The 115343-nt window shown below is 73.2% G+C and carries 97 protein-coding genes and 3 pseudogenes (2 of these 100 running past the window's edge); 54 read left to right on the forward strand and 46 right to left on the reverse strand.

Annotated elements, in window-relative coordinates; genetic code table 11:
- The 11 genes from I003_RS0104720 to I003_RS0104770 all read left to right on the forward strand — a co-directional run.
- Positions 1-333 carry the final stretch of an ABC transporter permease gene (locus I003_RS0104720; RefSeq protein WP_027770456.1) on the forward strand. It extends 549 nt beyond the left edge of the window, so the window shows 333 of its 882 coding nt (coding positions 550-882); the start codon falls outside the window, past its left edge; it ends in the stop codon at positions 331-333.
- Between the two features lie 92 nt (positions 334-425).
- Positions 426-1442, forward strand: coding sequence for an ABC transporter substrate-binding protein (locus I003_RS0104725; RefSeq protein ID WP_027770457.1), 1017 nt, complete (start codon positions 426-428; stop codon positions 1440-1442).
- A 3-nt stretch (positions 1443-1445) separates the two neighbouring features.
- Entirely contained in the window at positions 1446-2255 is an 810-nt protein-coding gene (locus tag I003_RS0104730; RefSeq protein WP_027770458.1) for an ABC transporter ATP-binding protein, read from the forward strand.
- Positions 2256-2481: 226 nt separating this feature from the next.
- Positions 2482-2568 carry a putative leader peptide gene (locus I003_RS36695; protein ID WP_486584094.1) on the forward strand — a complete coding sequence of 29 codons (87 nt, stop codon included), beginning with the start codon at positions 2482-2484 and terminating at the stop codon, positions 2566-2568.
- A gap of 96 nt (positions 2569-2664) precedes the next feature.
- Positions 2665-3174, forward strand: coding sequence for a cysteine dioxygenase (locus tag I003_RS0104735; protein WP_027770459.1), 510 nt, complete (start codon positions 2665-2667; stop codon positions 3172-3174).
- Complete coding sequence (locus I003_RS31470; RefSeq protein ID WP_037720061.1) at positions 3174-3569, forward strand: rhodanese-like domain-containing protein; 396 nt, start codon at positions 3174-3176, stop codon at positions 3567-3569. The genes I003_RS0104735 and I003_RS31470 overlap by 1 nt, the downstream gene beginning before the upstream one ends.
- A gap of 184 nt (positions 3570-3753) precedes the next feature.
- Positions 3754-4872 carry an ABC transporter substrate-binding protein gene (locus tag I003_RS0104750; RefSeq protein ID WP_027770460.1) on the forward strand — a complete coding sequence of 373 codons (1119 nt, stop codon included), beginning with the start codon at positions 3754-3756 and terminating at the stop codon, positions 4870-4872.
- A 33-nt stretch (positions 4873-4905) separates the two neighbouring features.
- Positions 4906-5709 carry an ABC transporter ATP-binding protein gene (locus I003_RS0104755; RefSeq protein WP_027770461.1) on the forward strand — a complete coding sequence of 268 codons (804 nt, stop codon included), beginning with the start codon at positions 4906-4908 and terminating at the stop codon, positions 5707-5709.
- The gene (locus I003_RS0104760; RefSeq protein WP_027770462.1) at positions 5696-6634 is read left to right on the forward strand and encodes an ABC transporter permease; all 939 of its coding nucleotides are present in this window, start codon (positions 5696-5698) and stop codon (positions 6632-6634) included. The genes I003_RS0104755 and I003_RS0104760 overlap by 14 nt, the downstream gene beginning before the upstream one ends.
- A gap of 249 nt (positions 6635-6883) precedes the next feature.
- Positions 6884-9178 carry an MMPL family transporter gene (locus tag I003_RS0104765; RefSeq protein ID WP_027770463.1) on the forward strand — a complete coding sequence of 765 codons (2295 nt, stop codon included), beginning with the start codon at positions 6884-6886 and terminating at the stop codon, positions 9176-9178.
- The gene (locus tag I003_RS0104770) at positions 9175-10344 is read left to right on the forward strand and encodes a lactate 2-monooxygenase (protein ID WP_027770464.1); all 1170 of its coding nucleotides are present in this window, start codon (positions 9175-9177) and stop codon (positions 10342-10344) included. The genes I003_RS0104765 and I003_RS0104770 overlap by 4 nt, the downstream gene beginning before the upstream one ends.
- Here the strand turns inward: I003_RS0104770 and I003_RS0104775 are convergent.
- Positions 10271-11194 carry a cation:proton antiporter gene (locus I003_RS0104775; RefSeq protein ID WP_037720111.1) on the reverse strand — a complete coding sequence of 308 codons (924 nt, stop codon included), beginning with the start codon at positions 11192-11194 and terminating at the stop codon, positions 10271-10273. The two genes, I003_RS0104770 and I003_RS0104775, sit on opposite strands and share 74 nt — an antisense overlap.
- A gap of 99 nt (positions 11195-11293) precedes the next feature.
- Between I003_RS0104775 and I003_RS0104780 the strand changes: the two genes are divergently transcribed.
- From I003_RS0104780 to I003_RS0104795, 4 genes are all read left to right on the forward strand, one after another.
- Positions 11294-11914 carry a LysE family translocator gene (locus tag I003_RS0104780; RefSeq protein ID WP_027770466.1) on the forward strand — a complete coding sequence of 207 codons (621 nt, stop codon included), beginning with the start codon at positions 11294-11296 and terminating at the stop codon, positions 11912-11914.
- A 97-nt stretch (positions 11915-12011) separates the two neighbouring features.
- Positions 12012-13496: a VCBS repeat-containing protein gene (locus I003_RS0104785; protein WP_051368087.1), complete on the forward strand. Its 1485-nt coding sequence runs from the start codon at positions 12012-12014 to the stop codon at positions 13494-13496.
- Between the two features lie 171 nt (positions 13497-13667).
- Positions 13668-14243: an FHA domain-containing protein gene (locus I003_RS0104790; RefSeq protein WP_027770468.1), complete on the forward strand. Its 576-nt coding sequence runs from the start codon at positions 13668-13670 to the stop codon at positions 14241-14243.
- 250 nt (positions 14244-14493) lie between these two features.
- Positions 14494-16428 carry an ABC transporter ATP-binding protein gene (locus tag I003_RS0104795; protein WP_027770469.1) on the forward strand — a complete coding sequence of 645 codons (1935 nt, stop codon included), beginning with the start codon at positions 14494-14496 and terminating at the stop codon, positions 16426-16428.
- Positions 16429-16536: 108 nt separating this feature from the next.
- On the opposite strand, the gene I003_RS0104800 is transcribed toward I003_RS0104795, so the two are convergent.
- Both I003_RS0104800 and I003_RS0104805 read right to left on the reverse strand, forming a co-directional pair.
- The gene (locus I003_RS0104800; protein WP_027770470.1) at positions 16537-17793 is read right to left on the reverse strand and encodes an MFS transporter; all 1257 of its coding nucleotides are present in this window, start codon (positions 17791-17793) and stop codon (positions 16537-16539) included.
- Positions 17794-17862: 69 nt separating this feature from the next.
- Positions 17863-18624: a nucleotidyltransferase domain-containing protein gene (locus I003_RS0104805; protein WP_027770471.1), complete on the reverse strand. Its 762-nt coding sequence runs from the start codon at positions 18622-18624 to the stop codon at positions 17863-17865.
- Positions 18625-19462: 838 nt separating this feature from the next.
- Here I003_RS0104805 and erm point away from each other — a divergent pair.
- A complete protein-coding gene (gene erm / locus I003_RS0104810) occupies positions 19463-20188 on the forward strand; it encodes an ErmE/ErmH/ErmO/ErmR family 23S rRNA (adenine(2058)-N(6))-methyltransferase (protein ID WP_486584095.1) in 726 nt (241 codons plus the stop codon).
- A gap of 373 nt (positions 20189-20561) precedes the next feature.
- Here the strand turns inward: erm and I003_RS0104815 are convergent, their stop codons facing one another.
- The 3 genes from I003_RS0104815 to I003_RS0104825 form a co-directional block, all read right to left on the reverse strand.
- Positions 20562-21314 carry an exonuclease domain-containing protein gene (locus I003_RS0104815; RefSeq protein WP_027770473.1) on the reverse strand — a complete coding sequence of 251 codons (753 nt, stop codon included), beginning with the start codon at positions 21312-21314 and terminating at the stop codon, positions 20562-20564.
- A 134-nt stretch (positions 21315-21448) separates the two neighbouring features.
- Positions 21449-22732 carry an SAV2148 family HEPN domain-containing protein gene (locus I003_RS0104820; RefSeq protein ID WP_158688938.1) on the reverse strand — a complete coding sequence of 428 codons (1284 nt, stop codon included), beginning with the start codon at positions 22730-22732 and terminating at the stop codon, positions 21449-21451.
- Between the two features lie 240 nt (positions 22733-22972).
- Entirely contained in the window at positions 22973-23563 is a 591-nt protein-coding gene (locus I003_RS0104825; RefSeq protein WP_027770475.1) for a 3'-5' exonuclease, read from the reverse strand.
- Between the two features lie 212 nt (positions 23564-23775).
- Between I003_RS0104825 and I003_RS0104830 the strand changes: the two genes are divergently transcribed.
- From I003_RS0104830 to I003_RS0104840, 3 genes are all read left to right on the forward strand, one after another.
- Entirely contained in the window at positions 23776-24537 is a 762-nt protein-coding gene (locus I003_RS0104830; protein WP_027770476.1) for a trypsin-like serine protease, read from the forward strand.
- Between the two features lie 293 nt (positions 24538-24830).
- Positions 24831-25055 carry a DUF397 domain-containing protein gene (locus I003_RS0104835; protein ID WP_027770477.1) on the forward strand — a complete coding sequence of 75 codons (225 nt, stop codon included), beginning with the start codon at positions 24831-24833 and terminating at the stop codon, positions 25053-25055.
- 92 nt (positions 25056-25147) lie between these two features.
- A complete protein-coding gene (locus I003_RS0104840; protein WP_037720064.1) occupies positions 25148-26122 on the forward strand; it encodes an aminoglycoside phosphotransferase family protein in 975 nt (324 codons plus the stop codon).
- Between the two features lie 139 nt (positions 26123-26261).
- On the opposite strand, the pseudogene prcB reads toward I003_RS0104840, so the two are convergent.
- Positions 26262-27080: pseudogene (gene prcB / locus I003_RS34495) on the reverse strand (proteasome subunit beta); the annotation flags it as partial.
- 465 nt (positions 27081-27545) lie between these two features.
- Here prcB and I003_RS0104855 point away from each other — a divergent pair.
- The 3 genes from I003_RS0104855 (at position 27546) to I003_RS0104865 (ending at position 30044) form a co-directional block, all read left to right on the forward strand.
- On the forward strand, positions 27546-28001 hold the full coding sequence (locus tag I003_RS0104855; protein ID WP_037720114.1) for a GNAT family N-acetyltransferase: 456 nt from the start codon (positions 27546-27548) through the stop codon (positions 27999-28001).
- 115 nt (positions 28002-28116) lie between these two features.
- Positions 28117-29313, forward strand: a complete 1197-nt coding sequence (locus I003_RS0104860) for a globin domain-containing protein (protein WP_486584088.1) — start codon at positions 28117-28119, stop codon at positions 29311-29313.
- 221 nt (positions 29314-29534) lie between these two features.
- Positions 29535-30044 (forward strand): DUF5709 domain-containing protein, encoded by a 510-nt coding sequence (locus tag I003_RS0104865; protein WP_027770481.1) that lies wholly within the window; start codon positions 29535-29537, stop codon positions 30042-30044.
- 54 nt (positions 30045-30098) lie between these two features.
- Here the strand turns inward: I003_RS0104865 and I003_RS0104870 are convergent, their stop codons facing one another.
- Positions 30099-30875 (reverse strand): DeoR/GlpR family DNA-binding transcription regulator, encoded by a 777-nt coding sequence (locus tag I003_RS0104870; protein ID WP_027770482.1) that lies wholly within the window; start codon positions 30873-30875, stop codon positions 30099-30101.
- Between the two features lie 357 nt (positions 30876-31232).
- Between I003_RS0104870 and I003_RS0104875 the strand changes: the two genes are divergently transcribed.
- From I003_RS0104875 to I003_RS0104910, 8 genes are read left to right on the forward strand one after another with little or no spacing between them, the layout of a single operon-like run.
- On the forward strand, positions 31233-32309 hold the full coding sequence (locus I003_RS0104875; protein ID WP_027770483.1) for an ABC transporter substrate-binding protein: 1077 nt from the start codon (positions 31233-31235) through the stop codon (positions 32307-32309).
- Positions 32310-32356: 47 nt separating this feature from the next.
- A complete protein-coding gene (locus tag I003_RS0104880; RefSeq protein WP_027770484.1) occupies positions 32357-33193 on the forward strand; it encodes an ATP-binding cassette domain-containing protein in 837 nt (278 codons plus the stop codon).
- Positions 33190-34440: an ABC transporter permease subunit gene (locus tag I003_RS0104885; RefSeq protein ID WP_027770485.1), complete on the forward strand. Its 1251-nt coding sequence runs from the start codon at positions 33190-33192 to the stop codon at positions 34438-34440. Before I003_RS0104880 ends, I003_RS0104885 begins: the two co-directional genes overlap by 4 nt.
- A gap of 4 nt (positions 34441-34444) precedes the next feature.
- The gene (locus I003_RS0104890) at positions 34445-35977 is read left to right on the forward strand and encodes an FGGY-family carbohydrate kinase (protein WP_027770486.1); all 1533 of its coding nucleotides are present in this window, start codon (positions 34445-34447) and stop codon (positions 35975-35977) included.
- Complete coding sequence (locus I003_RS0104895; RefSeq protein WP_027770487.1) at positions 35974-37506, forward strand: FGGY family carbohydrate kinase; 1533 nt, start codon at positions 35974-35976, stop codon at positions 37504-37506. Before I003_RS0104890 ends, I003_RS0104895 begins: the two co-directional genes overlap by 4 nt.
- Positions 37503-38168 carry a histidine phosphatase family protein gene (locus tag I003_RS0104900; protein ID WP_027770488.1) on the forward strand — a complete coding sequence of 222 codons (666 nt, stop codon included), beginning with the start codon at positions 37503-37505 and terminating at the stop codon, positions 38166-38168. Before I003_RS0104895 ends, I003_RS0104900 begins: the two co-directional genes overlap by 4 nt.
- Positions 38165-39193, forward strand: a complete 1029-nt coding sequence (locus I003_RS0104905) for a 2-hydroxyacid dehydrogenase (protein ID WP_027770489.1) — start codon at positions 38165-38167, stop codon at positions 39191-39193. The genes I003_RS0104900 and I003_RS0104905 overlap by 4 nt, the downstream gene beginning before the upstream one ends.
- A gap of 20 nt (positions 39194-39213) precedes the next feature.
- Entirely contained in the window at positions 39214-40395 is a 1182-nt protein-coding gene (locus I003_RS0104910) for a hypothetical protein (RefSeq protein WP_027770490.1), read from the forward strand.
- Between the two features lie 64 nt (positions 40396-40459).
- Here I003_RS0104910 and msrB read toward each other — a convergent pair whose 3' ends face one another.
- The 4 genes from msrB to I003_RS0104930 all read right to left on the reverse strand — a co-directional run bounded on the left by msrB (position 40460) and on the right by I003_RS0104930 (position 43742).
- Positions 40460-40876 (reverse strand): peptide-methionine (R)-S-oxide reductase MsrB, encoded by a 417-nt coding sequence (msrB, locus tag I003_RS0104915; RefSeq protein ID WP_027770491.1) that lies wholly within the window; start codon positions 40874-40876, stop codon positions 40460-40462.
- Between the two features lies 1 nt (position 40877).
- Positions 40878-42287, reverse strand: coding sequence for a UDP-N-acetylmuramate--L-alanine ligase (gene murC / locus I003_RS0104920; protein ID WP_027770492.1), 1410 nt, complete (start codon positions 42285-42287; stop codon positions 40878-40880).
- A gap of 114 nt (positions 42288-42401) precedes the next feature.
- The gene (locus I003_RS0104925; RefSeq protein ID WP_027770493.1) at positions 42402-42869 is read right to left on the reverse strand and encodes a hypothetical protein; all 468 of its coding nucleotides are present in this window, start codon (positions 42867-42869) and stop codon (positions 42402-42404) included.
- 105 nt (positions 42870-42974) lie between these two features.
- Complete coding sequence (locus I003_RS0104930) at positions 42975-43742, reverse strand: dihydrofolate reductase family protein (RefSeq protein WP_027770494.1); 768 nt, start codon at positions 43740-43742, stop codon at positions 42975-42977.
- A 65-nt stretch (positions 43743-43807) separates the two neighbouring features.
- Here I003_RS0104930 and zapE point away from each other — a divergent pair, with 65 nt between their 5' ends.
- The 3 genes from zapE to I003_RS0104945 all read left to right on the forward strand — a co-directional run bounded on the left by zapE (position 43808) and on the right by I003_RS0104945 (position 47542).
- A complete protein-coding gene (gene zapE / locus I003_RS0104935; RefSeq protein WP_027770495.1) occupies positions 43808-44974 on the forward strand; it encodes a cell division protein ZapE in 1167 nt (388 codons plus the stop codon).
- 112 nt (positions 44975-45086) lie between these two features.
- Positions 45087-46448 carry an alkaline phosphatase PhoX gene (locus I003_RS0104940; RefSeq protein WP_027770496.1) on the forward strand — a complete coding sequence of 454 codons (1362 nt, stop codon included), beginning with the start codon at positions 45087-45089 and terminating at the stop codon, positions 46446-46448.
- A 173-nt stretch (positions 46449-46621) separates the two neighbouring features.
- The gene (locus I003_RS0104945) at positions 46622-47542 is read left to right on the forward strand and encodes a polysaccharide deacetylase family protein (protein ID WP_027770497.1); all 921 of its coding nucleotides are present in this window, start codon (positions 46622-46624) and stop codon (positions 47540-47542) included.
- 43 nt (positions 47543-47585) lie between these two features.
- Here I003_RS0104945 and I003_RS0104950 read toward each other — a convergent pair whose 3' ends face one another.
- Entirely contained in the window at positions 47586-48263 is a 678-nt protein-coding gene (locus tag I003_RS0104950; protein WP_027770498.1) for an AIM24 family protein, read from the reverse strand.
- 6 nt (positions 48264-48269) lie between these two features.
- Between I003_RS0104950 and I003_RS0104955 the strand changes: the two genes are divergently transcribed.
- Positions 48270-49091, forward strand: coding sequence for a peptidyl-tRNA hydrolase (locus I003_RS0104955; RefSeq protein WP_078563741.1), 822 nt, complete (start codon positions 48270-48272; stop codon positions 49089-49091).
- Between the two features lie 87 nt (positions 49092-49178).
- Here I003_RS0104955 and I003_RS0104960 read toward each other — a convergent pair whose 3' ends face one another.
- Entirely contained in the window at positions 49179-50585 is a 1407-nt protein-coding gene (locus I003_RS0104960) for an FAD-dependent oxidoreductase (protein ID WP_027770500.1), read from the reverse strand.
- Positions 50586-50626: 41 nt separating this feature from the next.
- A complete protein-coding gene (locus I003_RS0104965) occupies positions 50627-51583 on the reverse strand; it encodes a DUF4349 domain-containing protein (RefSeq protein ID WP_027770501.1) in 957 nt (318 codons plus the stop codon).
- 270 nt (positions 51584-51853) lie between these two features.
- Between I003_RS0104965 and hemG the strand changes: the two genes are divergently transcribed.
- The gene (hemG, locus tag I003_RS0104970; protein WP_027770502.1) at positions 51854-53428 is read left to right on the forward strand and encodes a protoporphyrinogen oxidase; all 1575 of its coding nucleotides are present in this window, start codon (positions 51854-51856) and stop codon (positions 53426-53428) included.
- Complete coding sequence (gene hemQ / locus I003_RS0104975) at positions 53425-54171, forward strand: hydrogen peroxide-dependent heme synthase (RefSeq protein WP_027770503.1); 747 nt, start codon at positions 53425-53427, stop codon at positions 54169-54171. The genes hemG and hemQ overlap by 4 nt, the downstream gene beginning before the upstream one ends.
- Positions 54172-54262: 91 nt before the next feature.
- Here hemQ and I003_RS0104980 read toward each other — a convergent pair whose 3' ends face one another.
- From I003_RS0104980 to hemE, 3 genes are all read right to left on the reverse strand, one after another.
- Positions 54263-55888, reverse strand: coding sequence for an alpha/beta hydrolase (locus I003_RS0104980; RefSeq protein ID WP_037720070.1), 1626 nt, complete (start codon positions 55886-55888; stop codon positions 54263-54265).
- A 149-nt stretch (positions 55889-56037) separates the two neighbouring features.
- Positions 56038-56772 carry a TIGR04222 domain-containing membrane protein gene (locus I003_RS0104985; protein WP_027770505.1) on the reverse strand — a complete coding sequence of 245 codons (735 nt, stop codon included), beginning with the start codon at positions 56770-56772 and terminating at the stop codon, positions 56038-56040.
- A gap of 130 nt (positions 56773-56902) precedes the next feature.
- Positions 56903-57910 carry a uroporphyrinogen decarboxylase gene (gene hemE, locus I003_RS0104990; RefSeq protein ID WP_486584096.1) on the reverse strand — a complete coding sequence of 336 codons (1008 nt, stop codon included), beginning with the start codon at positions 57908-57910 and terminating at the stop codon, positions 56903-56905.
- Positions 57911-58101: 191 nt separating this feature from the next.
- Between hemE and I003_RS0104995 the strand changes: the two genes are divergently transcribed.
- The 6 genes from I003_RS0104995 (at position 58102) to I003_RS0105020 (ending at position 65043) form a co-directional block, all read left to right on the forward strand.
- Positions 58102-58797, forward strand: coding sequence for a DUF3000 domain-containing protein (locus I003_RS0104995; protein ID WP_037720072.1), 696 nt, complete (start codon positions 58102-58104; stop codon positions 58795-58797).
- A gap of 175 nt (positions 58798-58972) precedes the next feature.
- Positions 58973-59665 (forward strand): response regulator transcription factor, encoded by a 693-nt coding sequence (locus I003_RS0105000; protein ID WP_027770508.1) that lies wholly within the window; start codon positions 58973-58975, stop codon positions 59663-59665.
- 104 nt (positions 59666-59769) lie between these two features.
- Positions 59770-61029: an HRDC domain-containing protein gene (locus I003_RS0105005; protein WP_027770509.1), complete on the forward strand. Its 1260-nt coding sequence runs from the start codon at positions 59770-59772 to the stop codon at positions 61027-61029.
- A 162-nt stretch (positions 61030-61191) separates the two neighbouring features.
- On the forward strand, positions 61192-62436 hold the full coding sequence (locus tag I003_RS0105010; protein WP_027770510.1) for an acetyl-CoA C-acyltransferase: 1245 nt from the start codon (positions 61192-61194) through the stop codon (positions 62434-62436).
- A complete protein-coding gene (locus I003_RS0105015) occupies positions 62433-64565 on the forward strand; it encodes a 3-hydroxyacyl-CoA dehydrogenase NAD-binding domain-containing protein (RefSeq protein ID WP_027770511.1) in 2133 nt (710 codons plus the stop codon). The genes I003_RS0105010 and I003_RS0105015 overlap by 4 nt, the downstream gene beginning before the upstream one ends.
- Positions 64566-64653: 88 nt before the next feature.
- Positions 64654-65043 (forward strand): hypothetical protein, encoded by a 390-nt coding sequence (locus I003_RS0105020; RefSeq protein ID WP_027770512.1) that lies wholly within the window; start codon positions 64654-64656, stop codon positions 65041-65043.
- Between the two features lie 462 nt (positions 65044-65505).
- Here the strand turns inward: I003_RS0105020 and dxs are convergent, their stop codons facing one another.
- The 5 genes from dxs to I003_RS0105050 all read right to left on the reverse strand — a co-directional run bounded on the left by dxs (position 65506) and on the right by I003_RS0105050 (position 72363).
- The gene (gene dxs, locus I003_RS0105030) at positions 65506-67461 is read right to left on the reverse strand and encodes a 1-deoxy-D-xylulose-5-phosphate synthase (RefSeq protein ID WP_027770513.1); all 1956 of its coding nucleotides are present in this window, start codon (positions 67459-67461) and stop codon (positions 65506-65508) included.
- A 215-nt stretch (positions 67462-67676) separates the two neighbouring features.
- Positions 67677-68996, reverse strand: coding sequence for an ABC transporter permease subunit (locus I003_RS0105035; protein ID WP_027770514.1), 1320 nt, complete (start codon positions 68994-68996; stop codon positions 67677-67679).
- A gap of 11 nt (positions 68997-69007) precedes the next feature.
- Positions 69008-69799 carry an ATP-binding cassette domain-containing protein gene (locus tag I003_RS0105040; RefSeq protein WP_027770515.1) on the reverse strand — a complete coding sequence of 264 codons (792 nt, stop codon included), beginning with the start codon at positions 69797-69799 and terminating at the stop codon, positions 69008-69010.
- A 118-nt stretch (positions 69800-69917) separates the two neighbouring features.
- Positions 69918-71027, reverse strand: coding sequence for an ABC transporter substrate-binding protein (locus I003_RS0105045; protein ID WP_027770516.1), 1110 nt, complete (start codon positions 71025-71027; stop codon positions 69918-69920).
- 130 nt (positions 71028-71157) lie between these two features.
- Positions 71158-72363: an ROK family transcriptional regulator gene (locus I003_RS0105050; protein WP_027770517.1), complete on the reverse strand. Its 1206-nt coding sequence runs from the start codon at positions 72361-72363 to the stop codon at positions 71158-71160.
- 475 nt (positions 72364-72838) lie between these two features.
- Here I003_RS0105050 and I003_RS31475 point away from each other — a divergent pair, with 475 nt between their 5' ends.
- Together I003_RS31475 and I003_RS0105060 are read left to right on the forward strand one after the other, a co-directional pair.
- The gene (locus tag I003_RS31475) at positions 72839-73480 is read left to right on the forward strand and encodes a hypothetical protein (RefSeq protein ID WP_051368088.1); all 642 of its coding nucleotides are present in this window, start codon (positions 72839-72841) and stop codon (positions 73478-73480) included.
- Entirely contained in the window at positions 73471-74487 is a 1017-nt protein-coding gene (locus tag I003_RS0105060; protein ID WP_027770518.1) for a hypothetical protein, read from the forward strand. Before I003_RS31475 ends, I003_RS0105060 begins: the two co-directional genes overlap by 10 nt.
- A 55-nt stretch (positions 74488-74542) precedes the next feature.
- Here the strand turns inward: I003_RS0105060 and I003_RS0105065 are convergent, their stop codons facing one another.
- The 3 genes from I003_RS0105065 to ngcE form a co-directional block, all read right to left on the reverse strand.
- Positions 74543-75472 carry a carbohydrate ABC transporter permease gene (locus I003_RS0105065; protein ID WP_027770519.1) on the reverse strand — a complete coding sequence of 310 codons (930 nt, stop codon included), beginning with the start codon at positions 75470-75472 and terminating at the stop codon, positions 74543-74545.
- A 33-nt stretch (positions 75473-75505) separates the two neighbouring features.
- Entirely contained in the window at positions 75506-76474 is a 969-nt protein-coding gene (locus tag I003_RS0105070; protein ID WP_027770520.1) for a carbohydrate ABC transporter permease, read from the reverse strand.
- Between the two features lie 107 nt (positions 76475-76581).
- Complete coding sequence (gene ngcE, locus I003_RS0105075; RefSeq protein ID WP_027770521.1) at positions 76582-78006, reverse strand: N-acetylglucosamine/diacetylchitobiose ABC transporter substrate-binding protein; 1425 nt, start codon at positions 78004-78006, stop codon at positions 76582-76584.
- Positions 78007-78726: 720 nt separating this feature from the next.
- On the opposite strand from ngcE, the gene I003_RS31480 reads away from it, so the two are divergent.
- Both I003_RS31480 and I003_RS31485 read left to right on the forward strand, forming a co-directional pair.
- Complete coding sequence (locus I003_RS31480; protein ID WP_051368090.1) at positions 78727-80226, forward strand: toll/interleukin-1 receptor domain-containing protein; 1500 nt, start codon at positions 78727-78729, stop codon at positions 80224-80226.
- A gap of 32 nt (positions 80227-80258) precedes the next feature.
- Positions 80259-82097, forward strand: a complete 1839-nt coding sequence (locus I003_RS31485) for an SPFH domain-containing protein (RefSeq protein ID WP_051368091.1) — start codon at positions 80259-80261, stop codon at positions 82095-82097.
- On the opposite strand, the gene I003_RS0105095 is transcribed toward I003_RS31485, so the two are convergent.
- The 8 genes from I003_RS0105095 to I003_RS0105130 all read right to left on the reverse strand — a co-directional run bounded on the left by I003_RS0105095 (position 82081) and on the right by I003_RS0105130 (position 93388).
- Positions 82081-82650: a toll/interleukin-1 receptor domain-containing protein gene (locus I003_RS0105095; RefSeq protein WP_027770522.1), complete on the reverse strand. Its 570-nt coding sequence runs from the start codon at positions 82648-82650 to the stop codon at positions 82081-82083. The genes I003_RS31485 and I003_RS0105095 overlap by 17 nt on opposite strands.
- Positions 82651-83150: 500 nt before the next feature.
- A complete protein-coding gene (acnA, locus tag I003_RS0105100; protein WP_027770523.1) occupies positions 83151-85865 on the reverse strand; it encodes an aconitate hydratase AcnA in 2715 nt (904 codons plus the stop codon).
- Positions 85866-86070: 205 nt separating this feature from the next.
- Positions 86071-86895, reverse strand: a complete 825-nt coding sequence (locus I003_RS0105105) for an SAM-dependent methyltransferase (RefSeq protein WP_027770524.1) — start codon at positions 86893-86895, stop codon at positions 86071-86073.
- A gap of 91 nt (positions 86896-86986) precedes the next feature.
- Positions 86987-88597, reverse strand: coding sequence for a hypothetical protein (locus I003_RS0105110; RefSeq protein ID WP_051368092.1), 1611 nt, complete (start codon positions 88595-88597; stop codon positions 86987-86989).
- On the reverse strand, positions 88584-90629 hold the full coding sequence (locus tag I003_RS0105115) for an ATP-binding protein (protein ID WP_486584089.1): 2046 nt from the start codon (positions 90627-90629) through the stop codon (positions 88584-88586). Before I003_RS0105115 ends, I003_RS0105110 begins: the two co-directional genes overlap by 14 nt.
- A 36-nt stretch (positions 90630-90665) precedes the next feature.
- Complete coding sequence (locus I003_RS0105120) at positions 90666-91562, reverse strand: hypothetical protein (protein WP_027770527.1); 897 nt, start codon at positions 91560-91562, stop codon at positions 90666-90668.
- Positions 91563-91741: 179 nt separating this feature from the next.
- Positions 91742-92140, reverse strand: a complete 399-nt coding sequence (locus tag I003_RS0105125; protein ID WP_027770528.1) for a RidA family protein — start codon at positions 92138-92140, stop codon at positions 91742-91744.
- Between the two features lie 75 nt (positions 92141-92215).
- Positions 92216-93388, reverse strand: coding sequence for an acyl-CoA dehydrogenase family protein (locus tag I003_RS0105130; protein ID WP_027770529.1), 1173 nt, complete (start codon positions 93386-93388; stop codon positions 92216-92218).
- A 160-nt stretch (positions 93389-93548) separates the two neighbouring features.
- On the opposite strand from I003_RS0105130, the gene I003_RS0105135 reads away from it, so the two are divergent.
- From I003_RS0105135 to I003_RS36705, 6 genes and pseudogenes are all read left to right on the forward strand, one after another.
- Positions 93549-95201, forward strand: a complete 1653-nt coding sequence (locus I003_RS0105135; protein ID WP_027770530.1) for an AMP-binding protein — start codon at positions 93549-93551, stop codon at positions 95199-95201.
- Between the two features lie 4 nt (positions 95202-95205).
- A complete protein-coding gene (locus I003_RS0105140; protein ID WP_027770531.1) occupies positions 95206-96048 on the forward strand; it encodes a PaaX family transcriptional regulator C-terminal domain-containing protein in 843 nt (280 codons plus the stop codon).
- 101 nt (positions 96049-96149) lie between these two features.
- Complete coding sequence (locus I003_RS31490) at positions 96150-96740, forward strand: Uma2 family endonuclease (RefSeq protein ID WP_486584090.1); 591 nt, start codon at positions 96150-96152, stop codon at positions 96738-96740.
- A 61-nt stretch (positions 96741-96801) separates the two neighbouring features.
- A complete protein-coding gene (locus I003_RS0105150) occupies positions 96802-97629 on the forward strand; it encodes an alpha/beta fold hydrolase (RefSeq protein WP_027770532.1) in 828 nt (275 codons plus the stop codon).
- A 30-nt stretch (positions 97630-97659) separates the two neighbouring features.
- Positions 97660-97830 (forward strand): annotated as a pseudogene (locus I003_RS36700) (catalase); the annotation flags it as partial.
- A pseudogene (locus tag I003_RS36705) lies at positions 97802-97966 on the forward strand (catalase); the annotation flags it as partial. The pseudogenes I003_RS36700 and I003_RS36705, both read left to right, overlap by 29 nt.
- Positions 97967-97977: 11 nt before the next feature.
- Here the strand turns inward: I003_RS36705 and I003_RS0105160 are convergent.
- From I003_RS0105160 to I003_RS0105215, 12 genes are all read right to left on the reverse strand, one after another.
- Complete coding sequence (locus I003_RS0105160) at positions 97978-100278, reverse strand: bifunctional salicylyl-CoA 5-hydroxylase/oxidoreductase (RefSeq protein ID WP_027770534.1); 2301 nt, start codon at positions 100276-100278, stop codon at positions 97978-97980.
- A gap of 5 nt (positions 100279-100283) precedes the next feature.
- On the reverse strand, positions 100284-101111 hold the full coding sequence (locus I003_RS0105165) for an enoyl-CoA hydratase family protein (protein WP_027770535.1): 828 nt from the start codon (positions 101109-101111) through the stop codon (positions 100284-100286).
- A gap of 134 nt (positions 101112-101245) precedes the next feature.
- The gene (gene argF / locus I003_RS0105170) at positions 101246-102244 is read right to left on the reverse strand and encodes an ornithine carbamoyltransferase (protein ID WP_027770536.1); all 999 of its coding nucleotides are present in this window, start codon (positions 102242-102244) and stop codon (positions 101246-101248) included.
- A 74-nt stretch (positions 102245-102318) separates the two neighbouring features.
- The gene (locus I003_RS0105175; protein WP_037720075.1) at positions 102319-103560 is read right to left on the reverse strand and encodes an arginine deiminase; all 1242 of its coding nucleotides are present in this window, start codon (positions 103558-103560) and stop codon (positions 102319-102321) included.
- 101 nt (positions 103561-103661) lie between these two features.
- A complete protein-coding gene (locus I003_RS0105180) occupies positions 103662-106307 on the reverse strand; it encodes a polynucleotide kinase-phosphatase (RefSeq protein WP_027770538.1) in 2646 nt (881 codons plus the stop codon).
- Positions 106304-107839 carry a 3' terminal RNA ribose 2'-O-methyltransferase Hen1 gene (locus I003_RS0105185; RefSeq protein WP_027770539.1) on the reverse strand — a complete coding sequence of 512 codons (1536 nt, stop codon included), beginning with the start codon at positions 107837-107839 and terminating at the stop codon, positions 106304-106306. The genes I003_RS0105180 and I003_RS0105185 overlap by 4 nt, the downstream gene beginning before the upstream one ends.
- A 112-nt stretch (positions 107840-107951) precedes the next feature.
- The gene (mmuM, locus tag I003_RS0105190; RefSeq protein ID WP_037720077.1) at positions 107952-108896 is read right to left on the reverse strand and encodes a homocysteine S-methyltransferase; all 945 of its coding nucleotides are present in this window, start codon (positions 108894-108896) and stop codon (positions 107952-107954) included.
- 8 nt (positions 108897-108904) lie between these two features.
- Positions 108905-109288 (reverse strand): nucleotide pyrophosphohydrolase, encoded by a 384-nt coding sequence (locus I003_RS31495; RefSeq protein ID WP_051368093.1) that lies wholly within the window; start codon positions 109286-109288, stop codon positions 108905-108907.
- 23 nt (positions 109289-109311) lie between these two features.
- The gene (locus I003_RS0105200) at positions 109312-110106 is read right to left on the reverse strand and encodes an SDR family oxidoreductase (protein ID WP_027770541.1); all 795 of its coding nucleotides are present in this window, start codon (positions 110104-110106) and stop codon (positions 109312-109314) included.
- Positions 110107-110324: 218 nt separating this feature from the next.
- The gene (locus I003_RS0105205; protein ID WP_486584091.1) at positions 110325-111596 is read right to left on the reverse strand and encodes an AAA family ATPase; all 1272 of its coding nucleotides are present in this window, start codon (positions 111594-111596) and stop codon (positions 110325-110327) included.
- Positions 111597-111738: 142 nt separating this feature from the next.
- Positions 111739-112110 (reverse strand): cell division protein SepF, encoded by a 372-nt coding sequence (locus I003_RS0105210; protein ID WP_027770543.1) that lies wholly within the window; start codon positions 112108-112110, stop codon positions 111739-111741.
- A gap of 301 nt (positions 112111-112411) precedes the next feature.
- On the reverse strand, positions 112412-113416 hold the full coding sequence (locus tag I003_RS0105215) for a helix-turn-helix domain-containing protein (protein ID WP_027770544.1): 1005 nt from the start codon (positions 113414-113416) through the stop codon (positions 112412-112414).
- A 186-nt stretch (positions 113417-113602) separates the two neighbouring features.
- Between I003_RS0105215 and I003_RS0105220 the strand changes: the two genes are divergently transcribed.
- The gene (locus tag I003_RS0105220) at positions 113603-114865 is read left to right on the forward strand and encodes an SH3 domain-containing protein (protein WP_027770545.1); all 1263 of its coding nucleotides are present in this window, start codon (positions 113603-113605) and stop codon (positions 114863-114865) included.
- Positions 114866-114911: 46 nt separating this feature from the next.
- Positions 114912-115343, forward strand: partial view of a peptidoglycan DD-metalloendopeptidase family protein gene (locus I003_RS0105225; RefSeq protein ID WP_027770546.1) — the 5' portion only. It continues 396 nt past the right edge of the window; the window shows 432 of its 828 coding nt (coding positions 1-432); it begins with the start codon at positions 114912-114914; its stop codon lies off the right edge, out of view.

Below are 115343 nucleotides of genomic sequence, written 5' to 3' on the forward strand. Positions count from 1 at the left end.
TCCGCGACGATGGGCGCCAGCCGGTGGAACGTCTTCGTCAAGGTCCGCTTCCCCGGCGCGCTGCCGCAGCTCATGGCCGGGCTGAAGGTCGCGGTGACCCTGGCGGTGGTCGGCGCCGTCGTCGGCGAGTTCGTCGGCGCCAGCGAAGGGCTCGGCTACATCCTGCTGCTCGCCAGCGGCAACCTGAACTCCGCGCTGCTCTTCGCGGACCTGATCCTCATGTCGGCGATCGGCGTGGTGCTGTTCGTCGTCATCGAGGTCGCCGAGTCCCTGCTCATCCCGTGGCACGCCAGCCGCCGCGAGGGCTCCAGCGTGACGATGGCGACGACCTGAGCGGGCCCGTGCACCGCCGTTTCCGTTCCGTTCGCGTCACTGACGCCGCAGCCCGTATCCCGCAGAACCGGACCACCCAGGAAGGCAACGACATGAAACGCACCGCGGCGACACTCACCCTGCTGAGCGCGCTGCTCGCCACGGCCGCCTGCGCTCCCGACACGTCCGACGACGACGGCGGCGACTCGGGCGGCGAGGGCAACGGCAAGAAGGTCACGCTGACCCTCAACTGGGTGCCGTACGGGGAGCACGCCGCCTTCTACTACGGCGTGGAGAAGGGCTTCTACGCCGACGAGGGCATCGACCTGGAGATCAAGCCCGGCAACGGCTCCGGCGCCACCATCCAGCAGGTCGCGCAGAACAAGACCGACTTCGGCTGGGCCGACACCCCGCCGCTGATGGCCGGCATCGGCGAGGGCATGGAGGTCAAGAGCCTCGGCGTGTACCTCCAGAAGGGCCCGTCCTCCGTGCAGTTCGTCTCCGACGAGAACATCAAGGAGCCGGCCGACCTGGAGGGCAAGACCGTGGCGGGCACGCCGGGCGACGCCATGTACGCCACCTTCCCCGGCTGGCTCGAAGCCAACGACGTGGATGTGTCGAAGGTCAAGGTCGTCAACGTCCAGCCGGCGGACAAGATCTCCCAGCTCGCCGCCGGCAAGGTCGACGCCATCATGGGCTTCTTCCACGACCAGGGCCCGACGATCGAGAACACGACCGGCGAGACGGTCGACTACATCCTCTTCTCCGACTTCGGCATGAACGTCCTGGGCACCGGCATCGTCGCCTCCGACAAGCTGCTGGCCGAGGACCCCGAGCTGGCGAAGGCGTTCGTCCGGGCCACCACCAGGTCCTGGCAGGAGGTCGAGGCCAACCAGGACGAGGCCGTGAAGATCATGTCCGAGGCCGCGACCGAGCCGCCGCCGGACAACGTGCTCGCCAACCAGCTCAAGGACACGCTGCCGCTGCTGAAGGGCGACGGCGGCGGGATCGGCGTCAACTCCGAGGAGTCGTGGCAGGAGACTATCGACCTGCTGTCGGACGGCGGGATGCTGAAGGAGGCCAAGAAGCCCGCCGACTACTGGGACGCGTCGTACGCCGCTAAGGGGTGAGCAGTGCCGCAGCTCGAAAAGAAGAAGGCCGCCGCGAGCGACGCGGCGGCGTCGGCAAGCATCGACATCCGTGAGGTGACGTGCACGTTCACGACGAAGCGCCGTCGCACCACGGCGGTCGACGGGGTCTCGATGCGGATCGAGCCCGGTGAGTTCGTCTCCATCCTCGGCCCGTCGGGCTGCGGCAAGTCGACCCTGCTGAAGATGATCGCCGGTCTCGTGCTGCCGACGACGGGCCAGGTCAGCCTGCTCGGCCGGGAGGTGAAGGGCCCGCAGCGCAACATCGGGTTCGCCTTCCAGCGGGCCGCGCTGCTGCAGTGGCGCGGGGCGCGGAAGAACATCCTGCTGCAGGCCGAGATGCGCGGCATGGACAAGCAGACCGCGGCCCGCCGGGCGGACGAGCTCATCGAGCTGACCGGCCTCAAGGGCTTCGAGGACGCCCTGCCGCACGAGCTGTCCGGCGGCATGCAGCAGCGCGTGGCGCTGTGCCGCGCGCTGCTGCACGAGCCGCCGGTGCTGCTGCTCGACGAGCCGTTCGGCGCGCTGGACGCGCTGACGCGGGAGCATCTGAACGTCGAGCTGAACCGCATCTGGCGGGAGACGGGCACGACCATCGTGCTGGTCACCCACTCCATCTCGGAGGCCGTCTACCTCGGCACCCGGGTGGAGGTGATGAGCGCCCGTCCGGGCCGGATCGTCGAGACGATGCCGGTGGAGCTGCCGCCGGCCCGCGACTACGGAAAGGTCATGTCGGCCCCGGAGTTCGAAACCCTGGCGGCCCGCATCCGCGGCCTCCTGGGGGGCGCGCACTAGCCCGCGGCGCCGGTACCTCCGCCGCCCGGGGCACCGCGCGATGCGCGGCGCCCCGGGCGCGGTGTTTCCCTGCCGATGGTTCGCAGTATGGCGAGCGCCGGCTGGCGCTGGAAAAACCCGCGGGCAGATGTAACAAACGCTTCATATTGTTTCGGAATTACGTCGGCAACTCCCAATCGGGGCACGGGGTTTGCGTGCACGGCGGCATCTCTGCGATCGTGCGGGCATGCCCACCGACCAGCGCTTCTTCACCCGCCACCACGTGGACCTGGTGCGCGTGGCGAGCGCGCTGTGTCCCCGCGGCCGTCCGTAGACGGCCGCACCCGGGTGTACGCCGCGGGTGCTTTCGCGGACGGGCCTTTCCGCCCGTCGTTCCCCCGCCGTACGCATCCCCCGGAACGAGGTCCCGATGTCCACCCCGCCGACGCTGACCCCCGCCCCGCCCGCCGCACCCGAAGCACCCGGCGCCCTGACGCCCGCCGGGCTCGGCGCGCTCGTCCGCGGCCTCGCCGCCCGGCCCGGCCGCTGGCGCTCCGCCGTCCGCTTCGACGCCGCGGACCGCTTCCACACCCGGCTCCGGGTCGGCGACGGCTACGAGGTCTGGTTGCTGACCTGGCTGCCCGGGCAGGGCACCGAGATCCACGACCACGGCGGCAGCGCGGGCGCGTTCACGGTCGTCGAAGGGGTGCTCACCGAACGTGCCTTCCCTGCGCCCGCGGGCGCGCCGCAGGTGCGGGAGCTGGCCGTGGGCGGGCTGCGCTCGTTCGGCCCGCGGTACGTGCACGAGGTGTCCAACGCCGGGACGGCACCGGCCGTCAGCATCCACGCCTACGCACCCGCGCTGTCGGCCATGTCCTACTACGCCGAGCTGCCCGGCGGTGGCCTGCGCCCGCTGCGTACCGACCCGGTGGCCGGCTGATGGCCGCCCCCGGGACCCCCGGTATCGACGCCGCGCTCGCCGCCGTACGCGCGACGCTGGACCGCCTCACCCCCCGGCAGGCGTACGCCGCCCTCGCCGAAGGGGCCGTGCTGGTGGACACCCGGCCGGAGTTCCAGCGGCGCGCCTCCGGCACCGTGCCCGGGGCGCTTCTGGTGGAGCGCAACCATCTGGAGTGGCGCTGCGATCCGGCCAGCGGCGCCTCCGTGGCCGAGGCCACCGGCACGGAGGTGCACTGGATCGTCATGTGTGACGAGGGATACGCCTCGTCGCTTGCCGCCGCCTCCCTCAAGTCGCTCGGGCTGGCCCGTGCGACCGATCTGATCGGCGGCTTCCAGGCGTGGCGCGCGGCCGGACTGCCGGTCACGCTCCCGTAACGCCTCACCTGCACAAAGGCGTGCAAAGGCGCACGAACATCCTGACCGTATGCCGGGGCTTTCGTCCACGTCCCAAGAACCCCCTTGACCGGGCTGCCCCGATGGGCTTATCCCTACTAAGTCAATAGGGATACTCGGAAAGACGATGTTGCATCCCGGAACACCCCGAGAGGATGACCCTCCCGTGTCTGCACCACGCCGCCACCGCGCGGCCATACGCCTGCTCGCCGGCACCGCCGCCCTCCCCCTGCTCGCCCTGACCGCCTGCGGTTACGGCTCCGACAGCGACGACAAGGGCGACGACGCGGCCCCGGCCGCCCAGGGCGAGAAGATCGGCGGTCTCGACGAGATCAACATCGGCTTCTTCGGCAACGTGACCCACGCGACCCCCCTGGTCGGCCTCGGCGACGACGGCCTGATCACCAAGGAGCTGGGCGGCACCGCCGTCAAGCCGCAGATATTCAACGCCGGCCCGTCCGCCATCGAGGCGCTCAACGCCGGCTCCGTCGACATGACCTGGATCGGCCCCTCCCCCGCCATCAACGGCTACACCCAGGCGGACGGCCGCAACCTGCGCATCGTCGCCGGCGCCACCTCCGGCGGCGCCTCGCTGGTCGTCAACCCCGACAAGGTCACGTCCCTGGAGGACCTGGAAGGCAAGCGGATCGCCACACCGCAGATCGGCAACACCCAGGACGTGGCCCTGCTCAACTACCTGGCCGGCGAGGGCCTGGAGGTCGACCCCCAGTCCGGCAAGGGCGACGTCTCCGTGATCCGCCAGGACAACAAGGAGATCCCGACCACCTTCCAGCAGGGCGGCCTTGACGGCGCCTGGGTGCCGGAGCCGACCGCCTCCAACCTCGTCGAGAAGGGCGGCGAGGTGCTGCTGGACGAGAAGGAGCTGTGGGACGACGGCGAGTTCGTCACCACCCACCTCATCGTCGCGCAGGACTTCCTCAAGGAGCACCCCGACGTGGTCGAGGCCGTCGTCCGCGGCTCGGTGAAGACCAACGCCTGGATCAAGGACAACCCGGACGAGTCCAAGACCCTGATCAACGCCAGCCTCAAGGAGTACGCGGGCAAGCCGCTGCCGGACGCGGTGCTGAACCGCGCCTTCGGCGCCATCGAGGTCACCGACGATCCGCTGGCCTCCACCCTCGGCGAACAGGCCGACCACAGCGTCAAGTCGGGGCTGCTCGACGAGGCGAAGACCGACGGCATCTATGACCTGTCCATCCTCAACAAGGTGCTCAAGAGCGAGGGTCGGCCCGCCGTCGACGACGCCGGCCTCGGCGTCGAGTAGCTCTGCCCGCCTCACCTCCGGGAGGTGCAAGAGATGTCCACCACCGTGACCGACGACGCCCCGGCCGGCTCCGCGCAGGCCGGGGCCGGGCCCGCGGCCCGCATCACGCACGTGTCCAAGTCCTTCGGCCGCCCCGGCGCGCAATTGCTGGTCCTCGACGACATCAGCCTCGACGTCGCGCCGGGCGAGTTCGTCACGCTGCTCGGCGCGTCCGGGTGCGGCAAGTCCACCCTGCTCAACCTGGTCGCCGGCCTCGACGCCCCGTCCGCCGGGACCATCGACGTACCCGGCGGGCAGCGCCCGGCGCTGATGTTCCAGGAGCACGCGCTGTTCCCGTGGCTGACCGCGGGCAAGAACATCGAGCTGGCGCTGAAGATGCGCGGCCTGGCCAAGGCCGAGCGCCGCGGCGAGGCGGAGCGCCTGCTCGAACTCGTCCGGCTGGCCGGCGCGTACGGCAAGCGGGTGCACGAGCTGTCCGGCGGCATGCGCCAGCGCGTCGCGCTGGCCCGCTCACTCGCCCAGGACAGCAGGCTGCTGCTGATGGACGAGCCGTTCGCCGCGCTCGACGCCATCACCCGGGACGTCCTGCACGACGAGCTGACCCGGATCTGGACGGAGACGAAGGTCTCCGTGCTCTTCGTCACCCACAACGTGCGCGAGGCCGTCAAGCTCGCCGAGCGCGTGATCCTCATGTCCTCCCGCCCCGGGCGCATCGCCCGCGAGTGGACCATCGGCATCCCGCAGCCGCGCCGGATCGAGGACACCGAGGTGGCCAACCTGTCGCTGGAGATCACCGAAGAGCTGCGAGAGGAGATCCGCCGCCATGGCAAGCACTGAGACCAAGGCCGGCGAGGACTCCGGCGACAAGGCCGGCGAGAAGGCCGGTGCCGGGGCGGGCACGGACTCCACCGGCCTCGCCGGGCTGGAAGCGGGCCTCGACGCCCTCGACACCAAGACCGCCTCGCGCACCCCGCTGCGCCAGGTTCTGGTGCAGCGGGTGCTGCCGCCGATCGTCGCGATCGTCCTCGTCCTGACCGTCTGGCAGTTGCTGTACGTGCTGGAGGTCAAGCCCGACTACCAGTTGCCCGGCCCCGGCCAGGTCTGGGACGCGCTCGCCGACCAGTGGTACGAAGGCACGCTCTTCGAGACCATCTGGACGAGCCTGTCCCGCGGCGTGCTCGGCTTCCTCATCGCCATCGCCATCGGCACTCCGCTCGGACTGATCGTCGCCAAGGTGCCGTTCGTCCGCGCCGCCATCGGCCCGATCCTCACCGGACTGCAGTCGCTGCCGTCGGTGGCCTGGGTGCCCGCCGCGATCATCTGGTTCGGCCTCACCCCGTCGATGATCTACGCGGTGGTGCTGCTCGGCGCCGTCCCGTCGATCGCCAACGGGCTGGTCTCCGGCATCGGCCAGATCCCGCCGCTGTACCTGCGCGCCGGCCAGGTCATCGGCGCCACCGGTCTGCACGGCGTACGGCACGTGCTGCTGCCGGCGGCGCTGCCCGGCTATCTCGCCGGCCTCAAGCAGGGCTGGGCGTTCTCGTGGCGGTCGCTGATGGCCGCGGAGATCATCGCCACCTCCCCCGATCTCGGGGTGGGGCTGGGGCAGTTGCTGGAGACCGGCCGCGGCTACCAGGACATGGCGCTCGTGCTCAACGCGATCCTGCTGATCCTCATCGTCGGCGTCGCCATCGAACTGCTGGTGTTCGGCCCGCTGGAGCGCCGGGTGCTGCGCAACCGGGGGCTGCTCGTGGCGCGCTGAGCGCGAGCCGTTCCCCGAACACCGCCGGGGACCGCTCCGGGCCGGAAGGACAAGGCCCGGACCGGTCCCCGGCGTTTTGTGTGTAAGGGACACGACTCCTCCGGGGTGGGGTTATCCCCCCTTCTTTCGGTGGAGCTGAGCACCGCCGGGTTCACCTGCCAGCACGATGGGGACCGTGCCCGCGCTTCTTTAGCGTCGTAGCGGCAGGTGGGGGCAGTGTGCCGCCGCCGCGCACGAGGGAGAGCGACGATGGGGGCACCGAGGGCGCCGAGGCATACGAAGCGGCGCCAGGGCGTCGCCGCGGCCGTCGGCGGATGGAGCGTCACCCACCGCTGGGCCGCGGTGGGTATCTGGGTGTTGTTCGTGGTGCTGGCGACGGTCGCCGGCTCCGCGGCGGGACGGGCGGAGGTCAGCGACAGCGAGGAGGTCCCGGGCGAGACCGGGCGGTCCGCGAAGATCCTCGAAGACGCGGGCGTGGACGAGCCGGTCGGGGAGAGCGTGCTCGTCCAGTCGCCCAAGGGCACGCTGAAGGCGACGGCCGGTGAGTTCCGTACGGCCGTGGAAGACGTCGTACGGGCCGTCGAGGGCACCGGCGAGGTGACGGACGTCGTCTCGCCGTACGAGAGCGACACCATCTCGCGGGACGGGCGTTCCGCACTGGTGCAGTTCCGGATGAAGGGTGACCCGGAGACCGCGGCGGACCGGGTGGAACCCGTGACCGACGCGGTCGCGGAGGTCCAGGACAAGCACGGGTCGCAGGGCCTGCTGATCGAGGAGATCGGCGGCGCCAGCATGGAGAAGACCTTCGACGACGCCTTCGGCGAGGACTTCAAGAAGGCGGAGTACTCGGCGGTGCCGATCGCCTTCGGCATCCTGCTGATCGTCTTCGGCGCCTTCGTGGCCGCGCTGCTGCCGCTGGTCCTGGCGATGACCGCGATCGTGGCCACGATGGGCCTGATGGGCGTGGTCAGCCACGTACAGCCGATGAGCGATGTCGCCGACTCGGTGATGCTGCTGGTGGGACTGGCCGTCGGCGTCGACTACTGCCTGTTCTACCTGCGCCGCGAGCGCGAGGAGCGGGCCAAGGGCCGCGACGCGCGCACCGCGCTGGAGATCGCCGCGGCCACCTCCGGGCGCGCGGTGCTGGTCTCCGGCATCACGGTCATCGTCGCGATGTGCGGGATGCTCTTCACCGGCCTCGCCGACTTCGCCGCGATGGGCGTGGCCTCGCTCATGGTGGTCGCGGTGGCCATGGTCGGCTCGGTGACCGTGCTGCCGGCGATGCTGTCGCTGCTCGGCGAGCGGGTCGAGAAGGGCAGGGTGCCGTTCCTGTCGCGGCTCAAGCGCGGCCGGTCCAACTCCGGCGGCGAGAGCCGGGTGTGGCGGGCCGTGCTGACGCGCGTACTGCGCCGGCCGAAGGCGGCGGTGATCGTGGCCACCGGCGCGCTCGCGGCGATCGCGCTGCCGGCCGTGGGCATGAACACCGCGAACCTCACGCTGGACCAGGAGTTCGGCGACTCGCTGCCGATCGTGCAGACCTACGACCGGATCAACGAGGCGTTCCCCGGCGGCTCCGACCCCGCCGAGGTGGTCGTCAAGGCCGACGACATCACTGCGCCCGACGTCCGCAAGGCCATCGCCGACTTCGAGGAACAGGCGCTGGACACGGGTGCGTCCAAGGGCCCGATCGATGTCCAGGTCTACGACGACCGGAACGTGGCCATCATCGAGGTGCCCCTCGTCGGCGGTTCCGACCAGGACAAGGCGGAGAAGAGCCTCGCCCTGCTGCGGGACGAGATCCGGCCGGTGACCCTGGAGGCGGTGGACGGCGTCGAGGCGCCCGTCGGCGGCCAGGTCGCGGGGAGCAAGGACTTCAACGACCAGCTCGTCGGCGCGGTGGTGCCGGTCTTCCTCTTCGTGGTGGCCTTCGCCTTCCTGCTGATGCTGATGGCCTTCCGGTCGCTGACGGTCGCGATCACCTCGATCCTGCTCAACCTGCTGTCGGTGGGCGCGGCGTACGGCGTGCTCACGATGGTCTTCCAGCACGGCTGGGGCGCGGGCCTGGTCGGCGCCGAGGGCGTCGGGGCGATCGTCGCCTGGCTGCCGCTGTTCCTCTTCGTGATCCTCTTCGGCCTCAGCATGGACTACCACGTGTTCGTGGTCTCGCGGATCAAGGAGGCGCGGGCGCAGGGGCGGAGCACCGCGGACGCCGTCTCGCACGGGGTCATCACCACCGCGGGCGTGGTGACGAGCGCGGCCGTCATCATGGTCGCCGTGTTCTCGATCTTCGGCACGCTGTCGATGCAGTCCATGAAGCAGATGGGCGTGGGCCTGGCGACTGCGGTGCTGATCGACGCGACGATCATCCGCGGCGTGCTGCTGCCCGCGGTGATGTCACTGCTCGGCGAGCGCAACTGGTACTTCCCGAAGGCGCTGCGCCGGCTGCCCGACCTGGAGCACGCCGAACCGCCGCCGGTACCCATGGGTAGCGTTCCGCCGCCGGTTCCCGCAGACTCTCGGTTGGTCGAAGGGAGCCGCCGATGAACCTGCCGTTCGGCAACTACCAGAACGAGATCTATCTGAACGGGCTGGCGGACAAGCTGCCGCCGTTCACCACCGACCTCACCGCGCTGGAGCAGTCCGCGCGCGAGCGGCTGGCGGACGGTCCGTTCTGGTACGTCGCGGGCGCGGCCGGCTCGGGCGCCACCGCCCGGGCCAACCGGTCGGCGTTCGACCGGGTCCGCCTCGTCCCGCGCATGCTGACCGGCGCCACCGAGCGGAGCCTGGCCACCACCGTGCTGGGCTCCGCGCTCCCCGCGCCCGTCCTGCTGGCGCCCGTCGGGGTGCAGTCGATCGTGCACCCCGACGGCGAACTGGCCACGGCCCGCGCCGCGTCCGCACTCGGAGTCCCGATGGTGATGTCCACGGCCTCCTCGTACACCATCGAGGAGGTCGCGGAGGCGAGCGGGGCGGGCCCGCGCTGGTACCAGCTCTACTGGCCGAACGACGACGAGGTGTGCGCCAGCATCCTGGCGCGTGCCCGCGCCGCGGGCTTCACCGCCCTCGTCGTCACCCTCGACACCTGGACGCTGGCCTGGCGCCCGCACGACCTCGACACCGCGTACCTGCCGTTCATCCGCGGCGCCGGCACCGCCGTCGCCTTCTCCGACCCCGCGTTCCGCGCGGGGCTCGCGAAGCCGCCGGAGGAGGACCTGGGCGCCGCGGTACTGCGCTGGGTGCCGATGTTCACCGGTACGGACCGGACGTGGGACCGGCTGCCGTTCCTGCGGGAGCACTGGGACGGGCCGATCCTGCTCAAGGGCATCCAGCATCCGGAGGACGCACGCCGGGCCGCGGACGCGGGCATGGACGGCGTCGTCGTCTCCAACCACGGCGGCCGGCAGGTCGACGGCGCGGTCGCGTCGCTCGACGTGCTGCCGGAGGTCGCCGAGGCGGTCGGCGACCGCCTGGAGGTGCTCTTCGACTCGGGCGTACGCACCGGGGCCGACGTGCTCAAGGCCCTCGCCCTGGGCGCACGTGCGGTGCTGTACGGCAGGCCGTACGCCTACGGTCTCGCGCACGGCGGCGAGGAGGGCGTCGCGCACGTGCTGCGCAGCCTGCTCGCCGACCTCGACCTCACCCTGGGGCTGTCGGGTCACCGCTCGGTGCACGGGCCGGGGCCGGACGACGTGCGCCGGCTTCCGGGCTGATGGCCCGCAGCGCGTAGCCCACGGAGGTGGCGGCGACGTAGCTGAGGACGGCGTACACCGCGCCGGGCATGGCCATCTCGGTGCTGTCCAGCAGCGTGGGGCTGATGGCGATGGTCATCGCCAGCCCCACGTTGTGCATGCCGATCTCGAAGCAGCACGCCACGGCCTGCGGGTGCGCCGCGCGCACCAGCCGGGTGGCTCCGTAGCCCACGCCCAGGGAGATCAGCGTGAACAGGAATGTGATCGGCCCGAGGTCCACCAACGAGTCGGTGATGCGGTCCCGTTCGGCCACGGCCACGCCGACGATCACCAGGAAGAGCCCGAACAGGGACCCTGTCCGGACCGTCCGGTCGATGCGCTCCTTGATCCGCGGGGCACGGGCCCGGGTCAGCATGCCGAGCCCGACGGGGATCAGCACGATCGCGAAGACCTGGAGGATCTTGTCGTAGTTCAGGCCCAGGTTGTCGCCGCCGACGTCGAAGTGCTCCAGCGAGAAGTTGACGATCAGCGGCAGGGAGAACAGCGACAGACCGGAGTTGACCGCGGTGAGTGTGATGTTGAGGGCGACGTCGCCGCCGAAGAGCCGGCTGTAGTAGTTGGCGATGGCCCCGCCGGGCGAGGCGGCCAGCAGCATCATCCCCACCGCGTACACCGGCGCCAGGTCGAAGGCCAGGACCAGCCCGAAGCAGACGGCGGGCAGCAGCAGCACCTGGCACACCAGCGCGGCGGCGACGGCTCCGGGGTGCTTCCTGACCCGGCGGAAGTCGGCGAGCGTGAGGCCCAGGCCCAGGCCGAACATGATGAAGGCGAGGACGATGGGCATCATCACGGTCGTTACCGGGGAGTTCACGGACACAAGCCTGCCGGGGTGCGCGGCGCGCTGTCCATGCCGGAAAGGTTGCGATAAATCGATGGCGCCTCCGCTTGTGCCCGGCCCAGGATGGCGCACATGCTCGCGACTCTCCTCGCCTTCCTCGGGGCCTGCACGCTGATCGCCGCCACGCCCGGCCCCAGCACGGTCCTGATCATCCGCAACTCGATGCACAGCCGCCGCGCCGGGATGATGACCGTCCTCGGCAACGAGACGGGTGTCTTCCTGTGGGGCACGATCGCCGCGTTCGGCCTCACGGCGCTGCTGGCGGCCTCCCGGATGGCGTACGACGTGATGCGCTGGGTCGGCGCGGCGGTGCTGGTCTGGTTCGGGGTACAGGCGCTGCGCGCGGCGCGGCGGGGGGCGGTGGAGGAGTTCGCGGACCGGGCGGGCCCGGAGGTCACGTCCCGGCGCGCGTACCGCTCGGGTCTGCTGCTGAACCTGGCCAATCCGAAGGTCGGCGTCTTCGCGATGTCCTTTCTCCCGCAGTTCGTGCCCGCGTCCGCGCCGCAGTTGGCGACGACCGTGGCGCTCGCGGCGCTGTGGGCGGTGTACGAGATCGGCTGGTACGCGGTGTACGTGTGGTTCGTGGGACGGCTGAAGGGTGTGCTGTCGCGTGCGGGCGTACGCAAGCGGCTGGAGCAGGTGTCCGGCACGGTGCTGGTGGCGCTGGGGATCCGGCTGGCGGTGGAGCACTGAGCGGGCGCGTGCGGGGGCGGACTGGCGCGCACGACCGGAATGCGACCCTCATCGGAACGTGATGCGCCCGTGCACCACATCGCGCAGACTCGTGCGCATGTACCTGCACTTACTGCCGGGCCGGCGTCTTGCGGCGCTTCTGCTCCCGGTCACGCTGCTGGCCGCGGGCTGCGGGGACGGCGACGGCGAGGCTCGGGACGGCCGGGACGACGACCGTACGGCCACCGCCTGCACCTTCGCGTCCGACCGGGCCGGCGGCGCCCCCGGCCGGGCCGGCAACCCGGCCGGCCGGGACGACGTGGACGGCGACGGGCACGCCGACGTGGTGCTCAACGGCTGGTACCGGAGCCCCAACCGGCCCGGCACGCCGTTCCGGAACAACCGCTTCGTGCTCCGCGCCGCGGAGGGCGGCCCGGAGCCGTCGGCCGCCTTCCCCCTCTCCGGGTGCTACCCGCCGCACGGTCCGCTGCACCAGGTGCCCGTGGGCCACGACTACTCCGTCCAGCTCACCGGAGACCTCGACGCCGACGGCTACGCCGACGTCCTCGTCCGCGGCGTACGGGACGCGGACGGCACCGACTCGGGGCGGCAGCGCATCCTCTGGGGCGGCCCCGAGGGGCCCGTGGCCGCCACCGACCTGCCCCGGGACACCGACCCGGCCGCCGCCGTGGGCGACTTCGACGGCGACGGCGCCCTCGACCTGCTGACCCTCGCCGACTCGGGGGGCGAGTACGACATGCGGGCCCAGCCCGCCACCGTGCTGCGCGGCCCGCTCGCCCGCGCCGGTGCGCAGCCGCGCGGCGAGACGACAACCGATGTGGGCTTCGGCGGCTGGGCGTCCGTCACCGACGTCGCCGCCGGTGACTTCGACGGCGACGGCCGCACCGACCTGGTCACCAAGGCGACGTACGACGAGGAGGACGTGCGCTTCGAGGAGGACATGCCGGAGGACGTCCTCGACGCCGCGCTCTACCGCGGCACGCCTGAAGGGCTGCGGCTCGCCGGCGCGGTCCCGGGTGTCACCTCGGGCATCCCCGCGGGGAGCCTGGGCGCCACCCCGCTGACCTCCGGAGACTTCGACGGCGACGGGACGGACGACCTCGTGGTCCGGCAGGGGCAGGGGGACGGCGCCGCCGTCGTCTACGGCAGCCGGAAGGGTCCGGGGGCGGGCCGGGCGGGCACCGGTCCGGACCGTCGGGTCGGCCTGGGGTACGTCGTCGGCGACGTGAACGGCGACGGGACGGACGACCTCGCCACGTCCCACTCCGCCGGCCGCGGGGAGGGCGAGGTCACGGTGGCCCTGGGCGGCGCCGACGGCCTCGACGCGGAGGCCGCGCAGGTCGTCTCGGCGCAGGATCTGGGAGCGAAGCGGAGGGGACGCCCGAACGCGGACCACTTCTTCGGCTGGCAGCTCCACCTCGCCGACCTCGACACGGACGGGTACGACGACCTGGTCGTGGGCACGTTCCGTGCGGGCGATCCGCCGGAGGCGGCCGGCTACTGGATCCTCCGGGGCACGCGGGAGGGCACGTCGCCGGCGGACCGCGAGTTCGTCGTGACCGAGAAGGCGGGCCGGGGCTGAACGGCTGAAAGCCGAGCACCGGGCCGCGAGGCCCGCCCCGGCACCGCTCCTCGGAAGGCGCCGCGCGGTGCGGCGAGGCGCGGGGCGGCGGGTGTCGATCATTTGTCACGGGTCCGTACGGGAACGGAAGCGTACTGGACACCCGCCGTGGACCAGCCCGACAATTCGAGGGTGTCCGGTTCCGACCAGCCCACGTCTTCCTCGTTCCCCGTGTACCCGGCGGGGGCCCCGCGTGTCTCCGACGAAGAGCGGGACAGGGCGATCGAGTTGCTGCGCGACGGCGCGTCGGACGGCCGGCTGTCGCAGGACACGTTCCTGGCCCGGATGGAGCTCGCTTTCGCCGCGCACTCCCACGAGCAGCTGGCCGCGCTCACCGCCGATCTGCCGCCGCGCGAGGGCCGGTTGACGCGGGCGATCCTCGGCACGGTCGCCAAGGCGTCGTCGCTCGGGGTGCGGGTGAAGCAGGCGTGGCAGGCGGAGCGGCTCCCGCCGCTGATGCTGCCGGCGCCCGGCGCGTTCCCGCTGCGCATAGGGCGGGACCCCCGCAACGGGTTGCGGCTGATGGAGGAGACGGTCTCGCGGATGCACGCGGAGCTGCGGTGCGCGAGCGGCGTGTGGCTGCTGCGGGACCTGGGTTCGACGAACGGCACGTTCATCAACGGCCGCCGGCTGACGGGCGAGGCCCCGGTGCGGCCGGGCGACCAGGTGGGCTTCGGACACACCCGCTACCTGCTGACGGCCCGCTGACCCCGGCGCCGGCCCGGCAGCGGGGCCGGCCCGCGCCACCGCCGCCCGGCCGTACGCGCACCCCGGCCGTAGGCGCCGCCCGCCCGGGACGGCCCTACCGCCCGGCGCCGGGCATAAAACCGCCTCCGTTCCGGTTCGGCAGGGGCGACCCTCCCTGCCGGCGGTTGCACTGAACCATGGTTCAGGTTCTAGCTTTGCGGTGGCGGGCCGCCGCACCCGGCCGCGCGCACCACGAGACGGGAGTATCCGAATGGACATGCAGGCCACCGCCTGGCAGTCGCTCCACAGCACGGTCACCGCGCAGCGGGACAAGCGCCCGCTGTCGCGGGCCGGGCTCGGGCGGATCTGGCGGTTCGCCCAGCCGCACCGGCGGCTGCTGAGGTGGTTCCTGCTGCTCAGCGTGATCACCGCGGCGCTGGCCGTGGCCACGCCGCTGCTCGCCGGGCAGGTCGTGGACGCCATCGTCGGCGACTCCGGCCGGGGCCGGGTGATTTCCCTGGCGCTGCTGATCGCCGGCATCGCCGTCGCCGAGGCCGGGTTCGGGCTGCTGGCGCGCTGGCTGTCGGCCCGGATCGGCGAGGGGCTCATCCTCCAGTTGCGCACCGCGGTCTACGACCACGTGCAGCGCATGCCCGTCGCGTTCTTCACCCGCACCCGCACCGGGGCCCTCGTCAGCCGGCTCAACAACGACGTCCTCGGCGCCCAGCGCGCGTTCAGCAACACCCTCTCCGGCGTCGTCGGCAACCTGGTGACCCTGCTCCTCACCCTGGCCGTCATGCTCCGCCTCTCCTGGCAGATCACCCTGCTCGCGCTCGTGCTGCTGCCCGTCTTCGTGCTGCCCGCGCGCCGTATGGGCGCCCGGCTCGCCCGGCTGCAGCGCGAGGCCGCCGGCCACAACGCGGCGATGAGCACCCAGATGACCGAGCGGTTCTCGGCGGCCGGCGCCACGCTCGTCAAGCTGTACGGGCAGCCGGAGCGGGAGTCGGCGGAGTTCCGGCAGCGGGCGGCCCGCGTACGGGACATCGGGATCCGCACGGCGATGGTGCAGACCCTCTTCATCACCGCCCTCACCCTCGTCTCCGCGCTCGCCCTGGCGCTCGTCTACGGCCTCGGCGGCTGGTTCGCGCTGCGCGGCACCCTCGACGCCGGCTCCGTCGTCGCCCTCGCCCTGCTCATCACCCGGCTGTACGCGCCGCTGACCTCCCTGGCGGGGGCGCGGGTGGAGGTGATGAGCGCGCTCGTCAGCTTCGAGCGGGTCTTCGAGGTGCTGGACCTGAAGCCCCTGGTCGCCGAGCGGCCGGACGCGCGGGAGGTGCCGGAGGGGCCGGTGGCGGTGGAGTTCGACGGCGTCGACTTCGGCTACCCGGCCGCCGACAAGGTGTCGCTGGCCTCGCTGGAGGAGGTCGCCGTGCTGGACAGCAAGGCCGGCGCGCAGGTGCTGCACGGGGTGTCCTTCCGCGCGGAGCCGGGCCGGATGGTCGCCCTCGTCGGCTCCTCGGGCGCGGGCAAGTCGACGATCGCGCAGCTCATCCCGCGGCTGTACGACACGGACGGCGGCACGGTCCGCCTCGGCGGCGTGGACGTCCGGGACCTGTCGGCCGCCTCGGTACGCGCGACGCTGGGCATGGTGACCCAGGACGGGCACCTGTTCCACGAGTCGGTCCGCGAGAACCTGCTGCTGGCGCGGCCGGGCGCGAGCGACGCGGACCTGTGGGAGGCGCTGCGCAAGGCCCGGCTCGACGATCTGATGGCGGCGCTGCCGGAAGGACTGGACACCGTCGTCGGCGAGCGGGGCTACCGGCTGTCGGGCGGCGAGCGGCAGCGGCTGACGATCGCCCGGCTGCTGCTGGCGGAGCCGCGCGTGGTCGTGCTGGACGAGGCCACCGCGCATCTGGACTCGACGTCGGAGGCGGCGGTGCAGGAGGCGCTGGCGGAGGCGCTGGCGGGGCGGACCGCGGTGGTCATCGCGCACCGGCTGTCCACGGTGCGGGCCGCGGACCAGATCCTTGTGGTGGAGGAGGGCCGGATCGTGGAGCGCGGCACGCACGCGGAGCTGCTGGCGGCCGGCGGGCGGTACGAGGAGCTGTACCGGACGCAGTTCGCGGAGGAGGGCGGGGCCGGCGCGGGTGCCGGGGGCGGCGACGAGGGCGCCAAGGGCGGGGAGTTGGTGGCGCAGGAGGCGTAGCCCTTTCGGGCGCACGGTCGGGGCGGCGCAGGCGTACGGGGCACGGTCGCGCCCTCGCCGGCGGCACGGCGGCGGCTCGGTGTCGGTGCACGGCGTTCGGACGCGGCGTCAGGTGACAGGGTCCCGCTCCGCGACGGTCGCCTCCGGAAGGTGGCGGCGGGTGCGGACCGGCGAGAAGTACAGCGGCAGCGCCGCCACCACCAGGATCACCGCCCCCGTCCACAGCGCCGCCCGCACGCCCGCGAACTCGCCGATCACCCCGGACAGCACCGAGCCCAGCGCGACCGAACCCATCAGCAGGAACCGGAAGGTCGCGTTCATTCGGCCCAGCAGCGCGTCCGGAGTCAGCCCCTGCCGCAGGCTGAGCCCCAGGACGGTGTCGATGGCGATCTTCACCGACACCAGCGCCATCCCCGCGGCCCCCGCCACGCACAGCAGCGGCGGCCGGCTCAGCAGCGGGATGAGCAGCGCCGCCGGGGCCACACACAGTCCCGCGGTGGCCAGCGTCCACCCGCACCCGCGGCGGGCGGCGAGCGGCCGGGCGATCCGGGCACCGACGAAGGCGGCGGTGCCACAGAGCGCCCAGTACCCGCCGAGCAGCCAGGCGGGCAGGCCGAGCCGGCCGACGAAGAGCACCGGGACCATCGTGTTGACCGTCTGCGCTCCCAGGTTGGCGAGGGCGGCGCCGAGCGCCAGCGGGCGCAGCTCGCGGCTGCCCAGCACGTGCCGCAGCCCGTCGCGCATCCCGGCGGCCAGCCGGCGGGGCGCCGGCCGCGTACGGCGCGGGGCGCCGTCGCGGATGCCGGTGAGCGAGATGGCCGCGGCGAGGTGGCTGACGGCCTGCGCCGCGACCGCGACCGGAGCCGTGAGCACCTCCACCAGCAGCCCGCCCGCGCCGCGTCCGGCGACGCTGCCGACGGCGTACAGGCTGACGACGCCCGCGTTCGCCCGTACCAGCGCCTCACGTCCCACCACGGCCGGCAGACAACTGTGCGAGGCGACGTCGAAGAAGACGGTGGCGCAGCCGGTCAGCAGCACGGCCGTATACAGGTGCGGCAGCGTGAGCGCGCCGAACCACCAGGCGAGGGGCACGGCGGTGAGCAGAACGGCCCGCGCCAGGGCGGCCGTCACCAGCACCGGCACACAGCCGAGCCGGTCGACCCACACCCCGGAGGGCAGGCCGATCAGCAGGTACGCGGAGGTGCCGAGCGCGGCCAGCAGGCCGATCTGACCGGGGCTCGCGCCGAGACCGAGCGCCACCAGAGGAAGGGCCAGATGACCGACCTGAATGCCGATCTGATCGGCGGCGGTGGCGGCGTACAGCCGTCGGAAGGCGGGCACGCGCCAGGGGGATGCGTATGCCATGGAGGGAGCTTGCCGTGCCGCCCGGGCACGGCGAAACCGGAGCGCGTTCGTCCGGCCCCGGCGGCCCCGCTACCGGTATGCTCCGCCCTCCGCGCCCGGCGGCGGGCCCGCCGCGCCGGGCGCGGCCAGCAGCGGGAGGACGTCCCCCACCAGCTCCAACTGCAGCCGCAGCGCGTCCCGCGGGGCCGCGCGCAGCACGGCGCGCATCAGGTCGGTGGCGCCGGCCGGGGCCTTGAGGTCGTCCAGGTGGCGCTGGCACGAACCGAGGTCGAGGGAGGGGTTGGGCAGGTCGTTGGCCGCACACAGGGTGCGGATCAGCTCGTTGGTCATGACGGCCGCCGCCCACCCCGTCTCCACGGGGTCGCCGCGCTGGCGCACGGCCTGCATCCTGGGTACGACGTGCGCCCAGAACTCGGCGTAGTGCGCCTTGACCGGCGGCGGGGTGCGGTAGCCGGCGTGAATGGTCGCGGCGTCGGCGACGAGCCGGGCCACGACGCCGTCGGGGTCGTGCAGAGGCACGCCGTCGAGGAAGGCGTAGCCCCAGGACTCGTCGCCGATCCGGTGCGGGGCGAAGCCAGAGCGCCACTGCTCGGCGGTACGGGGCACGAGGTCGACGGGCAGCGGACGGCGCCGGGACCGCCAGGAGGGCCGGCGTACGGGGTCGAGGGCGGTGACCACGAGCAGATCGAGGTCGGAGTCGGCGCGGGCGGTGCCCCGGGCGAGGGACCCGGACAGCAGGACACCGCGGACGTCGGGGTCCGCACGCAGTTCGGTCAGCACCACCTCGAGCACCGTTCGGTGCAGGGAAGTGGGAAAGGCAGCGGTGGTCATCTCGCTCCCGGGTCAGGCCCAGCGGGAGCGTAGCAGCCCCTGCACCGAGCGTGGGGGCCCGGGGCGGAGTACGGGGCGGGGCGGGCGCCGGGGGCCGGAGAAAACCGGTGTGCGCGGGCGGTGGGCGGACGGCTAGGGTGGGCGCGGAAGTGCATCCGAGGCAAGGAGACACCGTGGCAGGCTGCTGCTGTGCGGGCATCTTCGGGATGACGCGTCGCTGCCTCGGTGGCCACGCAGGTCTGCGGCGTGCGGCCTTCCTTTCCCTCGTGCCGTATCGCCCCCGCGTGGTCCCGGCGCCCTGACCGGCAGCCCGGGACGGCATTCCCGCTGAGCGACCCCGTCGCGGCCCCCGCGGTCCGCGCGCCCTGAGCGCGCCCGCGCCGGGCCTTTCCCGTCACACGTCCGCGTGCCCGCATGCCCGCATGCCCCCGCGCGGGGCCGACGTTCCGCTGCCCGGCCAGGGCCATCCGCCAGTCCAGGAACGCACTTCTTTCCGGAAGGACGGCAGGCTGTGGCCCGCTCTCACCGACGCATGTCCGCGCGCGCGGATTCCGATACGAACGGCCGTACCGACGCGCGCACCACCACGGGCGGCAACGCCCGTACCAACCGCCGCCGCGGCTCCCCGGCGCCCGGCCGTGACGCCTCCGCCGGGAACACCCCCGCCGGGAGCCGCGACGGCGCCCGGAACGACGACACCCGCGGCAGGTCCCGTGACACCGCCGGCGCCGCCACCCGGCGCAACTCCGGCGGGGGCGGCGCCCCCGGCGGCTCCCGCGCCGAACCCCGCCGGTCCGCTCGCTCCGGCCCCCGCTCCCGTTCCCTCTCCCAGAACTTCCTGGCCGACCCCGCCGTCGTCCGGCGCGTGGCGCGCCTCGCGGCACCCGGCGGCCGGCTCGTCGTCGAGGTCGGCGCCGGCACCGGGGCGCTGACCGAGGCGCTGGCCCCGCACTGCCGGGAGCTCATCGCCTACGAGATCGACCGCCGGCTGCTGGCCGGGCTCCGCGCCCGGCTCGCGGCCCACTCCCATGTCCGCGTCGTGGGGCAGGACTTCCTCGCCGCCCGGCCGCCGCGGGAGCCGTTCTCCGTGGTGGGCAACGTCCCGTACGCACGGACCTCCGAGATCGTGGACTGGTGCCTGCGCGCGCGACGGCTGGAGACGGCGACGTTCGTCACCCAGCGCGAGTACGCCCGCAAGCGGACCGGGGACTACGGCCGTTGGAGCCTGCTGACCGTGCGGACGTGGCCGTGGCACGAGTGGCGGCTGTGCGGGCGGGTGGCGCGGGAGAGCTTCCGTCCGGTGCCGCGGGTGGACTCGGCGGTGCTGCGGATCGACCGCCGCCCGGAGCCGCTGCTGCCGCGGGGCGAGGAGGCCGCGTACCGCCGCATGGTGGAGGCGGGCTTCGGCGGCGCGGGCGGCACCCTGTTCGCGTCCCTGCGCCGCGCGGGCCACCCGACGGCGCGCCTGACGAGGGCCTTCCGCGTGGCGGACCTCCCCAGGGACACGGTCGTGGCCTACGCCACCCCGGCCCAGTGGCTGACCCTGCACACGACGCTGCGCTGACACCCGGGGCGCGGCGGCCGGGCCCCGGCCGGGGCCGCGAGGCGGCGCAACCCGCCCCGCGGCCCCGGGAAACCGGAGGCCCCCGGAGGCAACGCGCGCACCGGCACCGCGGCGCCCCTCGGCACCACGTCAGCGCGGCAACGCGCGACAGCGCGGCAACGCGCGACAGCGCGGCAACGCGCGACAGCGCGGCAACGCGCGACAGCGCGGCAACGCGCGACAGCGCGGCAACGCGCGACAGCGCCCGCCGCCCGCTCCGCGGGCGGCGGGCCGCGTCTTCGGGCCGGGCGACCTGCACCCTGCCGTCACACCCCCCGTGCCGGGCAGTCGGTGCTGCGCCCCCCGTCGCTGCACCGACCGCTCGCTCCAGCCGCTACGCCACCGCCCCGTCCGGTCCGTAGCCCCTCTTCGGCACCGGCTCCACCGCCGCCGCGGCCGCGACGTCCGCCGCGGGCGCCGGCTCGCGGGACTGGCGGGCGAGCCACTGGCGGTAGCCCTCCGCCCGTTCCGCATGCCAGTCCGTCTGGCCGCGGTGCAGGTCCCACGCGCCCGCCGACGCCACGTCCCCGTACCGCTCGGCTATCGCCACCGCCAGCCGGACCGCCGCCAGCGCATCCTCCGCGGCGTCGTGCGCGCGGCCGAGCACCACCCCGTACTCCACACAGACCGCCTCCAGCGTCCGCTTGCCCTCCCGGAACGGGTCCACCGTCCTGTCCATCGCGTACGGATCGATCACCGGACCCTCCTCCCTGCCGCCCAGCCGCTCGCGCATCGAGGCGAGCCCGTGGCGGCGCAACTCCGCGGTCAGCAGCGTCAGGTCGAACGTGGCGTTGTACGCGACGACCGGGACGCCGCGCGCCCAGTACCCCGCCAGCGCGTCCGCCACCTCGTCCGCGACCTCCGCCGCCGGCCTGCCGTGGGCCGTCGCCCGCTCGTCGGTGATCCCGTGGATCGCGGTCGTCTCCGGCGGCACCGGGACACCGGGGGCGGCAAGCCACTCCCGCTTGCGCGTCGGCACGCCTCGGGCGGCCTCCACGACCGCGGCGGAGACGATCCGCGCCTCCCCCGGGTCCGTCCCGGTCGTTTCCAGGTCGAAGCCGACCAGCAGCTCCCCGTACCACCCCATGGGCGCCCTCCCTGCTCCGTGGCCAGTGACTCCACACTCTCACCCGCCACTGACATACCGGACCGGAAGATTCCGGATATGGGGGAGGGGCCGGGGCGGGTGGAGAGGGGGCCGGACAGGGGGTGCGGCGGCTGTCAGGAGACCGGGCGCGCGTCCGCCCAGAAGCTCTCGAACTCCTCCCGGTACACCTCGAAGAGCCCCGGCTCACCGCCGCCCTCCCCGTGCACCAGCTCCCGCCGCGCCGCCCGCAGGACCAGCGCCGGCGCCTCCGCGCCGCGGGCCCGCCGCAGGTACGTCTGCACCACGCCGACCCCGTCCGGCCGGTCGCCGTTGATGAGGTACGCCGTGAACCGCGGCGTCTCGTCGAAGACCCGGATGTCGAACGCCCCCGCCGGGTCCGCACCGCCCCGCGGGTGGAGCCGGGAGCGGACCCGGCGCATGTGGATGATGTTCGTCTCCACCGCCCGCGCCAGCTCGCCCCGCTTCATGCCCAGTTCGCGCTCCCGCCGGCGCACCGTGCTGCTCGCCGGGTTGAGGAACAGCAGCCGGATCCGGCAGCCGCCCTCCGCCAGCCGGCCCAGCCGGCGGCCGGAGTAGTTCTGCACCAGCAAGTTGAGCCCGATGCCGATCGCGTCGAGCCGCCGGGCGCCGCCGAAGAGGTCCTCCACGGGCAGCGCGCGCTGCAGCCCGACCCGGTCCGGGTGGACGCCGACCACGTCCGCGTACCGGTCGCCGACCAGGTCCTCCACCGCGTCCACCGGCAGCCGGTCGGCGGACGGCGGCTTGTCGTCGGCGCCGAGGAGGCGCAGCAGCCGGGTGGCCGCGCGCTCGGCCTGCGCCAGCACGGTGCCGGACAGCGCGCGGTTGCGGGAGACGACGTTGCGGGCGACCTCCAGCTCGTCGAGCGCCAGCTCCAGGTCACGCCGGTCGTCGAGGTAGGGCTCGAAGCACGGCCAGTGCTGCACCATCAGCTCGCGCAACTGCGGCAGCGTCAGGAAGCTGATGACGTTGTCGTCGGCGGGGTCGAGCAGGTAGCCCTTGCGCCGGCTGACCTCCCGTACGGCGACCGCCCGCTGCACCCACTCCTGGCCCGCGGGGCCCGCCGCGGCGACGACCCACTCCTCGCCGTGCACCGGTTCGTAGACGGGGCGCAGCACACCGGCGACGACGGAGCGCAGCCGCTGCTCGACGACGTTCAGCCAGATGTACGCCCTCCCCGCGCGCGCCGCGCGGGTGCGTACCTCGTCCCAGTCGTCCTCGCCCCAGCCGATCTCCGCGCCGATCTCCATCGGCCGGGCCAGTGACACCGTCCCGGGCGGCGGTGGCGCGCCCGGTGGCGGCTCGGTCGAGCCGCCACCCCCACGGTCCCCGTCCTCGGGGCCGCCTGCCGGGGGCAGCTCAAGACCGCCCGCACCCACGCCCGTACCGCCTTCCGCGCCCTGCTCCACGATCACGGCAGCGTACTGCCACGATCCCCGGGGCGCATCCTGATCGAGCCAGGGGTGACCCAACTGCCGTGCAGCGTTTCGTCGTTGTCATCCGGACGGACGACGCACGACGGGCGGACGGCCCGCGGAGCACCCCGGACTGCCCGCGGACGACCGTCAGTTGCCCCCGAACGAGCTGCGGACGACCCGCCCGAGGCCCCCCGCGCGGCGCTACGCCCCGCCCCCGGGCGGGGCTTCGTCCGTCGCCGTCCGTACGTCCCGCAGGATCCCCGCGAGCAGCCCGGCGATGTTCCACGCGTCGTCCACGCCCCGGTGGTGGGTGCCCTCCAGCTCCCGCCCGGCGTGCGCCAGCGCCTCGGCCATCCCCTGTTCGCGGCCGAGCCCGTGGGCGAGTGCGTAGAGCGTCTTGGCGTTCACGTGCCGCCTGCCGAACGGGTACGCGACGCCCCGCGCCGCGCACTGCCGCTCGAACTGCCGCCGGTCGTAGTCCCCCCAGCTCACCCAGACGCGCTGGCGCGCGCCGTACTCGCGCCGCAGCAGCGCGCACGCCTCGGCGAACGGCACGCCGTCTGCGACCTGTTCGGGAGTGAGGGTCGTCAGCCGGGTGCAGAAGTCGCTCACCTCGGAGTGGTCGGGCCGCACCAGCACCGAGCGCCGCGAGATCCGCTCCGCGGTCGGCACGTCCAGTTCGCAGAGCCCGATCTCGATGATCTCCGGGCTCATCCCGGCGGGCGGCGCGCCCTCCCAGCAGGTGGCTTCGACGTCGACGACGAGAACGCGGTCGAGGAGCTGCGTGGTCATGCGCACCAGCCAAGCACGCGCCGTCCGCCCGCCGCGCGGCGTTTTCCGCGGGCCGCACGCCGCGGAGCGCTTCGGTGCGGCTGCCATCGCGACGCGTTATGGGAAGTTGTGATTACCGCGCACCCCCGCCTTCGGGAATCCTGATGGCTGGTACTTCCCTGGCCCTCCACGCGGGCCGACCCGTGCCCGTGTGCGATCGGAAACGAGGAACCTTGCGAATAACCAGATCACTCCCCACGCTCGTCGCCGCTCTGCTCGCCGCCCTCACCCTCGGCGGAACGGCAGTTGCCGCGGACCACACGTCCGCCCGCGGCGCCACCGGCGTCCCCGCGGCCGCCCAGGCCCGTACGCCCGACGGACCGCCGTCCACGAAGATCATCGGCGGCGGCTACGCCCAGAGCGGCCCCTGGGCCGCGCGGCTGTTCTCCAACGGCCAGCAGACGTGCAGCGCGTCGATCATCGCCCCCACCTGGATCCTCACCGCCAAGCACTGCGTCAGCGGCGGCGGGCTCTCCTTCCGTATCGGCAGCCTCGACCAGACCAGCGGCGGCACCCTCGCCAACGGCGTGCAGACCTACACCCACTCCTCCGACCTTGCGCTCGTCCGGATCGACCGGTCCGTCTCCACCACGTACGCCACGCTCGGCGAGCCCGGCTCGGTGACGGTCGGCCAGAACGTGCAGGTCTACGGCTGGGGCGCCACCTCACAGTGCGGCTCCGAGATCAACTGCCAGTCGCAGTACCTGAAGGTCGCCAACGTCACCGTGACCGGCGGCTGCAGCGACGCCTACGGCGGCGACGCCATCTGCGCCCGGCGCGGCGACGGCATCACGGCCGGCGGCGACTCCGGCGGTCCGATGATGGCCAACGGCGTGCAGGTCGGCGTCGCGTCCACCAGTGACCGGCAGACCACCACCGCGTACACGAACGTGACGCGGTACCGCTCCTGGATCCAGTCCATCGCCGGTGTCTGAGGCCCCCGCGCCGCACGGCACCTGAAGCCGGGCGGATGCCCCCGGCCCGTTCACCGGCACGCCCGGACCGGGCGCATCCGTCCGCTCTCCGCCCGCCCGCCCCGCCTGACTGCGCGCGAGCGGGTGGGCGGACGCACGGGCGGGAACGGCCACTTCCTCCCCGGCCTCCCCGGCCTCCCCGGCCTCCCCGCTTCGCCGGGCTCCGCCGCGGGCACCGTGCCCGCGGCGGGGTGCCGCTATGTCCCACCGGTGATCTCTTGCGGCTTTCGGGTCGCGGACGAAAGACTGGGCGCATGACCGCATGGAACGACCGGTTCGACCTGAGTGACGCCCGGTGGCGCAAGACCAGTTACAGCGACTCCACGGTGACCGCATGCCTGGAGGTCGCCGACGGCTACCACGCCACCTTGGTCCCGGTGCGCGACAGCAAGAATCCGCACGGCCCGGCCCTGGTCTTCACCGCGGCGGCCTGGGAGGCGTTCGTCGACGGCGTCAAGTCGGGAGACTTCGAGGCGTAGCGCGCCGGCGCCGCACGCCCGCGGGGCAGCGTGCGGGCCCGGACGGCGGCCGGTCGCGTGCGGCCCGGTGCCCGGCAGGTAGCGTGCGTACGATGAGCGACCCTGCGCACGCCCCCGGCCTCCCCCGCGACCTCCCGCCGGCCCTCTTCCCGCCCGGCCTCCCCGTCCTCGGCGAGATGCGCGCACACGCCTCCGGACGCGCGTGGCTGGCGGAGTTGCCGGACCTGGTGGAGACGTTGCGTGCGCGCTGGTCGCTGCGGTTCGGTGCACCGTTCAGCGGCGGAAGCTGCTCGTGGGTGGCGCCGGCGCGACTGCCGGACGGCAGGGACGCGGTGTTCAAGGTGACCTGGCCGCACCGCGAGGCCGCCGGCGAGGCGGAGGGCCTGCGGATCTGGGACGGCCGCGGCGCCGTACGCTTGATCGCCCACGATCCCGAGCACTACGCGCTGCTCCTGGAACGCTGCAAGCCGGGCACCGAACTCGGCGCGGCCGGAGATCTGGGCGCCGAGCACCGGCTGAGGCTCGGCGCGGAGGTGCTGCGCGAACTGTGGAGCGCTCCGGTGCCGCGGGACTGCGGACTGGAACGGGTCGCGGACGTGTGCGCCGAGTGGGCCGACCTCGTGGAAGAGCGGATGGAGCGGCTGCGCCCCGGATACGACGCGGGGCTCGTCGCCCTCGGCGCCCGGTTGCTGCGCGAACTGCCGGGCGGAGCCGGGCGCGAGGTGGTCGTCCACGGCGACTTCAACCCCGGCAACGTCCTGGCCGCGGGCCGCCGCCCGTGGCTCGCCATCGACGCCAAGCCGATGACCGGCGACCCGGGCTACGACCCCTTCCCGCTGCTGGAGCAGATCGACGACCCCTTCGGCACCGCCGACCCGCCGCGCACGGTCGCCGCCCGGCTGGCGCTGCTCGCCGACGAGTTGGGCGAGGACGCCGGGCGGCTGGCGGCCTGGGCGGTGGCCCGGCGGGTGGAGACGGCGCTGTGGAACGCGGAGCACGGTCAGGTCGCGGGCGGCGCGGGGGCGCTGGACGAGGCGAGGCTGCTGGCGAAGGTGGCGGGGGTGTAAGGACGCAGGCGGTACGGACCGGCGCGCGCGGCCCGGAACGACGCCTCGCGGCGCCGGCCCGGGACCGTGCGCCCGCCGCGGCTTGGCCTGCGGTGACGTGGCCCGCGGCGGCTTGGCCGAAACGCCCTACGCCAGTTGGTGCGTTCGGCCCGTCCGGGCGGCTGCGGCGCCCCTCCAGCACGGCCAGCGACAACTCCGAGACCCGGGCGTCGTCGAGCCGCCGGCAGCCCTCGGCGGTAACGGTGTAGACGAGCGGGTAGATACGGCGGGTGGCGTCGGGGCCACCCGTGGCGCTGTCGTCCTCGGCCGCGTCGTAGAGCGCCTGCACGGCCATCGTCACGGCGTCGTCCTCGCCCATGCCCTCGCGGTACAGCTTCTTCAGCGCGCCGCGCGCGTACACCGACCCGGAGCCCGTGCCCCCGAAGCCCTTCTCCTCCGCGCGCCCGCCGGTGATGTCGTACGAGTAGATCCGCGCGGCCCCGCTGCGCGGGTCGTACCCGGCGAAGAGCGGCACGACGGCGAGGCCCTGCATGGCGGGACCGAGGTTGTCGCGGATGAGGGTGCCGAGGCGGTTGGCCTTGCCCGCCAGGGAGAGCGGAACGGTCTCGATCTTCTCGTAGTGCTCCAGCTCCAGGCGCAGCAGGCGGACCATCTCCTCGGCCATCCCGGTGGAGCCGGCGATGCCGACGGCGGAGAACTCGTCCGCCGGGAAGATCTTGTCGAAGTCCCGGTGCGCGATCATGCCGTTGCCCAGGGTGACGCGGCGGTCGGCGGCGAGGAGGGCGCCGTCGGCGTAGGAGGCGGCGACGATGGTGGTGCCGTGGGGGATGTCGATCGCGGCGGAGCCGGCGCCGGGGAGTCCGCGGGAGGCGGGGAGCTGTTCGGGGGCGTGGGCGGCGAGGAAGTCCACGAAAGAGGACGAGCCGGGGGTGAGGAATTCGGGCGGCAGTTGCTCCACGGCGGTTCCCTTCGTCGACTGTCCGGTCCGTACGGCCGTGCGCCTCACGACCGTTCACCCCCCGGCCCGCGCCGCTCCCGGGCGCGTACCGGTCAGGCACCGTCCGACCCTACCCGTACCCCCAACGGACGTGCCGTGCGCGGCGGTCCGCGCACGCGACCCGACCTCGCGCGGTGTTCATCTCCCCTCTGCCGCATGGCCGGAGCAGGCGCCGGGCGAGCGAACGGGCGGAGGCGGGGCTGAACGGCCACGGTGCGGCGATGGCGGACGTGCTGGACCGGCAGCGGGCGCTGTGGAAGGTGACGCGGGAGAACCTCGCGGAGCTGCGGCCGGTGCGGGGCCCGGAGCGGGCCGCGGAATCGCCGTCGGCGCGAGGTGCGGGGCCCGGGTTAGATTCCGCGTATGAAGATACGCACCGGAGGCCCGGCAGACGTCCCCGCCATGCTCGCGCTGCTCGACGGGGCGGTGGCGTGGCTGGCGGAGCAGGGGCGGACCGATCAGTGGGGCACGGAGCCGTTCTCCGGGCTGCCGGAGCGGGTGGCCCAGATGAAGGAGTACGCGGACGCCTTTCTGGTGCGGGTGGCGGAGAGGCCGGAGGGCGGTGTCGCGGGAGTGTGTGTACTCGCGGACGAGCCGCAGGAGTTCGTACCGGCCGCCGGGGAGCCGGAGGTGTACGTCCGGCTGCTGGTGACGGACCGGGCGCTGCGCGGCTCCGGGGTGGGTACGGCTCTGGTGGCGGACGCGCGGGCGCAGGCGGCGCGGCGCGGGGTGGGGCTGCTGCGGGTGGACTGCTTCGGAGGCGGGGACGGGGCGCTGGTACGGCAGTACGAGCGGCTGGGATTCACCCCGAGCGGGACTTTCGCGGTGGAGCGCCCCGGGCGGCCGGTGTGGCCGGGGCGGGTGCTGGAGATCCGGTTCTGACAGGCTCGTTCCACTTGCTGTGCCCCGGGCGGAACAGACATTCGGTGGCGACTTGGGAAACTTGTTCGAGGGCCGTGTTGAAGAAGTGACCCATGGGTCAGTACCGTGCCTATGCGTGGATGCAAACGAGCGAATCCGGGCGAGTTTTGCCCGAGTTGAACGTAGAGCTGATCATGTCGCCAAGTACTTCTATTCGCATCTGTTTGCCCGCAATCCCGGGGTCCGCGAGCTGTTCCCCGCGGACATGTCCGAGCAGCGCGACCGCCTCTTCGCCGCCCTCACCCTCGTCGTGCAGCGCCTCGACGACCCGGACCTGCCCCGCTATCTGGCGACGCTGGGGCGCGACCACCGCAAGTTCGACGCCCGCCCCGAGCACTACGCGGCGGTCGGCGAGAGCCTGATCGCCGCGCTCCGCTTCGGTCTGCCGAACACCTGGGACGAGGAGACGGAGCAGGCGTGGCTCGGCGCGTACAAGATTCTCTCCGAGGCGATGATCAGCGGCAGCGAGGAGGCGGAGAAGCAGCAGGCGCCGCGCTGGTGGGACTGCCGCGTCGTCGCCCGCCACCGGGCCGCCCCGGGCGTCACGGTCCTCACCCTGCTCCCGGACCGGACGCTGCCGTACGGCGCCGGGCAGTTCGTCAGCGTCTCCTCACCGCAGGTGCCGCGGGTGTGGCGCCCGTACTCCATCGGCTGCGCCCCGCGCGCCGACCGCACCATCGACCTGCACGTCAGCCGGGTCGACGGCGGCCTGCTCAGCCCGCTCTTAGTGGACAGGACAGCCCCGGGTGACAGCCTGCGCCTGGGCGCCCCGGCGGGCACGGCGGTCCTCCCGAAGCGCGGAGGCCAGCCGGTGACCTTCATCGCGGCGGGCACCGGCTGGGCACCGGTACGCGCGCTGCTGGAGGAGATGGTCCGCCGCTGGACGCCGACCACGGCCCGGCTGTTCCTGGTGACGCGCAGCCCCGCGCACCTCTACGACCCCGAGGCCGTCGAGGCGCTGCGCAAGCACCACTCGTGGGTGGACGTCACGGTGATCATGCCGGAGCGCACGGAACGCCAGGGCGCGACCGCGCGCCGTCTGGAGGCGGCGCTGTCGGCGCACAGGGACTGGCCGAAGCACCGGGTGTACCTGGCGGGCCCGGCGCAGTTCATCACGGACGTACGAGGGCTGGTGCAGGCGTACGGAACGCCCCCGGCGCAGATCGCGTTCGACCACGTACCGCCGCCGGAGCGCGGGGGACGGGAGCCGGGGCACTCGTCGTGGTTCCTGAACCCGTCGCAGCCGCAATGGATCAATCCGGCGGAACGGTGAGGGCACGCGGGTAGTCCGACGGCATGTGCGAGTTCGCCACTGCCAAGGCCGGCGGCGGCCCGGGCCCGCCCGGTGGCCGGCTCCGGCACCCCCGCCCCGCAGCACCAGGTCCCCGCCCCCCCTCACCCGGTCGCCACCACCCGATCGCCCCACCCAGGTGTCCCCGGCCCCCCGCCCCGCCGAGGATGACCCCAGCGGGAACTTCTCCACGGGAGGCGCGTGTGACGGGCAGCGACGGCGACGAGGACAGCGCCGCGGGCGACGAGGTCTACCAGCCGTACGCCTCCGGCGCCCCCGGCGAGTGGTCTCAGGACGACGAGAAGCTGCTGCCGCCCGAGGACACCCTCGACGGCCCCGTCGACCCCCTGGACGAGGGCTACTCCCCGCCCGAGAAACCCCGCGCCGTCAACCGCACCGGCGTCACCCCCGCCGAGCAGCGCCGCGGCGAGTCCCTGGACGAACGCCTGGCCGAGGAGATCCCCGATCCGCCCGTCCTCGACGACGACGACCTGGGCGACGTCACCGACACCGACGGCGAGCTGATCGACGACGAGGTCGGCGACTACCGCGCGGGCCGCCTCATCGCCCCGGACGAGGGCGCCCACGAGGACGAGGAGAAGGACATGGTCGCCTCCGACGCGGGCATCAACGGCGCCGCGGCCTCCGCGGAGGAAGCGGCCGTCCACATCGTCGACGAGGACGAACCCCGCCCTCCGGACGACATCCCCTGAGAGCGGGACCCGTCCGCCCCGCCTCCCGCGCCCGCCGTGCCCCCCGGCGCCCTCTCACTCCGGGTGGGTGACCAGCACCTCCACCCCGTCCGCCTGCAGGGCGTCCAGGTCCGCCGGCGGGATGCCCGAGTCGACGATGACCAGGTCGAAGGCCGTCACCGGGGCGAGCTGGTACAGGCCCCGGCGGCGGAACTTGGTGTGGTCGACCAGGAGGATCCTGCGGGCGCACGCCTCCATCAGGGCGCGTTTGACCGCCACCGTCTCCTGCGACTGGTGGTAACAGTGGCCGCGGGTGATCGCCGTCGTGGAGGCGAAGAGGGTGTCGGCGTACAGGCTGGTCACCGCGTCGACCGTGCGCAGGCCGAGGAAGGCGTCGTAGGCGGGGTAGTACGTGCCGCCGAGGGAGATCAGCTCGATGCCGGGGCTGCCGGCGAGGACCTGGGTGACCGGGACGAAGTTGGTGATGACGGTCAGCGGCGCCTGCTGGGTGAGCAGCCGGGTCAGGGCCAGGGCCGTGGTGCTGTCGTCGATGATGATCGACTGGCCGGACTTGACCAGCGGCAGCGCGGCGCGGGCCAAGGCGTTCTTCTCGGCCGTCATCGCCTGGGTGCGGTGGCGTACGTCGCCGTGGAAGGCGGTCGAGGGCTGGGCGGTGGCGCCGCCCCGGACCTTGCGGAGCCAGCCTCTGCTCTGCAGGTGGTCGAGGTCCCGGCGGATGGTCATGGGGGTCACGCCGAGTTCGTCGGCCAACTGCTCGATGCGGACGAAGCCTTCGTCCACAACACGGCCTTTGATGCGGTCTCTCCGCTCTCGCGGCTTTCGACCGCTCATGTCGGCCGGCTGCCGGGTCTCTGCCCCCATGAAAGCACCTGTTCTCTTTCTGTGAAGTGAACATTCCCCTATCCGGACGCCACGCGCCGCTCGGGGCGACGTACACGGCGGATGGCGACGCGACTGCCTGCAGTGTCATGGCCCCCCACCGCGTCGGTCATCGTGTCGATGTTAACCACCCCGGAGGGAGCGAACACTCAAAGGGGTGCGTCACGAGGGTTGATTGTTCATTTTCTGAGGCCCGTTGACATGAATGAAACATCCGAGTTTCGTGTGCGTCGCCTTCCACGCATCCAGCGCGCCCCCGGCGCCGGCGCCCCCCGCGCCCATGAGCAAGGACACGAGCAAGGAGTGGACATGAGACGACTCGCCAGTTTTGCTCTCGCCGGCATCCTCGCCACCGGCGCACTGACGGCCTGCGCCGAGGAGCCCGGCAGTTCGGGCGGCGACGGCGAAGGCGGCGGCACCGGGGCCGGCAAGGTCGCGTTCCTGATGCCCGACCTGGCCTCCACGCGTTACGAGCAGTACGACGCCCCGCTGTTCAAGAAGCGCATGGCCGAACTCTGCGACGAGTGCAAGGTCATCTACCAGAACGCCGACAGCGACGCCGCCCTCCAGCAGCAGCAGGCCAACTCCGCCCTGGCGCAGGGCGCCAAGGTCATCGTCCTGGACCCGGTCGACTCCGAGTCCGCGGCGACCATCGTGCAGACCGCGCAGTCGCAGGGCGTCAAGGTCATCGCGTACGACCGGCCGATCCCCACCAAGGCCGCCGACTTCTACGTCTCGTTCGACAACGAGGCGATCGGTGAGTCCATCGGCCAGTCCCTCGTCGACCACCTCGACAAGGAGTCCGCCGAGGGCGGCATCCTCCAGGTCAACGGCTCGCCGACGGACGCCGCCGCCGGGCTGATCAAGAAGGGCATCCACAAGGCCGTCGACGACAGCGGCTACAAGCTGCTCGCCGAATACGACACCCCCGACTGGTCCCCGGAGAAGGCCCAGCAGTGGGTGAGCGGCCAGATCTCACAGTACTCCGGCCGCATCGCCGGCGTGGTCGCCGCCAATGACGGCACCGGCGGCGGTTCGATCGCCGCGTTCAAGGCCGCCGAGGCCCAGGTCCCGCCGGTGACCGGCAACGACGCCGAGCTTGCGGCCGTTCAGCGGATCATCGCGGGCGATCAGTTCAACACCATCTCCAAGCCCATCAAGACCGTCGCCGAGGCCGCCGCCGAGGTCACCTACGACTTCGTGGAGGGCGAGAAGCCCAAGGCCGACACCCGGCTCTTCGACACGCCGTCCCAGCTCTTCCAGCCCACCGTCGTCACGCAGGAGAACCTCAAGGAGGTCATCTTCGGCCCCGACGGCGTGCTGAAGACCGAGGACGTCTGCACCCGCACGTACGCGAAGGACTGCAAGAGCCTCGGGATCGGCTAGCCCGTACGCACCCTGCCCACCGGCGAAACGAAAGGAAACGGGTCACGATGACAGCCCCCGCCGCCCCGGCCGCGCCCAGCGTGCTGTCCCTGCGCGGCGTCAGCAAGCACTTCGGCGCCGTCGCCGCGCTCACCGGCATCGACCTCGACGTGGCCGCCGGCGAGGTGGTGGCCGTCGTCGGGGACAACGGCGCCGGCAAGTCCACGCTGGTGAAGATCCTGTCGGGGGTCTACACCCCCGACGGGGGCACCATCGCCTTCCACGACCGGGAGGTCTCGCTCGGCTCCCCGGCCGACGCGCAGGCCATCGGCATCGCCACCGTCTTCCAGGACCTGGCGCTGTGCGAGAACCTCGACGTCAAGGCGAACCTCTTCCTCGGCCAGGAGCTGCGGCCCTGGATGCTGGACGACGTCACCATGGAGACCCGCTCCTGGGAGCTGCTGCGCGAGCTGTCGGCCCGTATCCCCACCCTGGACGTGCCGGTGGCCGCCCTCTCCGGCGGCCAGCGGCAGACGGTGGCGATCACCCGGGCGCTGCTGGGCAAGCCCGAGGTGATCCTCCTCGACGAGCCGACCGCCGCGCTCGGCGTGGCGCAGACCGCCGAGGTGCTGAACCTGATCGAGCGGCTGAAGAGCAACGGCCTCGGGGTCGTCATGATCAGCCACAACATGGACGACGTACGCGCCGTCGCCGACCGGGTGGCGGTGCTCCGCCTCGGCCGCAACAACGGCGTCTTCGACGCCCGCACCGTCACCTCGGAGCAGGTCGTCGCCGCGATCACCGGCGCGGTGGACAACGTGGTCGCGCAGCGCGCCGCCCGGAGAGCCGCGGCCGGCGAACCGCGGACGGACGCGGCCCCGCGGAAGGAGAAGGAACTGCCGTGACATCCCTGGACACTCCGCTGGGCAAGACCGCCGACCTGCAGGACGAGCGGCTGACGACGCCCCAGGGCATCGGCGACAGCGTGCGCGCCGCCGTCCGCCGCACCCGCGACGGCGACCTGGGCATGCTGCCCGTCGTCGCCGGCATCGTGGTCATCTGGACGATCTTCCAGGCGCTCAACCAGACCTTCCTGTCCAGCACCAACCTGGTGAACCTGGCCTTCGAGATGGTGCCGCTCGGCGTCATCGCGCTGGGCATCGTCTGCGTGCTGCTCGTCGGCCAGATCGATCTGTCCGTCGGCTCGGTCAGCGGCGTCTCGGCCGCGGCCACCGCCGTCGTCATGGTCAAGCACGAGCAGCCGCTGGTGCTGGCCCTCGCCGTCGCGATCGCCGGCGGCTGTGTGATCGGCTGGCTCTACGGCCAGATACTGAACCGCTTCGGCGTGCCCAGCTTCGTCGTCACGCTGGGCGGGCTGCTGGCCTTCCTGGGCGTGCAGTTGTGGCTGCTGCGCGACCAGAACGCGATCAACATCCCGTTCGACTCACCGCTGGTGAAGTTCGCGCAGGTGTGGTTCGTCCCCGAGGCGCTCGCCTACGTCTTCGCGGTCGCGGCGGCCGGCGGCTTCCTCGCCGTGGGCTGGGTACGGGCCCGCAGCCGGCGCCGCGCCGGGCTGTCGTCGGCGTCGATGCAGTGGCTCGGGCTGCAGGCGGGACTGCTGGCCGCGGGGCTGCTGTTCACGGTCTTCTACCTCAACCGCACCCGCGGCGTCCCCTGGATGTTCATGCTCTTCGTCAGCCTGGTGCTGATGGTGCACTACGTCCTCACCAAGACGAAGTTCGGCCGCTCCCTCTACGCGGTCGGCGGCAACGCGGAGGCGGCCCGCCGGGCCGGCATCGACGTCCGCGCCGTCTACACCTCCGCGTTCGTGATGTGCTCCGCGCTGGCGGCGACCGGCGGCGTGCTCGCGGCGGCGCGGCTGGCCGCGGCGAACCAGTCCACCGGCACCGCGGACGTCAACCTCAACGCCATCGCCGCCGCGGTCATCGGCGGCACCAGCCTCTTCGGGGGCCGCGGCTCGGCGTTCGCCGCGCTGCTCGGAGTGCTGGTCATCCAGTCGATCTCCAGCGGTCTGACGCTGCTCAACCTCGACTCCTCGTACCGCTTCATCATCACGGGCCTGGTGCTGCTCGTCGCCGTCGCCCTCGACTCCGCGGCCCGCCGGTCGCGGCAGGCACACGGAAGGGGCTGACGGCATGGCGCACGAGGACGCGACCGCGATCGCGATCGATGCCGGCACCACCGTCGTCAAGGTCGTCGGCTACGGCCCGGACGGCGCGGAACTGACGGTCGGCCGGCGGCCGACCCGGGTGACGCGGCCCCGGCCGGGCTGGGCCGAGCAGGACATGACCGACGTGTGGGACGCGGTGGCCTCCGCCGTACGGGAGGTGGTCGCGGCGCTGCCCGCGCCGCCCGCGTTCGTCGCGGTGACCGGGCAGGGCGACGGGGCCTGGCTGATCGACGGCGCCGGGCGGCCCACGGGTCCCGCGGTGCTCTGGAACGACGGCCGCGCCGCCGGGATCGTCGGCGACTGGGAGCGGGACGGGACCGTGGACGAGGCGTTCCGCATCTGCGGCTCGCGGCTGTCCACGGGCATGCCGAACGCCGTACTGGCGTGGCTGCGCGCGCACGACCCGGACCGCGTCGCCCGCTCCCGGCACCTGCTGACCTGCGGCGGCTGGCTCTTCTACCAGCTCACTCGACAGCCGGCCGTCGACGAGTCGGAGGCCGCGGCGCCGTTCCTGGACATCGCCGGGCGCACCTGGTCGGACCGGCTGTTCGAGCTGTACGGGGTGGAGTGGGCCCGCGACCTGCTGCCGCCGCTGCGCGACGACGACCACCGCGTCACCGCGCTCGACGCCGCCGCCGGCGCCGAGACCGGGCTGCCGGAGGGCATCCCCGTGGTGCTCGCGCCGTACGACATCTGCGCCACCGCGATCGGCTCCGGCGCGGTCAGCGCGGGCCGCGCGTGCACCATCCTGGGCACCACGCTCTCCACCGAGATCGTCACCGACGCACCGCCCGCCGGCGGCGACCCCGTCGGCATCACCGTGCCCCTCGGCGTCCCCGGCCACTACCTGCGCGCCTTCCCCACCATGAGCGGCGGCGACATGCTCGACTGGGGCGCCAGACTCCTCGGGCTGTCGTCGGCCGCCGAGCTGATGGAACTGGCCGAGCGCGGCGCCGAGGACACCGCGGGGGTGCGGTTCATGCCGTACCTCTCCCCGGCCGGGGAACGCGCGCCGTTCTTCGACCCGGCCGCCCGCGGCTCCCTGACCGGCCTGTCACTGGACAGCGGCCGGGAGGACGTGGCGCGCGCCGTGGTGGAGGGGGTCGCCCTGGCGATCCGCGACTGCCTCGCCGCCTCCCCCGCCGAGCCCGGCCTGCTGACTCTCAGCGGCGGCGGCACCCGCAGCCGGTTCTGGACGCGGCTGATCTCCGATGTCACGGGCGTGCCCGTGGCGATCCCCGCCGACACCGAGATCGGCGCCCGAGGCGCGTGGCTGACCGGTGCGGTCGCCACCGGCCGGGAGCCGGACTTCGCGACCGCGGCGGCCCACCAGGTGCGGATCGCCGCGGCGTACGAACCGGACCACGCCCGCGCCGCCGACGGCCGGTACGCCGAGTTCCTGGAGCTGCGCGAGCTGCACCGGCCGGTGTGGGCGCTGGGCCGCGAGCGTACGGCGGACGGCAACGGGACCGCGCACTCCGGTGGAGCCGGCGCATGACCGACCCGGCTCCGGACGCCTGGCTCGGCATCGACCTGGGCACCCAGGGCGTCCGCGCGGTGGCCGCCGACTCCGCGGGGCACCTGCTCGGCACGGGAACCGCCCCGCTGACCAGCGACCGGCGCGGCGAACGCCACGAGCAGAACCCGGACGAGTGGTGGCGCGCGGTCTGCGCCGCCGTCGGGCAGGCCCGCGCCGCGGGCGCCGACCCGCGCCGGATCCGGGCCGTGGCCGTCGACGCCACCTCCGGCACCGTCACCCTGACCGACCGGCGCGGGCACGCCGTCACCCCCGCCCTCATGTACGACGACGGGCGCGCGGCCGCCGAGGCCGAGAAGGCCAACGAGGCCGGCGAGGCCCGGTGGACCCGGGCCGGCTACCGGCGGATGCAGCGCTCCTGGGGGCTGCCGAAGCTGCTCTGGCTGCTCGACCGGCATCCGCGGGCCGCGGCGGACGGGTGGCGGCTGGCCCACCAGAACGACGTGGTCAACCGCCGGCTCGTCGGCCACGACGTACCGGCCGACACCAGCAACGCGCTCAAGACCGGCGCCGACGCCGCCGCGGTGGCCTGGCCCGGGAAGGTCTTCGCCGACCTCGGCATCCCCGTGGAGGTGCTGCCGGGGCTGGTGCCGCCCGGCACCGTGCTCGGCGAGGTCTCGGCCGCGGCGGCCGAGGAGACCGGCCTGGTCGCGGGCACCCCCGTGGTCGCCGGTATGACCGACGGCTGCGCGGCCCAACTGGGCTCCGGTGCGACCGCGGTGGGGAGCTGGAACTCCGTCATGGGCACCACGCTGGTGCTCAAGGGCGTGACCGCCGAACTGGTCCGCGACCCGGCGGGCGTCTTGTACTCGCACCGCTCGCCCGCCGGTACCTGGCTGCCCGGCGGCGCGTCCAGCGTCGGGGCCGGGCTGGTGGCGCGGGAGTTCGCCGGCGCCGACCTGGACCGGCTGACGGCCGAGGCGGCGGAGCTGCTGCCCACCGGGCTGCTGCGTTATCCGCTGGTCTCGCCCGGGGAGCGCTTCCCGTTCGTCGCCCCCGCCGCCACGGCGTTCCGCAGCCGTCGGGCCACGGGCCCCGCCGAGGACTTCGCGGCGCTGCTGCAGGGGGCCGCGTACGCCGAGCGGCTCTGCTTCGACTACGCAGACCTGCTCGGGGCGCCCGCCACCGGGGCCGTCGTCCTCACCGGCGGCGCGACCCGCAACCCGGTGTGGAACCAGCTCCGCGCCGACGTCCTGCGCCGCCCGGTGACGCTTCCGCGCAACGCGCAGCCGGCGCTCGGCATGGCCGTGCTGGCCGCCGCCGCCCTCGCCGAAGGCGGCAGCGGCGGCGAGGGAGGCGGTCCCGGCGCGGGCGGCGCCCTGGACCGCGCCGCCGCCGCGATGGTCCGGGCCGACCGCACCGTGGAGCCCCGCGACACGTACCGATCCGCCCACGACGAGGGCTACGTCCGGCTCGTCGACCTGCTGGCCCGGCGCGGCTGGCTGCCCGAGGTCGTCGCGGCCCACGCACGAGAAAGGACCGCGTCTTGAGCCTCAACGTCATCTTCGTCCGGCACGGGGAGAGTGTCTGGCACGGCGAGAACCGCTACGCCGGCGCCACCGACATCGACCTCACCGACCACGGCCGCGACCAGGCCGCCGCCCTCGCCGACTGGGCGGCGCAGGCGGGCCTCACGGCCGTGTGGTCCTCCCCGATGCTGCGCTGCCGGCAGACGGCGGCCGCGAGCGCGGCGCGCGCCGGACTGCCGCTGCACCTCGACCCGCGGCTGCGCGAGCTGGACTTCGGCGTCGCCGAAGGGCTGACCCGCGCCGAGATGCGCGAGCGGATGCCGGAGGCGGTGGCGTCCTTCGAGGCCGACCCCGTGGCCAGCCACTTTCCCGGCGGGGAGGATCCGGCCGGGGTCGTCGAGCGGTACGTCGACTTCCTCACCGGCCTGCGCGCGGAGCACGACGGCGGGGAGCGCGGCGAGGGGGGCGGCAGCGGCGGGAAGGGCGCCGCCCGGATACTCGTCGTCGCCCACTCCACCGCCATCCGGCTCACCCTGTGCCGGCTGCTCGACCTGCCGCTGCGCGACTACCGCCGCCGCTTTCCGCACCTGGCCAACTGCGCCCTCAACGAGCTGGTCCTCAGCGACGGCACCCCCTCGCTGCTGACGCTGAACCGTCCCGTGACCCCCGGAGTGCCCGCGTGACCACCATCCTCGCCGCCGGCGACCACTTCGTCCGCAACGACCTGCTTCTCGACCGGCTGCGCCCGGTCGCCCCCGACGCCGCGTTCCGCGAGCTGACCCTGCCCTGGCCCGTCGAGCCCTTCGGCCCGGTGGCCGAGGTCCGCGAGGCGTCGGGGACGGAGGACCAGCTCATCGAGGCCCTGGACGGGGTGGAGGTCTGCGTGACGCAGATGGCTCCGCTGACCGAGCGGATCCTCGCGGCCAGCCCCGCCCTGCGGCTGTTCTGCGTCAGCCGCGGCGGCCCCGTCAACGCCAACCTCGATGCCGCCACCCGCCACGGCGTCGCCGTGACCTTCGCCCCCGGCCGCAACGCCACGGCCACCGCCGAGCACGCCGTGGCCCTGATGCTCGCCGCCGCCCGCCGGGTCCCCGCCGTGCACGCGGATCTGGCGGCCGGCACCTGGCGCGGCGACTACTACCGCTACGAGGCCGTCGGCCCGGAGCTGGAGGGCAGCACGGTCGGCATCGTCGGCTACGGCGCCATCGGCTCCCGCGTGGCCCGTATCGTGCGCGGCTTCGGCGCCCGCGTGCTCGTCGCCGATCCCTTCGCCGACGCGGCGGCCGTCGCGCCGGACGAACTCGTCGGCCTCCCCGAGCTGATGAATCGTTCCGCCTTCGTCACGGTGCACGCCCGCGCCACCCCGGAGACCGAAGGACTGATCTCCCGGGAGCTGCTCGGCCTCATGCCCGCCGGCGGCGTTCTCGTCAACTGCGCCCGCGGCTCCCTCGTCGACTACGACGCGGTCTGCGACGCCCTCGACGAAGGCCGGCTCTTCGGTGCCGCGTTCGACGTGTTCCCCGTCGAACCGCTGCCCTCCGACTCGCGACTGCCCCGTACCCCGGGCGTCGTGATGACCCCCCACCTGGCCGGCGCCAGCCGCCAGACCGCCCACAACGCGGCCGGCATGGTCGCCGCCGAGGCCGGCCGCCACCTGGCCGGCCGGCCACCGCTCCACTGCGCGAATCCGGAAGTGCTCACCAGATGAACCCGTGGAAAGGAACCCGCATGCGCGGCAAGTTCCGTACGGCCACAGCGGCCGTCGTCGCCGGCATAGCCGTCCCCGCCCTCCTCCTCACCGCCGCCCCGGCAGGCCACGCGGCCGCGGACGCCGCCCCCGTGGCGAAGCCCCTCCCGCCCGAGCTGCCCACCCACATCGAAGGCGGGGCCTGGCCGACGAGCCACGTCCAGGGGGTCACCGTCGACACCGAACGCGGCCATGTCTACTGGTCGTTCACGCAGATGCTGGTCAAGACCGATCTCGACGGCAACGTCATCGGTACCGTCGAGGGCCTCACCGGCCACCTCGGCGACATCGACCTGAACGACCGCGACGGCCGCGTCTACGGCTCACTCGAATACAAGGCGGAGGAGGCGTTCTACATCGCCGTCTTCGACGTGAACAAGATCGACCGGGTCGGCATGAACGCCGAGACCGACGGCGTGATGACCGCCGTGCACCTGGAGGAGGTCGTCGAGGACTTCACCGCCGACATGAACGGCGACGGCGTCTTCGACGGCGACACCGCGAACACCCCCGACCACCGCTACGGCTGCTCCGGCATCGACGGCGTCTCCTTCGGCCCGGAGTTCGGCAAGCGCGGCGGGGCGCAGAAGCTGATGGTCGCGTACGGGGTGTACTCCCATACCGAGCGCACGGACAACGACCACCAGGTGGTCCTGGAGTACGACGTGCGCGACTGGCGCCGTTACGAGCGGCCCCTGTCGCAGGCCGACCCGCACCGCAGCGGGCCGAAGCGGACGGACGGCAAGTACTTCGCGTACACCGGCAACACCACCTACGGCGTGCAGAACCTGCAGTACGACCCGCACACCCGCAACTGGATCATGGCGGTCTACGACGGCGTGAAGGAGGGCTTCCCGAACTACTCGTTCTTCACCGTCGACGGCTCGAAGAAGCCGGTGCGCGGCGAGATCAGGGGCCAGGCCGAGCCGGAGCAGGGCAAGCTGCTGACGCTGCGCGACGCGGGCCTGAACGACCCGGCGACGGGCGTGCGCGGCTGGGAGTTCCACGGCAACTACGGCATCGACGCGCTGGGCGACGGCCGCTACTACGTCGCCGAGGGCCGGGCCGTGACCGAGGACGGGGTGAAGAAGCAGGAGGGCGAGGTCTACCTCTACCGCTGGACGGGCGAGACCCCGACGCCGTTCGAGCGCGTCGAGGACTGACGGGGGCGCTCCCGCACCTCCCGGGCCCGCGTGTATCGGGGGCGGGCCCGGGGGGCTCCGGCCGTTAGCGGTCCTGCCCGTCGGCGGGCAGGAGCCGCAGGGAGACGGAGTTGATGCAGTAGCGCTGGTCGGTCGGCGTCGGGTAGCCCTCACCGGTGAAGACATGGCCCAGGTGGGAGCCGCAGCGCGCGCAGCGCACCTCGGTACGGACCATGCCCAGCGAGCGGTCCTCGATCAGCTCGACGGCCTCGCTCTGCGCCGGGTCGTAGAAGCTCGGCCACCCGCAGTGGCTCTCGAACTTCTCCGTGGAGCGGAACAGCTCGGCCCCGCAGGCGCGGCACTCGTAGACGCCCTCGGTCTTGGTGTCGGTGTACTCGCCGGTGAAGGCGGGCTCGGTGCCCGCCTGCCGCAGGACGCGGTACTCCTCGGGCGACAGCTCCGCGCGCCACTGCTCGTCCGGCTTGTCGACCTCGTATGTCATCTCAGCCCTCCAGTCGGGACAGGATCCGGTCGCCCAGCTCGGTGACGTCCCCTGCCCCCATGGTGAGAACGAGATCACCCGGCTTCGCCATTCCTGCGACCAGCCCCGGGACGGCGGCCATGTCGGGCGCGGGGGTGACGTCGGCGCCCCGGGCACGGGCCGCGTCGATGATGATGTCGCTGGTCACGCCCGGGATGGGGTCCTCGCGCGCCGGATAGATGCCGAGCACGACGGAGGCGTCCGCGAGGGCGAGTGCCTGGCCCATCTCGGCGCCCAGCTCGCGGGTGCGCGAGAACAGGTGCGGCTGGAAGACGACGAGGATGCGGCCGGAGCGCCCGCCGTGGCCGTCGTCGGCCGCGGCCCGTACGGCCTCCAGGTCGGCACTCATCTCCGTGGGGTGGTGCGCGTAGGTGTCCACGACCCGGACGCCCGCGGCCGTGCCCTTCGACTGCAGCCGCCGGCCGACGCCGGTGAAGGACGCGAGCGCCGGCGCCAGCTCCGCGGCGGGCACGCCGGCCGCGGCGCCGGCGGCCAGGGCGGCGACGGCGTTGTGGGCGTAGTGGCGGCCGGGGACGGAGACGCCGAAGGTGTGCTTCGCGCCGTCGAGCACCACGGTGACCTCGCTGGCCAGGCCGCGAGGGGTGACGGAGAGCACGCGCGCGTCGGCGTCGGGTGACTCGCCGTAGGTGACGGTGCGCACCCGGCCGCCGGCCAGCCGGCGGGTCAGCTCGCGGGCACCGGGGTGGTCGGCGGAGACGACGAGCGTGCCGCCGGGGACGATGCGGTCGGCGAAGGTCTCGAAGGAGGCGTAGATCTCCTCCAGCGAGGCGTAGTTGGCGTGGTGGTCCAGCTCCACGTTGAGGACGATGGCGACCTCGGGCGCGTACTTGTGGAAGCTGCGGTCGCTCTCGTCCGCCTCGGCGACGAAGAGGTCGCCGGTGCCGTGGTGGGCGTTGGAGCCGGGGGCGTCGATGTCGCCGCCGATGGCGTACGACGGGTCGCGGCCGAGGGTGCGCAGGGCGACGGCGAGCATCGAGGTCGTCGTCGTCTTGCCGTGGGTGCCGGCGACGGCGACCGGGCGCAGCCCGTCCATGACGGCGGCGAGCGCGTCGGAACGGTGCACCACGGGCAGGCCGCGCTCGCGGGCGGCGGCCAGCTCGGGGTTGTCCTCACGGATGGCGGAGGAGACGACGACGGCGGTGGCGCCGGGGTCCAGGTGCCCGGCGGCGTGGCCGAGATGCACGACGACCCCCAGCTCGCGGAGCGCGGCGACGGTGCCGGACTCGCGTGCGTCGCTGCCGGCGACGGCGGCGCCGCGCTGGGCGAGGATCTTCGCGATGCCCGACATGCCGGCGCCGCCGATGCCGACGAAGTGCGGACTCTCCAGCGTGGGCGGGATCCCCGGGGTCATGTGGTGCGCTCCTTGGGCTCGGGTGGGACGCGACGATTCTCGCACCCCGCGCCGACATTCCGGGTCCGGGCCACGGGGGCGGGGCCGCGGCCCCGCCCCCGTGCCGACGCCGCCTCAGCGGCCGTGCGCGAAGAGCTTCAGCACCGGCACGCCGACCTTGTGCCGTGCCCGGGACGCCCAGTCGCGGTGGAAGAACTCCTCCACCAGATGCGGCGCGGTGAGCACGATGACCTCGTCGGCGTGCGTCTGCTCCACGACGGACTGCAGCACGTCCAGCGGATGCCGGTCGACGATCTCCCCGACCGCCTCGGCGCCCTGCTCGCGCAGCGCCTTCAATGAGTGCTCCAGCGCCAGCTTGGCGGTGGGCAGCGCCTCGTGCCCCTCCGGCTCGTCCGTCTCGCGGACCGCGTCCTCCAGCTCTCCGAGGGCGACGTCGTCGAGCGCCCGCAGGAGCACTCCCTGGTCTCCGCGGGGTTGCAGCAGCACGACGAAGCTGACGGGCTCCTGGCCGTGGAGGGTGGTGACCATCTCCACATCCACGGGTGCGAGCGGCTTCTCGATCATCAGGACGGTGGTGAACACGATGAACGCCCTTCTTCCGCGCAGGCACACAGACCACGTCAGAAACGATCCTGCGACGTAGTCTGCCCCAGCACGTCTAAGCGGAACTTGAGATTCCGCAGATTGTCAGTACCGACGGTAACGCGTGAACAGAAAGCCGGCCTCCTCCATGATCGACTCCAGGCCGAGGCTGAGCGGCTCCGCCAGCGGGGCGGTGCCGTGCATGATCCGGGGCGCGGCCCCCAGCGCCACCCGGGGCGCCAGGGTCAGGCACAGCTCGTCGAGCACCCCCGCCCGGGCGAAGCCCTCCAGCACCGAGGGCCCGCCCTCCGTGAGCAGCCGCCGGTGACCGCGCTCCGCGAGCGCGGCGACCGCCGCCGCCGGGTCGGCTCCCCGGCCCTCCCCCGCCACGATGACCTGTACCCCCGCCGCCCGGGCCGCCGCCACCCGCTCCGCTGCCGCCCGAGCGCCCGTGAGCAGCAGCGTCGGCACGGCCGGCTCGGTGAACAGGGGCAGCGAGAAGTCCAGGTCGAGCGAGGCGGAGAGCACCGCGACGGGCGGTGCGGGGGCCTGGCCCGCCGCGGCTCTGCGGGCAGCGAAAGCGTCCCGGGCGCGGGTGGGCCGGTACCGCTCCAGGCGTACCGTTTCTGCGCCCACGATCACCACATCCGTCAGCGCACGCAGCACGCCGAAGAGGCGCATGTCCGCCGGGGACGACAGCGGCTGCGAGCGCCCCTGGAAGGACGCGGCGCCGTCGACGGAGGCGACCATGTTGGCCCGGAGCCACACGCCGTCCCCCGGGGGGTAGGCATAGACGCCCGCCAGCTCGTCCAGGGACCACTCGCGGTCGGCGAGCGCGGACGGATCTGCGGTGACGGGGAGCAGGCGACGCATAAGCGGCAGTCTGACATGACGCACTGGTGTACGGCTTGCCGAGGCGGCGACCGTACAGTGGGAACGTGGCTTCCACCTCCGCCTCCACCGCCGACACGCCCTGCGGCATAGCCCCGGCCCCGGGCACGCTCACCGGCCGCGAGCCGCGCGTCCCCACCGAGCGGCTGGTCGCCGAGCTGGTGCCGCCACCCCGCTTCGACGCGGTGCGCTTTTCGACGTACGTCCCGGATCCGGCCCGCCCCAGCCAGGCCGAGGCCGTACGCGCCCTCGCCGCCTTCGCGGCGGGGATCGGCGGCGGCGCGAGCGCCGTGGGCGGCCGGCGGCCCTGGTGGCGGCGGGCACCGAAGGAGCCGGCCGGGCCGCGCGGGGTGTATCTGGACGGCGGCTTCGGCGTCGGCAAGACCCACCTGCTGGCGTCGCTGTGGCACGCCACCGAGGCGGCGCCCGAGCGCAAGGGCTTCTGCACCTTCGTCGAGCTGACGAACCTGGTGGGCGCGCTGGGCTTCCAGCAGACGGTACGCGCCCTCGGCGGCCACCTGTTGCTGTGCATCGACGAGTTCGAGCTCGACGACCCCGGCGACACCGTGCTGATCTCCAGCCTCCTCGGCAAGCTGGTGGAATCCGGCGTGGCGCTGGCCGCCACCTCCAACACCCTGCCGGACAGGCTGGGCGAGGGCCGCTTCGCCGCGGCGGACTTCCTGCGCGAGATACAGGGCCTGGCGGCCCGGTTCCGCCCCCTGCGCATCGACGGTGACGACTACCGCCACCGCGGCCTGCCCGCCTCCCCCGCCGGTGACGCCCCGCTGACCGACGAGGCCGTCACCCGCGCCGCCCGCACCGCGCCCGGCGCGACGCTCGACGCCTTTCCCGACCTCCTGGGCCACCTCGCGCGCGTCCACCCCAGCCGCTACGGCGCGCTGGCCGACGGCGTACGGACCGTCTGCCTGACCGGCGTGCGGCCGGTGACCGACGAGGCGACGGCGCTGCGGCTCGTGGTGCTCGCGGACCGGCTGTACGACCGGGAGATACCCGTGCTCGCCTCCGGCGTCCCGTTCGACCGGCTCTTCGGCGACGACATGCTCGCCGGCGGGTACCGCAAGAAGTACTTCCGCGCGATATCCCGGCTCACCGCGCTGGCCCGCGACGCCCGCGGTGACCTGGACGAACGGGACACCCCGGGCGAGCCGGTGACGGGCGGAGGCAGCGGTGGCGCACCCTCGCCACAGGAGTAGACCCTTCACACACCTGTCACCTGGTTCACTTTCACTTCACCGAGTGGTACACACGGTCTGGTCACCGTTTTTCTGGTTTTCCTGTCCGTCAGCAGGGAGTTGGTCTTTCCGCATGGCTGCAACACGACGTCAGGTTCTCGCCCGTACCGGTGCGCTGGGTGCCGGCATCGCCTTCACCGGGAGCGTGTCCGAGCTCTACGCCGGCACCGCCGCCGCATACGCCCCGCACGACGCCGGCTACGGCCCGCTCGTCCCCGACCCCGACGGCATTCTGGACCTGCCCAAGGGATTCTCCTACCGGGTGCTCTCCCGGGAGGGGGATGAACTGCTCTCCGGCGAAGGCACCGTGCCCAGCAACCACGACGGCATGGCCGCCTTCCGCGCCCGCGGCGGCGACGTCCGTCTCGTCCGCAACCACGAGAACCGCCACAACGCCACCCACCGCGTCCCCGCCATCGACGGCCTGACCTACGACCCCATGGGCATGGGCGGCTGCACCGTGCTGGAGGTCGACCGGAGCGGCAAGCTGGAGGGCGAGCGCGTCGGCATCGCCGGCACCGCCGTCAACTGCGCCGGCGGGCCCAGCCCCTGGGGCACCTGGCTGACCTGTGAGGAGACCGAGGACAAGGCCGGCACGAACGGGTACACCAAGGACCACGGCTTCATCTTCGAGGTCGACCCCGCCGACCCGCACGACAGCGGCGCCGTCCCGCTCACCGCGATGGGCCGCTTCCAGCACGAGGCCGTCGCCTTCGACCCGTCCAACGGCGTCGTCTACGAGACCGAGGACGCCTTCGAGCACCCGTTCGGGCTCTTCTACCGCTTCCTGCCGAAGCGGCCCAAGGGCGGTCTCGGCTCCCTGCGCGCCGGAGGCGAACTGCAGGCCATGCGGGTGCCGGACGTACCCGACCTGTCGGTGGTCGAGGAGATCGGCACCACGTTCGACAACGTCGAGTGGATCGAGGTGCCCGACCCGCTGGCGGCCGAGACCCCGATCCGCCACCAGGACTTCGGCAGTGCCATGTCGCACGCGCAGAAGCTGGAGGGCTGCTACTGGGGCGGCGACTCGGTGTACTTCGTCTCCAGCTTCGCCAAGTCCTCCGAGGGCTCGGGCGGCGATCACTTCGGCCAGGTGTGGCGCTACACCCCGCGCACCAACGAGCTGAAGCTCGTCATCCGCTTCGGCCCGGACCACGGCGTGGACACCCCCGGCGAGTCCCCGGACAACATCGCCCTGTCGCCCTCCGGCGGCCTGTTCCTCTGCGAGGACGGCGGCGGCGAGCAGCACGTGTACGGCGTCTCGCGGCGCGGCGAGGTCTTCGCGGTGGCGCGCAACCGGCAGAACACGGGCAGCGCGGAGGAGCCGGAGTTCGGCGAGTTCGCCGGTGTCACGTTCTCGCCGAACGGCCGGACGATGTACGTGAACTGCTACGCGCCCGGCACCACGTTCGCCATCACCGGCCCCTGGCGGTAGCCGCCCGGCCCGCAGGACCGCACGCAACGGCACGGCGCCCGGCGCCGGCCCGGTGGAGGACCGGTTCCGACCGTGTCCGCCGCCCGGGCCGGCGCCGCGGCGTGTCGTACCCCGTTCACCCGGGCGCTCGCTCCGGCGCGCGCGCCCCCCACGAGCGCTCGTACGCTCCCCGCATGATCGACTTCCGGCGCCCGCGCCCGGCCCGCGCGGCCCTCGTCGCGCTGCTCGCCCTCTTCCTCCCGGCGTGCGCCGGCCCGTCCGCGCCCCCGGCACCGGTCGACGCGCCCGACGCACGCGGACACGGCGAAGGCCGGGCGGCGTACGGCTCGGCGCGACCGCTGAAGGAGGCGCAGGGCGGGACGCGGCGCGGGACGGGGGGACAGGCGGGCGGGGAGGCCAAGGCGCGTCGCGCGGGTCTCACGCCGGTGTGGCGGCACGGCGGGCGTGGGGACGAAGGCGGCAAGCGCGTCGCGCTCACTTTCGACGCCGACATGATGGCCGGGCAGCACGAGCGGGCCGATGCCGGCGAGCGGTTCGACAACCCCGGGCTCATCGCCGCGCTCCGGGAGCTGAAGGTGCCCGCGACCGTCTTCATGACCGGCACCTGGGCCGCCCGCTACCCCGGCCAGGCCCGCGCCATCGGCCGCGACCCCCTGTTCGAGGTGGCCAACCACTCCTACAGCCATCGCGCCTTCGACACCCCCTGCTACGGCCTGCCCGAGGTCGAGCCGGGCACCATGCGCGCGGAGGTCGAGCGCACCTTCGCCGAGCTGCGCCGCGCGGGCGTGCCCGCGCCCGTCCCGTACTTCCGCTTCCCCGGCGGCTGTTACGACGACGCGGCGCTGCGCGCCCTCGCTCCGACAGGCGTGACCGCCGTGCAGTGGGACGTCTCCAGCGGCGACGCCTTCGCCTCCGACCCGGGCGCGGTGGCCCGGGAGGTACTGACGCGCGTGCGGCCGGGGTCGGTGGTCGTCCTGCACGTCACGCGCAGCGCGGCGCCGGTCACGGAGCAGGCCGTACGCGAGATCGTGCCGGAGCTGCGCCGGCGCGGGTACGGCTTCGCCAGGGTCTCCGAGCTGATGGCGCAGCGCTGACGGCACCCGGCTGCCGGCGCCCGGCCGACGGCGGCCGACGCGGTCACCCGGCGGGCGCCCCCGGGCCGGTCTCGCTCGGCCGCACCACGACGAAGCCCTCGCCGTCCAGCCGGAGCTGCATGACCTCGCCGGAGCCGCCGCGGATCATCGACCCGAAGCTCTGCGAGCGGTGCAGCCCCGTCTGGAGCTGGGTGCTCCAGCCGACGACGGCGTCGGTGTCGACGAAGACCGGGTAGCCGGGCGAGACGGGGATGACGATCGGGTTGCCGTCACAGACCACGCCCAGCCGGCCCTGGCCGGTGAACACGCTGTTGAACAGCCCGCCGCCCGCCATCCCGGCGCCCTTGACCACCTTGATGTCGTACGACAGCGTCGTGTCGAAGCACAGCACGTTGCGCCCGTTGAGGGTGAGGCTGTCGTTCGGCTGGTCGAAGTCCAGGATGAAGCAGTTGGCCGCGCTGAGCGCGAACCAGCACTCACCCTGCCCTTTCACCGACATGAGCGCCAGGCCCTCGCCGGTGACCGCCCGCTTGAGGAACTGCCCCGCCCCCTGCCCCTTCTTCTCGAACTGCAGGTTGCCCCGGTAGGCGATCATCGCGCCCTGCCGCGCCAGGCACTCGCCGTTGACGGCGTACTTGATCGACTTGGTGTTCTGCAGAGTCATGCCGGCCTGCGTCGCGGGCTCGGCCATGTTTTCCTTCGCGAACAAATCACTGCGCATAGGCGCATGATCCGCCGGAATCCCTCCCTCCGCCAAGCAGGCTGCGCCCCTGGCACACTTGATCGTGTGACCAGCGCCGAAACCAGCTCCTTCCCGCACGAGGCGGTGAGCCGCGACGACCTGCCGCAGTTCGTCCTCCCCCTCGTCGTACGCATCGAACGCGACAGCCCTCCGGCGCGCACCGACGCGCTCCAGACGGCGGCGCGCGCGGTGCTGATCCTGCTGGCGGACGAGCGCGCCACGGACGAAGGCCCGTGGGCACGGGCGGTACGGGACTGGCAGGACGCCCGGATCCGCAAGGTGGTCCGGCGCGCCCGGGGCGCGGAGTGGCGCCGGGCGGAGGCGCTGCCGGGAATCACGGTGACGTCGGCGGCGAACGGATCCGCGGCGGCGGGCACGGGGAGCGGGCCCCGGGAGCACGGCCCCGCCGAGGTGCGGGTCTTCCCGCCCGTACCGCTCGACGGCTGGCCCAGGGACCTCGCGCGGCTGCAGGTCTCCGGCACCGACCTGGACGACCCCGGACCGCCTCCGCCGCCCCCGGCCGGGATCCCGGTGCTGTGGCTGGCACCCGGCCTCGGGATGACGGCGGGCAAGGCCATGGCCCAGGCCGGCCACGGCGCCCAACTCGCCTGGTGGGAGCTGTCCGACGCGGACCGCGCGGCCTGGCGCGCCGCCGGTTTCCCTCTCGCCGTCCGTACCCCGGCCCCGGAGCGCTGGGCGGAGCTGGTCGCGAGCGGGCTGCCGGTGGTCAGGGACGCCGGTTACACGGAGATCGCCGCCGGCAGTTGCACGGTCGTCGCCGACCACCCGGCGCTGCGTACCGGCTGACCGCCCGGCCGCGGGGCACGCGCGCGCACGACGCACACGGCGGCACCGCCCGGCACCCCGGTCCGCGGATCCGCGCCGCCGGGGCGCTCAGCCGCCGTCGCTCACCCGCGCGTCCTCCGCGACCGCCCCCGCCGCCTTGCGCGCCGCGACCAGCACCGGGTCCCACACCGGGGAGAACGGCGGCGCGTACCCCAGGTCCAGGGCCGTCATCTGCTCCACCGTCATCCCCGCCGTCAGCGCCACCGCCGCGATGTCCACCCGCTTGCCCGCGCCCTCGCGGCCGACGATCTGCACGCCCAGCAGCCGCCCCGAGCGCCGCTCCGCGAGCATCTTCACGTGCATCGACGCGGCCCGCGGGTAGTAGCCGGCGCGGCTGGTCGACCGGATGGTGACCGTCACGTACTGCAGGCCCACCTCGCGCGCCTGGGCCTCCAGCAGGCCCGTACGGGCGATCTCCAGGTCGCACACCTTGCTGACGGCCGTGCCGACCACGCCGGGGAAGGTGCCGAAGCCGCCGCCGACGTTACGGCCGATGACCTGCCCGTGCTTGTTGGCGTGCGTGCCCAGCGGGATGTACCGCTCGCGGCCCGACACCAGGTCGAGCACCTCGACGCAGTCGCCGCCCGCCCACACGTTCTCCTGTCCCCGCACCCGCATCGCCAGGTCCGTCAGCAGCCCGCCGGACTCGCCCAGTGGCAGCCCCGCGTCCCGGGCGAGCCCGGTCTCCGGGCGCACCCCGAGGCCGAGCACGACGACGTCCGCCGGGTACTCGCCGTTCGTCGTGGCCACCCCGCGCACCTCCCCGTCCGTGCCGGTGAGGATCTCGGTGACCTCCGTGTCCGTGACGGTCGTGATCCCGCTGCCGTTCATCGCCTCCTGCACCAGCGCGCCCATGTCGGGATCGAGGGTGTTCATGGGCCGGGCGGCGCGCTCCAGCACGGTGACATGGACGCCGCGGTGGCAGAACGCCTCCGCCATCTCCACCCCGATGTACCCGGCGCCGACCACGACCGCGTGCCGCACCTGCCGCTTCTCCAGCCGGTCCAGCAGCTCCTGACCGTCGTCCAGGCTCTGCACGCCGTGCACCCCGGGGGCGTCGATGCCGGGCAGCGGCGGGCGCAGCGGGCGGGCGCCGGTGGCGATCACCAGGTGGTCGAAGCCGTGCCAGCGCTCCTGTGCGCCGCCCTCCTCGTCGAGGGCCCGGGTGCGTACGCACTGCCGGTCGAGGTCGATCTCGGTGACCTCGGTGTGCATCCGCAGATCGATGCCGCGCCGCCGGTGCTCCTCCGGGGTACGGGCGACGAGCTGGTCCCTCTCCGCGACCTCGCCGCCGACCCAGTACGGAATGCCGCAGGCGGAGTACGACGTGAAGCCGCCGCGCTCGAACGCGGTGATCTCCAGCTCGTCCGGCGACCGCATCCGGCGCGCCTGCGACGCCGCGGACATGCCCGCCGCATCGCCGCCGATGACCACCATCCGCTGCTTGGCCCCCATGACGCTCCCTTTCGTCGCCGTGAAGGACACGCTACGTCTGGTTACTCCGGCTCGCCGCCCTGGGGTGTCGGCTGCCCGGGAAACGGACCGGGCGGCGCAACGACCTGCCGGCGCGGCAGCCGGCCGCGCAGCCACCGCCAGGCCAGCACGAGCAGGGCGAGGAGCGCGGCGAAGGGCAGCGACGCAAAGACCGCGATCAGCACCCCGCGCAGGACTGTCACGAAGGCGTCCCACCCGCCGGCCAGCGCGTCGGTGACGCCGGTGCCGTCGTCCTCGTCCGGCGGCGGCGCGGCGGCGGGCCGGCGCAGTTCCAGGGTGATCGTGCCGAGCGTGGTGCGCTCCTCCAGTGCGGACTGCCGGGCGAGGAGTGCTTCCAGGTCGGCCTGGCGGCTGCCGAGTTCGCCCTCCAGAGTGACCACGTCAGCGAGTTTCGTGGCGTCGTCCATCAGGTCCCTGATGCGGGCGACGCTCGCCCGCTGGGACCGTACCCGGCTGTCGACGTCCACGACCTCGTCGGTGACGTCCTCGACCTTCACCTCGCGGTCGACGACCCGGCCCAGGTCGGTGAGGTCGCCGAGGACGGCGTCGTACTGCTCCGCGGGCACCCGCAGCGTGAGCCGGGCGCGTGCGGGGGCACCGGGCTCCTTGCCGGTCGACTCGTCGCCGACGTAGCCGCCGGCGTCCTCGGCGAGCGCGCGGGCGGAGTCGGCGGCGCCGTCGAGGTCCTTGGTCCGTACGGTGATCTCCGCGGTCCGTACGAGTGCCCGGGGCGCGAGCGTGACGCGGTCGGCGGCGGTGGCGCCCCCGCGCGGTGCGGGCGAGGCGGCGGAGTCACCCGCACCGCCGCCGCCTTCGCGCGGTGCCGCCGCCTTCGCCTCGTCCCGGGCGGCGCCCGCGTCGGCGGAGTCCGCGTCGCCGCCGGAGCAGCCGCCGACGGCGAGTGCGGCCCCCAGCAGCGCGGCGGCGAGCGCGGGTCTGGTCCTCCTGCGTGCGTGCATCGTCGAACCCCCCAGGGTGTCGGGTGTGTACTGCTTCGACGGGACGGCGGGGACGGACGTTCGGACCGCCGGGTCCCGGAAGGGTCACGATCGGACTACGCGGCGGGCGCGGCGCCGCGGCGCCGGTGCGGTGCGGGCGAGGGCGGGAGCGGATGCGGTGGCGCCCGGCAGGCCCGTTCGCGCTCGCCTCCGGGGCGGTGGCCCGGCGGCGGTGCGCGTTGTCCACAGGCTCGTACGGACGTGTCGGCGGCGTCTGAGACAGTGGCTCTCATGAGCAGCGCACAGCCCTCGGAACCCGGGCCGCCCAGGGTCGTCGTCATCGGCGGCGGCATCGCCGGACTCGCCGCCGCGCACCGGCTGCTGGCCGGCGGCGCGCGGGTCACGGTGCTGGAGGCCGGCACCCGCGTCGGCGGCAAGCTGCACGCGGGCGAGCTGGCGGGCCTGCCGGCCGACCTCGGCGCGGAGGCGCTGCTGGCCCGCCGCCCGGAGGCGGTCAGCCTCGCGCGCGCGGTGGGGCTCGGCGACGTTCTGCAGCCTGTCGCCACGGCCGGCGCGGCGGTGTGGACCAGGGGACGGCTGCGCCCGCTGCCCGGCGGCCAGGTGATGGGCGTTCCCGGCGACCTGGACCGGCTGGCGGCGGCGGAGGTGCTGTCGCCGGAGGGCCTGGCGCGGGTCGCCCGCGAGGCGGAGCTGCCGCCGGCGGAGCCGGGCGAGGACGTGGCGATCGGCGCGTTCGTCGCGGAGCGGCTGGGCGCGGAGGTCACGGACCGGCTGGTGGAGCCCCTGCTGGGCGGGGTGTACGCGGGCGACGCGTACCGGCTGTCGATGCGCGCGGCGGTGCCGCAGTTGTTCGCGGCACTGCGCGAGGAGCGCACGCTGCTGGGCGCGGCGCGGGCGGTGCAGTCCCGCGGAGCCGCCGCTCCTGCCGCGGGCGCGGCGCAGCCGCCGGTGTTCATGGGCATCGAGGGCGGCATCGGCCGGCTGCCGTCGGCGGTGGCGGAGGCCGTACGGGCGGCGGGCGGCGAGATCGTCCTCGGGACGCAGGCCACGGCGCTGGAGCGGGGGCAGGGCTCCCCCGGTCCCGGCCCCTCCCGAAACCCGGAGCACCCCGGTGCCCTCGCCGGCGGCGGTGCGGCGGAGCGCCCGCGGGCCGCCGGCACGGCCCCGCCCGGCCACCCCGGCCCGCCCGGAGCAGCCCCTACGTGGGACCGCCCCGCCCGCTGGCGGGTCCTCGCGGGGGGCCGCTCCTACGACGCCGACGCCGTCGTGCTCGCCGTGCCCGCGGCGGCCGCCGCGCGGCTGGTGCGGGGGCACGCGCCGCGGGCCGCCGCGGAGTTCGACGGTGTGCGGTACGCCTCCATGGCGCTGATCACCCTCGCCCTCCCCCGCGGGGAGGCCGAGGCGCAGTTGCCGGCCGGGACCGGCTTCCTCGTCCCGCCGGTCGACGGGCGGACGATCAAGGCGTCGACGTTCTCCTCCGCCAAGTGGCGCTGGGCCGGTGACGACGACCTCTTCCTGCTGCGCACCTCCGTCGGCCGCATCGACGACGAGAAGACCCTCGAACGGGACGACGCCGACCTCGTGGCCGCCTCTCTCGACGACCTCCGCGCCGCCACCGGGCTCACCGCCGGCCCCGTCGCGAGCCGCGTCAGCCGCTGGCGGGGCGGGCTGCCGCAGTACGAGGTCGGGCACGACGCGCGCGTGGCGCGGATCCGGGACGCGCTGCCCGCCGGGATCGCGGTGTGCGGCGCGCTGTACGACGGCGTGGGCGTCCCGGCATGCGTGGCGAGCGCGCACCGGGCCGCCGACGAGCTGCTGGGGCGCCCTGGGACAATGGCCGCATGAGTGACGCAACCCCTCCGGCGGCTCCCTCGCCCGCGGCTTCGGCCCGCTCCGCCAACGCCGGCAAGAAGGCCAAGGACCTCAACGAGGTCATCCGTTACACCCTCTGGTCCGTCTTCCGCCTCCGCGACACCCTCCCCGAGGACCGCGCCGGCTTCGCGGACGAGGTCACCGAGCTGTTCGACCAGCTCGCCGCGAAGGATGTCGTCGTGCGCGGCACGTACGACGTCTCGGGGCTGCGCGCCGACGCCGACGTCATGATCTGGTGGCACGCGGAGAGTTCGGACGCGTTGCAGGAGGCGTACAACCTCTTCCGCCGCACCCGCCTCGGCCGCGCTCTCGCCCCGGTCTGGTCGAACATGGCGCTGCACCGCCCCGCCGAGTTCAACAAGTCGCACATCCCGGCGTTCCTGGCGGACGAGACCCCGCGCGCGTACGTGAGCGTGTACCCCTTCGTCCGTTCCTACGACTGGTACCTGCTGCCGGACGAGGACCGCCGCCGCATGCTCGCCGACCACGGCAAGATGGCCCGCGGCTTCCCCGACGTACGGGCCAACACGGTGCCCGCGTTCTCCCTCGGCGACTACGAGTGGATCCTTGCCTTCGAGGCGGACGAACTGCACCGCATCGTGGACCTGATGCGTCATCTGCGCGGGTCCGAGGCGCGGCTGCACGTGCGCGAGGAGGTGCCGTTCTACACCGGCCGCCGCAAGCCCGTCGCGGAGCTGGTGGCCTCCCTGGCCTGACACCCGTCGCCCGCGCCAGGGCGCCTCGCGCCCCCGCCTGCGCGTGTGCCCGCCGCACCCGGAGGGCCGCCGCCGTGACCACTGCGGCGGCTCAGCCGGCCGCCGGGCCGCCCGTCCCCGGCGCCGCGGAGCGCTCCCCGCCGCGCTCCGCCTTCGGCTCCGGGCGCGGCGCACAGGTCACGTCGCCCGGCCTGCGGCCGGTCAGCAGATACCTGTCGACGTGCCGGTTGACGCAGGCGTTGTGGGCACCGGCGAGCCCGTGCGACCCGGCGTCCTTCTCGGTCACCAGGTCCGCGGACCCGCCCAGCCGCCGCGCGAGTTCCCGCGCCCCCTCGTACGGCGTGGCCGCGTCCCGCTCGGCGGCGAGGAGGAGCACCGGCGGCAGGGCACCGGCGTCGGTGCGGAGGTCGAGGGGTTGCCGCCGCGGTTCGGCCCAGAACGCGCACGGCAGGTTCATCCAGGCGTTCTCCCAGGTCTCGAACGGCGCCACGCGCGCGAGCCGGCTGTTGTCGCGGTCCCAGGTCTCCCAGTCGGTGGGCCAGGGCGCGTCGTTGCACTCGACGGCGGTGTAGACGGCGTTGGCGTTCTCCTGGACGACGCTGTCCGAGGGATCGTCGGCGGCGTACTCCACCAGCGTCGCGGGCCTGCCGTCCAGATAGTCGGCGAGCGCGGTGGCGGCCTGCGCCCAGTACCCGTCGGCGTACGCCGCCCGCAGGTAGGCCGCCTGCAACTGGGCGGTGCCGACCCGCCCGCCGGCCGGCTCCTTCTCGATCATGCTGCGCGCCCGCTTGTACGCCGCAGCCACCTGCCACCGGCTGCGGCCGAGGTGGTAGACGTCGTCGTGCCTGGCGACCCACCGCTGCCAGTCGGTCCAGCGCTCCTCGAACGCGGCGGACTGGCGCAGGTTGTTGCCGTACCAGATCTGCCGCGGATCGGGGTCGACCGGGCTGTCCAGGACCATGCGGCGTACGCGGTCGGGATAGAGCGCGGCGTACAGGCTGCCGAAGTACGTGCCGTAGGAGGCGCCGAGGAAGGTGAGTCTGCGCTCGCCGAGCGCGGCGCGCAGCACCTCCAGGTCGCGGGCGTTGTTCAGGGACGAGTAGTGCCGCAGGCCCGCGGTCCCGGCGCAGCCGTCGGCGTACGCGCGTGCCTTCTCGACCCGGGCGCGCTTCTCGCGCTCCGAGGGGTGCTCGGAAGTGTGCGACGGTGCCTTCGTGAACTCGCCGGGGTCCTGGCAGGACAGCGCGCCGGAGCCCTGGACGCCGCGCGGGGCGTAGCCGGTGAAGTCGTACGCCTCGGCCAGCTTCCGCCACTGCGGGGAGCGGCTCAGCAGCGGGAAATACGTGCCGGAGGCCCCGGGGCCGCCGGGGTTGAAGACCAGCTTGCCCTGCCGCGCGGCTCGGGGGCCGGTGGCACCGGCGTGGCTGACGGTGAGCTTGAGCTGCCGGCCGCGGGGGCGCGCGTAGTCCAGCGGGACGGTGACCGTGCCGCACCTGATGGGCGGCGGCAGCGCCTCCGCCGCCGGGCAGGGCCCGAAGTGGACGCCGGCCTCGGCGGCGCGGGCGGCGGCGACGGCGACCCCGCGGGCCGCGGGGCCGTCGGCCGCGCGGGACACGGGGACGGCGCTGCCCGTCCGGGCGGCGTCGGCGGCGGGGGCCGCGGCCAGGCCGGTGAGAGCGAGCGAACCGAGGATTCCGTACAGCACTGCTGCTCTCACGAAGGGCCCTTCCGGTGCGGCGCAAGGCGTGACGAAGCGGCCGCACGCGGCTGGCGCGACGCTGGGAGAATTGAGGGTAAAAGCGATGATTCTCGGCCGAGTTACTGATGTAAAGGAACCCGCCCGGGGTGTCGCGGCGCGGTCCGCGCCTACCGCGCGAGGGCGGCGCGCATCTGCGGGTCGGGCAGCGCGGCGGGCCCGCGCACGGCGAGTCCGGTCAGCGGCGAGTCCGCCTCGTCGAGGGTGGCGAGCAGCCCGCGGCCGTCGGGCGTGGCCCAGCGGGTGTACTCGCCCACCTCCAGCCGGGCTATCGCCAGACAGCCGCAGACCAGGATCAGCGGCAGGACGAACCACCCGGCGATCGGCTCCTGCGCCGGCGCCCGCAGGGCCAGCGCGGCGATCCCGGCGCCGAGCACCACCACCCCCGCGACCCGGACGTGCCGCACCGCGCCACGCACGGCGGAGCGGATCGGCGCGGGCACCGCGAGCCCCGCCGCGGCGAGGCCGTTGTCCAGGTCGCGCAGCGCGTCCGCGGCGCACGCGGCGGCGCGGATGGCCGGAATCGTGCTCTGCCCGCCGGGCCCGGCGGCGGCGATCACGGCGCGTTCGACGGCATCGCGTCCCCCGGGTTCCACGACGGTCGCCCAGCCGGTGTGCGCGAGCAGCAGCCGCCGCTCCCGCGCCAGCGACACCAGGGTGACGTCGACGACCCGTCGCGGCCCGCCGGCGAGGAAGGCGGCTTCGTACAGGGCCAGCTCACGCGCTCCGCGGACCCGCGCCGGCTCGGGCTCGGGCTGTGCCGCGGCGACGGAACCGACAAGGACCAGGCGCCCGCACGTCAGCAGCGCGGCCGCCCAGGCGACGAGCGCGAAGCATACCCACATGGCGGTGTTCTACGCGATGGGGGCACGGGGCGCCAGACCTGTCTTTCCGAACGCGGCCGTGATAGCGGGGTGTTGCGGGTTCGGGCACGGCGTCGGGCCGCGCGGGCGGTGCTCCGGTCCGCGGGGGGCGTCAGCGGGCCGAGGACTCGTGCACGTACTCCGCGAGCCGCGTCAGCGCGTCGGGATCCGTGGTCGGGAGCACGCCGTGGCCGAGGTTGAACACGTGCCCCTCCAGCCCGGCCGCCGTCTCCAGCACCTCGCCGGCCTTGGCCTCCATCGCCGCGCGGGGCGCGAACAGCACCGCCGGGTCGAGGTTGCCCTGCAGCGCCTTGCCGGGACCGACGCGGCGCGCCGCCTCGTCCAGCGGCACCCGCCAGTCGACGCCGACGACGTCGGCGCCCGCCTCGCCCATCGCGGTCAGCAGCTCGCCGGTACCGACGCCGAAGTGGATGCGCGGCACCCCGTATCCGGCGACCGCCGCGAAGACCTCCGCCGACGCGGGCAGCACCGCGCGCCGGTAGTCGGCGGGTGCCAGCGCACCCGCCCAGGAGTCGAAGAGCTGCACGGCGGAGGCGCCGGCCTCGATCTGCACCTTCAGGAACGACGCCGTGATGCCCGCGAGCCGTCCGATCAGCTCGGCCCACAGCTCGGGCGCGCCGTACATCATCGCCTTGGTGTGCTCGTGGTTGCGGGACGGGCCGCCCTCGACCAGGTAACTGGCCAGCGTGAAGGGCGCCCCGGCGAAGCCGATCAGGGGCGTCGCGCCCAGCTCGGCGGTCAGCCGGCCCACGGCCTCGGTCACGTACGGCACGTCGTCGGGCTCCAGCGGGCGGAGCTGCGCGAGGTCCGCGCGGCTGCGGATCGGCTGCGCGACGACCGGGCCGACGCCCGGCTTGATGTCGAGGTCGACGCCGATGGCCTTGAGCGGCACGACGATGTCGCTGAAGAGAACCGCGGCGTCCACGCCGTGCCGCCGTACGGGCTGGAGCGTGATCTCGGTGACGAGGTCGGGCCGCCGGCACGAGTCGAGCATGCCGATGCCCTCGCGCAGCCGCCGGTACTCGGGCAGCGAGCGGCCCGCCTGACGCATGAACCACACGGGCGTGTGCGGCACGGGCTCACGCCGGCACGCGCGCAGGAACGCGGAGTCGGCGGCCGGTCCCGCAGGGGCGGCAGCCGCGGGTGCGGCACCGGCGACGGACGTGGCGGAGGGGCGGGGGGCGCTGTCGGCACTCACCCCTGCATCTTCGCACGTGCGGGGGAGTCGAGATCCGGCCACCCGGGTGTCCCGCAGCGCTTCTCCGCGTCGGGCCCCCTAGTCTTCCGGGCATGGTTGCGGCTCCTGGACATCTCGTCGACGAACCCGATGGCCCCCCGGAAGGCCGGCCGGGGGGCGGAGCCCTGCCGCCCCCGTTCCGGCGGGCCGTCGAGGCGCTCGACTCCGCCGAGGTGCGCCCGGGGGTGACGCTGCGGGCGACGCGCGCGCCGCGGGGCATCGCCCCCTTCGCGTACGCCCTGGAGGCGGAGGTCGAGGAGGGCGCGGCCGAGGACGTCGAGCCCGCCGACGGCCGGCTGGTGCTGCTGCACGACCCGGACGGACAGGACACCTGGCGCGGCACGTTCCGCTTCGTCACGCTGCTGCGCGCGGAACTGGAGCCGGAGATGGCCGCGGACCCGCTGCTGCCGGAGGTGTGCTGGTCCTGGCTGACCGGCGCGCTGGACACCCGCGGCGTCGGCTACGGCGAGCCCAGCGGCACCGTCACGCGCGCGTCCTCGCACCACTTCGGCGGGCTGGCGGAGCGGGGCACCACGACGAAGATCGAGATCCGGGCGTCCTGGACGCCGCGGCCGTCGCGCGCGGCCGGGGACGACGCCCCGGACGCGGCGGCGCATCTGGCGGCGTGGGTGGACATGCTGTGCCAGTGCGCGGGCCTGCCGCCGGCCGCCGCGCCACCGGCGGCGACGGAGCCGGACTCCGCGCCGATCGTGCCGCTGCCGCAGCGCCGCGGCTCGCGCCGGCGCTGACCGTGCACAGTCGATCGCCCATCCGAATTGTCCGTTTTTCCCTCACTAATTCGTGATCATTGCCTAAAGCCTCTCCGGGCTCCTGCCGAAGACGTGAGAGACCTTCCGTACGCGACACGGAACGTCCCGGCTCTCCCAGCCGGCCCCGTCCCCGCACACCGTCTGGAGGGACTTGGTGTCTGTTCTCCTGGAGCAACCCACAGGCCTGGTCGCCTACCGCCCCAACAAGCCGACGGCGATGGTCGTCGTGGCGGACCCCCGCGTACGCTCCACCGTCACCCGCCACCTGTGGGCACTGGGCGTGCGCGACGTGATCGAGGCGTCGTCCATCGCCGAGGCCCGCCCCCGGATCGCCAACCCCCGCGACATCTGCGTCGCCGACGTCCACCTTCCCGACGGCTCCGGTCTCACGCTGCTCTCCGAGGCGCGCTCCGCGGGCTGGCCCAACGGCCTCGCGCTCTCCGCCGCCGACGACATCGGCGCCGTACGCAACGCCCTCGCGGGCGGCGTCCGCGGCTACGTGGTCACCGGCACCCGCACCAGCATGGGCCTGCCGACCCGCCCCAACGCCGCGCACATCGGCGCCGCCGCCGGCCGGCTGCACCACCGCCGCCCGCCGGGCTCCCCCGGCGCCGGCGGCAACTCCGGCCCGCCCGGACACCCCGGCGGTTACCGCGAGCTGTCCGGCCGCGAGGTCGAGGTGCTGCGGCTGGTGGCGGAGGGCCAGTCGAACAAGGCCATCGGCGTCTCGATGGGGCTGTCCGCGCTGACCGTCAAGAGCCACCTCGCCCGCATCGCGCGCAAGCTCGGCACGGGCGACCGCGCCGGCATGGTGGCGGTGGCGCTGCGCACCGGCATCATCCACTGAGCGGGCCCGGTGACGGGCTCTCTCCCGGCAGTCGCGCGGCGCCCGTAGACGTAACGTTCCGTCGACGGGCGCTGTCGTGCACGACTCACAGATACCCTTGACACGTGACCGACGCCCAAGAGACCGCAGCAGAGGACAGACTCCCCGCGCCCGGAGCACCGACTTCCGGATCGGCGCCGGTCCCCCTTCTCGAACCCCGCGAGGGCATTCCGCCCGTCACCGCCGACGCCGAGGCGCTGGCCGGGGTCGTCCGCGCGTTCGCCGCGGGCCGCGGCCCGGTGGCCATCGACGCGGAGCGCGCCAGCGGCTACCGCTACGGCCAGCGGGCGTACCTCGTGCAGTTGCGCCGGGAGGGCGCGGGCACGGCGCTGATCGACCCCGTGGCCTGCCCGGACCTCTCCGGTCTCGCGGCGGCGATCGGCGACGCGGAGTGGGTTCTGCACGCCGCCACCCAGGATCTGCCGTGCCTCGCCGAGATAGGCATGCACCCGGGCCTGCTGTTCGACACGGAGCTGGCGGGCCGGCTGGCGGGCTTCCCCCGGGTCGGTCTCGGCGCGATGGTCGAGAACGTCCTCGGGTACGCGCTGGAGAAGGGCCACTCCGCCGTCGACTGGTCCACCCGGCCGCTGCCCGAGCCCTGGCTGCGCTACGCCGCGCTCGACGTCGAACTGCTCGTGGACCTGCGGGACGCGCTGGTCGGGGAGCTGACCGCGCAGGGGAAGCTGCGGTGGGCGGAGGAGGAGTTCGCCGCGATCGCCGCGGCGCCGCCGCCGGAGCCGCGCCGGGACCCCTGGCGGCGCACCTCGGGCATGCACAAGGTGCGGCGCCGGCGTCAGCTCGGCACCGTACGGGAGCTGTGGACGGCCCGGGACCGCATCGCGCAGCGGCGCGACATCTCGCCGGGCAAGGTGCTCGCGGACACCGCCATCGTGGAGGCGGCGCTCGCGATGCCGACGTCCACGCGGGCGCTGGCCGCGCTGCCCGGCTTCGGGCACCGCATGGGCCGGCGGCAGTTGGAGCAGTGGCTCGCCGCGGTGGAGCGCGTCCGCGAGATGCCGGAGTCCGAGCTGCCGCAGCCGGGGCTGCCGCTGAACGGCCCGCCGCCGCCGCGCTCGTGGGCGGACAAGGACCCGGCCGCCGCGGCACGGCTGTCGGCGGCGCGCGCGGCGGTGACGGCGCGCGCGGAGGAGCTGGGCCTGCCGCAGGAGAACCTGATCGCACCGGACACGGTGCGCCGGGTCTGCTGGGAGCCGCCGAAGGACCCCACCGAGGAGTCGGTGGCGGCGGCGCTGACCCGCCTGGGCGCCCGCCCCTGGCAGATCGAACAGGTCACCGCCCTCCTGACGGCGGCGGTCCGGGACTGACCGCACCCCCGGCCGCCCGGGGGGGGGCGGCGTGGTGTGGGGCACACCTTCCGGCAGGCCCCTGGGCACCTCTCGTTACCGACGAGTAGCATGGGCCGGAGCGGCGCCGCCTCCGGCGGGGCCTGCACCACGAGAACCCGCACCCCCTCCGGAGGAGAGCCCGTGCCTCGTACCGCAAGGGACGTCGTCTTCGTCGACGGCGTCCGGACCCCGTTCGGCAAGGCGGGCCCGAAGGGCATCTACCACGAGACCCGCGCCGACGACCTCGTCGTCAAGTGCATCCGCGAGCTGCTGCGCCGCAACCCCGCCCTCGACCCCGCCGCCGTCGACGACGTCGCCGTCGCCGCCACCACCCAGATCGGCGACCAGGGCCTGACCATCGGCCGCACCGCCGGCATCCTCGCCGGGCTGCCGTCGACGGTGCCCGGGTACTCCATCGACCGGATGTGCGCCGGCGCCATGACCGCCGTGACGACGACCGCCGCCTCCACCGCCTTCGGCGCGTACGACATCGCCGTCGCCGGCGGCGTCGAGCACATGGGCCGGCACCCGATGGGCGAGGCCGTGGACCCCCACCCGCGGTTCGTCGCCGAGAAGCTCGTCGACGAGTCCGCGCTCTTCATGGGCATGACCGCGGAGAACCTGCACGACCGCTTCCCGCACCTGACGAAGGCCCGCGCCGACGAGTACGCCGTGCACTCGCAGGAGAAGGCCGCCAAGGCGTACGCGAACGGGCGGATCCAGGCCGACCTGGTGCCCATCGCGGTGCGCCGCACCACCGCATCGGACAGCGGCGCCGCCGCGGGGCCGGCGGGCGAGACCGGCTGGGGCCTGGCGACCCGGGACGAGCCGATGCGCCCCGGCACGACGCTGGCGAACCTCGCGACGCTGAAGACCCCCTTCCGCGCCCACGGCCGGGTCACCGCCGGCAACGCCGCGGGGCTCAACGACGGCGCCACCGCCTCCCTCATCGCCGCCGAGGACGTGGCGCGCGAGGCCGGGCTGCCGGTGAAGATGCGCCTCGTGTCGTTCGCCTTCGCGGGGGTGGAGCCCGAGGTGATGGGCATCGGTCCCGTCCCGTCCACCGAGAAGGCGCTCGCCAAGGCGGGCCTCGGCATCGCCGACATCGGCCTCTTCGAGATCAACGAGGCGTTCGCCGTGCAGGTGCTGGCGTTCCTCGACCACTTCGGCATCGCCGACGACGACCCCCGCGTCAACCAGTACGGCGGCGCCATCGCCTTCGGGCACCCGCTGGCCTCCTCCGGCGTGCGGCTGATGACGCAGCTCGCGCGGCAGTTCGAGGAGCAGCCGCAGGTGCGTTACGGCATCACCACCATGTGCGTCGGCTTCGGCATGGGCGGCACGGTCATCTGGGAGAACCCGCACTTCGAGGGGGCAGGCAAGTGAGCGGCAGCACCGTGGAACTTCTCAAGGGCGCGGCCGAGCGCTTCCCCGACGAGGTCGTCACCCAGGCGCACGTGCGCCACCTCGACCTGCCCGCCGGCGCGGGCCGGTTCGCGCTGATCACCCTGGACAACGGCTTCGACCACACCAAGCCGACCACCTTCGGCCCGCAGTCGCTCGCGAACCTCGACGCCGCACTCGACCAGGTCGAGAAGGAGGCGGCGGAGGGCGAGATCACCGGCGTCGGCATCACCGGCAAGCCGTTCATCTTCGCCGTCGGCGCCGACCTCAAGGGCGTCGAGGTGCTCCGCCACCGCGACGAGGCGCTGGCCGTCGGGCGCGGCGGGCACGAGGTGTTCAAGCGGCTGTCCGACCTCGCGGTGCCCACGTTCGCGTACTACAACGGGGCCGCGATGGGCGGCGGTGTCGAGGTCGGCCTGCACTGCACGTACCGCACCGTCTCCCGCGCCGTGCCCGCCTTCTCGCTCCCCGAGGTCTTCCTCGGGCTGGTCCCGGGCTGGGGCGGCTGCACGCTGCTGCCGAACCTGATCGGCGCGGACCGCGCGGTCACCGTCGTGATCGAGAACAGCCTCAACCAGAACCGGCAGCTCAAGGGCAAGCAGGTCTACGACCTGGGCATCGCGGACGCGATCTTCGACGGCGCCGACTTCCTGGAGCAGTCCCTCGCCTGGACCGCCGCCGTCCTCGGCGGCGAGCTGGAGGTCGTGCGTCCGGAAATCGACCGCGGCGAGTCCTGGGACGCCGCCGTCGAGCGCGGCCGGGCCGTGGCCGACGACAAGGTGCACGGCGCCGCCCCCGCGGCGTACCGCGCGCTGGACATCATTGCCGCGGCGAAGAACGGCGACCTGCGGCGGGGCTTCGAGGCCGAGGACGAGGCGCTGGCCGACCTGATCATGGGCGGCGAGCTGCGGGCCGGGATCTACGCCTTCAACCTCGTGCAGCGGCGCGCCAAGCGGCCTGCCGGGGCCCCGGACAAGAGCCTCGCCCGGCCCGTCACGAAGGTCGGCGTCGTCGGGGCCGGACTGATGGCCTCGCAGCTCGCGCTGCTGTTCGTCCGCCGGCTCGAAGTCCCGGTCGTGCTCACGGACATCGACCAGGAGCGCGTCGACAAGGGCGTGGGCTGGGTCCACGAGCAGATCGACATGCTGCTGCTGAAGGGCAGGGTGAACCAGGACGCGGCCAACCGGCTCAAGGCGCTGGTCACCGGGTCGCTGGACAAGGCCGCGGCCTTCGCCGACGCCGACTTCGTCATCGAGGCGGTCTTCGAGGAACTCTCCCTCAAGCAGCGGATCTTCGGCGAGCTGGAGGAGGTCGTCCCGGCGGAGGCGATCCTCGCGACGAACACCTCGTCCCTGTCGGTGACGGAGATGGCGGCCGGGCTCAAGCACCCCGAGCGAGTCGTGGGCTTCCACTTCTTCAACCCGGTGGCGATCCTGCCGCTGCTGGAGATCGTGCGGGCCGAGCACACCGACGACGCCTCGCTGGCCACGGCGTTCGCCGTCGCCAAGAAGCTGAAGAAGTCGGCCGTCCTGGTCAAGGACGCCCCGGCGTTCGTCGTCAACCGCATCCTGACCCGCTTCATGGGCGAGGTGCTGGGCGCCGTGGACGACGGCACGCCGGTGGAGGTCGCGGACCGGGCGCTGGCGCCGCTGGGGCTGCCGATGTCGCCGATCGTGCTGCTGGATCTGGTCGGCCCCGCGGTCGCCCACCACGTCTCGGGCACCCTCGCGGCGGCGTTCCCGGACCGCTTCGCGCAGTCGGAGAACCTGGGCCGGGTCGTGGACGCGGGCAAGCGGAACCTGTACCTCCATGACTCCGGGAAGCCGGAGCTGGACCCGGAGGTGGCGGCGCTGTTCCAGGTCGGCGACACGGTGCTGACGGAGGAGCAGGTACGTGACCGGGCCCTGGACGCCATCGCGCAGGAGGTCCGGCTCATGCTGGACGAGGGCGTCGTGGCCGAGGCGCAGGACATCGACCTGTGCCTGATCACCGGCGCGGGCTGGCCGTTCCACCTGGGCGGCATCACGCCCTACCTGGACCGGGCGGGCGTCAGCGAGCGCGTGACGGGCCGCCGCTTCCTGCCGCCGGGCGTGGCGAGCGTCCCGGAGTAGCGGTGCGTCGCCCGTGCCCCGGCCGCCGCCGCGAGGATCCGGCGGCCGGGGCACGGGCGTGCCGTACGGGCGTGGGAGGCTGGGCGGCATGGACGCACCGCTCCCCCTGCTCGTCGTGGACGCCGCCAACGTCGTCGGGTCGGTGCCCGACGGCTGGTGGCGCGATCGCCACGGGGCGGCCGAGCGGCTGCGCGACGGCCTCGTGCCGTACGCCTCCTCGGGTGTCGCGGCACTGCCGGGACCGGTCGAGGTGGTCCTCGTGGTGGAGGGCGCGGCCCGCGGGGTGACGGCGGTGCCGGGAGTACGCATCGTGGCGGCGGACGGCAGCGGGGACGACCGGATCGTGGCGGTCGTCGCGGAGGCCGTCGAGCGGGATCAGGGGCGGCAGGTCCTGGTCGTCACGGCGGACCGGGAGCTGCGCGAACGGGTCCACCGCCACGGCGCGGCCACGGCGGGCCCGCGCACGGTGCGGCCCTAGCCTCGTAGCCCGGCGGGGCGGAGCAGAGTCGCGCACCGGTACCTCGTACGTCTGCCGGACCGGGCGGCCGGCTCTCGTGCTCCGGGAGGCGGCGCCGAGCACCGCCCACCCGATGCTTCGCACGCCGGCGGGACCGAGCCCCGCGGCTCGCAGCCCGCGGGGGCCGCGGATGCCGGGTACCGCGCATGGCCGCAGTCGTCCGGCGGGCGCCCCGCCTCCGCGGCGGCCCGCTCATCGTCCGCCGCGGTTGCGCCACGCCGCGTAGCCCGCGGACGGCAGCAGCACGGCGAGCACGCCGACGACCCCGCCCACCAGCGTGCCGGACGCACCCCGCAGCCCCTCCCCCGCCGCGTCCGTGTCGACCGCCTCGTAGACCCGCCGCTCCTCCCCGACCCCGGATCCGGGAACGGCGAAGGGGCGGCCCGCCGGGCGGGCCGCCCCTTCGTCCGCCGTACGCCGGGCTCAGTCCCTGGCGACCTCGGACACCGTGCCGTTCGGTGTCCCCTGGGCGGGCATGTCCTCGTGCACGCGGCGGTCGAGGCGGGCGACCAGTCCGGTGACCTGGCGGGCGATGTCCGGGGCCGTCAGGCCGATGTCCGCGAGCACCTCCTTGCGGGAGGCGTGGTCGAGGAAGCGCTCCGGGATGCCGAAGTCACGCAGCGGGATGTCGACTCCCGCGTCGCGCAGCGCCTGCGCGACCGCGGATCCGACGCCGCCGGTGCGGATGTTGTCCTCGACGGTGACGACCACGCGGTGCCGTGCCGCGAGCGGCGGCAGCGCCTCGTCGACCGGCTTGACCCAGCGCGGGTCGACGACCGTCGTGGTGATGCCCTGCTTGTCGAGCAGTCCGGCGACCTCCAGGCACATCGGGGCCAGCGCGCCGACGGAGACCAGCAGCACGTCGGGGTGCTCCGCGCCCTCGGTGCCGGCCGGCTCGTGGAGTACGTCCATGCCGCCGATCCGGCCGGCCGCGGGGACCGCGGGGCCGACGGCGCCCTTGGAGTAGCGCACGACGGTCGGCGCGTCGTCGACGGCGACGGCCTCGCGCAACTGGGCGCGCACCTGGTCGGCGTCGCGCGGTGCGGCGATGCGCAGCCCCGGGACGACCTGGAGGATCGACATGTCCCACATGCCGTTGTGGGACGGGCCGTCGCTGCCGGTGACGCCGGCCCGGTCCAGGACGAACGTCACGCCGCAGCGGTGCAGCGCGACGTCCATCAGCACCTGGTCGAACGCTCTGTTGAGGAACGTGGCGTAGACGGCGAAGACCGGATGCAGCCCGCCGGTGGCCAGGCCGGCGGCGGAGACCGCCGCGTGCTGCTCGGCGATGCCCACGTCGTAGACCCGGTCGGGGAAGGCCTCGGCGAACTTCTGCAGGCCCACGGGGCGCATCATCGCGGCCGTGATCCCCACGACGTCGTCGCGCTCGTGGCCGATCCGGACCATCTCGTCGGCGAAGACGGACGTCCAGTCGGCACCGCCGGCGGCCACCGGCAGCCCGGTGTCCGGGTGGATGACGCCGACCTGGTGGAACTGGTCGGCCTCGTCCTGGCGGGCGGGCAGGTAGCCGCGGCCCTTCTCGGTCAGGCAGTGCACGATCACGGGCCCGCCGAAGCGCCGGGCGCGCTGCAGCGCCGACTCGACGGCGGCGATGTCGTGTCCGTCGATGGGGCCGACGTACTTCAGCCCCAGGTCCTCGAACATGCCCTGCGGCGCGATGAAGTCCTTCAGGCCCTTCTTGGCGCCGTGCAGGGTCTCGTACAGCGGCTTGCCGACCACGGGCGTACGGTCCAGCAACTCCTTGCCGCGGGCGAGGAAGCGTTCGTAGCCGTCGGTGGTGCGCAAGGTGGCCAGGTGGTCGGCGAGGCCGCCGATGGTGGGCGCGTACGAGCGCTCGTTGTCGTTCACGACGATGACGAGGGGGCGGTCCTTGGCGGCGGCGATGTTGTTCAGCGCCTCCCAGGCCATGCCGCCGGTCAGCGCCCCGTCACCGATGACCGCGACGACGGCGGCGTCCCGGCCGCGCACCTCGTTGGCCTTCGCCAGGCCGTCGGCCCAGCCGAGGACCGTGGAGGCGTGGCTGTTCTCGATGACGTCGTGCTCGGACTCGGCGCGCGACGGATAGCCGGACAGGCCGCCCTTCTTCTTCAGCTTGCCGAAGTCCTGGCGGCCGGTGAGCAGCTTGTGCACGTACGACTGGTGGCCGGTGTCCCACAGCACCCGGTCGCGCGGGGATTCGAAGACCCGGTGCAGCGCGATACTCAGCTCCACCACGCCGAGGTTCGGGCCGAGATGGCCGCCGGTGCGGGCGACCGATTCCACGAGGAAGGTACGGATCTCCGCCGCCAGCCGCTGGAGCTGCTCGGGACCGAGCCGGTCCAGATCGCGGGGTCCTTCGATACGGGCCAGCAGTGCCACCCGTGCCTCCTTGCTGTCGCAGCCTGCCTTCGGGCCGTACGGCCCGGGCCCTGCCGCCCACGCGGACGCGCCGGGCCCGAAGCGTCCGGTCGAGTCTAATGTTCCCGATGTCCGGTCGCTGATCCGACAGTGCGATGTATGCCACAGGTCTGCAACAGCTACGCCCCCGTGCCGGCACTCGGCACGGGGGCGTGGCGGTGGCGGGCGAACGGCCGTCAGGCGCGTCCGGCCGTCTTCTGGGTGCGGCGGGAGACGGAGTCGATGACGACGGCCGCCAGCAGCACCGAGCCGGTGATCATGTACTGCACCGGCGCGTCGATGCCCTTGAGCGCCAGACCCGACTGGATGGACATGATGACCAGCACGCCGAGCAGCGCGGACCAACTGCTGCCCCGGCCGCCGTAGAGGCTGGTACCGCCGATGACGGCCGCCGCGATGGCGTTCATCAGCAGCGTGCCGCCGCCCGCGCCCTGGTTGGCCGCGGCGATGGTGGAGGCCATGAAGAGGCCGCCGACCGCCGCGAGCGTGCCGGAGACGGAGAAGACCGCGATCCGCATCAGGTCGACGTTGATGCCCGCCCGGCGGCTGGCCTCGACGCTGCCGCCGAGGGCGAAGATCCGCCGGCCGAAGCCGGTGCGGCGCAGCACGAAGTCAGCGCCGACGACCACGGCGAGGAAGATGAGCAGCGCCAGCGGCAGGCCCTTGTACTGGTTCAGCACGTAGGCCGGGACGAACGCGAGCACGGCCAGGACGGCCGTACGCATGATGATCTCGCTGAGCGGTCGCGACGGCACCCCGGCCGCCTCGCGCCGCTTCGCCCCGAAGTACGCGGCGGCGAAGTAGCCGCCGACGGAGACCGCCGCGAGCCCGTAGGCGGCGGCGACGTCGGTGAAGTAGTACGTGGTGAGCTTGGCGACCACACCGTCGGAGTCGAGGTTGATGGTGCCGGTGCTGCCGAGGATGTAGAGCATCAGGCCCTGCCAGCCGAGCAGGCCGGCGAGGGTCACGACGAGCGGCGGGACGCCGATCCGGGCGAAGAAGAAGCCGTGGAAGGCGCCGGTCGCGGTGCCGACCAGGACGGCGAGGATGATGGCCGGGACTTCCGGCATCCCCTCCTGGACCGCCAGCACGGCGAACACCGCGCCGGCGAGGCCGCTGACCGATCCGATCGACAGGTCGATCTCGCCGAGCAGCAGGACGAAGATGATGCCGACGGCTATCAGTCCGGGTCCGGCGATGTCGATGGAGATGTTCGACAGGTTCTGCGCGGAGAGGAAGGCGTCGTCCAGGGCCTGGAAGATCGCCATGATGAAGATCAGGCCGACGATGACCGGGACGGAGCCCAGCTCACCGCCGCGCATGCGGCGCTTGAACTCCGTCAGGTAGCCGGCGAAGCCCTGCTCGCGGACGAGCAGCCGGGGGTCGACGGCGGTGACGGCACCCTTCGCGACGCCCGGGGCGGGATCGGCGGGGGCGGTGGACTTCGCCAGGTCGGGCTTCGCGGTGCCGGACTCGGCGGTGCCGGATTCTTCCATCCGCTCGGTGCTCACTTCTCTGCCTCCGCACTGCTGCGCGCCGAGCGGCGCGTCACGGCGTTGTCCGTGGCGCCCGTGATGGCGGCGACTATCTCTTCCTGCGTCGTGCTCGCGACGTCGAAGACGCCGTTGTTACGGCCGAGGCGCAGCACGGCGACCCGGTCGGCGACGGCCCTGACGTCCTCCATGTTGTGGCTGATCAGCAGCACGGCGTGGTCGCGCTCGCGCAGCCGCTCGACGAGGTCGAGTACCTGGGCGGTCTGCTCGACACCGAGGGCGGCGGTGGGCTCGTCGAGGATGACGAGCTTGGGGTCGCCGAGGAGCGAGCGGGCGATGGCGACGGTCTGCCGCTGGCCGCCGGAGAGCGAGGCGGTGGGGATGCGGACGCTGGGGATGCGGATGGACAGGGTGGTGAGCAGCTCGCGGGAGCGGCGCTCCATCTCGACCTCGTCCAGGACGCCGACGGTGCGGATCTCCTGGCCGAGGAAGAGGTTGCCGACGACGTCGAGGTTGTCGCAGAGCGACAGGTCCTGGTAGACGGTCGCGATGCCCAGGTTCTGGGCGTCGTGCGGCTTGTGGATGCGAACGGGGCGGCCGCCCCACTCGATGGTGCCGTCGTCGATGGCGTGGACGCCGGCGACGGTCTTGACGAGAGTGGACTTTCCGGCGCCGTTGTCGCCGACGAGGGCGACCACTTCACCGGCGTGGACCTCGAGATCGACGTCGGTGAGTGCCTGGACGGCACCGAACCGCTTCGAGATCCCGCGCAACGCCAGCACGGGCGTAGCGGACACGTGAACCATCTCCTACAGGGGGATAGGCGTGGACAAGAGGAGGGCCCGGGTGCCCGGGGCCCCGCCGGCAGCGGGAGTTGAGTGGCGGGGCCCCGGGCACGCGGGTGGCTTCGGACGGCTCAGCGGGTCACTTCAGGCCGGCGTCCTTGCAGGCGGAGGCGAACTTGCCCGCGCAGATGTCCTCGATCGTCCACAGGCCGTCCTTGACGACCGTCTCCTTGATGTTGTCCTTGGTGAGCTCGATCGGGTCGATGAGCACGGAGGGCACGCCCTGCTCGGACTCGCTGTCGACGGTGCCGGTCGCGACCGAGTCGACCTTCTCGCCGCGGGCCAGCTTGACCGCCATCTCGGCGGCGGCGTCGGCCTCCGGCTTGTACGGCTTGTAAACGCTCATGTACTGCTCGCCGGTGACGATGCGCTGCACGGCCGCCAGCTCCGCGTCCTGGCCGGTGACCGGCGGCAGCGGGTCGAAGTCCGCGGCCTTCAGCGCGGTGATGGCGCCGCCCGCCATGCCGTCGTTGGCGGAGTAGACACCGATGATCTTGTCCTTGCCGACCGAGGAGATGGCGCCCTTCATGTCGGAGTTGGCGTTCTCCGCCTTCCACTCCTTGACGTCGTACTCCTTGCCGACGTTGACCTTGCCGTCGAGGACGGAGTGCGCGCCCTCCTTGAACATCGCGGCGTTCGGGTCGGTGACGGAGCCGTTGAGCATGATGACCTGGCCGTCCTTGGCCCCGTCGCCGAGCGCCTCCACCAGGGACTCGGCCTGGACCTGGCCGACCTTGTTGTTGTCGAAGGAGGTGTAACCGCTGATCGGACCCTCGGCCAGGCGGTCGTACGCGACGACGGGGATACCGGCCTCGTCGGCGGCCTTGACGCCCGAGGCGATCGACTTGTAGTCGACGGCGTCCAGGATCAGGGCGTCGACATCCTGGGTGATCATGGTGTCGACCTGCTGCTGCTGCGTGGTCGCGTCCTGCTTGGCGTTGTTGTAGATGATCTTGGTGCCGGGCGCCAGCTCCTCGATCTTCTTCTCGATCAGCGGCCGGTCGAAGTCTTCGTAGCGCGCGGTCTGGTCCTCCGGCAGGAGGAGACCTATCGTCAACGGCCCGTCGTTCTTCTTGTCCCCGCTACCGGAGTCGTTGTCGGCCTCATCGGCGCTGCCACAGGCCGCGATGCCGACGGTCATGGATACGGCGGCCAGTGCGACTGCCGCACGGCGCAGATAGGTGTGCACGGTCGAACCTCCCTGACGTGGCCGCGCCTTCGCGGCCGAGGTGTGAGGTAGTCAACTCGCCCGTAACCATGTCGTCAAGAAGTAAATGCTTAACGAGACGGATACGATCTCCTGGTTTCTCTACATGAACTCATCCGTCTGTGAGAGCGGGCGTGAGCAGCGGCACGGCGCCGTCAAGGATCGAACGGTCGCCCATCTCGCTGAGCACCAGGGCCAGCGCCCCGAGCACCTCCGCGCGGCTGCCCAGGGCCCCGGAGGCCAGGTCGAGCTGGCGGGCGGCGCTGGGGATCGCGTAGCGCGCGACGGACTCCCCTATGGGGTTCAGGATCAGCTCCCCGGCCTCGGCGAGGTCGCCGCCGAGCACCACCCGGCTGGGATTGAGCAGGTTGCACAGGCTGGCCACGCCGCTGCCGATGTGCCGGCCGACGTCGGCGATCACCCGGCGGCAGCCCGGGTCGCCGTCCCGCGCGAGCTGCACCATGCGCTCCACGGTCAGCCCGGGGCCGTGGCTGGCCTCCAGCAGGCCCAGGATGTACCGGCCGGCGGTGAAGGTCTCCAGGCAGCCGCGGTTGCCGCAGCGGCACACGGGGCCGGACTCGTCCAGCGTGATGTGTCCTATCTCACCCGCCGTACCGCCGGGGCCCCGGTAGAGCTGCCCGTTGATCACCAGCCCGGCGCCGACGCCGCTGGCGACCTTGATGTACGCCACGTCCTTGGCGCCCCGGCCGCTGCCCCAGACCAGCTCGCCCAGGGCACCGAGGTTCGCGTCGTTGTCCACGTACACCGGGACGCCGAGGCGGGACTGGAGGTCATCGCGCGGGTTGGTGCCGGTCCAGCCCGGCAGGATGGCGGTGGAGCCCAGCACGCCGGTCTCGGTGTCGATCGGCCCGGGCACCCCGAGGCCGACGCCGACGACCTTGTCCGCGGGCACGTCCGTGGCCCCCACGAGGCGGCTCACCAGCGCCTGCGCCCGGTCCAGACCCTGGGTGGCGGAGGCGTCCACGTCGATCGGCTCGGACTCCTCGGCGAGCACTTGGTGCGCCAGGTTCCCCACGGCCACCCGCAGGTGCGTGTGACCGAAGTCGACCCCGACGACGATCCCGGCGTCCCCGCTCAGCGACACGGCCCGCGCACGCCGCCCGCCGGCGGAGGTGGGCGTGACGCTGACGGTCCCGCTCTCCTGCAGCTCCCGGACGATGTTGGAGACCGTGGCGGCGGACAGCCCGGTGCTCCGCGCGATCTGCGCCTGCGTGAGCGAACCGGAAAGTCGCACGGCGCGCACGACGCGCTCAAGGTTGGCCCGGTGCAGCGAGGACTGCGAGCCCGGAGTCTCCACGGCCATCCACTCCTGGTTCGGCGGGTGACACGACGGCCCCCCACCTCCCGGGCCACACCGATGGGACCCGGATCGCCTACAACTTGTGAAGTCTAGGCTCGACGGCCATGGTTACCGCCGTCAAGACCTTGACGGCGTGACTATTCCGTAACCCGCAAAACCCCACACCACCACACCCCACCGACCGGCCCTGCGAACCGGCCCCGGGGCGCCGCCGCCGACGCCCGGGGTCCCCGCGGAAAGATCCGGATCGGCGGCCGGCCCGCCCGGAGCCTGGCACTCTGCCGAGCGTGTGCCTACGTAACGGCTGCGTCGCGAACTGGAGGCAGTCGGTGGTCCGTCCGGGGCATGGCTCGATAACGTTGCTCCGAACACGACGCGCGGGGGGCGCACGACCGCTCGGGAGAAGGACGCTCCGAGCCTGTCCCGGATCGCCTGCCGCAGTCAGCCGGACGACCCTGGGAGTTGGTCATCGATGCGGCATCGCACCCTCGGCCGGGCGACGGCCGCAGCCCTCGGCGCGGCGCTGCTGCTCACCGCCTGCGGAGGCTCCGACGACGACGGCGGCGATGAGATCGTGGGGGCGGAGAAGAACGAGTCCGCCTCACCCGGCGCCCCCGCCGAAGAGGACCCCGATGCCCCCGCCTTCGACTTCCCCGACGACCTCAAGGCCGACGTGGAGACCGCGGATACCGGGGACGAGAAGAAGAACACCGTGCTGCGCGACCAGGGCTACGCGCTCAGCGCCATGGTGGAGAGCTACGGGCAGCAGAAGGCCACCGCCAACTTCGAGCGGTACTGGCAGGATCCGGCCTACGCGAACTACGTGAAGGACTTCGAGCGCTTCGCCGACGAGGGGCAGCGCATCGCGGGCACCGGGCGGTACTTCAACCGCGAGGTCAAGCAGGTCAAGGACGGCAACGCGCTGGTCGTGTTCTGCGAGGACCAGGGCGACGGCTACGTGGTCGACGCGAAGACCGGCGAGCGCGTCGGCTCCGGCGGCGGCGAGAACGCGGCGGTGCTGCGGCTGTACCGGCAGACGCTCACGCGCGCGGACGACGGCACCTGGAAGGTGGCCGAGTCCGACTGGACCGAGGGGGACGGAACATGTCGGTGAAGAGGGCGGCGGCGCGCCGCTCGGGGATCGGGCTCGCGGCCACGCTGAGCGTGACCGCGGTGCTGCTGAGCACCCAGCCCGCTTACGCGCAGGGCGGCGGCTGGGGCACCGACGGGGGCGGGGGTTCCGACGGCGGCGACGGCATCGACGCCTGGTCCCAGGTCGAGATCACCACGACCGGCGGCGACTCCTCCGCCCCGCCGATGACTCCGGTCGAGAGCAATTGGACTCCCCCGCCGTGCTGGTACGAGCCGGTCATGAGCGCCGAGGAGATGGCGGAGTGGGGGCCCGGCACCTGGACGCACTCGGAGAGCGCGCAGGCGTCCTGGATCCAGGAGTGGGAAGAGAAGGAGTGGAACAAGGACAAGGACGGCGCCTGGTGGGACGTCGCCTACAACAAGGACATGGACGACGCGTTCGAGTCGTGTGAGATCCTCCAGGGCAACCCCTTTTGGGTGGACCAGGGAGACGTGCCGGAGGACGGCGTGAGCATCAGCCCCGAGACGCTCGCCGAGATCGCCTACAACGCGACCAAGCTGCCCGCCCCTCCGGTGGAGCTGAAACCGGATCTCGCGCTGCAGAAGGTCAACCTGCCGGTGCACGCCTCGTTCCAGAGCGACACGGGGCTGCAGAGGGTGTCGACCACCGCCAGCATCAACCTCCTCGGCGTGCAGTACGCCGCGACCACCGTGGCCACGCCCAAGGAGCTGCGGCTCGACGCCGGCACCGAGCACGCCGATCCCGGCTCGTGCACGTACGGCCTCAGCGGCGGCGGCGCGAACGGGTACGACGTCAACACCGAGGACGCTGACTGCAACGTGACGTACCTCAAGTCCTCCGGCCAGGGCACATACCCGCTGGAAGCTTCGCTCACCTGGGAGGTCCACTGGACGGCCTCGGCCGACCCGGACGGACCGCCCGAGCCGGGCGACCCCCAACTGCCCGACGGCATGTCCTCGGGCACGTACGACGTGACCGTCAAGGAGATCCAGACGGTCGTACGCTGAAACGCCGCGCCCCGGCGGCCGGTGCGGTGGCCCCGCACCGGCCGCCCGGCGCGTCCTACTTCACCGCACCGGCGGTGAGCCCGGACTGCACCTGCCGCTGGAAGATGATGTACACGACCAGGATCGGCAGTGCGGCCATCACCAGCCCCGCGAAGAGCCTGCCGTAGTCGGAGCGGTAGCCGGCCTGGGCGAAGAGCAGTCCGATGCCCTGGGTGAGCACGTAGTCGTCCTCGTTGCCCTGGTTGAGCGCGAAGGGCAGCACGTACTGGTTCCAGTGCCCGAGGAAGTTGAAGATGCCCACGCTGATCAGGCCGGGTTTCGCCATGGGCAGCATCACCTGGAAGAAGATCCGGGTGTGGGAGGCCCCGTCGATCTCCGCGGCCTCGGAGACGGACGAGGGCAGCGTGCGGAAGAACGTGGTCATGAAGAAGATCGTGAACGGCATGGAGTACGCGATGTACACCATGATCAGACCGTGCCGGGTGTCGAGCAGCGACAGGTTCTTCATGACGAAGAAGAGCGGCACGAGCGCCATCACCACGGGGAAGGCCATGCCGCCGACGAAGGTGAAGTAGACGACGCGCGCGCCCCTGAAGTCGAACCGGGCCAGTACGTACGCGGCCATCGACCCGAAGAGCATGGTCAGCGGCACGGAGATGGCCACGATGAGCAGGGAGTTGGCCGCGTACCGGCCGATGCGCGCCCGGCTCCAGGCGTTGGACCAGTTCGCCCAGTCGATGCTGCCGGGCAGCGCCCAGGGGTTGGCCAGGATGTCGCCCGAGTCCTTCAGAGCGTTCATCAGGGCCCAGACCAGAGGGCCCGCGGCCAGTACGGTCCACAGGATCAGGAAGCCGTGCGAGAAGACGTTGAGTACGGCGCCCTCGATCTTCTTCCGCGGCTCCAGCAGCGGCGACCGCGACGGGTCGTCCGCCGCGTCCGCCTTGTCGAGCGCGGCTGGGCGGTCGGTGGGTTCCGCAGTGGTCATGACCTGGCCTTCCGGATGCTCTGCACTCGATGCTCAGTACTCGATGCGGTCGCGGCGCCGGCCGAGGGACAGCGCGGCCACGGCGAGGATCATGGTGAGAATGAACAGCGCGACACCCATCGCCGCGCCCCGGCCGGCCTGCAACTGGCCGAAGCCGGTGTTCCAGAGGTAGACGCCGAGCACCATGGTGGAGTCGTCGGGACCGCCCGGTCCCTGGGTGATGATGTTGACGACGGCGAACGACTCCGCGCCGAGCGCCATGATCCCCATGTACACCCAGCCGGTCTGCACGGTGTCCCGGATGAGCGGCAGGGTGATGCGGAAGAACGTCGCCGCCCGGCTCGCGCCGTCCAGCAGGGCGGATTCGTAGATCTCCTTGGGGATCTGCCCGATGGCCGCGGAGAACAGGACCACGAAGAACCCGACCATGGCCCAGCACATCACGATCATCACGGCCCACAGGGCGAACTTCGAGTCCGCCAGCCAACCGCCGTTCGGTGACAGCGCCTCGGGCAGGACGGGGTCGAGCAGACCGACGTCGGGCTTGAAGATGTAGCCCCACAGGGCGGCGATCACCGCGATGGACAGAGCCTGCGGAAAGAAGTAGACGATCTTGTACATCTTGGCGCCCCGGACGCCGGAGATCGCCTCACCCTTCTTGTGCCGGCCGCCGACGGTGACCATGAAGGCGAAGAACAGCCCGAGGCTGAGCGTGATGAACGGGACGGCGAGGGCGAGGATCAGGTTGTTGCGGACGGCGGCCCAGAAGGTCGAGTCGTCCAGCAGCCTGGAGTAGTTGTCGAACCCCACCATGGTGAAGTCGCTGCTGACGCCGGTCCAGTCGGTGAGCGAGTAGTAGAAGGTCTGGACGAACGGTGAGATGACGAACACCGCGTACAGCCCGAGAGGGATGGCGAGGAATCCCGTGACGAAGCGGTACTTGACGAAGGTCCGGTACCGCGGAGAGCTGCGGAATCCCGCTTTCCGCGGCTTTGCCGGCACCGGCCGCTCCGCGGCTCTCCCGGAATCCGCGACTTTCGTCGCGGTACCGCCGTCGTCCGTCATTCCGGCGCCCCCTCTTGCTCGTTCACCGACTGGATCCGCCGCTTTCAGTGCTTGTACTTCTTGATGCTGTCATCCTGAGCGGTCTCGTCGGCGATGCCCTGGATCTTGTCGATGGCCTCGTCGGGCTTGATGCCGCCCTTCATCATGTCGCCCCAGACGAAGACGATCTTCTCGCGGTACGGGGTCGGATACCAGTCGGGGAACCGGGGGTTGAGGAAGTTCTCACCGGCCCCGTCGAGGAGCCCGACCGCGGTGGTCAGCCCGGTGCCGAGCTGCAGGCCCTTCTCGGAGCCCTCGACGCAGGCCAGGGACGAGACCAGCTCGGTGAAGCCCGCTGCGGACTTCTTGCTCAGCATGTTGCGCAGGAACTCCATCGCGCCCACGGAGTTCTTGCCCTTCGCCGGCACGATGAAGGGCTCGCCGGCCTGCGCCCAGATGGTCTCGAACGGCATCGCGTCGGAGCTGTCCAGGTTCGGCGACGGCGAGACCGTCATCTGGAAGTCCTTGGGAGTGGTGTCCTTGGACTCGTTCTCCACCCACGAACCGTTCGGGATGAAGATGCAGTTGCCTCGTTCGGTCCAGTCGGTCTGGACGTCGGTGTGCGTCTTGCCGGGCGAGTTCTTCAGGACGTAGCCCTTGTCGTACAGCTCGTAGTGCGCCTCCATGACGCTCTTCACGGCGTCGTGCTTCCAGGCGTTGGGCTCAAGGTTGTCGATCGCGTCGAGCACCTCGACGCCACCGACCTTGCCGATCATCGGCAGCATGCTGAAGCCGAGGTACTGGGGATAGACGCCGGTGTACGCGAATCCCGCGATGTTCTGCTTCTTCGCGTCCTCGCAGATGGCGAGCATGTCGTCCCAGGTCTTGGGGTATTCCCAGCCGTTGTCGTCGAGCAGCTTCTGGGAGTACCAGAGACCGAACACCGAGTAGGCGATGTTCATCCGGTAGACCTTCTCGTCACCGTACTGGCCCATTTCGACGGTGCCGTCGCGCAGGGTCTCGCGGACCGTCTTGCCCGGGTCGTCGATGGACGGGGCGTCCAGCAGCGGGGTGAGGTCGGCGAGTTGCCCCTGCGTGATGAGCGCGGGCACGTCCATGGCCTCGTCGCCCGAGTTGTTGATGAGGTCCGGCGGGTTGCCGGCCGCCATCCGGCCCTGGACCTTCGACTGGATCTTCTCCGTCGAGCCGGTCTTCACCTTGCCGAAGTTCTTCTGGTACGCGGTGGCGTCGTCGTCGACGTACTTCGTACCGAACCCGCCGTCGAACATCAGTACTTCGAGTCCGGCGTTCTTGTCCACGCCGAGCGGGTTCTTGTCGGTCTTGTCGCCCTTCGCGCCGCCGCCGCCGTTGTCGTCGTCGCCACCGCTGGCACACGCCGACAGAGCACTGACGGTGGGGACGGAGATCAGGCCGAGGGCAACGGCCCGCTTGATCAGATCGCGGCGACCGACATGCGAGTTGGATCCCATGCTCAAGTCCTCACTCTCTCCAGGACTCAGGCGGTGTACCGGATCCCCGATGCGACGTGCCTCGTGGTGCAGGAGCCGATTACCGCGGTCATCTGTTACGTGAGTGGTGCAGGGTGGTGCGCCGGAGGGTGGGGGTGCCGCCGGGTGCGGACAGGTATAGTCCACTCGACGCCGCCTTATCAAGATCGAATACAAGGTTCGTCGAGAGTATTTCCCGACTTGAGACCTGCGGGAAACGCGCTGCGGCCCCACCCGTTGCCGGACCGCCGGAGCACCCGTCACGGACGCCCCCGACCGCCATTGGTCCAGCCTTTTGGAGCGCTCGTCCGCCACCGCGGGACACCACGCCCGCCGGCCCGGAATGTCCCGATCAGCGCCAGAGTGGTACGTGCACCAGCGTGCCCGCGCCGAGGCCGACCCGGCCCCGGACGCCCCCCGCCCGGGTGGCCACCACGACGACGGGGCCGGACTCGTCGAGAGAGGCGGCATGGCGCGCCCGAGCGAACCCGACGCGCTCGGCTGACCACACGGGTGGCCGCGGCCGCCCGCCGGTTACGCCTCAACCATCCGGCCGACTCCGGAGCTTACGCGCACCACGCTCCCGTCGACGCTGCGTCACCGGTAACCTCGGTCACACCATGCGTTCGTCGTGCTACAGCCCGCACGGGCGCCGCGGGACCGCCGGAGCTCGCCGGATCCGGCGGGAAAGGAGACGGGGGTATGGCCGACGCCTATGTGGCGTACGCGGCGGACGATGCCGAGTGGGTTGGTGTGCTCACCGAGCGGCTGCGTGCCCATGGGGTGAGCGCGTTGGGGGACCGGCACCACTTGCTGCCGGGGAGTGTGGTGGTTCACGAGGTCGAGGACGCCATTCGTTCGGCGAGTACCGGGCTTGTCGTGTTCAGCCCTGCCGCGATGGCCCAGGCGTGGCTGCGGCAGGAGTACGCGGCGCTCTTCCAGGCGTCCGCCGGCCGGGATCTGCGGCTGGTGCCCGTGCTGCTGGGGAACGCGGGGCTGCCGCCGTTCGCCGCGACTCGGCTCCCGATGGACTTCCGGCGGCTGCCTGCCGAGGGGGCCGCGTTCGAGGACCGGGTGGCCCTGCTCGCGCGGATCATCCGGGGTGAGCAGCCGCCGGACGAGTTGCTGCGGAAGGTCGAGGACGTACACGATGATCTGGGCGTCGTCCGGAGTGGTCCGGAGCGGCCGTTGACCGGGCCGGCCGAGCCGAGCGTGGTGATCTGTCACGCGCACGCGGATCTGGAGTACGTGCGTGGGCTGGGGCGGCGGCTGGCCGACGCGGGGCTGCCGGTGTGGACGGCCGGTCGCCTGACCTGGGGTGACGACTGGGTGTGGGCCATTCGCCGGCAGTTGGCCAGCGCGGTGGCCGTGGTGGTGGTGATGTCGCCCGAGGCACAGGCGGCGCAGGACGTGAGCCGGGATATCCTGGAGGGGCAGCGGCTGGGGCGTCCGTTCTTCCCGGTGCTCCTCCGCGGCGAGCGGCACTATCTGCTGGCCAGCAGTTGGTACTTCGACGCGCGCGGCGGCGCGCTGCCGGGCCCGGCGGAGCTGCGGCAGTTGCAGCGGCTCCTCAAGCGGTCCGGGGGTGGTCTCCGTAGCGAACACCCCGTCTTCACTCCGGTGCCCCGGCCGAGGTACCGGGCGGCGGCGCGCCCGCCCGTCGACGCCTCGCTGGCCACGCTCCACGCGCTGCTCGCCGCGGGCGAGGTGGAGCAGGCCGACGTACTGACGACGGCGCTGGTGCTGCAGGAGGCCGGGCGGCACGAGTACGGGTTCATCCGGCCCATGGGCGAGGACGCGGAACGGGCCCTGCCGGACGGATTCCTCGACGCCGTCGACACGGTCTGGGCGAGCCTGCTGCCCTCGGGGGAACGGGGCGGGTTGCACGGGTTCCGGGCGCAGACCCGCCGGGCGCGGCCGGAGGGGCGCGGGCACCGGGCATTCGCCGCGCTGGCGGTGGCGTACGGCTGGACCGACGCGCCGCACGCACCCTCTCCTCGCTACGAGACGTTCGTACGCGCCGCGGCGTGTGCGCCGGAGGAATACCCGGCGTTCTTTCCGACGCTGCGCAGCCCGCAGAACGAGGCGCAGAAGGATTGGCACGACCAGTGGTCGCTGACCGTCCGGGCGATCCATCAGCGGCTGGCGGACTGGCCGGGTGCTGAGCACCACGCGGAGGACCACGACGACACAGGCACGTGAGCGGGGCACGCGCCGGAAGGAGGTGAGGGTGCATGGTGGTCTTGGTGATCGTGCTGCTCGTGGCGGTCGGCGCGGTCGGCGGGGTGGCGGTCGTGTATCCCGAGAGCGGGCTCGCACGGCGGCTCGGCTTCGTGGTGATCCCCGGGGACATGGTCGGCGTCGTGCGCCGGCGTATCGGGGGCAATCCGTCAGACCCCCGGTTCAAGCGAGTGGTAGCGGACAACTCGCGCGGCATCCAGGCACGGTGTCTGACGCCCGGGGTACGGCACTGGCTCATGCCCGGCGTCTACAGTGTCGACCTCGCTCCCCGTGTCAGCATCCCGCCCGGCATGATCGGGCTGGTCACGGCACTGGACGGGGCGTCGCGCCCGGCGGGGCGGCTGCTCAGCCGGCGGGTGGAGTGCGACAACTTCCAGAACGGTGTGGCTTTCCTGCTGGGTGAGGGGGAGCAGGGCAGGCAGCTGGCGACGCTGCCGGGCGACGCCTCGTACTACATCAACCCGGAGCTTTTCCGGGTCGATTTCGTGCCGCGTACGCATGTGCCGGACGGGACGGTCGGGCTCGTACGGGCCAAGGTGGGGCAGTTGCGGCAGCCTGACCAGCCGTTCGGGCGGCACATAGAGTGCAACGTCTTCCAGGACGGTGACGCGTTCCTGCTGGGCGGTGGGGAGCAGGGGCGGCAGCTGGCAGTGCTCGGCGGCGGTGCCTCGTACGACATTCACCCCGATCTCTTCGAGGTCCTGACCACGGAGAACATCGGGCCCGGGCGGCAGGACGGTCTCACCCCCGGCCATCTGCGGTACGTCAACATCCCCGTCGGTTATGTCGGCGTCGTCGTCACGCTGCACGGCATCGAGCCGCCGCCGGAGGACGACGTCATCGGGCCCGCCGTGCATGGGCACAGCAACTACCGGCTGCCGTGGAAGTTCCTCGACGGGCACGGCTGGCGCGGGGTGCAGCAGGAGACGCTGCGGCAGGGCGGGGTGTACGCGCTCAACCCGTGGTTCGCGCGGATCGTGCTGATCCCGACGCGGCTGCTGACGCTCGAGTGGAAGGACAAGATGCCCACCGAGGCCGACAACTACGACGCGGAGCTGGAGCAGCTGGTCATCAACATCCAGGGGTTCCTGCTGAAGGTCAACGTGACACAGACCCTGCAGATCCCGGCTTCCGCCGCGCCGCGTCTGGTCAGCCAGTTCGGTGGGGAGGTCTCCCGGGACGGGCTCGGCGGGCTGGTCATCGACCCGCGCCCGGTCCAGCGGTTCGTCGAACGGGTGCTGGGAGGCACGGTCGAGAGCTACCTCACCCAGGTCGCCGCCTCGTCCACGGTGGAGGAGTACCTCACGCAGCAGGACGACATCCGCGCCGAACTCGCCGCCAGGGTCCGGCAGAACGTGGCCGAATGGGGTATCACCGTCTCCGACACCCTCGTCGGGCTCTCCGTCGCGCAGGACACCGAACTGGACCGCATCCGCCGGCTGCCGATGACCGAGGCACACCGCCGCCGCACGCTGGAGGAGGAGGTCAAGAGCGCCCAGATCCACGCCCAGATCCGGCGGATCGAGATCGCCGTCGAGCGGGAGGAACGCGGTCTGGCCGTCGCGGAGCTGGAGGCCCTCGCGAACCTGCTCGGGCCCGAGGTGGCGTCGGTCCAGGCGCTGCTGGCGGAGGTCAAGGACATGCGGGTGCCCGATGTCATCTCCGGGGACGCAGCGATGATGGGCCAGTTCATGCCGTGGCAGCGGATCCAGGACGTCATCACCGGCCTGCGCCGTGAGCAGTCCGGGGATCCGGTGCTGGAGACCGTGTCGCAGAAGGATGAGCTGGAGGTGGGAGACGGGTCGGCGGACGACCTCAGGCCCGGTTCGTGAGCACCGCGCGGCTGATCTGCTCGCAGAGCCGGTCGTACGCGGCCTCGTCGGCGCCGCGGAAGTCCGCCGGGTAGAGGACTTCGGCGAACTCCGGCAGGTCCGGGGACTCGCCGGGGTCGCCGATGAGCACGGGGACGAAGCGCTGCGCCTCGTTCTCCAGGGACCGGCGCATCAGCGCGGCGTACTCCCGGCGCACCCAGCCGTCGTCCCGCATCCCGGGGCCGAACACCAGCAGCCCGTGCGCAGCGTCGCGGATGGCGCGCTCGAGGGTGTGCACGCGGACACCGCCGGGCTGCGCCAGCAGCTCGTCGTACGCCACGCGGACGCCGCGCGCGGTGAGGAAGGCGGCGAAGTCCCGGACCCAGGGGGCGTCGGTGTCGGCGTAGGCGATGAAGACGTCATACCGGGGATCGGCGGCGGGGACGGGGGCGGGCTCCGGTGACGGGGCGGTGACGCGGGGGCGGCGGCGAAGGTACTCGCGGACGGCGACGTACGTCCCCGCCAGGGTGGCGACCGTCCCGACGATCGTGAGCACGAGCCCCGCCACATTCATCCCCTCAGGCTACGCGAGCCGTTCGGCCCCCGGAGAGGCTTCCGTGGGCGGGGCCAGGTTTCGATACCGTAAGCCCAGGGCCGGGTTCACCCCGGATCCTGGCACGATCACCATCGACTCCACCGGCGCCCCCGCACCGGCCGACTGGTGGGCCCGGCGCTCGTCCCACCTGGGGCCACGACCGGTGCCGGGTGGAAGGCCGCCGTCAGCACCAGTGCCGGGCGGATCGGCTCCAACGGCGTGCTCGACGGCTCGACACGGACGCGGACACCTGGACCACCCCGGCGGCACACACGCCTCCACCGAGGGCTTCGGCATCGTATCCGGCGGCACCGCAATGCCCCCGCACCTGGTGCCAGGTGCGGGGTTCGTCGTCATAGGACACGCAGTTCCGCTCCGGGAACAGATCGCATGCACGCAGGCGCATCTTCCGCCCCATCGCGCGCGAGCGCCCTGCCCCCGCGCCCTCCGGAGGGGGCGCGGGGGTTCGGGTGGGTGGGTCAGTCGCGGATCAGGGAGCGGAGGACGTACTGAAGGATGCCGCCGTTGCGGTAGTAGTCCGCCTCGCCGGGCGTGTCGATGCGGACCACCGCGTCGAACTCCACCCCGGTGTCCGTGGTGACCTTGACCGTCTCCGGGACGGTGCCGTCGTTCAGGGCCGTGATGCCGGTGAAGGAGAAGGTCTCCTCGCCGGTCAGGCCCAGCGACTGCGCCGTGGCGCCCGCGGGGAACTGGAGCGGCAGCACGCCCATGCCGATGAGGTTCGAGCGGTGGATGCGCTCGTACGACTCGGCGATCACCGCGCGGACGCCGAGCAGCGCGGTGCCCTTGGCCGCCCAGTCGCGCGAGGAGCCCGAGCCGTACTCCTTGCCCGCCAGCACCACGAGCGGAGTGCCGGCCGCGGCGTAGTTCTGGGCCGCGTCGTAAATGAAGGAGACCGGGGCGTCCGCACGGGTGAAGTCGCGGGTGTAGCCGCCCTCGGTGCCCGGGGCGATCTGGTTGCGCAGCCGGATGTTGGCGAAGGTGCCGCGGATCATGACCTCGTGGTTGCCGCGGCGGGAGCCGTAGCTGTTGAAGTCGCGGCGGCTCACGCCGTGCTCGGTGAGGTACTGACCGGCCGGGGTGTCGGCCTTGATGGCGCCGGCGGGCGAGATGTGGTCGGTGGTGACCGAGTCGCCGAGGAGGGCCAGCACGCGGGCGCCCGTGATGTCCTCGACGGGCGACGGGTCCATGCCCATGCCGTCGAAGTACGGGGGCTTGCGCACGTAGGTGGACTCGGGGTCCCAGGCGAAGGTGTCGCCCGTCGGGATCGGCAGCGCACGCCACTGCTCGTCGCCGGCGAAGACGTCCTGGTACGAATCGGTGAACATCTCCTCGCCGATCGCGGCGGCGACGACCTGCTCGACCTCCTGCTCGCTGGGCCAGATGTCCCTGAGGTAGACCGGCTTGCCCTCCTTGTCCGTCCCCAGCGGCTCGCGGGTGATGTCGGTCTTCATGGAGCCCGCGAGCGCGTACGCGACGACCAGCGGCGGCGACGCCAGGTAGTTCATCTTCACGTCGGGGTTGATCCGGCCCTCGAAGTTGCGGTTGCCGGAGAGCACCGAGGTGACGGCCAGGTCGTGTTCGTTGACGGCCTTGGAGATCTCCTCCGGCAGCGGTCCCGAGTTGCCGATGCAGGTGGTGCAGCCGTAGCCGACGAGGTTGAAGCCGAGCTTGTCGAGGTACGGGGTGAGGCCGGCCCGGTCGTAGTAGTCCATGACGACCTTGGAGCCGGGCGCCAGCGTGGTCTTCACCCACGGCTTGCGGGTCAGGCCCTTCTCCACCGCCTTCTTCGCCAGCAGCGCCGCGCCGACCATGACGGACGGGTTGGAGGTGTTGGTGCAGGAGGTGATGGCGGCCACGGTGACGGCGCCGTGGTCGATCTCGTACGTCGTGCCGTCGGGTGCGGTCACCGGGGTGACGCGGATCGGTACGCCGTTGGAGGAGGCGGGGGCGTCGGAGGCCGGGAAGGACTCCTTGCCGGGCTCGTCGGCGTCGTCGACGTAGTTGCGCACGTCGAGGCGGAACTGCTCGGCGGCCTTCGACAGCTCGATGCGGTCCTGCGGGCGCTTCGGCCCGGCCAGCGACGGCACGACGGTGGCGAGGTCCAGCTCCAGGTACTCGGAGTACTCCGGCTCGTGCGCCGGGTCGTGCCACAGGCCCTGGGCCTTCGCGTACGCCTCCACCAGCGCGAGCTGCTGCTCGTCGCGGCCGGTGAGCTTCAGGTACGTGAGGGTCTCGGCGTCGACCGGGAAGATCGCGGCGGTGGAGCCGAACTCCGGCGACATGTTGCCGATCGTCGCCCGGTTGGCCAGCGGGATCTGGGCGACGCCCGCGCCGTAGAACTCGACGAACTTGCCGACGACGCCGTGCTTGCGCAGCATCTCGGTGATCGTCAGCACCAGGTCGGTGGCGGTGGTGCCGGTGGGCAGCTCGCCGGTGAGCTTGAAGCCGACGACACGCGGGATGAGCATCGAGACCGGCTGGCCGAGCATCGCCGCCTCGGCTTCGATGCCGCCGACGCCCCAGCCGAGCACGCCGAGGCCGTTGACCATGGTGGTGTGGCTGTCGGTGCCGACGAGGGTGTCGGGGTAGGCCCTGCCGTCGCGGACCATGACGACCCGGGCCAGGTGCTCGATGTTCACCTGGTGCACGATGCCGGTGCCGGGCGGGACGACCTTGAACTCGTCGAACGCGGTCTGCCCCCAGCGCAGGAACTGGTAGCGCTCGCGGTTGCGCCCGTACTCCAGCTCGACGTTGACCTGGAAGGAGTCCGGCGTGCCGAACTTGTCGGCGATCACGGAGTGGTCGATGACCAGCTCGGCCGGGGCCAGCGGATTGATCCGGGCGGGATCGCCGCCCAGGTCCTTGACGGCCTCGCGCATGGTGGCGAGGTCGACGACGCAGGGGACGCCGGTGAAGTCCTGCATGATCACCCGGGCCGGCGTGAACTGGATCTCCCGGCTCGGCTGGGCCTGGGAGTCCCAGCCGCCCAGGGCCCGGATGTGGTCGGCGGTGATGTTCGCGCCGTCCTCGGTGCGGAGCAGGTTCTCCAGCAGCACCTTCAGGCTGTACGGGAGCCGGGCGGCACCGGTCACCTTGTCCAGCCGGAAGATCTCGTACGACTCGCCGCCCACCTGCAGCGTGCTGCGGGCGTCGAAGCTGTTCGCCGACACGACAGTCTCCTTCGTCATTCGCGTTCCACCGTAATCCTGCCGCTACGTCCGAAGCGGGGCGACTTGAGGGTGGCACCTTCGGCAGATATCTCGATGTCGAGATAAACCTTACTCCATGGCACTGCCTGGGTTCCCACCCGTGTCGCGCGTACGCGCCGGAGGGCCGGCCGGCCGCGGCAGCCGCGCCGGCCGCGGCGGCCCGCGGTCAGCCGGGCTTGCGGGCCACGCCGCCGTACATCGCGATGTGCGAGTTCGGCACCGACTCGCCGATGCTGTCCGGCCGCCAGTGGTGGACCAGCGTCACGCCCGGGTCGATCAGCTCCAGGCCGGCGAAGAACCGCTCCGCCTCGGCGCGGTCGCGGATCTGCAGCGGGATGCCGCGCTCGTTGTACTCGCGGCCGACGCCCGCGACGCGCTCCGGGTCGGTGTCGCCGGTGAAGACGGTCAGCGCCAGGAAGCTGCCCGGCGCCAGCGCGCCCAGCAGCCGCGCGACGATGCCCTGCGGGTCGTCCTCGTCGAGGATGAAGTGGACGATGGCGATGAGCGACAGCGCCACGGGCCGGTCGAGGTCGAGGACGTCGCGCAGTTGGGGGTCGCCGAGGATCGACTCGGGATCGCGCAGGTCGGCCTGGATGTAGCCGGTCCTGCCCTCCTTGGTGCTCTGCAGCAGCGCGCGGGCGTGGGCGAGGACGATGGGGTCGTTGTCCACGTAGACCACCCGGCACTCCGGGGCGATCTCCTGGGCCACCTCGTGGAGGTTCGGCGGTGTCGGTATGCCTGTGCCGATGTCCAGGAACTGCCGTACGCCGTAGTCGCGGGCGAGCGTCCTGGTCACCCGGTGCATGAAGACGCGGGTCTGCTTCATGGAGGTCGGCAGGCTGGGCCAGGCCCGCACCGAGGCGTCGCCCGCGGCGCGGTCGGGGGCGTAGTTGTCCTTGCCGCCGAGGAGGTAGTCGTAGACCCGCGCGGAGTGCGGGCGGTCGGTACGCAGGTCGATCTCGGTGTGGTCGTCGCCGGGTAAGAGGTTCATGCGCTGGTGTCACCCTTCTGGTCGTATGCGTCGCGTCGTACGCCGTCTCCTCGTACGGCGTCGTCTCTCCCGCCGTACGCCGTGGTCGTCGTCAGGCGGGGCACGCGCCGTCCGGACCCTGGAACGTCCGGTACAGCCGCGGCCGGTCGGCCCCTTCGGGGCGCGGGTACTCGATGATCGGGACCGGCTTGCACACCGGCCAGTTGTCCTTCTCCACGTCGAAGCCGAACTGCCCGCTGGCACCGGACACGCAGTCCTGGCACGAGTCGGCGCCCGCGACCACCTTCATGTTGGTGATCGTGTTGTAGACGTCGAGCTTCGACGGCAGCCTGTCCCCGCCGCCCTTGCCCGGCGGCCGCAGGTCGGTCAGCGCGGTCTCGGCCGCCCGGGCGACGACGGCGAAGGCGTCGTGGTGCATGATCGCCCAGCCGTCGTTCAGCGCCTCCCCCGGCAGCCCGCTGACCTTCTCGAACCCCTGGGCGAAGGTGGCGAAGCGCTCGCCTGATCCGTCGCCCGCCCGCCACGAGGGCGCGTCCGTCGCCGAGGCGCCGACGGTGACGACCCGGGTCTCGGCCATGTCCTCGGTCACCTGCGGGCCCGTCAGGCCGTCGGGCAGCCCGGTCGCGACACGCAGTATGCGTATCCCGGCGTCGAAGTCGTCGCACTCCGGCTCGTCGGACAACTGGGTGATCAGATGCGGCAGGTCGGAGTCGCGTCCGGCGTAGAAGACGGTGTCCGCCTCCAGCCGGCAGATCCCCCGCGCGGCCGGGGAGAAGCGTTGCGGCGCACCGCGGTAGTCGTCGCCCTGGCTGCCGATGAAGGAGCTGTTGCGGTTCTCCAGCCGGTACTCCTCACCGAACACCTCCCGCATGCTCTCGCGGATGTTGGTGACGTAGTTGTCCTCCTCGCGCATGTCCCAGACGAGGTAGCCGGACTTCGAGCCCGGGTGTGCGTCGAGGTAGTCGGCGAGGGCGGCGACGGCCTCCCGGTTCGACGGCGCGGCCTTGAAGAATTTGTCCGCGCTGATCTCCGGTGAGCTGAGCACGCCGCTGACGGCCGGGATGTCGGCGGCGGACAACGCGTCGGCGAGGTCCTGGGTGTCCTGCTCGCTGTTGGGCAGACCGATCGCGCCGATGAGCGGCGTGTCCGCCTCGACCGGTTCCCTGGCGGTGGTGAGCCCGGCCAGGGTCTCGACCCCCGGTTCCCACTCCGACAGGTGCCGGCCGATGTTGGTGAGCAGGAGCTGGTAGTTGATTCCCCCCTGGAGCTGGTTGGCGTTGATCTGCGCGGTGAGCGCCCCGGCGAGGCTGTGCTCGACGACCTCGGGGGTCATCGCGCTGGACTTGGAGGAGTTGAACGGCAGCATGAGCGCGATCTGGACGTACGGCTCCCGCCCCGTGTCCTCCGGTTCCTCCCAGCGGTCCCGCACCCGCTTGTTCTCCTGCGCCACCTTCCGTACCAGATCTGCTATCCGCTTGTCCGGACCGTCCGCGCCGGGCTCGAAGGCCGGGGACTCGGCCGTGGGGTCGGCGACGCCGACGCACTCCTCGCCCTTCGCCGACTCCACGAGCCCGTCGCCGCACGGCCCCTCGTCCCTCACGCCGAGCCCCACCAGCACCCCGCCCGCGACGATCGCCGCGACGGCGAGCACCGCCAGGATCGCCTTCTCGGCACGGCCCAGCGGCCGGCTAAGGAATGCCATGGCCTCTCCCCTCCTCGCCGCCCTCGCGGCGTCCCACGGCCAAGTCCGGCGTACGCAGTTCCTTGAGCGCCGCCGGCCAGTCCTGCGACGCGGCGTACAGCGCCCTGCCCCCCGTCGGGTGCTCGAACGACAAGAAGTCCAGCTCCCGCCCCACCCGGCCGCGCAGGTGCCCGTCGGGTACGGACAGCGGGTCGGCGGCGAACCACACGGCGTGCAGCAGCCGGTTGACCGACCGCTGCACGGAGTCGCCGGCGAACGTGGCGTCCCGCTCCCCGGCCGCCGTCGCCAGGCACACGTCGGCCCAGGCGGGGTCCGGAGGGTGCGGGGCGGTCGCGACGTGCCACAGGTCGGCGAGCCAGCGGTCGGTGGCGGGCTCGTGGAGTCGCCGGGCGAGCCAGCGCACGGGTTCGCCGGAGCTGCCCGCGGACAGCTCGTGGTGCTTGGCGGTGGCGTGCTCGCCGCGGTCCTCGTGGTGCGCGCGGAGCAGTTCGTGCAGCTCCGGCCAGGACTGCGGCGGGTCGGTCGCGTCCGCGGGGCGGCGGCGCAGCTCGTTGACGAGCACGGCGCGCAGGAAGGGGTCGGCCACGAACGGCCGGTCGCTGCGCGGCCACTGCTCGTCGCGCAGATGGATACGGACCTCCTCGACCGCGCCCGCCTGGTGGTCCCGGGTCAGATACGCGCCGGCCAGCGCCCGGGCCGCGGCGGCGTCCTGCGCGACGGACAGCAGCACGAGGTAGGCGCTGAGCTCCGCGTCGGGTACGAGCGCCTGCAGCATCAGCTCCGTGACGTGGTCGCCCGCCAGCCGCAGCCGCGCCAGCCCGTGCGTCTCGATGCCCGACGGCTCCGGCGCGGCGTCGAGGGCGTCGTAGAAGATCCGGCACCCCAGCGGGCTGCCGCCGGTGAACCGGTGGACGGCGCGGGCCACTTCCTGGCGCACCGCCCGCTCCTCGCCGACGTGCATCATCGACAGCAGCTCGTCGGGGTCGAGGGGCGTCAGCGGCAGGGTGACGAGCCCGGCGGCGGGGTCCCCGGGCTCGCCGCCGCGGCGCCACTCGCGCAGGCCGGGGACGTTCGCGGCGGTCCACCGGGTCGCGCCTTCGAACCGCTCACCGCTGGGCTCGCCCAGGGCCGCGGCGACCACCACGAGCGGGTCGGAACGCTTGCCCGCGGTGACCCGCCGGGCGAGCAGCAGGTCGAGCAGGTCGGCACCGGCGGGGGTGTGGACGTTGTCGATCAGGGCCAGCGGCCGGGGCGCGGCGTTGACGTGCCGCCAGCCCGTGTACGCGGCGCGCAGATCCTCCAGCAGCGCCTCGACCAGGTGGCCCTCCATCTTGCGGAGCATGAACTCGCCGAGGTGGAAGGCGCGGCAGAAGGCGGTGAGCACCTGGTTGCCGTCCTGCTGCGAGGTGGGTACGCCCTCCAGCCCGTCGTACCACTGGCGCACCGCACGGTTCTCCCGGAAGCCCAGATACCGGTCGGTGAAGAGGTGGACGCTCGCGGCGGCGATCGGCCCCAGCTCGTCCGTGCCCCATCCGCCGATGAGGTCGAGCACGTCGCCGGGCCAGTTACGGGCCCGGCCCGGGTCCTTCTCCAGCCCGCAATCGGTGAGCAGCGCCTCGATCCGCTCGCGGGCGCACGCCTGCTCGTCCAGCTCCCCCCGGTGCCAGGCGCTGACGGCCACCAGGCCGGTGAGCAGCCGGGGCAGCCGCAGCCGGCCGAAGCCCTGGCGGTGGGCGCACAGCCCGCGGGCCAGGTCGGTCAGCAGCTCGGCGACGGGCGAGGTGTTGGAGACCGTCGCGTCCTCGCCGCGCACGCCGGCGCAGTCCACGACGGCGACGGGGATACGGTCGGCGTAGGCTTCGCGCAGGGCGTCCAGCACGGCGGTGCGGCCACTTCCGTGGCCGCCGTGGAGGAGCACGGCGGGCACCTCTCCGCGCGGCTCCTGGCGTACGGCCTTCCTCTTCGTGTGGTGCAGCCCCACCATTCTGGGCACCAGCTCGTGCAGCACGGCGTCACGTCCGTACAGGGTCAAGCTCCGCTTCCCTCCCGTTGCGCGACGGCGTCCCGGCTAGCCGAGCGTGCCGCCGAGTTGTCTTACCAGTTCGAGCAGCATCTGCCGGCCCGTGGTGTCCGGGGCACCGGCGAGTTCGTGACGCACCCGCTCCACCAGTGCCCGCAGCCGGCCCGGCCGCCCCTCCTCGGCCGCGTGCCGCATGTCGGCCGCGGCCCGCTCCAGCAGCCGCAGCCGCTCCTCGTCGAGGCCGAGCGCCGGGCCCCGTTCGGTGAGTTCGTCGGCGAGCCTGCCGACGACGGTGACGGTGCTGTTGCTGATGATGTTGACGTCGCCCCCGACCGTGTTGATGTGGACGGCCGGCGGCGGCCGGTCGCGCTCGCGGCGCAGGAACGCGGCGATGCCGGTGCCGGAGTGGCCGCAGTCCAGTCCGCGTTCGGTGAGCTTGATCTGTCCGGCCACCACGTCGCCGGAGAGCCCGGCGTCGAGGAGGTCGAGCAGACCGGCCGAGCGTAACGAGCGGGCCGCGGCGAGGACTTCCTCCGCCCCCAGGGCGTCGCCGTGGAAGAAGACGTGGTCGGCCACGAAGAAGTCGCGCAGCAGCAGCACGTCGTCGCCCCGGTGCTCGAACGCCCAGCGCAGCACCGCGTCCTCGGCGTACGCCTGGCGGGCACCGGGGTCGCGGCGCTCGCGCTCCAGGCGCAGCGCACGCGCGTGGCCCTCGGGGCGCAGCGAGGTGTCGGCGGGGGTGTGCTCCGGCCACTCGTGGACGTCCACCAGGCCACGGTCCGCGAGCGCGGAGATGACGGCGGAGACGCCGAGGGCCGGCTTGTTCTGCTCCAGGCCGAAGGCGGCGGTGCGCACGGGCACGTCGGGGCGGTGACCGGACTCCCGCAGCAACCACAGCAACAGGCGGGCCTCGTAGCGGCCTAACTCGGGCCTGCTGGATGCCATCGGTGCGTGACCTCTGTTCTGCGTGCGGCGGCTGGGGGTGCGCACGAATCTACCTAGGTTGTCCGCGAGCCACCAGTTCGTTGCCGTGTGCGGTCGTCGCTCTGCGGCCATCTCGTAGCACTTCCGCGACCTGCGAGCGGGGCACCGGCATCACGGAGGCACGGCGGCGGAAGCCGGGGTCACGGCAGCACCGCGATGCCGTCCAGCTCGACCAGCGCCTCGGTGTCCCACAGGCGGGTGACGCCGATCAGCGCCATCGCCGGGTACGTGTCGCCGGCCAGCCGGCGCCAGATGCGGCCCAGTTCGGCCGCGTGGGCGCGGTAGTCCTCGGGATCGGTGGCGTAGACGGTAACGCGGGTGAGCCGGGAGGGGTCCCCCGCGCAGGCGCCGAGGGCGGTGAGGAGGTTGCCGAGGGCCTGCTCGAACTGGGCGGGCAGGGTGTCGCCGACGACCCGGCCGGCGCCGTCGAGGGCGGTCTGCCCGGCGAGGAAGACCAGGGTGGAGCCGGTGGCGGTGACGGCGTGGCTGAAGCCCGAGGGCCGGGCGAGGACGGCGGGGTTGACGCGGTGGACGGACACGGCGGCGGCGTTCCCTTCGGTGGGCGAGCGGCGGGGTGAGGCGCAGCGGGCCGGGACCGGCCCCTGCGCCGGGGGTCAACGGCGGTACAGCTCCTTGGCGATGATGCTCCGCTGCACCTCCGTCGCGCCCTCGTAGATACGCGGCGCGCGCACCTCGCGGTACAGGTGCTCCAGCAGGTGCCCGGCCTGAAGCGCGCGGGCGCCGTGGATCTGCACCGCCGCGTCGACCGCGGCCTGCGCGGTCTCCGTCGCCAGCAGTTTGGCCATCGCCGACCGCCGGGCGACGTCCGGTGCGCCCGCGTCGTACGCCGAGGCCGCCGCGTACACCAGCAGCCGGGCCGCCTCGACGCGGGTGGCGGTCTCGGCGAGGGTGTGCCCGACGGACTGGAGGTCCTTCAGCGGGCCGCCGAACGCCTCCCGCCGCCCGGCGTGCTCCAGCGCCGCGTCGAGCGCCGCCTGCGCCATGCCGACGGCGAACGCGCCGACGGAGGGGCGGAAGAGGTTGAGCGTCGCCATGGCGGTGCGGAAGCCGGCGTCGACCTCGCCGAGCACGTCGGCGCCGGTGACGGGGACGCCGTCGAAGCGCAGGGTGCCGATGGGGTGCGGGCTGAGCATGGTCAGCGGTTCGCCGGTCAGCCCCGGGCGGTCGGCGGGCACGAGGAAGGCGGTGACGCCGCGGGCACCGGCGTCCGGCGTCGTGCGGGCGAAGACGGTGGCGACATCGGCCTCGGGGGCGTTGGAGATCCATTTCTTCTCGCCGGTGAGCCGCCAGCGCCCGGGCCCGTCCGGCTCGGCGGCCAGCCGCAGCGCCGCCGCGTCGGAGCCCGCCTCCGGCTCGGTCAGCGCGAATGCCGCGACCGCGCGCCCGGCCGTCACCTCCGGCAGCCAGCGCTCCCGCTGCTCCGGCGTCCCGGCCTGCACGACGGGGTACGCGCCGAGCCCCTGCAGCGCGAGCGCGGTCTCGGCCTCGGTGCACTCGCGGGCCAGCGACTCGCGCAGCAGGCACAGGGTGAGCGCGGAGACCGGCCCGGCGGCGGGGAACACCCGTGCCAGCAGAGCGGGTTCACCGTCGGCGACGGGAGCGCCGAGGGCGGCGAGGAGCGGGCGGTTGACCCGGCCGGGCTCGCCCGCCTCGGCCAGCGGGCGCAGCCGTCGCGCGGCGAACGCGCGCAACTCGGCGCACCACGCCCGGAGCCGGGGGTCGAGCGCGAAGGGCTGCGGCTGCTGCGGTTGCGGCTGCTGCGCCATGCGGTGCTCCTCTCTGCCGGTGGCGTTGCGTCCGGTGCGCACCGGTGCGCGTGCCTCCGCGTACGGGCCCGGCCGCGCGATATCGCGGACTGTTGACTGTCGTCACGCCAACGCTACGCTCCTTGGGGTATCGCAGGGCAGACCTAGGGGGCGTACCGCCATGCAGCTCAAGCCTTCCGCCCACGCCGACACCTTCGCCCGCGACCACCTCCCGCCGCCCGCGCAGTGGCCGGACCTGGTCTTCCCGCTCCCCGGCCTGCGCTACCCCGACCGGCTCAACTGCGGCGCGGAGCTGCTCGACGCCACCGTCGAGCGGTTCGGCGCCGGCCGCCCCGCCCTGCGCACCGCCGCCGGCGAGACGTGGACGTACGGCGAACTGCAGCGCCGCGCCGACCGGATCGCGCACGTCCTGACCGACGACCTCGGCGTGCTGCCCGGCAACCGCGTGCTGCTGCGCGGGCCCACGACGCCCTGGCTGGTCGCCTGCTGGCTGGCCGTCATGAAGGCGGGTGCGGTCGCGGTCACCGTGCTGGCCGCGCAGCGCGCGCACGAGTTGCGCGGCATCTGCGACATGGCGCGGATAGCGCACGCGCTGTGCGACGCCCGTTCGCTCGACGACCTGGCCCGGGCGGAGGTCGCGGATCTGACGGTGGTCCCCTACGGCGGCGAGGACCCCGGTGACCTTCTGCGCCTCGCCGATGCCAAGCCCGCTACGTACGCGCCCGTGGAAACCTCCGCCGACGACGTCGCGCTCATCGCCTTCACCTCCGGCACCACCGGCCGGCCCAAGGGCTGCGTCCACTTCCACCGCGACGTCCTGGCCATCGCCGACACCTTCTCCACGCACGTGCTCAAGCCCCTCCCCGACGACGTGTTCGCGGGCAGCCCGCCGCTGGGCTTCACCTTCGGCCTCGGCGGCCTCGTCGTCTTCCCGATGCGCGCCGGCGCCTCGGTGCTGCTGCTGGAGCAGGCCGGACCCGACCGGCTGCTGCCGGCGATCGCGGAGCACCGGGTGTCGGTGCTGTTCACCGCCCCGACCGCGTACCGGGCGATGCTCGACAAGCTGGGCGCGTACGACGTCGGCTCGCTGCGCCGCTGCGTGTCCGCGGGCGAGAACCTGCCGGCGACCACGTGGCGGGAGTGGCGCGAGCGCACCGGGCTGCGGATCATCAACGGCATCGGCGCCACCGAGATGCTGCACATCTTCATCTCCGCCGCCGACGACGACGCCCGCCCGGGGACGACGGGCGTGCCGGTGCCCGGGTTCGAGGCGCGGGTCGTCGGCCCCGACGGGGAGCCGGTGCCGGACGGGGAGCCGGGGCTGCTGGCGGTGCGCGGGCCGACGGGATGCCGGTATCTGGCGGACGAGCGGCAGCGGGAGTACGTACGGGACGGCTGGAACCTCACCGGCGACACCTATGTGCGCGAGCCCGACGGCTACTTCCGGTACGTGGCACGCGCGGACGACATGATCATCTCGGCCGGGTACAACATCGCCGGGCCCGAGGTCGAGGACGCCCTGCTGCGCCACCCCGACGTGCTCGAGGCGGCGGTCGTGGGGCGGCCGGACGCGGAGCGGGGCACGGTGGTCGTGGCGTACGCGGTGCTGCGCGAGGGCGTGGTGCGGGGGCCGGAGACGGAGGCGGCGCTGCGGGAGTTCACGAAGGGCGAGATCACGCCGTACAAGTGCCCGAAGGAGATCGTCTTCCCGGACGCGCTGCCGCGGACGCCGACGGGGAAGCTGCAGCGCTACCGGCTGCGGGAGGAGCAGGCCGGGAGAGAGCAGCCGGGCGGCCGGGAATCGCTAGAGTGATCGAGTGGCAGCCGAACGAACCCCGCGGTCCCTGATCGTCACCTTCTACGGCGCGTTCGGCCGCGGCGACGCGGCCGGCGCGAATCCGGGCCCGGGCTCGGGTCCCGTCCCGGTGGCGGCACTGATCCGGCTGCTGGGCACGGTGGGCGTGGACGCGCCGGCGGTGCGGTCGGCGGTCTCCCGGCTCAAGCGGCGCGGGCTGCTCGTGCCCGTACGGCACGAAGGCGAGGCCGCGTACACCCTGTCCCCCTCGGCCCGCACCCTCCTGGACGACGGCGATCGCCGCATCTACCGGCGCGAGACCCCCGCGGGCCCCGGCGACTGGCTGCTGGCGGTCTTCTCCGTCCCGGAGTCCGAACGCCGCAAGCGGCACCTGCTGCGCTCCCGGCTGACCCGTCTCGGCTTCGGCCAGGCGGCCCCGGGCGTGTGGATCGCCCCGTCGCATGTGACGGAGGAGACCCGCCATACCCTGAACCGCCTCGAACTCGCGCCGTACGTCGACCTCTTCCACGGCACCCACGAGGGCTTCACGCCGACGCCGGAGGCCGTGGCCCGGTGGTGGGATCTGCCGGCGATAGCGAAGCTGCACGAGGCGTTCCTGGACGCGCACGGGCCGGTGCTGGCGCACTGGTCCGCGCGCCCGGCGCCGGCCGCGGAGGCGTACCGCGACTACCTCCTGGCGCTCGACACCTGGCGCCACCTGCCCTACGCCGATCCCGGCCTGCCGTCCGCGGTCCTGCCCCCGCAGTGGCCGGGCGGCAGGGCGGCGGAGGTCTTCGCGGCCCTGGACGATCGCCTCCGGGGGCCGGCGACGGAGTTCGTCCACGCCATGCTTCACACACCGTGACCGGTCGACACGATGAGTCATTGATACGACCGGCCGTGCCCTGATCCCACGGCTACCCTGGCTGCGGCGGACCGGACGGCTCAGGAGGAGCAGTGGTGGCCATGCCTGCAGCCGAGCGCCCCGGCTCGGCGGAGGAGGATCCGACGCTTGCCGCCTTCCTTGAGCTCAAGGCACCGGAGGGCTATCGCGCCGAGCTGATCGAGGGTGAGATCGTCGTGACCCCGCCGCCCGACGGAGACCACGAGGACATCGTGGCCCACCTGAACTGGCAGATCGCCAGGAAGTCCGCCGCCGAGATGTACGCGGCAGGCACCAAGGGCCTGATCACCCCCCAGGGTTACGTCATTCCCGACGCCGCCGTCGCCCCGCGCGGACACGTCCGCGGCATGGAGCCGTGGCCGGATCCCGACGGGATCGCCATGGTCGTCGAGGTCACCTCCGGACGCCCGGAGAACGACCGCGGGCCGAAACTGCGCGGCTATGCCGCCGCCGGTATCCCCTTGTATCTCCCTGTCGACCGCAGCGCGGGGACCGTCACGCTGTTCGGCCAGCCGACCGAGGGCGAGTACAAGGAGAACCACCGCCTGCCCCTCGGCCGGGGACTCGACCTCCCCGCCCCCCTTCTCCTTCACCCTCGACACGTCGGCCTTCGCCTGACCCCGGAGACCGGCACTCCGAATTGCCGGTTTTGACCGTACAGCTGAAGATTAATGCGGTAATGCCGTGTTCCTCCGCGGGAAAGGTCATCCGGACATGCCTGTATGCACGACGCGCGACGGGGTCGACATCTTCTACAAGGACTGGGGCCGGGGCCGCCCCGTGGTGTTCATCCACGGCTGGCCGCTGAACGGCGACGCCTGGCAGGACCAGCTCAAGGCCGTGGCCGACGCCGGTTTCCGCGGTATCGCGCACGACCGCCGGGGGCACGGCCGCTCCACACCCGTCTTCGACGGGTACGACTTCGACACCTTCGCCGACGACCTGAACGATCTGATCACCGGCCTCGACCTGCGGGACGTCACCCTGGTGGCCCATTCCATGGGCGGCGGTGAGCTGGCCCGCTACATCGGCCGCCACGGCACCGGCCGGGTGCGCTCCGCGGTGCTCCTCTCCTCGATCACGCCGCTGATGCTGCAGACCCCGGACAATCCCGAGGGCGTGCCGCAGAAGGTCTTCGACGACATCAAGTCCGGGATCCTCAAGGAACGCTCCCAGTACTGGAAGGAGGCGTCGGTCGGCTTCTTCTCCGCGAACCACGGAGGCACGAGGGCGACGGAGGGCAACAGGGACGCCTTCTGGTACATGGCGATGTCCGAGACCATCGAGGGCGGAGTCCGCTGCGTCGACGCCTTCGCGGCCACCCCCTTCCACGAGGACCTGAGGAAGTTCGACGTGCCCACCCTGATCGTCCACGGCGACGACGACCAGATCGTGCCGATCGACGCCACGGGCCGCAAGACCGTCGAGATCGTCGCGGACGCCGAACTCAAGGTCTACGAGGGCGGCAGCCACGGCATCGCCCTCGTGCCGGGCGACAAGGAGAAGTTCAACCGGGACCTGCTGGCGTTCCTCGGGAACTGACGCCCCGAAACCCCCACCCGGAGCGGTGAGATGAGCGATCCGACCACCACCGACGACAGCGGGACCCCCGTCGAGAGCGACCGGTACTCGCTCAGCGCCGGAGCGGACGGCCCCCTCCTCCAGGACAGCTATCTGATCGAGAAGACGGCCCAGTTCAACCGTGAGCGCATCGGTCAAGTACCACATCAAGAGCGACCAGGGCGTCGCGTGTCTCACCGACACCAACGCCGCCGCGCTGGCCGGTGAGGACGCCGACTTCCACCGGCGCGACCTGGCCGAGGCCATCGCCCGGGGCGAGGCGCCGTCGTGGTCGCTGTACGTGCAGGCGATCCCGTACGGGCCGGGCGGTCAGCGCCCGTCCAGCGTCAGCCTCGGCTTCGGCCCGTCGGTGCGACCCGTCGGCGGTCTGCGGCTGCCCGCGCGGTACGGCGCCGGCCACGGGGCGCCCGGACCGGTGTAGCCCTGTTCCGCGGCGGCGTGCAGCGTCCAGTGGGGGTCGTACAGGTGCGGGCGGGCCAGGGCGCACAGGTCGGCGCGGCCGGCCAGGATCAGCGAGTTCACGTCGTCCCACGAGGAGATCGCCCCGACCGCGATCACCGGGATGCCCGTCTCCGCGCGGATGCGGTCGGCGTACGGCGTCTGGTACGAGCGGCCGTACGCCGGCCGCTCGCCGGCGACGACCTGACCGGTGGAGACGTCGATCGCCGCCGCCCCGTGGTCGGCGAACGCGCGGGCGACCGCGACCGCGTCGGCCGCGGTCGTGCCGCCTTCGGCCCAGTCGGTGGCGGAGATCCGCACGGTCAGGGGGCGGTCGGCCGGCCACGCCGCGCGTACCGCGTCGAAGACCTCCAGCGGGTAGCGCAGCCGCCCGTCGAGGTCGCCGCCGTAGGCGTCGGTGCGGTGGTTCGTCAGCGGCGAGAGGAAGCCGGAGAGCAGATAGCCGTGCGCGCAGTGCAGCTCCAGGAGGTCGAATCCGGCGCGGGCGGCGCGCCGCGCGGCGGCGGCGAACTCCTCGCGGATCTCGTCCATGCCGGCCCGGTCCAGCGCGCGCGGCGTCTGGTTCAGGCCCGGGCGGTACGGCAGCGGGGAGGGGGCGACGACGGGCCAGTTGCCGTCCGTCAGCGGCTCGTCGATGCCCTCCCACATCAGCTTCGTGGACCCCTTGCGGCCGGAGTGGCCGAGCTGGACGCCGAGGGCGGTGCCGGGCGCGTGGGCGCGTACGAAGTCGACGACGCGGCGCCAGCCGGTCTCCTGCTCGTCCGACCACAGGCCGGTGCACCCGGGGGTGATACGGCCGCGGGGACTGACGCAGACCATCTCGGTCATCACCAGTCCCGCGCCGCCGAGGGCGCGGGCCCCGAGGTGGACGAGGTGGAAGTCGCCGGGCCGGCCGTCCTCGGCGACGTACATGTCCATCGGCGAGCAGACCACGCGGTTGCGCAGCGTGAGGCCGCCGAGGGTGAACGGGGTGAACATCGGCGGCGTGCCCTCCGGCACCCCCGCCTCGCGCTCGACGGCGGCGACGAAACCGGGGTCGCGCAGCCGCAGGTTGTCGTGGGTGATGCGGCGGCTGCGGGTCAGCAGGTCGAACGCGAACTGCCGCGGCGGGCGGGCCAGGTGGCGGGCCAGGTCCTCGAACCACTCGCGGCTGGCGTGCGCGGCGCGCTGCGTGGAGGCGACGACGGGCTTGCGTTCGGCCTCGTACGCGGCGAGCGCCGCCGGCACGTCCGGCTGTTCCCCGAGGCAGGCGGCGAGCGCGAGGGCGTCCTCGACGGCGAGTTTGGTGCCGGAACCGACGGAGAAGTGCGCGGTGTGGGCGGCGTCGCCGAGGAGGACGACGGCGCCGCCGCCGGGCGAAGGCCGGTGCCACCAGCGTTCGTTGACCACGGTGCGGAACGCCGTCCACTGCGAACGGTTGCCCGTCAGCGGCCGGCCGCCGAGCGCGTCGGCGAAGTACGCGGCGCACCGCTTGGCCGACTCCTCCTCGTCGCAGGCGTCGAGACCGGCACGCCGCCACACCTCCTCGCGCATCTCGACGATGACGGTGGAGGCACCCTCCGGCGCGTCGGCGTACGGGTAGCCGTGCACCTGCATGACGCCCGCGTCGGTCTCGACGATCTCGAAGCGGAAGGCGTCGAACGCGAACGGCGCGGACAGCCACACGTACCGACAGCGGTGCTCGGATATCCGGGGGCGGAAGACGCCGGCGTGCGCCTCGCGGACGGCGCTGTTCACGCCGTCGGCAGCGACGACGAGGTCGTGGCTGCGGGCGAGTTCGGCGGCGGGCGGGGCTTCGGCATGGAAGCGCAGGTCGACGCCGAGATCGCGGCAGCGCTGCTGCAGCACCGCGAGGAGCCGGCGGCGGCCGAGCGCCGCGAAGCCGTGCCCGCCGGAGCGCTGCACGGTGCCGCGGTGGACGATGTCGATGTCGTCCCAGCGCACGAACTCCCGCTGCAGCGCCGCGTAGACGACGGGATCGGCGTGCTCGATGCCGCCGAGGGTCTCGTCGGAGAGCACGACGCCGAAGCCGTACGTGCTGTCCGGGGCGTTGCGCTCGTAGACGGTGACCGCGCGGGCGGGGTCGAGCCGCTTGAGGAGCGCCGCGGCGTACAGCCCGCCGGGCCCGCCGCCGATGACCGCGGCCCGCACGGCGCTCAGCGCCCCTGCCACACCGGGGGCCGCTTGGCCGTGAACGCGGCGTGGAACTCGGCGTAATCGGCGCTGTTCATCAGCAGTGCCTGAGTCGCGGCGTCCATCTCGACCGCGGCTGCCAGCGGCATGTCCAGTTCGGCGGTGAGCAGCGCCTTGGTCTGCGCGTACGCGAGCGCGGGTCCGGCGGCGAGCCGGCGGGCCAGCGCCTGGGCGGCCTCGTCGGCGCCGCCTTCGTCGGCGAGTCCGCTGATGAGGCCGATGCGTTCGGCCTCGGTGGCAGGCACGGGGTCGCCGAGCATCAGCAGCCGGGTGGCGTGGCCGAGACCGACGACCCGGGGCAGCAGGTAGGCGGCGCCCATGTCGCCGCCGGAGAGGCCGACGCGGGTGAAGAGGAAGGCGAAGCGCGCGGAGGGATCGGCCACGCGGAAGTCGGCGGCGAGCGCGAGGACGGCACCGGCGCCGGCGGCGACCCCGTGGACGGCGGCGACGACCGGGAACGGGGCCTCGCGCAGGGCCCGTACGACCTGACCGGTCATGCGGTTGAAGTCCAGCAGCCGGCCGGTGTCCATGGCCAGGGTGGCACCGATGATCTCGTCCACGTCGCCGCCGGAGCAGAAGCCCCGGCCGGCGCCGGCGAGGACGAGCGCGCGGGTGCCGCCGGTGCGGGCCAGCTCGGCGATGAGGTCGCGGAGGTCGGCGTACGCCTCGAAGGTCAGCGCGTTGAGCTTCTCGGGGCGGTCGAGCGTGACGGTGACGACGCCGTCGTCGGAGGTCACCCGCAGGTGCTCCCACTGCTCGGTGCGGCCGGCGGATCCGGTGAACGGGCTCATCGTGCGCGGCCCCTGTCTGCAGACGGTGGCGGTGGCGGTAAGCCGAAGTTATCACTGATGCGTGACTGTCGTCACGACCGCGCGATACGTGCAGGGACGGACGGGTCCCGTGCCACGGATCCGGGGAACGGGCGTCAGCCCAGGGTGGCGACCATGAGCGCCTTGATGGTGTGCATCCGGTTCTCCGCCTCGTCGAAGACGACGGAGTGCTCCGACTCGAAGACCTCGTCGGTGACCTCCAGCGACGTCAGCCCGTGCCGTTCGTGGATCTCCCGGCCCACGACCGTGCCGAGGTCGTGGAAGGCGGGCAGGCAGTGCAGGAACTTCACGTCCGGGGTGCCGGTGGCGCGCAGCACGTCCGCCGTCACCGCGTACGGGCGCAGGGCCGCGATCCGCTCGTCCCACACCTCCTTGGGCTCCCCCATCGAGACCCACACGTCGGTGGCGACGAAGTCCGCGCCGGCCACCCCTTCGGCGACGTCGGCGGTGAGGGTGATCCGCGCGCCGGAGGCGGCGGCGAGCCGCCGGGCCCCGGCGACGACGGCCTCGCCGGGCCAGTACGCCTCGGGCGCGACGATGCGCACGTCCATGCCGAGCAGGGCGGCGGTGACGAGGTAGGAGTTGCCCATGTTGAAGCGGGCGTCGCCGAGGTAGGCGTAGGCGATCTCCTCGACCGGCCGGGGGCAGTGCTCGGTCATCGTGAGAACGTCGGCGAGCATCTGCGTGGGGTGCCACTCGTCGGTCAGGCCGTTGTAGACGGGCACGCCCGCGTAGGCGGCCATCTCCTCGACGGCCGCCTGGGCGGCGCCGCGGTACTGGATGGCGTCGTACATCCGCCCCAGCACCCGCGCGGTGTCCTTCACCGACTCCTTGTGCCCGAGCTGGGAGCCGGCCGGGTCCATGTACGTGGTCGAGGCGCCCTGGTCCGCCGCCGCGACCTCGAACGCGGCGCGCGTGCGGGTCGAGGTCTTCTCGAAGACCAGCGCCACGTTCCTCCCGGCCAGCCGGGGCCGCTCGGCGCCCTCCCGCTTCGCCGCCTTCAGCTCGGCGGCCAGCGAGAGGAGGTGGCGCAGCTCCTCGGCGGTGTGGTCCAGCTCCTTGACGAAGCTCCGGCCGGTGAGGTCTATCGCCATGGTCCCGCACTCCTGAGATTCTATGCGTGTGAACGCATCACTATACAGGCCGGCCTCCGGGCGCCCGTCCCCGGCTAGACCGGGCCGCGCTCGACGGGGCAGCTCATGCAGCGCGGTCCGCCGCGGCCCCGGCCCAGCTCGCTGCCGCGGATCTCGATCACCTCGATGCCCTGCTTGCGCAGGAACGTGTTGGTCGTCGAGTTCCGCTCGTAGGCCACCACCACCCCCGGCTCCACGGCCAGGACGTTGCAGCCGTCGTCCCACTGCTCTCGCTCCGCGGCGTGCACGTCCTGCGTCGCCGTCAGCACCCGGATCCCGTCGAGGCCCAGCGCGGCGGCGATGGCGTTGTGCATGTGCTCCGGCGGATGGTCGGTGACCTTCAGCTCGTCGCTGCCCGAGCCGGGCTCGATCGTGTACGAACGCAGCATGCCCAGGCCCGCGTACTGCGTGAAGGTGTCGCCGTCGATCATCGTCATCACGGTGTCCAGGTGCATGAACGCCCGCGCCTTCGGCATGTCCAGGGCGACGATCGTGCGCGCGGAACCCGCCGCGAACAGCCCGCGCGCCAGCAGCTCCACCGCCTGCGGGGTGGTGCGTTCGCTCATCCCGATGAGCACGGCGCCGTTGCCGATGACCAGGACGTCGCCGCCCTCGATGGTCGACGGGTAGTCCTCCTGGCCGCCGGACCAGACGTGGAACGCGCCGGACTGCGGGCCGGCGAAGAGCGGATGGTGCTTGTAGATCGCCTCGAAGTGGACGGTCTCACGCTGCCGGGCCGGCCAGCGCATCGCGTTGATCGACACCCCGTCGTAGACCCAGCAGGAGGTGTCACGGGTGAACAGGTGGTTGGGCAGCGGGCCGAGGAGGAAGTCGTCGGGGTCCATGACGTGGAAGCGCACCGACGCCGGCTCCGCGAACCCGGCCAGGTACTCCCGCTTGGTCATCCCGCCGACCAGCGCCTCCACGAGGGCGGCGGAGTCCAGGGCCTCGAACGTGGAGCGGAGCTTCTCGGTGGCGAGCGGCCCGTACTCCTTCTCGTCGAAGACCCGGTCGAGGACCATGGCCCGCGCCTCGGGGATCTCCAGGCTCTCGGCGAGCAGATCGCCGAAGAGGTGCACCTGCACGCCGCGGTCGCGCAGCACGTCGGCGAAGCCGTCGTGCTCCTCGCGGGCGCGGCGGACCCACAGCACGTCGTCGAAGAGGAGGGCGTCCTTGTTGCGGGGCGTGAGCCGCTTCAGCTCCATGTCCGGCCGGTGCAATATCACGCGGCGCAGGCGGCCGGCCTCGGAGTCGACGCGGAAAGAGGGCGCTGGCATGGGATCAGAGTGCCACGCGGGACGGCGCGGAGCAGCGATTTTGATCACGCCGGGGACGGGGATGCGGCGGGCCCGCGCCGGTCGGCGCGGGCCCGTCCGTCTCACAGCCGCGGGTCCACCGGCTCCGACTCCAGCGCCAGCACCGCGAACACCGCCTCGTGCACCCGCCACAGCGGCTCCCCCGCCGCCAGCCGGTCAAGCGCCTCCAGCCCGAGCGCGTACTCGCGCAGCGCCAGGGAGCGCTTGTGGCCCAGGTGGCGGTTGCGCAGCCGGGTCAGGTTCCCGGGGCGGGTGTACTCGGGGCCGTAGATGATGCGCAGGTACTCCCGGCCGCGGCACTTCACGCCCGGCTGTACGAGCCGGCCCTCCCCGTTGCGTACGAGCGCGCCGAGCGGCTTGACGACCATGCCCTCGCCGCCGGCCGCCGTCATCTCCTGCCACCAGCGCACGCCCGCCGCCACCGACTCCTCGTCGCCGGTGTCGACGTACAGCCGCCGGGTGCGCCGGAGCAGGCCGCTCACGTCGTGCTCCTCCAGCCGGTCGAGCAGGGCGAGCTGGCCGTCGTGCGGCTCGGTGGCCAGGTTCCGGCCCTCGGCGGCGAGGAGCTGGAAGGGGGCCAGGCGCACGCCGTCGAGACCGTCGACCGTCCAGCAGTAGCGGCGGTACGCGGCCGAGAACGCCTCGGCGTCGGCGGCCCGCTCGTGCTGGCGGGCCAGCAGGGCGGCGAGCGCGGCGGTCGGGTCGGCGTCGGCGTCCCGATGCGCCCCGGGCGCCGACCCGGCGCGGGCCAGGCGCGCCTGCGCCGTCTCCAGCGCCGCCAGCGCACCCGGGAAGACCGCCCGCGACGCCGCGCCGACGGCGGCGTACTGCTGCCGCAGAAGCCCGCCCGCCTTCAGCGACCAGGGCAGCAGCTCGGCGTCGAGCAGCAGCCAGTCCGTGGCCAGCTCCTCCCACAGCCCGGCCGCCGTCACCGCGTCGCGGACCCGGGAGAGCACCTGCTCGGTGCGCTCGTCGTCGGAGAAGAAGGGGCGGCCCGTGCGAGTGTGCAGCGCACCCGTCACGCCCGCGTCCGCGGGCAGGCCGAAGCGCTTCTCCGCCACGCCCGCGTGCCGGCACACCAGCGCCACGGCACGCGAGCCCATGTGCTTCTCCTCGCACACCACCCGCGCCACGCCGTCCGCCCGGTAGGCCGCGAACGCCTCCGCCGGGTGCTCCAGGTGCCCCTCCTCCGCCGAGGTGGCGGTGGGCGCCATCGTCGGCGGCAGGTAGAGCAGCAGCCGCGGGTCGACCGCGAAGCGGCTCATGACCTCCAGCGCCGCCGCCGCGTTCTCCTCCCGTACCGCCACGCGGCCGTGCTGTCCGGTCTCCACCACGCGGCGGCCGTGCACGTCGGCGAGGTCCAGCGGCCGGTCGCCGCCCGTGCCGTCCTGCGCCGTGCCGCTCCCGGCGGCCCCGGCGGCGAGCGGCTTGACCGGCTCGTACCAGACGCGCTCCGCGGGCACGTCGACGAGTTCGCGCTCGGGCCAGCGCAGCGCGGTCAGCCTGCCGCCGAAGACGCAGCCGGTGTCGAGGCAGAGGGTGTTGTTCGCCCACGTCGCCTCCGGCACCGGGGTGTGGCCGTAGACGACGGCGGCGCGACCGCGGTACTCCTCGGCCCAGGGGTAGCGCACCGGCAGCCCGTACTCGTCGGTCTCGCCCGTCGTGTCCCCGTAGAGCGCGAAGGAGCGCACCCGGCCGGAGGTGCGGCCGTGGTACTTCTCCGGCAGGCCGGCGTGGCTGACGACGAGCCGGCCGCCGTCGAGGACGTAGTGGCTGACGAGCCCGTCGACGAACGTCCGTACCCGGTCGCGGAATCCGGGCTCCGCCGCCTCCGCGCGCTCCAGTTGTTCGACGGTCTCGGCGAGGCCGTGGGTGAGCTTGACGTTGCGGCCGTGCAGGAAGCGGCCGAGCTTGTTCTCGTGGTTGCCGGGCACGCACAGCGCGCTGCCCGCGGCGACCATGCCCATGACGCGGCGCAGCACCCCGGGGCTGTCGGGGCCGCGGTCGACGAGGTCGCCGACGAAGACCGCGGTGCGGCCCGAGGGGTGCACCCCGTCCTCGTACCCGAGGCGCATCAGCAGCGTCTCCAGCTCGCTCGCGCAGCCGTGGACGTCGCCGATGAGGTCGAACGGGCCGGTGAGGTGGGCCAGATCGTTGTACCGCCGCTCCAGCACGACCTCGGCGGCGTCGACTTCGCCGGTGCCGCGGAGGTGGTGCACGGTGCGGAAGCCCTCGCGCTGCAGCCCGCGCAGACCGCGGCGCAGCTCGCGGCGCTGCCGGGGGATGACGTGGGCGCCCATGCCGGCGCGGTCGGGGCGGTCGGCGTTGCGCTCGCGGCAGACGCTCTCCGGGACGTCGAGGACGATGGCGACGGGCAGCACGTCGTGCTCGCGCGCCAGCCGGACGAGCTGGCGACGGGCCTCCGGCTGGACGCTGGTGGCGTCGACGACGGTGAGCCGGCCGGCGGCGAGACGCTTGCCGGCGACGTAGTGCAGGACGTCGAAGGCGTCGCCGGAGGCCGACTGGTCGTTCTCGTCGTCGGCGACCAGACCGCGGCAGAAGTCGGAGGAGAGGACCTCGGTGGGCTTGAAGTGGCGGCGGGCGAAGGTGGACTTGCCGGAGCCGGTGGTGCCGATGAGCACGACGAGGGAGAGGTCCGGGACGCCGAGGCGGCGGGGTGCGCTGTGCGGTGCCGGGGTGTCGCTCATGACGCCTCCTTCGGGGTGTCGGTGGTGCTCGTGGCGGTGCCGCCGGCTGTGCCGGTGCCGCCGGCGTCGGCGGTGGAGAGGGCGTCGGCGGTGCCCGTGCGCGTGAAGACCGCGAGCTGGGTGGGCGGCCCGACCTCGGGGTCGTCCGGTCCCACCCCCTGGTACGCCACCGCGTAGCCGAACCGCGCCGCGACCGGCCCGGCCCAGGCGCGGAACTCCTCCCGGGTCCACTCGAAGCGGTGGTCCGCGTGCCGGACGTGGCCGGCGGGCAGCGACTCCCAGCGCACGTTGTACTCGGAGTTGGGGGTCGTCACGACCACCGTCCCGGGGCGCGCGGAGCCGAAGACGGCGTACTCCAGGGCGGGCAGCCGCGGCGGATCGACGTGCTCGACGACCTCGCTCAGCACGGCGGCGTCGTAGCCCGCGAGCCGGCGGTCGGTGTACGTCAGCGCGCTCTGCAGCAGCGACACCCGCGCGGACTGCCGCTCGCCCATGCGCTCCAGCCGCAGCCGGCGGGCGGCGGCCGCCAGGGCGCGTACGGACACGTCGACGCCGACGATCTCGGTGAACCGCGGGTCGTTCAGCAGCTCCTTGACCAACTGGCCCTGGCCGCAGCCGAGGTCGAGTACCCGGGCCGCACCGGCGGCGCGCAGCGCCTCGGCGATGGCGGCACGGCGCTGCACCGCGAGCGGCACCGGCTTCTCCTCGGTGTCGGTGGACTCGTCGACGGCGTTGTCCAGCTCCTCCGGATCGGCGTCGTCGGACTCGGCGAGGCGGGCCAGCTCCAGCCGCTCCAGCGCCTCGCGCGCCAGCGACCAGCGGCGGGAGAGATAGCGGCCGGTGATGAGCCGCTGCTCGGGGTGGTCCTCCAGCCAGCCCTCGCCGGCGCGCAGCAGCTTGTCGACCTCGTCGGGGGCGACGCCGTAGTGCTTGGCGTCGTCGAGCACCGGCAGCAGCACGTACAGGTGGCGCAGCGCGTCGGCGAGGCGCACCTCGCCGTCGAGGGTGAGCGACACGTACCGCGAGTCGCCCCAGTCGGGGAAGGCGGGGTCCAGCGGTACGACGTCGGCGGTGACCTGCCAGCCCATGGGCGCGAAGAGGCGGGTGACGAGTTCGGGGCCGCCGCGGGCGGCGACGGCGGGGACCTCGATGCGCAGCGGCATGGGCTGCGCGGCGCGCTCGGGGTGGGTGCGGCTGGAGCCGGTCATGGCGGTGCGGAAGACGCGGCTGAGTGCGACGGCGAGGAGCGAGGACGCGGCGTAGGGGCGGTCGTTGACGTACTGCGCGAGGGCGGTGTCGGAGCCCTTGCCCTTGCCGCCCCTGCCCTTTGCGGCGCGCACCAGCCCGACGGGGTCCACCTCGAGGAGCAGCGCGGCCGTGCAGCGGTCGGCGGTCGCCTCGGGGTAGAAGACGTGGGCCGTGCCGCGGGAGGTGGCGAACTCCTGCGCCTTGTCGGGGTGCTTGTGCAGGAGGAAGCCGAGGTCGGTGGCGGGCGCGGCGTCGGTGCCGGTCGCGGTGATGGTCAGGAACACGCGAGCGAGTATGTCGTGCGGGGTGGGGGGCGGGCCATCGGGTTTCGGCGAGCGGGGGGTGGAGAGAACGGGGCTCCCGGCGGAGAGCGGCGATCGGGTGCGAAAGCGGTGCTCACGCGGATGAGCGGACGTCGCCCGTCGTCCCACCGCCGTGCAGTTCCCTCGCCAGGGCGGCGATGCCGTCCGGGCCCACGCGGCAGCAGCCGCCGAGGACCGCGGCGCCGGCGCGGTGCCAGGAGGTGGCCGCCGCCGGGTCGAACGTGCCCGGCCCGCGCCAGGCTCGGGCCCCGGCGTTCCAGCCCTCGCCGCTGTTCGGGTACGCCACCACCGGCTTGCCCGTGACACGCGCCGCCGTCTCCACCGCGTACGCGACGTCCTGTGGCGCGCAGCAGTTGACGCCCACCGCCGCCACCCGCTCGTCGTCGGCCGCGAGCCCGAAGGCGTCGGCCAGCGGCTCCCCCGCCCGGGTCGCCCCGCCCGCGACCGTGTAGGTCAGCCACACCGGCACGCCCAGACCCGCCGCCGCCCGCAGCAGCGCCGTCGCTTCCGTCATCCCCGGCACCGTCTCCAGCGCCAGCACGTCCGGCTCCGCCGCGGCCAGCACCTCCAGCCGGGGCCGGTGGAAGCGGGTCAGCTCCGCGACGCCCACCCCGTCCCCGTACCGGCCGTGGTACTCCGAGCCGTCCGCCAGCATCGCCCCGTACGGGCCCGCCGACGCCGCGACCCACACCGGCCGCGGCGCCTCGTCCGCCGCCCGCCGGGCCAGGGTCACGCTGCTCGTCAGCAGCCGGGCGGCCTCCCCGCGGCCGATGCCCCGGCGCGCGAACCCCTCGAACGTCGCCTGGTAGCTCGCCGTCAGCAGCACGTCGGCCCCGGCCCGTACGTAGGCGGCGTGCGCGGCCTCGATCTGCCCCGGGTCCTCCGCGAGCACCCGGGCCGACCACAGCGCGTCGCGGAGGTCGCAGCCCTGTGCTTCGAGCTGGTTCGACAGGCCCCCGTCGAGGACCAGCGGCGGGCCGCCGCCCGCGGCCTGCGCGACCGCCTCGGCGAAGGGCACGCCGGGCCTCAACGCCCCTCCCCCGCGCCGGATCCCGCCTCCGGCTCCGGCTTCGTTCCGGCCCCGTTCGCCTGCGGTGCGGGGAAGCGCTGCTCGTTGCGTTCGATCTTCGCCGCCAGCGCGGCCAGCGGGTCCACCCCCACCACCGAGCAGAACTGCAGCAGGTACGCCAGCACGTCCGCGACCTCGTCCGTCACCCGGTGCGCCGCGTCCCGGTCCGCCATGATCCGCGCGGACTCCTCCGGCGTCAGCCACTGGAAGATCTCCACCAGCTCCGCGGCCTCCACGCTCAGCGCCGCGGCCAGGTTCTTGGGGGTGTGGTACTGCTCCCAGTCCCGGGCCGCGGCGAACGCCACGAGCCGCTTCTGCAGAGCCTGCACGTCGTCCGTCATGCGCCCCTGTCTACCACCCGGGCTCAGGACACCCAGCGACGGAAACCCGACTCCGCGTCGACCGTGTTGCCCGTGATCGTCGCCGCGTCGTCGCTCAGGAGCAGCCGCACCACGGCCGCGGCCTCGTCGGGGGTGTTCCACGTGCCGCGCGGCAGCGCCCGCCCCACCTGGGCGGCCAGTTCCCCGCCCGCCCAGCCGGTGTCCGTGGGCCCTGGGTTGACGCAGTTCACGGTGATGCCGTGGTCGACGAGGCTGTCGGAGAGCGTCAGCGTCATCTGCTGGAGCGCTCCCTTCGTCGCGGCGTACGGGATCTCCTGGCTCATCGGCGCCAGATGCTGGCCGGAGGTGAACAGCACGACCCGGCCGCCGCCGCGCGCCTTCCCCTCCGCCGCGTCGTACTGCGCCGCATACGCCTGCACCAGCAGCAGCGTGGCCCGGACGTTCACCGCCCAGCACAGGTCCAGCTCGGCGGCCGTCAGCTTCTCCAGGCCGTAGGCGGAGCTGCGGGCGTGGTTGACGATGAGCGTGTCCACCATGCCGTGCCGTGCCCCCGCCGCGGCCAGCAGCGCGGCGGGGGCAGCGGGGTCGGCGAGGTCGGCGTGCGCGTAGGCGAACCGGTCGTCCTCGCCGCCGAGCGCGGCGATGACCGCTGCGGTGCCGCCGCGGTCGGCGCCCCAGGGCATCTCGTCGTCGTGCGGCGTCCAGCCCTGCGCGAACACGCGCGCGCCGCCGGCCAGCAGCCGGCGGGCGAGGGCGAACCCGATTCCCCGTTCCCGGCTCACGCCGGTGACCAGTGCGGTCCGGCCGTCGAGGGGCATGTGCACTCCGTTTCGCCGTCGTTCGTCCGTCCTTGCCTCCGGCCGCCGCGTCAGCCGCCGGCATGCACGCCCTCGTGCCGCGCCGCGGGCACCGCGGGTGCCGACCGCCCACTGTGAGAGGGCGGGCCCGCCGCCCGCAACGCAATTGCGCCTGCGGCCCGGTGACCGGCGGTCACCGGAACCCGGCAGCCGTCGGCGCCTCGGGCCCGCCCGGTTCCTCACCCCGCCGTCGCCGCTCCCTTCTGCCGCAACGGCGGCCGGTGCGGCAACGCGCGTGCCGTCGCGCACTCCGCGTCCGCCAGCGACGCGTCGCCCACGGAGCCCACCACCCGGATGTGCCCGCGCTCGCCCATCCGCCCGCAGAGCGCCACCAGTTCCTTCGCCTGCCGCGCGTCCAGGCACCGGTCGAGCCCGTCCGCCAGCACCGTCAGCACCTGGCGCGCCGGCAGCACCTCCGAGGCCGGGTCCACCGCCAGCACTCCCGGACCGGTGAGCAGCACCAGCGCCAGCGCGAGGTAGCGCAACTCCCCGTCGCCCAGGGTCTCGACCGGCGTGCCGCGCTGCCCCGGTTCGCGCAGCAGCACGGCCCGTACCAGCCCGTCCCCGTACTGCTCCGTCGTCAGGTCGTGCACCGGGCCGGCGCAGCCGCCCCGCAGGGCGTCCAGCAGGGCCGCGTGCCGGGTGCCGCATTCGTCGCGGACGCGACGCAGGACCGCCGGGAGGTTGCGGCAGTCGGGGGCGAGCTCTTCGCCGCCGATCGGCACGGCCGTGGCGGCGCGCATGAGCGCGGGGTGCGGGTCGCAGGGGTAGACGGAACGCAGGGCGAGGACGGCCTGTTCCGCGGCGGCGAGCACGAGCCGTTCGCCGTCCGTGCGCCCGCCGACGCGCAGCGGCAGGAGGGCGGTGCCGAGCCGGTCGTCGGGCAGCGGGGCGCGGGTGACGGGGGCGGGGCCCGCGGTGTGCCAGGACGCCTGGACGCGATCGCGCCGGGGGTCGCGCAGGGCGGTGGCCAGGAGGGTGCGGCCGGCTCCGGTGAGCCGTTCGCCGACGATGCGCAGTTCGGGTTCCGCCTGTACGGCGACGTCGAGCCGGACGTCGCCGAGAGGGCCGCGGACCGTGCAGCCGAGGCGGACACCGCGGCGGCCGGCGGCGTCGGGTTCGGCCTTGTGCGGTACGCAGGCCGCGGCGCCCCCGGGCACCGGCGCGAAGGCTTCTTCCAGGGTGGCTCCGGCGCCGAGTCTGGCCAGGACGCCGCACGCTTCGAGCGCCGCGGTCTTGCCGCTGCCGCTGCCGCCGGTGAGCAGGGTGAGGGGGTCGAGGCCGAGCCGGGTGCCGCGGTGCGCTTTGAAGGCGGACAGGCGCAGTTCGCCGAGAGCGGCGCGGTCGGCGCGGGGATGGCGCGCGCCGAGGGTCGTGCGCGGGCTGTCGCGCTGCGGGTCGTGCAGGACGTCGCGCGGGGTCCAGGGAGGGTGCCCGGTGTGGGAGGTCATGTCGGGGGACGCTATTGAGCCCGTCGGCAGCCGAACCGTTCCGTCGGCGCGACCTTCGCCCGAACGGGCGAGTCCCCGCGGATCTGCGGGGACTCGCGGGCCGGGCGCGGTAAGGCGGTCTCCCGCCGCGTGCGGTGTGCCGTCAGCGGCTGGCGACCGGTTCGACCTCCGTGCCGACGGGAGCGAGCAGGAAGACGTTGCGGTCGACGCGGTGCATGCTGCTCTGGATGCCGAAGGTCACGCCGCTGGCGAAGTCCAGGATGCGCTTGGCCACGTCGATCTCGGCGCCGGTGAGGTCGAGCAGGACGGGGACTTGCGCTATCAGGTACTCGGCCACGCGCCGCGCGTCGGCGAAGACCTGGCAGCGGATGACGACGAACTGCCGCTGGTCGGCGTCGGCTTCCGGGTCGTCGAGGGCTTCGTGCCCGGTCCAGGAGGGCCATTCGTTGCCGCGCAAGGGCACGACTTCGGCGAGCCCCTGCCACTGCTCGTCGGTGACGTCATGTCCGGTCAACGTGCCCTCCTCGCAGTTCCGTGTGCTCCCGATGCGGCCATCGCGCGATTCTATCGATGGGCCGAACAGGTGACCGCGCAGGGACACACGGGAATCCGGGTTTTTCCCTTCCGGCCGCTCCAAGGTTTCCCTGGGCAGGACTCAAGGAAATCCGAGGATTGACTGGGGTGTTGCCCGCGGCGGACGATCGGGCGGGATCCCAGGCGGCAACCCGGCCGGGCCCGTACGCCGTGCGGCCGACGGGCGCACGTGTCCCGGCCGGGTGCCGACCGCGTACGGCCCCGGCCGCCGGTGCGGTGCGTCAGCCGTCGAGGAGGTGCCGCCCGCGGGCGGTGAGGCGGTGGACGACGTGGGGGCCGCATCGCTCGCTTTCGGCGAGGCCCGCGCGGCGCAGGACGGTGAGGTGGCCGCTGACGGAGGAGGCCGGCATGCCGAGGCGGGCGGCGATGCCGCCGGTGGTGGCGGGCGCGGTGGTGGGGGTGAGTGCGGCCAGGACGCGGGCGCGGCTGGCGCCGAGGAGCGCCGCGAGTGCCGTGTCGCGGCGGTGGGCGGGGTGGGTGGTGCCGGGCCGGCCGGGGTGGTGGCGGACCGGGTGGACGACGACGGGCGGCAGTCCGTGGTCGGCGATGGCCACGGGTGTGGTGTGGCAGAAGTACGAGGGGATGAGGCGGATGCCGCGGCCGTGCAGATGGAGCGTGGAGTCGACGGGATAGGGGGCGCTGAGCACGGGATCGGTCCAGGTGAAGGGTTCGAGGGTGGCCAGGACGGCGGGCAGGCCGGCTTCGAGCGCTTCGAGCCGGCGGGCGCGGTCGGCGGCGACGGTGGCTTCTATCTCGCTCCAGTCGGGGGCGATGAGGCGGTTGTAGACGTGCTGGAGGGCGTCGGCGAGATCGCCGAGTACGGTGCGGTCGCCGGCGGCGAGGCGGCGGGTCCACGGCGGCAGGGGGCGGTGGCGGGCGGCGCGGCGGACCTCGCGGGCGAGGCGGGTGGCGGGGGTGGCGCGCAGGGTGCGCAGACCGGCGGTGATGCCTTCCTCGGATTCGACGGGGGTGAGGAAGTCGGGGAAGTAGGGGGCGTCGGCGGGGGCGATCCCGTTGAGGAGGCCGCAGGTGCGGCGCAGGTCGCGGTGGCGCAGGCGGAGGCGGGCGCGGCGGTGGAAGGGACGCAGCCGGGCGGGCAGGAGGGGCGCGGGGGTGTAGGCGACGTGCAGCCCGAGGATCGCCTCCCAGATCGGGTCGGCGGTGCGGGCGAGCTGGACGTGGCGGAAGTCCCGGTCGTTGAAGTGGACATGAAGCGTTCCGGCCATACCCGAGGGTAACCACGTGCGGCCTGCGCTGTCTTGAGTGCGGGCGGCACCGTTCCCTCCCGGTCCACGTCGGGTTTTCGACCGTGGCGGAAAACCCGGGCGGCACGGCGGTGAGGGGCTGCCTACGATGCGTCGCCGCACGGCCAGCACCTTCGCGAGCCCCACCAGACCACGGGAAGGAGCCAGATGCGGCGCACACCAACACCCCGCCGGTGGCGCAGGGTTGCGCTCACCGGCGCGATCTGCGCGGCCGCCGTCGCGCACCCGGCGTATGCCGGGGCGGCCGGCGGCACTGCGGAGGCCGGGGGCCCCGCGCCGCCCGCCACCTGGCGGGCCGACCTCTCGGACATCGGCGCGGACGACGTCAACGTCCGCTACGTACAGGGCGATCTGCGACTGCGCTCGCAGACCGCCGCACCCGCCTCCCTGCAGGCCGTCCCCGGCGAGGGCTCCCAGGTCCTCGCCCCGGAGCGGCTGGAGCGTCCCGTCAACCGGGTACGTGCCGGGCTCGACGCCCGCGTCCCGGCGGGCGCGGAGGTCGCGGTCGACATCCGCGGCCGGGCGCCGGACGGCGGCTGGACGGAGTGGCTGCCGGCGGGCGAGGGCGCGGACGAGGCGGCCCGGCTGCCCTTCGCGGTCACCGAGGTTCAGGCCCGGCTGACACTGCGCGCCGGCAGCGGCGGCACGCCGGCGGTCGAGGCACTCCGGCTGCGGGCCGGCACCGACGCGGCCCCGCGTCCCCGGGCCGCCGCCGCGCCGCTGACGTACCGGCTGTTCGCCACCCGCGAGGGCCTGGTGGGCGGCACGACCGCCAACGGCCACGTCATCGTGCCCAACGACCACTTCGTGGCCCTGCCGTCGCGGCGCGGGCTGTCCCCGAAGGGCAGCGCCGAGTACTCGGTGCAGGTCTGCGGTCCGGTGCGCTGCGAGACGGCGCCGGTGTGGGACGTGGGCCCGTGGAACACCAAGGACGACTACTGGAGTCCGCCGGATGTGCGCGAGTCGTGGCGGGATCTGCCGCAAGGCATGCCGGAGGCGCAGGCGGCGTACCAGAACGGCTACAACGGCGGGCGCGACGAGTTCGGCCGCCAGGTCGCCAACCCCGCCGGCATCGACCTGGCCGACGGCACGTTCTACAACGTCGGTCTGAACGACAACGGCTGGGTCGACGTGACGTTCCTGTGGACCGGCGGCGAGACCGGCACGCGGTTCCCCACCTGGGGCACCGACGTGCGGGTACGCCAGGAGCCGAACACCTCCTCCGCGGTGCTGACCTCCCTGCCCGGACCGACGCAGGTGCGGGTGGAGTGCCAGAAGCGCGGCGAGGAGATCACGTACGAGGGTTACACCAACGACGCCTGGGCCTATCTGCCCGACTACGGCGGCTTCATCTCCAACATCTTCATCGACGTCGCCGACGCCTGGCTGCCGGGCGTCCCCGAGTGCTGAACGCGCCACCCCCCACCCCTGGACCCCCACCGAAGGAGGCGATCCGATGCCTCGCAGCCCCCTCCACTCCCCCGCCCCCGCCCGCCGCCCGGCGCGGCGGGCCGCGGCCGCCGTCGTCGCGGCGCTGCTGGCACTGCTGGGACTGACCGCGGCGGTGCCCGCACAGGCCGACACGGGCCCCGAGCTGGCGCCGAACTTCAAGGCGCCGTTCCCGTGCGGCCAGCAGTGGACGTACAGCCATCACAGCGCCGAGGTGCGCCGCGCGCTGGACTTCATCCGCTCCGACGGCGGGACCACCGCGGGCACGCCGCAGGTCGCGTCGGCGGCGGGCACCGCGACCCGGCACAGCCAGCCGAGCGGCGCGGGCAACTACATCGTCATCGACCACGGCGGCGGCTGGACGACCTACTACTTCCACCTGGCGTCGTTCTCCGTGGCCAACGGCCAGTCGGTCGCGCAGGGCCAGCAGATCGGCATC

Source organism: Streptomyces sp. CNQ329 (assembly GCF_000482585.1).

Excerpts from the sequence above, each read along its gene's own strand:
- I003_RS0104725 (WP_027770457.1), top strand. The coding sequence starts at position 426 with ATGAAACGCACCGCGGCGACACTCACCCTGCTGAGCGCGCTGCTCGCC.
- I003_RS36695 (WP_486584094.1), top strand. The coding sequence starts at position 2,482 with ATGCCCACCGACCAGCGCTTCTTCACCCGCCACCACGTGGACCTGGTG.
- I003_RS0104735 (WP_027770459.1), top strand. The coding sequence starts at position 2,665 with ATGTCCACCCCGCCGACGCTGACCCCCGCCCCGCCCGCCGCACCCGAA.
- I003_RS31470 (WP_037720061.1), top strand. The coding sequence starts at position 3,174 with ATGGCCGCCCCCGGGACCCCCGGTATCGACGCCGCGCTCGCCGCCGTA.
- I003_RS0104755 (WP_027770461.1), top strand. The coding sequence starts at position 4,906 with ATGTCCACCACCGTGACCGACGACGCCCCGGCCGGCTCCGCGCAGGCC.
- I003_RS0104760 (WP_027770462.1), top strand. The coding sequence starts at position 5,696 with ATGGCAAGCACTGAGACCAAGGCCGGCGAGGACTCCGGCGACAAGGCC.
- I003_RS0104765 (WP_027770463.1), top strand. The coding sequence starts at position 6,884 with ATGGGGGCACCGAGGGCGCCGAGGCATACGAAGCGGCGCCAGGGCGTC.
- I003_RS0104770 (WP_027770464.1), top strand. The coding sequence starts at position 9,175 with ATGAACCTGCCGTTCGGCAACTACCAGAACGAGATCTATCTGAACGGG.
- I003_RS0104780 (WP_027770466.1), top strand. The coding sequence starts at position 11,294 with ATGCTCGCGACTCTCCTCGCCTTCCTCGGGGCCTGCACGCTGATCGCC.
- I003_RS0104785 (WP_051368087.1), top strand. The coding sequence starts at position 12,012 with ATGTACCTGCACTTACTGCCGGGCCGGCGTCTTGCGGCGCTTCTGCTC.
- I003_RS0104795 (WP_027770469.1), top strand. The coding sequence starts at position 14,494 with ATGGACATGCAGGCCACCGCCTGGCAGTCGCTCCACAGCACGGTCACC.
- I003_RS0104800 (WP_027770470.1), bottom strand. The coding sequence starts at position 17,793 with ATGGCATACGCATCCCCCTGGCGCGTGCCCGCCTTCCGACGGCTGTAC.
- I003_RS0104805 (WP_027770471.1), bottom strand. The coding sequence starts at position 18,624 with ATGACCACCGCTGCCTTTCCCACTTCCCTGCACCGAACGGTGCTCGAG.
- I003_RS0104815 (WP_027770473.1), bottom strand. The coding sequence starts at position 21,314 with ATGGGGTGGTACGGGGAGCTGCTGGTCGGCTTCGACCTGGAAACGACC.
- I003_RS0104825 (WP_027770475.1), bottom strand. The coding sequence starts at position 23,563 with ATGACCACGCAGCTCCTCGACCGCGTTCTCGTCGTCGACGTCGAAGCC.
- I003_RS0104835 (WP_027770477.1), top strand. The coding sequence starts at position 24,831 with ATGACCGCATGGAACGACCGGTTCGACCTGAGTGACGCCCGGTGGCGC.
- I003_RS0104840 (WP_037720064.1), top strand. The coding sequence starts at position 25,148 with ATGAGCGACCCTGCGCACGCCCCCGGCCTCCCCCGCGACCTCCCGCCG.
- I003_RS0104870 (WP_027770482.1), bottom strand. The coding sequence starts at position 30,875 with ATGAGCGGTCGAAAGCCGCGAGAGCGGAGAGACCGCATCAAAGGCCGT.
- I003_RS0104875 (WP_027770483.1), top strand. The coding sequence starts at position 31,233 with ATGAGACGACTCGCCAGTTTTGCTCTCGCCGGCATCCTCGCCACCGGC.
- I003_RS0104880 (WP_027770484.1), top strand. The coding sequence starts at position 32,357 with ATGACAGCCCCCGCCGCCCCGGCCGCGCCCAGCGTGCTGTCCCTGCGC.
- I003_RS0104890 (WP_027770486.1), top strand. The coding sequence starts at position 34,445 with ATGGCGCACGAGGACGCGACCGCGATCGCGATCGATGCCGGCACCACC.
- I003_RS0104895 (WP_027770487.1), top strand. The coding sequence starts at position 35,974 with ATGACCGACCCGGCTCCGGACGCCTGGCTCGGCATCGACCTGGGCACC.
- I003_RS0104910 (WP_027770490.1), top strand. The coding sequence starts at position 39,214 with ATGCGCGGCAAGTTCCGTACGGCCACAGCGGCCGTCGTCGCCGGCATA.
- msrB (WP_027770491.1), bottom strand. The coding sequence starts at position 40,876 with ATGACATACGAGGTCGACAAGCCGGACGAGCAGTGGCGCGCGGAGCTG.
- murC (WP_027770492.1), bottom strand. The coding sequence starts at position 42,287 with ATGACCCCGGGGATCCCGCCCACGCTGGAGAGTCCGCACTTCGTCGGC.
- I003_RS0104930 (WP_027770494.1), bottom strand. The coding sequence starts at position 43,742 with ATGCGTCGCCTGCTCCCCGTCACCGCAGATCCGTCCGCGCTCGCCGAC.
- I003_RS0104940 (WP_027770496.1), top strand. The coding sequence starts at position 45,087 with ATGGCTGCAACACGACGTCAGGTTCTCGCCCGTACCGGTGCGCTGGGT.
- I003_RS0104945 (WP_027770497.1), top strand. The coding sequence starts at position 46,622 with ATGATCGACTTCCGGCGCCCGCGCCCGGCCCGCGCGGCCCTCGTCGCG.
- I003_RS0104950 (WP_027770498.1), bottom strand. The coding sequence starts at position 48,263 with ATGCGCAGTGATTTGTTCGCGAAGGAAAACATGGCCGAGCCCGCGACG.
- I003_RS0104955 (WP_078563741.1), top strand. The coding sequence starts at position 48,270 with ATGATCCGCCGGAATCCCTCCCTCCGCCAAGCAGGCTGCGCCCCTGGC.
- I003_RS0104960 (WP_027770500.1), bottom strand. The coding sequence starts at position 50,585 with ATGGGGGCCAAGCAGCGGATGGTGGTCATCGGCGGCGATGCGGCGGGC.
- I003_RS0104965 (WP_027770501.1), bottom strand. The coding sequence starts at position 51,583 with ATGCACGCACGCAGGAGGACCAGACCCGCGCTCGCCGCCGCGCTGCTG.
- hemG (WP_027770502.1), top strand. The coding sequence starts at position 51,854 with ATGAGCAGCGCACAGCCCTCGGAACCCGGGCCGCCCAGGGTCGTCGTC.
- hemQ (WP_027770503.1), top strand. The coding sequence starts at position 53,425 with ATGAGTGACGCAACCCCTCCGGCGGCTCCCTCGCCCGCGGCTTCGGCC.
- I003_RS0104985 (WP_027770505.1), bottom strand. The coding sequence starts at position 56,772 with ATGTGGGTATGCTTCGCGCTCGTCGCCTGGGCGGCCGCGCTGCTGACG.
- I003_RS0104995 (WP_037720072.1), top strand. The coding sequence starts at position 58,102 with ATGGTTGCGGCTCCTGGACATCTCGTCGACGAACCCGATGGCCCCCCG.
- I003_RS0105020 (WP_027770512.1), top strand. The coding sequence starts at position 64,654 with ATGGACGCACCGCTCCCCCTGCTCGTCGTGGACGCCGCCAACGTCGTC.
- I003_RS0105035 (WP_027770514.1), bottom strand. The coding sequence starts at position 68,996 with ATGGAAGAATCCGGCACCGCCGAGTCCGGCACCGCGAAGCCCGACCTG.
- I003_RS0105040 (WP_027770515.1), bottom strand. The coding sequence starts at position 69,799 with ATGGTTCACGTGTCCGCTACGCCCGTGCTGGCGTTGCGCGGGATCTCG.
- I003_RS31475 (WP_051368088.1), top strand. The coding sequence starts at position 72,839 with ATGCGGCATCGCACCCTCGGCCGGGCGACGGCCGCAGCCCTCGGCGCG.
- I003_RS0105060 (WP_027770518.1), top strand. The coding sequence starts at position 73,471 with ATGTCGGTGAAGAGGGCGGCGGCGCGCCGCTCGGGGATCGGGCTCGCG.
- I003_RS0105065 (WP_027770519.1), bottom strand. The coding sequence starts at position 75,472 with ATGACCACTGCGGAACCCACCGACCGCCCAGCCGCGCTCGACAAGGCG.
- ngcE (WP_027770521.1), bottom strand. The coding sequence starts at position 78,006 with ATGGGATCCAACTCGCATGTCGGTCGCCGCGATCTGATCAAGCGGGCC.
- I003_RS31480 (WP_051368090.1), top strand. The coding sequence starts at position 78,727 with ATGGCCGACGCCTATGTGGCGTACGCGGCGGACGATGCCGAGTGGGTT.
- I003_RS31485 (WP_051368091.1), top strand. The coding sequence starts at position 80,259 with ATGGTGGTCTTGGTGATCGTGCTGCTCGTGGCGGTCGGCGCGGTCGGC.
- I003_RS0105095 (WP_027770522.1), bottom strand. The coding sequence starts at position 82,650 with ATGAATGTGGCGGGGCTCGTGCTCACGATCGTCGGGACGGTCGCCACC.
- I003_RS0105105 (WP_027770524.1), bottom strand. The coding sequence starts at position 86,895 with ATGAACCTCTTACCCGGCGACGACCACACCGAGATCGACCTGCGTACC.
- I003_RS0105110 (WP_051368092.1), bottom strand. The coding sequence starts at position 88,597 with ATGGCATTCCTTAGCCGGCCGCTGGGCCGTGCCGAGAAGGCGATCCTG.
- I003_RS0105120 (WP_027770527.1), bottom strand. The coding sequence starts at position 91,562 with ATGGCATCCAGCAGGCCCGAGTTAGGCCGCTACGAGGCCCGCCTGTTG.
- I003_RS0105130 (WP_027770529.1), bottom strand. The coding sequence starts at position 93,388 with ATGGCGCAGCAGCCGCAACCGCAGCAGCCGCAGCCCTTCGCGCTCGAC.
- I003_RS0105135 (WP_027770530.1), top strand. The coding sequence starts at position 93,549 with ATGCAGCTCAAGCCTTCCGCCCACGCCGACACCTTCGCCCGCGACCAC.
- I003_RS31490 (WP_486584090.1), top strand. The coding sequence starts at position 96,150 with ATGCCTGCAGCCGAGCGCCCCGGCTCGGCGGAGGAGGATCCGACGCTT.
- I003_RS0105150 (WP_027770532.1), top strand. The coding sequence starts at position 96,802 with ATGCCTGTATGCACGACGCGCGACGGGGTCGACATCTTCTACAAGGAC.
- I003_RS0105165 (WP_027770535.1), bottom strand. The coding sequence starts at position 101,111 with ATGAGCCCGTTCACCGGATCCGCCGGCCGCACCGAGCAGTGGGAGCAC.
- argF (WP_027770536.1), bottom strand. The coding sequence starts at position 102,244 with ATGGCGATAGACCTCACCGGCCGGAGCTTCGTCAAGGAGCTGGACCAC.
- I003_RS0105175 (WP_037720075.1), bottom strand. The coding sequence starts at position 103,560 with ATGCCAGCGCCCTCTTTCCGCGTCGACTCCGAGGCCGGCCGCCTGCGC.
- I003_RS0105180 (WP_027770538.1), bottom strand. The coding sequence starts at position 106,307 with ATGAGCGACACCCCGGCACCGCACAGCGCACCCCGCCGCCTCGGCGTC.
- I003_RS31495 (WP_051368093.1), bottom strand. The coding sequence starts at position 109,288 with ATGACGGACGACGTGCAGGCTCTGCAGAAGCGGCTCGTGGCGTTCGCC.
- I003_RS0105200 (WP_027770541.1), bottom strand. The coding sequence starts at position 110,106 with ATGCCCCTCGACGGCCGGACCGCACTGGTCACCGGCGTGAGCCGGGAA.
- I003_RS0105205 (WP_486584091.1), bottom strand. The coding sequence starts at position 111,596 with ATGACCTCCCACACCGGGCACCCTCCCTGGACCCCGCGCGACGTCCTG.
- I003_RS0105215 (WP_027770544.1), bottom strand. The coding sequence starts at position 113,416 with ATGGCCGGAACGCTTCATGTCCACTTCAACGACCGGGACTTCCGCCAC.
- I003_RS0105220 (WP_027770545.1), top strand. The coding sequence starts at position 113,603 with ATGCGGCGCACACCAACACCCCGCCGGTGGCGCAGGGTTGCGCTCACC.